The sequence below is a fragment of the Streptomyces sp. NPDC051051 genome, from assembly GCF_040682975.1.
In the GTDB taxonomy this organism is placed as follows: domain Bacteria; phylum Actinomycetota; class Actinomycetes; order Streptomycetales; family Streptomycetaceae; genus Streptomyces.
The window spans coordinates 1-114,513 of record NZ_JBFBCB010000002.1; the positions used below are offsets into that span (position 1 = coordinate 1).

A 114,513-nucleotide genomic window follows, 5' to 3' on the forward strand; every position below is an offset into this window, starting at 1 on the left:
TACGGCGACGAGATCGGCATGGGCGACAACATCTGGCTCGGCGACCGCGACGCCGTCCGCACCCCCATGCAGTGGACACCCGACCGCAACGCGGGCTTCTCCTCCTCCGACCCGGGGCGCCTGTACCTCCCGACGATCATGGACCCCGTCTACGGGTACCAGGTCACCAACGTGGAGGCGTCCATGGCGTCGCCCTCCTCGCTGCTGCACTGGACCCACCGCATGATCGAGATCCGCAAGCAGAACCCCGCCTTCGGCCTCGGCTCCTTCACCGAGCTGCCCTCCTCCAACCCGGCCGTCCTCGCCTTCCTGCGCGAGTACGAGGACGACCTCGTCCTGTGCGTCCACAACTTCTCCCGCTTCGCCCAGCCCACCGAGCTGGACCTGCGTCGCTTCGACGGCCGCCATCCCGTCGAGCTGTTCGGCGGAGTCCGCTTCCCCGCGATCGGTGAACTGCCTTACCTGCTCACCCTCGCAGGACACGGTTTCTACTGGTTCCGGCTCATCCGAGCCGCATCCCGCGTCGGCCGGCGCCTGTGAGCGTGCGCCGAGGGAAGGACGCGTCACCATGCAGAAGACCGCATCTCTGAGCCCGGGCAGTGCCGTCGGCGTCCGCTCCACGGGGACGCTCGGGGCACTGCTGCGCGAGTGGCTGCCACGGCAGCGCTGGTTCGCCGGCAAGGACAGGCCCCTCAACGACCTGCGTCTGCTGTCCATGACGGAGCTGTACCCGGGCTGTCTGCACCTCCTGGTGCAGACCGGCCAGTCGGGGGTGCCCTCCCCGGGCGGCACTCCCCCGCCCGGCGACTGCTACCAGCTGCTCCTGGGCATCCAGGAGCACCTGTCCCCCCGACTCGGCCGGGCCCTGATCGGCAAGGTCGAGGAGGGGGCGCTGGCCGGACTGACCGTGCACGACGCGTTGCAGGACCCGCGGTCGGCGCATCTGCTGCTGGAGCGGCTGCGGCATCCGGGGCCGCTGGGCCCGCTGTCCTTCGAGTCCGACCCGTCGGCCCACGTGCCGGCGGGGCTGGCGCCCCGACTGCTGGAGGCCGAGCAGTCGAACACGTCGCTGGTCTACGGCGACGCGTTCATCCTCAAGGTGTTCCGGCGGATCCAGCCCGGGGTGAACCCGGACCTGGAGGTGCCGGTCGCCCTGGCGGAGCAGGGGTGCGGCCGGGTGCCGGCGCCGGTGGCCTGGTACCGCACGACCCATCCGCAGGAGGCGACGCTCGGCGTCCTCCAGCCGTTCCTGCCCGACGCCTCCGACGGCTGGACGCTGGCCCTGGACGCGCTGGCCCGCGGGGAGGACTTCACCCGGCAGGCCCACGTGCTGGGCGGGGCCACCGCCGAGGTGCACCTCGCGCTGGCCGCGGCCTTCCCCGCCGGACCGCTCGGCGACAACGCGCGGACGGCGGCCGGGATGACCGAGCGGCTGGAGGCCGCCGCCCATCACGTGCCGGCCCTGCGCCCCTACGTCCCCGGACTCACCAGCGCCTTCGGCGCACTCGCCGCCTGCGATCCGGGCCCGCCGGCCCAGCGCATCCACGGCGATCTGCACCTGGGCCAGGTGCTGCGCGCCGGACGCGAGTGGTTCGTCATCGACTTCGAGGGCGAACCGTCCCGGCCGCTCGCCGAGCGGCGCAGCGCGCACTCCCCGGTCCGGGACATCGCGGGCATGCTGCGCTCGTTCGACTACGCCGCCCGGCAGCGCCGCCCCTGGCGTCCCGAGTGGGCCCGCCGCTGCCGGGAGGCGTTCTGCGCCGGGTACGCGGAACGCGCGGGCTGGGACCCTCGCAAGAAGCACGCCCTGCTCCGTGCCTACGAAACCGACCGTGCCGTCTACGAGGTGCTGTACGAGGCACGGCACCGTCCCGACTGGCTACCCGTACCCATGGCGGCGATCGAACGACTCGCCGTCCGAGGAGGCTGACCGATGGCTCTGCGTGACTCTTCCCTGCCCGAGTCGGCCGGCCCCCGCCCGCCGGTGGCGCCCACGCTCGACCCCGCCGACCGGGGTCGTCTGCTGGCGGGCGCGCACCACGACCCGCACGCCCTGCTGGGCGCCCACCCGGTGCCCGGCGGCGTCCTGTTCCGGGCGCTGCGCCCCTTCGCGCGCTCGGTCGCCGTCCTGGTGGACGGCGAGCGCACCCCGCTGGTGTCGGAGGGCGACGGTCTCTTCGCCGCCGTGCTGCCGCTGAAGGAGATCCCCGCGTACACGCTGCTGGTGGCGTACGAGGGTGACGAGTGCGAGGTGCACGATCCCTACCGGTTCCTGCCGGCGCTGGGCGACCTCGACCTGCACCTCGTCCGGGAGGGCCGGCACGAGCAGCTGTGGAAGGCGCTGGGTGCCGAGCCGATGACCCACCAGGGCGTCGCCGGCACCCGGTTCACCGTGTGGGCGCCGAACGCCCGGGGGGTGCGGGTCGCCGCGGACTTCACGTACTGGGACGGCACCGCCTTCCCGATGCGCTCCCTCGGGGCGTCGGGGGTGTGGGAGCTGTTCCTGCCCGGGGTCGGCGAGGGCACCCGGTACAAGTTCGAGATCACCTCGCGCCACGGGCACCGCTTCCTCAAGGCCGACCCGATGGCCCGGTGCGCGGAGGTCCCGCCGGACACCGCGTCGATCGTGCACGCCTCGCACTACCAGTGGGACGACGCCGAGTGGATGGCGCACCGGGGGGACGTGCCCGTGCACGTGGCGCCGTTCTCGGTGTACGAGGTGCACCTTCCCTCCTGGCGGCCGGGGCTGACCTACCGGCAGCTGGCCGAGGAACTGCCCGCCTACGTCAACGACCTGGGCTTCACGCACGTGGAGTTCATGCCGGTCGCCCAGCACCCGTTCTCCGGTTCCTGGGGCTACCAGATCACCGGCTTCTACGCCCCGGCCTCGCGGCTCGGGTCGCCCGACGACTTCAAGTACCTGGTCGACGCGCTGCACCGGGCCGGCATCGGCGTGATCGTGGACTGGGTGCCGGCGCACTTCCCCAAGGACGACTGGGCGCTGGCCCGCTTCGACGGGGACCCGCTGTACGAGCCCGGAAACGCGCAGCGGGCCGAGCACCCGGACTGGGGGACGTTCGAGTTCGACTTCGGGCGCACCGAGGTGCGCAACTTCCTGGTCGCCAACGCCGTCTACTGGTGCGAGGAGTTCCACATCGACGGACTCCGGGTGGACGCCGTCGCCTCCATGCTCTACCTCGACTACTCGCGGGACTCCGGGCAGTGGACGCCGAACGTGTTCGGCGGTCGGGAGGACCTGGACGCGAAGGCGTTCCTCCAGGAGATGAACGCGACGGTCTACCGCCGCAACCCGGGTGTCGTGACCATCGCGGAGGAGTCCACGGCCTGGGAGGGCGTGACCCGGCCGACCGACAGCGGCGGCCTCGGGTTCGGGCTGAAGTGGAACATGGGGTGGATGCACGACTCCCTGGAGTACATCGCCAAAGAGCCGGTGCACCGCAAGTACCACCACCACGAGATGACCTTCTCGATGGTGTACGCCTACAGCGAGAACTACGTGCTGCCCATCTCGCACGACGAGGTCGTGCACGGCAAGCAGGCGCTGGTGTCGAAGATGCCCGGCGACTGGTGGCAGCGGCGGGCCAACCACCGCGCCTACCTCGCCTTCATGTGGGCCCATCCGGGCAAGCAACTCCTCTTCATGGGGCAGGAGTTCGCCCAGGGCGCGGAGTGGTCCGAGGCACACGGCCCGGAGTGGTGGCTGCTCGACGAGGGCTACGGCGCCGAGGCCGACCACCGCGGGGTCCGGGACCTGGTGCGCGACCTCAACACGCGCTACCGCGCCACCCCGGCCCTGTGGCAGCGGGACACCGACCCGGGCGGCTTCCGCTGGGTCCTCTGCGACGCGGCCGAGGACAACGTCTTCGCGTTCCTGCGCTACGACGCCGACGGCGTCCCCCTCCTCGCGGTCAGCAACTTCTCCCCCGTGGTACGCCACGACTACCGGCTGGCCGTACCGGACGACGTCCCCGTCTGGTACGAGGCCCTCAACACCGACGACATGCGGTACGGCGGCAGCGACGTGCGTCTGCTCGACGGAGCGAAGCCGGAGAACGGGGAGATCACCCTCACCCTCCCGCCCCTCGCGACGATGTGGTTGACGCCCGGGGCCGTGTGAACCGGGCCCGACAGGGCAGTCGAGTGCGTACCACCTGCCAGAGAAGGGCTGCATCACGTGCGCACTGTCGGAGTCGAGGAGGAACTCCTCCTCGTCGACCCGGAAACGGGAGAGCCGCAGGCGCTCTCCGCCGCCGTTCTCGCCCGTGCCACCAGGGACCGGGCGGAACAGGACGTCTTCGAGAAGGAACTCCACAACCAGATGCTGGAGTTCGCCACCCGGCCGCAGTCGGGCATGGACGAACTCGGCGAGGAGATCGTCCGCATACGCGCGGAGGCGGCCCGGCACGCCGGGGAGATCGGGTGCACCGTGGCGGCGCTGGCGACGTCGCCGCTGCCGGTGCGCCCCTCCGTCGGCATGAACCGGCGCTACCAGTGGATGGCGGAGCAGTACGGCATCGCCACCCGTGAGCAGCTCGTCTGCGGCTGCCACGTCCATGTGTCGGTGGAGTCGGACGAGGAGGGCGTCGCGGTCCTCGACCGGATCCGGCCCTGGCTGTCGGTGCTGCCGGCGCTGAGCGCCAACTCGCCGTTCTGGCAGGGCAACGAGACGGGGTACAGCAGCTATCGCAGCCGGGTGTGGCAGCGCTGGCCGTCGGCCGGTCCGACCGAGCTGTTCGGTTCGGCGGAGCGCTACCACCAGCGGGTGGCGGACATGGTGGCCACCGGAACCGTCCTCGACGAGGCGATGGTCTACTTCGACGCCCGGCTGTCGGCCCGCTATCCGACGGTGGAGGTCCGGGTCTCGGACGTCTGCCTGCGCGCGGACACCGCCGTGCTCGTCGCCGCCCTGGTGCGCGGGCTCGTCGAGACGGCCGCCCGCGAGTGGAGGGCTGGTGTGGAGCCGGTGGACCACAGTGTGAGTCTGCTCCGGCTGGCGGGCTGGCGGGCGGCCAAGTCCGGCCTCACCGGCGATCTGCTGCACCCGGCGACCATGCGGCGCGCGCCCGCCGAGGCGGTGGTGGGGGCCCTGGTCGATCATGTGTCGCAGGCGCTGGCCGACCACGGGGATCTCGAGCGGGTCCGCGCGGCCTGCGCGGACCTGCTGCGGCACGGCAACGGCGCGATGGTGCAGCGCGAGCTGTGGGAGCGCACGGGCAGCCTGCGCGAGGTCGTCACCGGCTGCGTACGGCACACCCAGAGCTGACGCATGCGGTTCCGCGGCCCGCGCGGTCACGGTCCGGCGGCCGCGCGGTCAGAAGATGAGGATCAGGGCGTAGGCCAGGAAGAAGGCCGCGACCAGCACGGCGACGACGATGATCAGGGTGAGCGGGCCCTTGGCCCAGCCCGTGGGGGGATTGTGGGTCTCCCGGGGTCCGGCCCCGGGCATGCTGCTCTCCGCCGGCGGGGTCTCGCCCGGCGGCACGCCGCCGCCCGGTTCGAGGCCGGTGCTGCGTTCCGGGTCGGGGTCAGGATTGCTGTAGGTCATGTGTCCCGAGTCCCCGGACCAGCGGCCCGCCAACAGTCCGCCGCCGAGATCATCCGCGCGGAATAGTTGTGCGTTCCCGGCCACAACCGCCCCTGCCTGAGCTACATTCGACCACCGTCGATAACAGTCCTCGTCGACGGAGTCACAGCCCGTACCTGTCAGGAGCAGCGCATGCGCGACGTCGCCCTCGCTCCCACCGCCGCCTCGCCCCTGACCGGAGGGCTCGCCGACAGCGTTTTCGAGACAGCCGCCCGTACCCCGACCCTGCCGGTGCTCGCGCGCCGGTCCGCCCCCTCCGGGCCGTGGGAGGAGGTGACGGCGGTGGAGCTGCGGGACGAGGTCGTGGATCTGGCCAAGGGGCTCGTCGCCTCGGGGATGTCGCCGGGCCACCGGGTGGCGGTCATGGCGCGCACCCGCTACGAGTGGACGGTGCTCAGCCACGCCCTGTGGGCGGTGGGCGCCGAGGTCGTCCCCGTCCATCCGACGTCCTCGCGCGACCAGGTCGAGTGGATCCTGCGGGACGCGGGCTGCGTGGGAGTGATCGTCGAGGACGAGCAGAGCGTCATGACGGTCGGCTCGGTGTGCGCGACGCTGCCGACCCTGCGGCACGTCTGGCAGCTCGACGCAGGAGCGTTCGAGGAACTCACGCGGCGCGGCGAGGTGATCCCGCAGACCACCGTGGACTCGCTGCGCCGGATCGTGCTGCCGGACTCCACCGCGGTGATCGCGTACACCTCCGGCACCTCGGGCCGCCCCCTGGGCTGCGCGCTCACCCACCGCAGCCTGGCCTCGCCCTGCGACACCCTGCTGGCCGGCTGGAGGGACACCGCGGGGCCGCCCGGACAGCAGCCTTCCGTCCTCGCCTTCCTGCCGTTCTCCCACGTGTACGGGCTGATGATCCAGGGGCTGTGCCTGCGCGGCGGGATCCTGATGGGCCACGAACCGGACCTGAGCGGGGACGCCCTCTCCGAGGCTCTCCACTCGTTCCGTCCGACCCACCTGTACGGGGTCCCGTCGGTCTTCGAGAAGATCTACAAGAACTTCCTGCGGGCGGCCCAGGAGGCGGGCCGCGGCGCGCTGTTCGAGCGGGCCGCGGGCACCGCCCGGGACTTCGCGGCGGCCGTCGAACGGCAGCGGCTCGGCCGGGGCTCGGGCCCCGGCCTCGACCTGCGGCTCCAGCACGCCCTGTACGAACGGACGGTGTACCGCAGACTCCGCGCCGCCCTGGGCGGCCGCGTGCACCGGGCGACGTCGGGCGGCTCACCGCTCCACCGCGACCTGTCCCTCTTCTACGAGGGCATCGGCATCTACGTCCACGACGGGTACGGCCTGACGGAGACCAGCGGGGGGATCACCATGCAGCCGCTCGGCCGGGAGAAGTCGGGGACGGTCGGGCAGGCCCTGCCGGGCACGGAGATCCGGATGGCCGACGACGGGGAGATCCTGGTGCGCGGCCCGTCGCTGTTCCAGGGCTACGTCAACGACGACGCCTCCACGCGGGCCACGTTCCGGGGCGGCTGGCTGGCCACCGGAGACCTCGGCCACCTGGATCCCGACGGCTATCTGACCATCACCGGCCGCAAGAAGGACGTGATCATCACCAGCAGCGGCAAGAGCGTGGCCCCGACCGCGCTGGAGCAGCGGCTGCGGCTGCACCCGCTCGTCCACCAGGCGGTGGTCGTCGGCGACGACCGGCCCTGCGTGGGCGCGCTGATCACGCTGGACCCGGAGTTCCTGGCGCACTGGCGCCGCAACCTGCCGCCGTACGGAGGTGACCGCTCCAGCCGCGAGGCGCGGGAGGAGAACGCGCTGCGGGAGGAGGTCGGGCGGGCGGTGGCCGCGGCCAACAACGCGGTGTCCCGGTCGGAGTCGATCCGGGTCTTCCGGGTCCTGCCTGAGCCGTTCGACCAGGCCAACGGATTGCTGACGCCGTCGATGAAGCTGCGCCGTGACTCGATCGTGCGGCACTACGCGGCCGAGATCGAGGCGATGTACCAGGCCCGCGTGCGGGTGCGCCGGGAGAACCCTCCGGCGGAGGTGCTGAGCTGGGACGACGCCGACGACGTGTTCCGCTGACGTACCGCACGCCCCTGGCGTGGGTCGGGTGCGGCGCGCGTAGGCCGCGCCGCCCAGGGAACCCTGGGGAGTGGCGACGAGAGAGCGGCACGAGAAAGGACGACGGTCCCGGACAGAGGGCCGCACGACGACATGGCAACCGAGCCCCGTGGTAACGACTCACCGGCCTCCTGGACGATTCCGGGCCGCACCGCCCATTTCGCGGGTGACCCACAGGACGTGACGGGTGCGCGCCTGGCCGCGGAGGAGTTCCTCCGCACACTCGCCCGCGCGGCCCCGCCCGCGGCACCCGAGTGTTGGCACGACATCGTGCTGATCGTGACGGAGTTGGCCTCCAACGCCGTCCAGTACGCGCCGGGTCCCTTCTCGCTGCACCTGCGGCCCACCTTCGACGGGGTGCACGTGACGCTGCACGACACCAACCCCACGGTGCCGGCCCCGCGGCCCTTCCACCCCGACGCCGGGGGCGGCGGCATCGGCTGGCACCTGATCCACACGCTGTGCAGCCAGGTGAGCGTGGTGTCCGCGGGTGAGGGAAAGGACGTGCACGTCTTCCTGCCGTGGTGACCGGGGCTCAGCCGCCGGCCCGTCCGTCAGGGGGCCTCGGTCCTGATCGGTACGAGGACGGTGACGGTCTTCCCGCCGGAGGGGCGGGGACGGATGCGGATGTCGCGGGCCAGCCGGAGGATCAGCGGCCAGCCGTAGCCGCTGCCGTGGTCGCCCACGGGAAGGATGCCGGGGCCGTACGCCGCCTCGGGTACGACGTCGCTGTGGTCGTGGACGGACAGCCGTACCCCGTCCCGCCCCGGGGTCGCCTCGAAGCCGGCCGTGTCGCCGCGTCCCAGCCGGCGTCGACCAGGCCGCGGACGCGGGCCCGTGCGGACGCGGCGGTCGTCACCCGGGCGGTGTCCGCCGCCCGGGTGGGCAGGAGTTCTTCTCCCCTCATGGCACGAACCTCACGACACGAACCTCATGGAAACCGTGGCACGGTCACGCGGTCGTCGTCCCGTGCGGCATCAGCCGTCGATAGTAGTCGGCGACGGCCGTCAGATAGTCGGGGTCCATGGTCTCGCTGTCGGTCCGGAAGCGCGGCGCCTCCTTGACCTCGTCCACGGTGCAGGCGACCGAGACCTTCCGTTCGGCCTCGTCGACGGACGTGACGACGCCCACCGGGACGACCGCGCTCCTGCCGAACAGCCAGACGCCCGTGTCGACGACCAGGTGCCACATGCCGTGGTGGCCGTCCTCCCGTTCGACGTGCCCCAGGGTGCCGTCGGTCCCGACCACCCCGTACCCCGTGAGGTCCTGTCCTTCGACATGCCCGCTGTCCGACGGGTAGGACCAGATTCTGTCGATGGTCACGCTGCTCCCTTCTCGCGTTCCACAGCCCTGATACCCGGCCGTCGCGGGCGCATTCGGAGGGCTTGCGCCGCCGCGGCCCCCGACTCGTGCACGCCGCGGGGACGGTGGCGCATCCGTCGCGGCATGAGCGGGGGAAGCGGGGGCAGACGGAGCGCGTCGTCGGACGGCTCGACGGCCCCCGCGCGGTTCAGCGGGCCCCCACGAACGAAAGCGAGCGGCATGAACGCCGTGACGGCACAGGAACGAACGGCCACGGCGGAGCGACGGTCCACCGGCGACCCGCAGGCAGGGGTTCCGTTCGTCGACGTGCCCACCGCGGTCGGTCCGAGGGACCCGCGGGAACTCTCCCGCCCCTTCTTCGAGCGGCTGGCCGTCCTCGAGGAGGGCACGCGCGAGCACCAGTACGTGCGCAACACCCTGATCGAGATGAATCTCTCGCTGGTGCGGTACGCGGCCTCCCGCTTCCGCAGCCGGGGGGACTCGATGGAGGACGTCGTCCAGGTCGGGACGATCGGGCTGATCAAGGCCATCGACCGGTTCGAGCTGGCCCGCGAGGTGGAGTTCACCTCGTTCGCCGTGCCGTACATCGTCGGCGAGATCAAGCGGTTCTTCCGCGACACCAGCTGGGCCGTCCACGTGCCGCGCCGGCTCCAGGAGGCGCGGGTCGAGCTGGCCCGCGCGACCGACGAGCTGCGGACGCGGTCGGGCCGGATGCCCACCACGCGGGAGCTGGCGCAGCTGATGTCGCTGTCGGAGGAGGAGGTCATCGAGGCGCGCAAGGCCGCGAACGGCTACACGTCGGCCTCGCTCGACGCCGCCCTGACCTCCGGTGGCGACCCGGAGGGCGAGTCGGCGCCGGCCGACTTCATCGGCGCGGAGGATCCGGCCCTCGAACTCGTCGAGGACTTCCACTCGCCGGCCCCCCTGATCGCCGCGATGGACGCCCACGACCGGCGGATCCTGCACCTGCGGTTCGTCGAGGAGCGGACGCAGGCCGAGATCGGCAGGGAACTGGGCATCTCGCAGATGCACGTCTCACGCCTGATCAGCCGCATGGTGGCCCGGCTGCGGCTCGGTCTGCTGGGTTCCGAGGTCGCCTGACGAGCCGCGCCCGCACGACAAAAGTCAAGACGGGTACCCCGTTTCCGGTGGTGCATGCATGGTGCGCACCCGGTGAATCTTCTGTGCGCCCCGGGTGACGCGACACTTTGTTCCGCCGTAGGCCCATGGGTTAGCCTTCGGCGGATTTATCTCTTCGCGCACATCCGTGAACTGCGGAAATGGACGCACGACCGGAGAGTGCCGTCTTCTTGGGACGGCCCGGTTCCGAGCCCCCGCCGGGGGGGCTCCTGGGGAGCGGAACGAGGGTACGCATGACCAGCAACGCCACCGAGGCCGCCGAGGCACCGGGCGACCAGGAGCTGAGGCGCCTCCTGGCCGGCTTGACCGCCGTGCGGGACGGAGACTTCGGCACCCGGCTGCCCGCCGACGGCGAAGGCCTCATGGGCGACATCGCGACCGTGTTCAACGGCATGGTCGACCAGTTGTCCGTCTTCACGTCCGAGGTCACGCGCGTGGCCCGCGAGGTCGGCACCGAGGGAACCCTCGGCGGCCAGGCCGAGGTGCCGGGGGTGTCGGGCACGTGGGCCGACCTCACGGACTCCGTGAACGCCATGGCGGGCAACCTGACGACCCAGGTCCGCGACATCGCCCAGGTGGCGACGGCGGTGGCCAAGGGCGATCTCTCGCAGAAGATCGACGTGCCCGCGCGCGGCGAGATCCTCGAACTCAAGAACACCATCAACACGATGGTCGACCAGCTCTCCGCCTTCGCCGACGAGGTCACCCGCGTCGCCCGCGAGGTCGGCACCGAAGGACGCCTCGGCGGCCAGGCGCAGGTGCCCGGCGTGGCCGGTGTCTGGCGCGACCTCACGGACTCGGTCAACTTCATGGCCGGAAATCTGACCGCCCAGGTGCGCAACATCGCCCAGGTGACCACGGCGGTCGCCAAGGGCGACCTGTCGAAGAAGATCGACGTCGACGCGCGCGGCGAGATCCTCGAGCTCAAGAACACCATCAACACGATGGTCGACCAGCTCTCCGCCTTCGCCGACGAGGTCACCCGCGTCGCCCGCGAGGTCGGCACCGAAGGACGCCTCGGCGGCCAGGCGGACGTCAAGGGCGTCAAGGGCACCTGGCGGGACCTCACCGACTCGGTCAACTTCATGGCCGGGAACCTGACAGCCCAGGTGCGCAACATCGCCCAGGTGGCCACCGCGGTGGCCAAGGGCGACCTGTCGAAGAAGATCGACGTCGACGCGCGCGGCGAGATCCTCGAACTCAAGAACACCATCAACACGATGGTCGACCAGCTCTCCGCCTTCGCCGACGAGGTCACCCGCGTCGCCCGCGAGGTCGGCACCGCGGGCAACCTCGGTGGACAGGCCACGGTCCGGGGCGTCTCCGGCACCTGGAAGGACCTCACCGACAACGTCAACGTCATGGCGTCGAACCTGACGGGCCAGGTGCGTTCCATCGCGCAGGTGGCCACGGCGGTGGCGCGCGGCGACCTGTCGCAGAAGATCACCGTGGAGGCCAAGGGCGAGGTCGCCGCGCTGGCCGACGTCATCAACACCATGGTGGACACGCTGTCGGCCTTCGCCGACGAGGTCACCCGCGTCGCCCGCGAGGTCGGCACCGAAGGACGCCTCGGCGGCCAGGCCCACGTGCCGAACGTGGCGGGCACCTGGAAGGACCTCACCGACAACGTCAACTCCATGGCCAACAACCTCACCGGCCAGGTGCGCAACATCGCGCTGGTGACCACGGCGGTGGCCAAGGGCGACCTGTCGAAGAAGATCGACGTCGACGCGCGCGGCGAGATCCTCGAACTCAAGACGACCATCAACACGATGGTCGACCAGCTCTCCGCCTTCGCCGACGAGGTCACCCGCGTCGCCCGCGAGGTCGGCACCGAAGGACGCCTCGGCGGCCAGGCCGAGGTGGAGGGTGTCTCCGGCACCTGGAAGCGCCTCACCGAGAACGTCAACGAGCTGGCCGGCAACCTCACCCGCCAGGTGCGGGCGATCGCGGAGGTGACGAGCGCCGTCGCCGAGGGCGACCTCACCCGCTCGATCACGGTCGAGGCCTCCGGGGAGGTCGCCGAACTCAAGGACAACATCAACTCGATGGTGGGGTCCCTGCGCGAGACGACGCTCGCCAACCAGGAGCAGGACTGGCTCAAGACCAACCTCGCCCGGGTCTCCGGGCTCATGCAGGGGCACCGCGAGCTGCCCGTGGTGGCCGAGCTGATCATGGACGAGCTGGTGCCGCTGGTCTCCGCCCAGTACGGCGCCTTCTACCTCGCCGAGGAGGGGGCCAAGGGTCCGGAGCTGCGGCTGGTGGGTGCCTACGGCTACCCCGACGACGACTCCCGCCCGACCCGGATCCCGTTCGGCCGCTCGCTCGTCGGCCAGGCCGCGCGCAGCCGCCGTACGATCATGGTCGACGACCTGCCCGCCGGGTACGTCGTCGTCTCCTCGGGGCTCGGACAGGTGGAGCCCAGTGCGCTGGTGCTGCTGCCGATCCTGTTCGAGGGGCAGGTGCTCGGGGTCATCGAGCTGGCGTCGGTCACCGCGTTCAAGGAGATCCACCGGGACTTCCTGGAACAGCTCAGGGAGACCATCGGGGTCAACGTCAACACGATCGTGGCCAACGCCCGCACCGACGAGCTGCTCGGCGAGTCCCAGCGGCTGACGGCCGAACTCCAGACACGGTCCGCGGAGCTGCAGTCCCAGCAGGAGGAGCTGCAGCGCTCCAACGCCGAGCTGGAGGAGAAGGCCTCGCTGCTCGTGGCGCAGAACCGGGACATCGAGGCGAAGAACCTCCAGATCGAGCAGGCGCGGCAGGAGCTGGAGGCGCGCGCGCAGCAGCTGTCGCTGGCGTCGAAGTACAAGTCCGAGTTCCTGGCCAACATGAGTCACGAGCTGCGCACGCCGCTCAACAGCCTGCTGATCCTGGCCCAGCTGCTCGCGCAGAACCCCTCCCGCAACCTGACGCCGAAGCAGGTGGAGTACGCGGGCATCATCCACTCCGCGGGCTCGGACCTGCTCCAGCTGATCAACGACATCCTGGACCTGTCGAAGGTCGAGGCCGGCAAGATGGACGTCTCCCCGGAGCGGGTGCCGCTGCGGCAGCTCATCGAGTACGTCGAGGCGACGTTCCGGCCGATGACGACGCAGAAGAGCCTCGACTTCTCGATCAGCACGGCCGCCGGCGCTCCGGCCGACCTGCTGACGGACGACTCCCGGCTGCGCCAGGTGCTGCGCAACCTGCTGTCCAACGCGGTGAAGTTCACCGAGCAGGGCGGCGTGGAACTGCGTATCGAGCCGGTGGCCGCGGAGGAGGTGCCCGAGGGCGTGGTCCGCGGCGGCACGGTGGTGGCCTTCCGGGTGAAGGACACCGGCATCGGCATCCCCGAGCAGCAGCTCGAGACCATCTTCGGGGCCTTCCAGCAGGCCGACGGCACCACGAGCCGCAAGTACGGCGGCACCGGCCTCGGACTGTCCATCACCCGGGAGATCGCCCACCTGCTCGGCGGTGCCGTGACGGTGGACAGCGCGCCCGGCAAGGGCAGCACGTTCACGCTGTACCTGCCGGTCGCCCGCGGGGACTTCGAGGAGGTGCTCGCCGGCGGCCGGCCGGTGGAGCGCGACGGCGACGACGACGGGGCCTCGGCGGCCACCGCGCACCCGCTGGGCCTGCCCGCGCCCTCGGGCACGACCCGGCGTCCGCGCCGGCTGCTGGTGGTGGAGGAACGGCCGCGCGGGCTGCTGACGCTGGTCGCCGAGAGCGTGGTGGCCGACGTCGCGGGCGGGCGGGAGGACGGTGCCCCGCCGCCGGTCGACGTCGTCACCGCGGTGGGCGCGCAGGAGGCGGCGGGGGCGCTGGCCGCCGAGCCGTGCCACTGCGTGGTCCTGGAGCTGGGGATGCCCGACGCGGAGGCGTCCCGCTTCCTGGAGGCCCTGCAGGGCGACTCGGCGCTGACCAACGTGCCGGTGCTCGTGCACAGCGGTCACCGCGCGGACTTCGCCCAGGAGGAGGCGCTCCGGTCCTGGTCCGCGGGCCGGCCGCTGGAGTTCCTGTCGAGCCTCGACGAACTGCGGGAACGCATCACGCTGCACCTGTCCGCCGAGGAGCCGGGCGACGTCCTCGCCCTGGTCCGCCAGGACGAGCCGCAGCCCATGGCGCCGCAGCCCGTCGACGACGCCGTGGTGGGCCGGACGGTCCTCGTCGTCGACGACGACGCGCGCAACCTGTTCGCGCTCAGCGGCATCCTGGAGCTGCACGGCATCCGGGTGCTGCACGCGGAGAACGGCCGCGAGGGCATCGAGGCGTTGCGCGCCAATCCGGACATCGCACTGGTGCTGATGGACGTGATGATGCCGGAGATGGATGGGTACACGGCAACGGCGGAGATCCGCACCATGCCGCAGTACGCCGACCTGCCCATCATCGCGGTGACCGCGAAGGCGATGCCGGGCGACCGGGAGAAGAGTCTCGCCTCGGGGGCCAGCGACTACGTCACCAAGCCCGTGGACACCCATGACCTCATGTCCTGCGTCCGCCGCTGGCTGACCGCCTGAGGGCAGCCCGCCCGTCCGAGCACCAGGCGCACCGGCCGAGGAGTCATCGCACCGTGAACATGTCCGAAGAGCAGCCCCAGCGGGCCGGGGGTCCGGCCGGTCCGGCCGAGCCCGAGTCCCCGGCGACGCCCGCCTCGGCGCGCGGCGCGCACCCCGTCGCGCCGGCCCGCGGCCCGATCGCGTCACCCGCGGCCCCCGCATCGCCCGGTGCGGCACAGGACCTCGCCGACGAGCCCGGGCCGGCCGACGAGGGCCCGGCCGCCGCACCGCTCCCGGAGGCGGCCGCGGGCACCGGTGGCACGGCGCGCGGGCACGCCCCCGCGGCGGCCGGCCGGGAGGAGGAGCCCTCCCCCGTCGGACGTCTGGCGGCCACCGTGAAGCGGCTGCAGCGCGAGGTGCGGGCGGCGCAGGCCGAGGCCGAGGGACGGGCGCTGGTCGAGCTGGCCAAGGGGATCCTCGTGGAGCGGCTCGGCTGCGGGCCCGCGGAGGCGGCCCGGCAGCTCACCGAGCTGGCCGGGCAGGCGGGGATGACACCGCTGGAGTTCGCGGTGGACGTCATCAACCAGGCCGCCAGGGACCGGGTCTCCGAGGTCACCGACGCCTTCCTGGCTGCCGTCACGGGGCACGTGGCGGCCGACGAGTCCGCGGCCGTGCGGCTGCGGGCGGCCGAGAGCGGGGCGCTGGCGGCCCACGACACGCAGGCCGTCGCCGACTCGCTGCTCCAGCACGCGCTGGAACCACTGGGTGCGATGGCGGTGGCGATCTGGGCGGCGGGCTCCGACGGCTCGCTGACCCTCGCCGGCAGCGCCGGCTTCACCCCCGTCGAGGCCGCCCGCTGGCACTACGTCCCGCCGGACGTCGCCACGGTGGCCCGGCTCGGCCTCACCGAGCACGCGGGCCAGTGGATCGGCTCGCTCGCGCAGACCGGGCTGCCCACCATCGGCCGCCAGGCCCACCCGGAAGGCGGCCGGGTCGCCGTTCCCGCCGGGACCGGCGGCCGGATCCACGGTGTCCTGGAGATCGCCTGGCCGTCGTTCCTGGAGCCGCAGCCGCCCCAGGTGGTGCGCCAGGTGGAGGCGCTCGCGGAGCTGTGCGCGCACACGCTGCAGGCGTACCCCCACGCCCAGGCCGCCGACCAGGAACCGCGGGTGCTGCCGGACGCCGCCGAGCTGATGGACCTCGCGGACGGACTGCACGACCCGGCGCTGGTGCTGGTGCCGGTCGTCGACGCGGCGGGGCGGCTGGTGGACTTCCGCATCCAGCACGTCAACGACCACTTCCTCGACCCGGCGGGCCGGCCGCGGGCCGTGGTCAACGGCGCCCTGTTGCTGGAGGCCTACCCGATGGCGGCCGGCGACAGCGACCTCTTCCAGCGCATCGAGCGGGTCCACGCGACGGGCGAACCGTTCCGGGCCCGCCGTATGAGCCTGACCGCGCTCGTCGACGAGGTGCCGCTGTCGGCGGTCGCGGACCTGAGCATCAGCCGGCACGGCACCTGCGTGCTGCTCATCTGGCGCATCGAGGACGAGACGGCACGGCTGGCGAGCCTGTTGCAGCACGCCCAGCGCCTCGGCCGGATCGGCGGCTTCGAGGAGAACGTCCTCACGGGCGAGACGACGTGGAACGGACAGCTGTACGCGCTGTACGGGCGGGAACCGTCGAGCCCTCCGGTGCGGCTCGAGGAACTGGGGGCCCACGCCCACGCGGACGACGCGATCCCCATCGGCCGCTTCCTGCGCACCCTGCTGCACCACCTGCGTCCGGCGTCCGCCGCCTTCCGGCTCCAGCGGCCCGACGGGGTGACCCGGCACGTGCGCATCGTCGCCGAGCCGGTCCTGGACACCGACGGCCAGCTGGTGTCGGTACGCGGCGCGTACCAGGACATCTCCTCCCAGCACTGGACGGAGGTGGCGCTCGCCGCCACCCGCGACCAGCTCGTCCAGACCGAGCAGCAGGCCAGTGAGCGCAGCCGGCTGGCGCTCCAGCTGCAGAACGCGATCATGCCGCCCACGCGGGCGCCGCTGGACATGGCGGGCCTCCAGGTCGCGGTCCGCTACCGGCCGGCCGAGGAGGAGCACCTCGTGGGCGGCGACTGGTACGACGCCGTCGTGCTGCCGTCCCGGCTGGTGCTGCTGTGCGTCGGCGACGTGGCCGGGCACGGCATCGAGGCGGCGACCAGCATGGTCGTCCTGCGCAACGCGCTGCGCGGTCTCGCCGTGACCGGCGCGGGCCCGGGGCAGCTGCTGTCGTGGCTGAACATCGTCGCCCACCACCTGACGGGCGCGGTCACGGCGACGGCGGTGTGCGGGCTGTACGACCCGGTGCGGCGCACCCTGCGGTGGGCCAGGGCGGGCCATCTGCCGCCGGTGCTGGTGCGCGGCTCGGGCGCCGCCCCGCTGCCCCTGCTGAGCGGGATGCTGCTGGGCGCCGTGCCGGAGACGTCGTACGAGGAGGCGGAGATCGAGCTGGCGGCGGACGACACGCTGCTGATGTACACCGACGGTCTCATAGAGCGGCGGGACCGGTCGGTGGAGGAGTCGCTGACGCAGCTGCTGAGCCAGGCGCGCTCGGTGGCGCCGTCGCTGGACCAGCAGTTGGACCGGCTGCTCACGCACAGCAGGTCCGACACGGACGACGACACCTGCATCGTGGGCATCAGGCTCGGTTAGGGCCGGTCCGGCGGATCGCGCCGGACGGGCCCCGGACGGTTCACCCGGCCGAGGAGGCATGCCCGTCCCGTTCGGGGGTATCCGCCGGTGCGCGGCGTGAGGCCGGGATCCGCAGGGGGTGAGTGCGGTGCACGGGCCGAGCCGGTGCACCGCCGGTGTTCCGGCCGCGCGGCGCAGCCGTCCGCCGGTGCGCAGAGCCCGGACCGTAAGTTTTCGGAGGTACTCGTGTCCATTGCCCAGAACCCGCTGTCCGTCGAGGTCACCCTGCCCCGCGAAGACGTGGCCCTGGTCACGGTCGAGGGTCATCTGGATCTCGACACCGCGACCGAGTTCCAGGCCCATCTGGCGAACCAGCTCCACCACGGCCGGCGCCATTTCCTGCTGGACCTGTCGGCGGTGCCGTTCATGGACTCCTCCGGCATGAACATCATCCTGCGGGTGTACCAGGAGGCGCGGGAGCTGCCCGGCAGTGTGCACGTGATCGATCCGACACCCGCCGTGCGCCGGGTCCTGGATCTCACCGGCGTCAGCATCACCGTCCCCATCTCCGACAAAGTGGACGACGCCCTGGCCCTCATCGACCGCATGCAGCCGTCGCCCGAGGCCCCGTAGAACCCCGGCCGGCCGTCGGCCGCGCCCCGCGTGCACACCGGGGGCGCGGCCGGCGGCCGGCCGACAGTTGCCATTTGACAACTATGCGGGGCGGACAAGAGAGTGAGCGAGGCCGGCGGCGGGCGCCGCGGTGTCGCGGCGCGCGTCCGGCCGCCACGGACGAACGCCGTCGCGCACCGGCCGGTTTCCGATACGCGACGGCAGGAGCAGAAAGGAGTGACGCAGTGCCGGAGCAAGAAGCGGCCGCACCGCAGGAGACACCGACGGAGGAGGTCGGGGCCTTCCTGAGCCGCCGCCGGGAACAGATCGCCCAGCGCTGGGCCGACGAACCCCTGTTCCGCGCCGTGTTCACCGTGTCGCGCGACGAGGCGGTGGAGGCGGGCCGAAGCGTCGTCGACGCCCTGGCCCAGGTCACCGCCTCCGGGCGGGTGGAGGACTCCGACAGCGCCGGCTTCACCGTCGTGCGCGAGCAGCTGGCGCGGATGTCCGCCTCCCGTTCCCGGTCCGGGATGAGCACGGCGCAGGTCTCCGGCGAGGTGGACGCCCTGCGGGCACCGGTCGTGAACCTGCTCGTCGCCGATCTGCCGGACACGCCGGCGGACCACGTCCGGGAGTGCACGGAGATCCTGACGGTCCTGATGGGGACCCTGCGGCTCGTCGTCATGGAGACCGCGCTGACGGAGGTCCAGTCCCTCATCGACCGGCAGCAGATGCAGCTGCTGGAGGTCGCCACGCCGGTCATCAGGCTCTGGGACGGCATCGTCGCCGTCCCGCTCATCGGCACGCTCGACAGCGCGCGCAGCCAGGTCGTGATGGAGACCCTGCTGGAGGCGGTCGTCGACCAGCAGGCCCGGTACGCGATCCTCGACATCACCGGGGTGCCGACGGTCGACTCGCTGGTCGCGCAGCACCTCATGAAGACCGTCGCGGCGGTACGGCTGATGGGCGCGGAGTGCGTCGTCTCGGGCATCCGGCCCGCGATCGCGCAGACCATGGTGCACCTCGGACTCGACCTCGGCACCGTCATCACGCGGGCCGGTCTCGCCGACGCCCTGGCCTACGCCCTGCACGGGCTGGGCGCCGACATCGTGCAGGCGGCACCCGGCGGTGCGGGCCCACGGTGAACGACGACTTCTCCCGCGTCGGCGGGGCCCCCGTACCGGTGCTCAGGCTGGGCGACGTCCTGCTGGTCACCCTTCAGGGAGATCTCTACGACGGGGCGGCGGAGCAGCTCAGGCAGGACATCGTGGAGTCGATCGCCCGCAGCCGGGTGACCGGTGTGGTCATCGACATCTCCGGCGTCGAGATCGTCGACTCCTTCCTCGGGCGAGTGCTGGCCGAGATCGCGGCCAACGCCCGGCTGCTGGCCGCGCAGACCGTGGTCGCCGGGATGCGGCCCGCGGTCGCGCTCACCCTGGTGGAACTCGGGCTGACGCTGCCGGGCCTGCGGACCGCGCTGAGCACGGAAGTGGCCCTGGAACTCCTCGGGCGGACGGACGCCGCGACGGCCGACGGCCCACGCCGGGAGCGTCGGTGAGCGGGACGGCCGCGGGCGTCGAGACCCGCCTGCCGATCCGCTCCGATCTGGACCTGGTGTGGGTACGGCAGCATGTGCGGCAGGCGGCCGCCGCGCTCGGCTTCGGCCTGGTGGAACAGACCAAGCTGGTCACGGCCGCCAGCGAACTGGCCCGCAACACGCTGGTGTACGGCGGGGGCGGAGAGGTGCGGACCGTGCCGCTCTCCGACGGCCGGGCCCGGGGGCTGCGGCTGGTGTTCTCCGACTCCGGTCCCGGCATCCCGGACGTGGAACAGGCCCTGCGGGACGGCTTCACCTCCGGCGGCGGGCTGGGCATGGGTCTGGGCGGCGCCCGGCGGCTGGTGCACGAGTTCGCCATCGACAGCACCCCAGGTGCCGGTACGACGATCACCGTGGCCTCCTGGGCGGCCCGGACGCCCCGGCCGCGCGAGGAGCCCTGATGCCCCGGGTGTGGGACGTGCCGGTGCACGACTCGACGCGCGTACGGGACGCGCGGGTGGCCGCCGAGGAGGCCGCGGCGCTCGTCGGCCTCGACGAGGGACGCACGGCGGCGGCCGCGCTGGTGGCCACGGAGCTGGCCACCAACCTGCTCAAGCACGCCCGCGGCGGCCAGCTGCTCGTCGACCTGGTCCCCCCGCCGGCCGGACGGGGCGGGGTCGTCGTGCAGATAACCGCCGTGGACCACGGTCCGGGCATGGCCGACGTACCGGCCGCGTTCGGCGACGGATTCTCCACGGCCGGCTCGCTGGGCGCCGGGCTGGGAACGTGCCGGCGAGTCTCCGACGGCTTCGACCTGCACAGCGTGCCGGGGCGCGGCACGGTCGCGCTGGCCCGGCTCGGCGCCGCTGCGCGGACCGACCCGGACGATCCGGCGGCCGCCCGGGCCGGCGGGGTGAACATCCCCCTCGCCCGCGCCGAGTACTCGGGGGACGCCTGGACCTGGGTGCGGGCCGGCGACCTGCTGACCCTGATGCTCGCCGACGGGCTGGGCCACGGTCCGGAGGCGGCCCGCGCCTCCACGGCGGCCGTGGACGAGCTGCACCGCAGCGCCCATCTCCCGCCCGCCGAGATCCTGCACCGCCTGGACATCGCGCTGCGCGGCACGCGGGGCGCCGCCGTCGCGGTGGCGCAGCTCGACGTACCGTCCGAACGGCTGCGGTTCGCCGGGATCGGCAACGTGGGGGCGCGGCTGCGCGAGGGCGACTCCTGGCGCCATCTGCTCTCCCGGCCCGGCATCGTGGGCGTGCACCGCCCCACGGGGCTGCCGGAGACCGTGGTGCCCTGGGCCGCCGACCGGTTGCTGGTCCTGCACAGCGACGGGCTGCCCAGCCGCTGGGTGCCGTCCGCCGACCCCCGGTCGGCGACGGCCGATCCCGCGGTGACGGCGGCGGTGACCGTGCGCGACGCCAGCAGTTCCGCCCGCCCGGTGCGTGACGACACCGCCGTGGCCGTCCTGTCCCCGACACCGCCGGACCGCCCATGATGCGCACCTGGCAGATCACCACCGTCACCGACGCGGCGCGCGCCCGGATCGCCGCGGCTCGGCTGGCCGCGGCGTACGGCGTCGTGCCGCTGGAGCGGACCCGGCTGGCGGCCGCGCTCAGCGGGCGGCTGCGCCAGTGTCTGACCAAGGGCGGCAGCTGGCGGCTCGGCCTGGAGTCGGCCGAGGGCCTGCTGCGCGTCGAGGTCGCCCCGCTGCCCGCCGCCGCGGAGCCGCCGTGGCACTTCTGCGTGTCCTGCCCCGAGCCGGCCGACCCCTCGGTGTTCGCCGGGGTGGCGGACGACACCGGTGTGCTCGCGGAGGCCCTGCTCGGCGCCGACGAGGACACCGCCCTGGTGCTGGACCGGCTCGCCGAGCAGGAGGAACTGGTCGCCTTCCACCGGGACGAGCTGCACCAGACCAACCAGGGCGTCCTGGCGCTGCACGCCGAGCTGGACGCGGCCGGACGGTCCCAGCGCGAGGCGTTCGCCGCCGAGCGCGCGGCCCGACAGGAGGCGGAGCGGGCCCGGCGCAGGCTGACGTTCCTCGCGGACGCCAGCGCGGTGCTGACGGCGTCCCTCAACCACGAGGAGATCGTGCGCCGGCTGCCCGAGCTGCTGGTGCCCGAGTACGCGGGCACGGTCGACGTCTGGCTCTTCGACACCGAGGACGACCGGCAGCCCCCCTCCCCGCGCCCGGCGGCCGCGGTGGTCGCCGCCCGGACCGGCCGCCCCCAGTACGCCGCCGGACATCCCGGCGGGCTGCCCGGCGTCGACGACCAGCCGCCGTCGGCACTGCACCCCGACCGGCCGCTGCTGTGCGTCCCGCTGCCGACCCGCAGCGCGCCCCTGGGCGTGCTGACGCTGACGCCGCCGGGCGAGCGCTGGGACCCCGACGACGCCGTCATGCTGATCGAACTGACCAGGCGGGCCAGCATCGCGCTGGACAACGCGCGCCGCTTCGAGCACAACCGGGACATCGCCGAGACCCTCCAGCGGGCCCTGCTCACCGATCTGCCGACCACTCCCGGCCTGCGCCTGGCGGCCCGCTACCTGCCGGCGACGTACGGGCTGAACATCGGCGGCGACTGGTACGACGCGTTCCGGCAGCCCGACGGCAGCCTCATCACCGTCATCGGCGACGTCACCGGACACGGACTGCACGCGGCCGTCATGATGAGCCAGCTGCGCACCGCGCTGCGCGCCTACGCCGTCGACGGCGGCAGCCCCGGTGTGCTGCTGACCCGGCTGCACACCTTCCTGCACCACCTCCAGCCCGACCTGTACGCCACCGCCGTCATCGCCCGCTTCCAGCCCGGGGAGCCGGTGCTGACGTGGGCGGCCGCGGGGCATCCGCCGCCCGTGCTGCGCGGCCCGGACGGGCGGGTGCGCACCCTGGGCGCCAAGCCGGGGGCGATGCTGGGCATCCCGCTGCACCAGGAGATCGCCGACCACACGGTGCCACTGGTGCCCGGGTCGACGCTGGCGCTCTACACCGACGGGCTGGTCGAGCGGCGCGCGCAGGGCATAGACCCGGGCATCGAACGGCTCGCGGCGGCCCTCGGCTCCTTCCGCACCGGCGAACTGGACGCGAACCTCGACGGCGCGGCCGACCGCATCCTGGACCCGATGCTGAGCGACTCCGAGCGGGACGACGACGTGTGTCTGCTGCTGTGCCACATCGACAGCGTCGCCGGCGCGACGGTGCGGGCCGGCTGACGGCGGCGGGTCCACCGTCCGCCGGTCGTCGCCCCCCCGTCGTAGGGGGTCGGCGCCGGCTGTGCGGCTGGAGGGGCCGGGGCGTAACAGGCCGTTGTACGGGTACCACGGGGCACCGGGAGAAACGTTCGTCTGCATGCTCCGTCCGGCTGGCGCAACCGCTTCGGTCGCGGTGGGATCGGCGGTGTGCGAAGAGGCCGTCCGGCGGGCACCCGCACAACGTCGAGGCAGACCGCCTGGAGCCGCAGAAAGGGATGGACATCGTGACACGACCCAGGATCCTGGTGGTGGGCGCGGGCTTCGCGGGAGTGGGGTGCGTTCGACGCCTGGAACGCAAACTCGCCGCCGCGGAGGCCGAGGTCACCCTGGTGACACCGTTCGCCTACCAGCTCTATCTGCCGCTGCTGCCGCAGGTCGCCTCCGGGGTGCTGACCCCCCAGTCGATCGCGCTGTCGCTGCGCCGCAGCAGGAAGTACCGCACCCGGATCATCCCGGGCGGAGTCATCGGCGTGGACCTGCAGTCGAAGGTCTGCGTCATCCGGACCATCACCGACGAGATCGTCAACGAGCCGTACGACTACATCGTGCTGGCACCCGGCAGCGTCACCCGCACCTTCGACATCCCGGGGCTGACCGACCACGCCTTCGGCCTGAAGACGCTCGCGGAGGCGGCCTACCTTCGCGACCACGTCATCAGCCAGCTCGACCTCGCCGACGCCAGCAACGACCCCGCCGAGCGGGCCGCACGGCTCCAGTTCGTGGTGGTCGGCGGCGGTTACGCCGGCACCGAGACCGCCGCCTGTCTCCAGTTGCTCACCCACAACGCGGTCAAGCGCTACCCCAGGCTGGACCCGAGCCTGATCAAGTGGCACCTGATCGACATCGCGCCCAAGCTGATGCCGGAACTCGGCGACAAGCTCGGGCGCAGCGCGCAGGAGGTGCTGCGCAGGCGGGGCATCGAGGTGTCGCTGGGGGTGTCCATCGCCAAGGCCGGGCCCGAGGAGGTCACCTTCACCGACGGCCGCGTGGTGCCGACCCGCACGCTGATCTGGACCGCCGGTGTCGTGGCGAGCCCGCTGATCGCCACGCTCGGCGCGGAGACGGTCCGCGGACGGCTCGCGGTCACCTCGCGCATGGACCTGCCCGGCCACGACGGGGTGTTCGCGCTCGGCGACGCCGCGGCCGTCCCCGACGAGACCAAGGGCGTGGAGGGCGCCGTCTGCCCGCCGACCGCCCAGCACGCGATGCGGCAGGCCAAGGTCGCCGCCGACAACGTCATCGCGCATCTGCGCGGCCGGGCGATGCGGCCGTACGCGCACAAGGACCTCGGGCTGGTGGTCGATCTCGGCGGCACCGACGCGGTCTCCAAGCCGCTCGGCGTCGAACTGCACGGGCTGCCCGCGCAGCTGGTGGCCCGCGGGTACCACTGGGGGGCGCTGCGCACCGGAGTGGCCAAGGCGCGCGTGCTGACGAACTGGACGCTGAACGCCATCGCCGGTGACGATTTCGTCCGCACCGGCTTCCAGGCCCGGCGGCCCGCCAAGCTGAAGGACTTCGAGTACACCGACACCTATCTGACGCCCGAGCAGGTGCGGGCCCAGGTGGAGAGCGGGCGCCCCGGGGCCGGCTGAGACGGGCGGGAGGGTACGGCGGCGTGAAGGCGGCGGCACGGGCGTGGGCGGCGGGGGTGCGGGACCGGGGCATGGCATCCGATCCCGGGCTGCTGCGGCTCGCGGCCGGCCTGCGGACGGTCGGCGCGATCACCCTCACGCTGGCCGTGCTGTCCCTGCTGGACGCGGACGTCACGCATCTGGTCGCGGGGGCCATCGCGGCGATGGTCGCCACGTTCGCCGTCCGGGAGAAGCAGCGGGGGCCGCAGGCGGTGACCCTGGCGCTGGGGCTGCCGGTGGCGCTGGCCTCGGTGTCCCTGGCGGCGCTGCTGAGTTCGCACGTGGTGGCCGGTGACGTCTTCTTCGTCGTGCTCATCTTCTGCGCGGTGTACGGACGCCGGTTCGGCGACCGGGGCACCGCGCTCGGGCTGATCGGCTTCCAGGTCTACTTCATGTCCCTCTTCGTGGGAGCCACCCCGCGTCTGCTGCCGGGGCTCTGGGGGGTCCTCGCCCTCGCCTTCGCGGGCAGCGCGCTGGCCCGGTTCGTGCTGGTGCCGCAGACTTCGGCGGGGATCCTGCTGCGGCTGCGGCACGCCTTCCGGGCGCGGCTCGCGCAGCTGCTCGACGCCCAGCTGGAACTGCTCGACGCCGGCCCGGACGACGTGGAGAAGTCACTGGCGCACGTGCGCACGGGCACCGCCCGGCTGCACGAGACGGCGATGATGATCCAGGGCCGGCTGGAGGAGGGCACGCCCGACGAGGCGACGGCCCGGCTGGTGCAGCGCCGGATCGCCGACGCGGAGATCGCCGCCGAGCGGCTCGGACTGCTCCTGCTGACGGCACGCGGCGCCGAGCGCGCGGACACCCTGACCCTGCACCTGCCGGGCGCGCCCCTCCCCGAACGCGGGCGCCTGCCGATGCCGGAGGAGGAGGCGACGGACGTGCTCCGCCGCGATCTGCGGGCCCTGCGCCTGCTGGTCCGGCGTCCGGTCGCCGACGGCACCGGGCTCGCGCAGGTCCGCAACCGCCTGCTGGGCTACCGCGACGAGGAGCACCTGCCGCCCGCTCCCCCGGCCGTGCGGGACGTCTTCCGAGGCGTCGGTGAGAGTGCCCGCGCGGTGCTGGGGCTGCGCCTCGCGCTCGACGGACCGCAGGACGAGTCCGACGACAGCCCCGAGACGGCCCGCTCCCGGGAGGAGCTGGACGCGGAGGACGCGGCGATCGGCGGGGAGGAGTCCGACGAGGAGACCGCGGAGAAGCCCACGGGGCTGCGGCGCCCCACCACCCGCGCGGCCGTCCAGGTCTCCGTCGGCTCGGCGCTGGCCATCGTCGGCGGCGAACTGCTGTCCACCCACCGCTGGTACTGGGCGGTCCTCACCTGCTGGATCGTCTTCATCAACACCGCGTCCACCGGGGAGATCCTGGTCAAGGGCTACCGGCGGCTGCTCGGCACCGCCCTCGGCGTGGTCGCGGGGATCGGCCTGGCGGGACTGGTCGGCCACCACACGTGGACGGCGTTCGCGGTGGTGCTGCTGTGCGTGTTCGCGATGTTCTACACGGCGCCCCTGTCGTACACCCTGATGTCGTTCTTCGTCACCGCGGCGCTGGGCGTGCTGTACACGCTGCTGCACACCTACAGCCTGGACGTGCTGGTCCTGCGCGTGGAGGAGACCGCGCTGGGGGTGGCCAGCGGGGTGGTCGCGGCGGCGCTGGTGCTGCCCGTGCGCACGGACCGGCGGACGGACGAACTGCTCACGACCGTCCTCGACCGGCTGACCGACGTCACCGGGGCCGCCGTGGAACAGCTCAGCGGCGGGCCGCCGGCCGAGCTGCTGGACCGGGCCCGGGAACTGGACCAGGCCCTGTCCGACCTGCGCTCCGCGATCCAGCCGCTGACCCACCCGGTCACCCCGCTGCGGACCCGGCGGGACACCGCCCAGTACGTCGTGGCCCTGCTGGAGACCTGCGCCTACCACGCCCGGTCACTGGCGGCCACGGCCGAGCTGCTGCCCACCCACCCCTCGATCGCGGCGGACCCCCGGCTGCGCGGCGCCGGCCGGCGCATCCTGCGCAACATCGACGCCATCGCCGCACGCGTCGCCGACGACCGCAGCACCGCCGAGGTCCGCACCGGCCCCAGCGTCGCCTCCCTCCTCGACCCGGGCACCCCCGGCACCCCCCGCTACGGCCGCGTCACCGACCGCGTCCTACGTCACCTGCAACGCCTGGACGAAGCGGTCGCGGGCCTGGCCCGGCCGCTGGGGGTCCCGGTGGCCTCACCGGCGAGGTGAGGCCGGGCCCGCGCCCGACGGCGGCTGAGGGCCCGAGCCCCGGCGTCGAGGGAGGGGCGGGGGAACGGGGGCCCGGGCAACGGGGCAGTCGGGCCGAGCCCCGGACGAGCCGCCGCGGCGGCTCCCCCACGGACAAGGCACGGGCGCCCGCCCCGGCGCCGGTCGGCGTCGGGAGCGGGCGCCCGGGCGGGGCCGCTGAGGGGCGGGGTCAGAAGTCCGTCGGCAGGCCGCTCGCCGCCGCGATGCCCCGGAGTGCCTCGGTGTCGTTCTGGCGCTGTTGGATGCAGCCGGCGATCTCGGCCAGGCGGCCCGGATCGGAGGCGGTCTCCGCGTCGGTGACCACGCGGACCGGGCCGGTTCCGTCGACCTGGATCTCGACGAGCTGGTTGTCCAGTCGGCCGGTGACGGCCGTGGCGATGACCAGGGCGGCCTCGTCACGGATCTCCTGGGGCAGCTCCTCGGTCTCCTGCGGATCGAGCGCGAAGTCGAGGGTCTCGGCGGATTGTTCGTCCAGGGCGCGCAGTGCGGGTGAGACGACCTTGAGCAGCATCGCGAAGTCCTCGCTGTCCATGCGGACGCGCAGGAGGTCGAGGTACATGTCCACGGGCCGTCCGTCCGGCGGGAACTCGGATTCGTTCATTTCCCCCGGGTTCCCTCCGCCGGCGCGTTCAGACCTTCCGCCAGCGAGCCATCGCGAAGGAGAACAGCCCGAACAGCACCAGGCCGACCGCCACGCAGGCCAGCAGCCACGGTCCGGCGGGCGTCTCGGCGAAGGAGCGCAGGGTGTCGTCGAGCCCCTTGGCCTTGTCGGGCTCGTAGTCGACGGCCGCACGGACGGCGAAGGCGCCGGCCGCCGCGAACACCAGGCCGCGCGCCGTGCCGCCGCCCACCCCGGTGACGTCCACGAGGCGGCGTACCCGCGCGGACATCTGGCCGAGCCGCAGGTGCTTGTGGTACTTGCGCAGGAGGGCCCGGACGCCTGTCCAGATGCCGCCGACGATGATCCCGACACCGGCCGCGCCGACGATCCACCGGCCCCCGGGAAGCTCGAGCACGCGGGCGGTGACGTCACGCGACTGCTCGTCGCTCGACCCTCCCCCGTCGCCCGATCCGGCGGCGAAGGCGAGCACGGAGTAGGCGACGAAGGAGTAGAAGACGCAGCGGACGAGCGCGAGCAGACGCTTCTTCGCCTTGCGGCCGTCCGGTCCGACCGAGCCGAAGACCACCTCGGACAGCCGCCACAGCGCCATGCCGACCAGCCCGATCCCGAGGGCCCACAGCAGGACGGAGCCGAAGGGCTGGTCGGCGATCTCGGCGAGGGCGCCCTGGCGGTCGGCCTGCTTCTTCTTGTTCTCGCCGAAGGCGATCCGGAGGGCCAGCGCCCCGACGAGCAGGTAGATCACTCCGCGCGCGGCCAGTCCGGCCCGCGCGGCCCCCTGCGTGACCGAACCCCGCGCGGCGCGCTCGGCCTCCATACGGCCGTTGCGCGCCAGGGCACTCGCGTTCATGTCAACCTCCTGGAAGAGTCTCGGAGACCCGGATGCCCCGGCTTCGGCACCGCACACACGGGCCGCACACACGGGCCCCACGCGGGCCACACACCCGGGCCGCACACCCGGGCGCCGCACGCGCGGGCCGTGCTCTCAGGCGCCACGCCCTCAGGCGCCGTACACACGTGCGCCCCGCCGCGGGGGGCCGCGGCGGGGCGTCGGGGGCCGGCCGGTCAGGCGTACACGTGCGGCCCGTCGCCGGTGCTGCGGCCGGCGGTGGTGGTGTCGGTGTCGGTGGCCGCGGCGAGCCAGCTCCGGGCTACTTCCAGGGCCCGGGTGACCTCGCGGGTCCCGGTGGAGACGCACAGCGTGTAAGCAAGGTCCTGCGCCCGCGTGTCGACCGCGGTGGATCCGCCGGCCGTGGCGGCCTCGTACTCGGCGACGAGGGTGCGCAGGACGGCGGGGTGAGGCATCAGCATCAACGACTGCTCCTGGTCCGGAACGGGTGGGATACGTACGGCCCTCGGGCCGGTTCAGCGGCGTTCGCCCGGTCGCCCCAGGGCTTCCTGGCGCACCTGGGCGCAGCTGCGGCTGATGAGCCGCGAGACGTGCATCTGGGAGATGCCGAGCCGGTCGGCGATGCGGCTCTGGGTCATGTCCTCGAAGAAGCGCATGTAGAGAATGGCCCGCTCGCGCTCCGGCAGCCGGCGCAGGCTCTCCTTGGCGGACTCGCGGTCGACCACGATGTCGTAGGAGGTGTCGGGCCCGCCGAGGGTGTCCGCGAGGCTGTAGCCGTCGTCCCCGGCGGGGAGTTCGGCGTCCAGCGACAGGGTGCTGAAGCTCTCCAGGGCCTCGAGGCCCGCGGCGACCTCGTCCTCGGTGAGTCCGGTGTGGGCGGCGAGGTCGGCGGTCGACGGCTCGGGGGCGCCGGGCGTCTGGGCCAGCTCGCGCCGGGCGACGCGCACCTTGTTGCGCAGTTCCTGCACCCGGCGGGGGACCCGCAGGGCCCACATCCGGTCCCGGAAGTGCCGCTTGATCTCCCCGGTGATGGTGGGGACGGCGTAGCTCTCGAAGGCCCCGCGTTCCGGGTCGAAGCGGTCGACGGCCTTCACCAGGCCGAGTGCGGCCACCTGCCGGAGGTCCTCGATGGCCTCACCGCGGTCGCGGAAGCGGCCGGCGATGCGGTGGGCCATGGGCAGCCAGGCGGTGACGATCCGGTCGCGTACGGCGTCCCGCTCGGGACCCTCCTCCATCGTGGTCAGCCGGATGAAGAGGGCGGTGGTGTCGGGAGCGTCGTCGTGGGTGCGACGGGACTGGGCGGTGGTGTTCGAGGCTGATGCGGCGGGACGGGTTGTCGCCATGTCGATGAGCATGCGGAATCGCTCCTGAACGGTGGAGTCAGGGGGAATGACCATGGGAAGGGCCGCTGCCGTCCGAGGCGCCGGAGCGCCCCGGAGCGGTCGTACCGCTCCCCTGGGCGCGCCTCCGGTCCGAAGCACGAACGTCCATCTGCCCTGGGTCCGGAGGAACAAACTCCGGTGTCGGGAAACCTCTCCGGACGACCGGTGCGGCCGTGGCAGCGGGTCCGGACACGGGGCCTCGGCGACGATCAGGCGGCGGTCGGGGGCGGCGGCCGTGGCAGGGGACGGCAGCGGGTCAGGAGACGGGGACGACGACGGTGATGCGCTTGCCGCCGGACGGCAGGCCGGACACCCGGACGTCGCAGGCCAGCCGGCAGACGATCGGCCAGCCCCGGCCGCCGGGCCGGCGCCGCCCCTGGTCGTCGAGCGGGTCGGCGACGACGGGCAGCCGGTCGCTGCGGTCGCTCACGGAGACCCGCACGGCCCACCCGTCGATGTCCACGTCGAAGTCGGTGATGCCGCCCCCGTGGAGGATGGCGTTGGAGGTGAGTTCCGAGGCGACGAGCAGCGCGTCGGAGACGGCTTCCTCGTCGTAGGGGCTGCCGGTCGCCCCGCCCCGTCCGTCGAGTGCGCGCCGTATGGCGCTGCGGACGTCGGACGGCCGGCAGGGCCCGTCCCCGTGGCAGTGCACCGGGGGCGGCGCGTCGGCGCCGTGCGTGCCGTCGATGCGATCGGGCCGGTACGCGCGGTCCGGCCGGTCGGTCCCGTCGGTCTTGCTGGTTCGGTCGGTCTTGTCGGTGCGGTCGGTCCGGTGGTTCGCGTTCGCACGCATCCTTTCGCTCTCCTGACGTCCTCGACTGGTCTGGTGGACCCTCTCCCCCCGCCGGCCGGGCACGGCCCTCTCATTCCGGCTGGCCCCCGAAAGCCCGGCCAAACCTGCCTTTCCGGGCATTCCACGGTATTCGGCAGGTCGTCGACGACGGCCAGGGGCGGTCATCCGGGGGAACGGGGTCATCGACGGGCCTCCCGGGGGTAGGCGGAGTGCATGACGGATGTCGTGGACTCGGACGAACTGCTGCGGCGCATCCAGCGCGCCAGGGCCTGCGCGCGCGAGGAGCTGCGGAACCTGCGGTCGCGGAGCGAGGATCTGGGGCGCACCGATCCCGACGCGGCGCGCGAGGCGCACCTGCGGAGCCTGGCGTACGAGGCGGTCCTGGACGTGCTGGACGAGATCGTGACCCCGGGGCATCACGCGGGCGCCACCTGACCGACGGTTTCCGCGGACGCCCGATTGGCGGGCGACGGTGCGGGCACCCGGCTCCCCATGTCGGTCGATCACACGCGCGCACCCGTACTGGAAGCCCTCGTCGAGTACCACCGCCAGGGGCGGCTGGCGTTCTCGCCGCCCGGACACAAGCAGGCGCGCGGCGCCGACCCCGACGTACGGGCGGTGCTGGGCGACGCGGTGTTCCTCGGTGACGTCCTGGCGTCCGGCGGGCTCGACGACCGGCTGACCCGGGATCGGGTCCTGGAACGCGCCGAGGAGTTGATGGCGGACGCCGTCCACGCCGAGCACACCTTCTTCACGACGTGCGGGAGTTCCCTGTCGGTCAAGGCCGCGATGCTGTCGGTGGCCGGGCCGCACGAGAAACTGCTGATCGGGCGGGACGCGCACAAGTCCGTGGTGTCGGGCCTGATCCTCGCCGGGATCGAACCGGTGTGGGTGGAGCCGCAGTGGGACGCCGAGCGGCATCTGGCGCATCCGCCGTCCGCCGCGAGTTTCGAGAAGGCCTTCGAGGTCCACCCCGACGCGAAGGGCGCCCTGGTCACCAGCCCGACGCCGTACGGCGCCTGCGCGGACCTGCGGGCGATCGCCGAGGTCTGTCACCGCCGCTCGCTGCCGCTGGTCGTGGACGAGGCGTGGGGTGCGCATCTGCCCTTCCACCCGGAGCTGCCGTCCTGGGCGATGGACGCGGGTGCCGACATCTGTGTCACCAGCGTCCACAAGATGGGCAGCGGCCTGGAGCAGGGCTCGGTCTTCCACCTCCAGGGCGATCGCGTCCCGGCGGAGCTGCTGAAGACGCGTGCGGATCTGCTGGGCACGACCAGCCCGTCGGTGCTGCTGTACGCCGGGATGGACGGCTGGCGGCGGCAGATGCGCCTGCGCGGCGAGGAGTTGATGGGCACGGCCCTGGAGCTGGCGGCCGAGGTGCGGGCGGCCGTCGAGCAGATCGACGGCATGCACGTCGACGACCGGGCGGACTACTGCGGTCCGGGCCTGGCCGACGACTTCGATCCGCTGCCCGTCGTCATCGACCTCGAGGGGCTGGGCGTCTCGGGTTTCCAGGCGGCCGACTGGCTGCACGAGCACCGGTCGGTCGACGTCCATCTGTCCGACCACCGACGGATCGGCACCCAGATCACCCACGGCGACGACCGGGCGACGACCGGGGAGCTGCTCGCGGCCCTGAAGGACCTCGCGCGTGCCGCGCCGGACCTGCGGCCGGCGCCCCGCACGCAGGTGCCGCCCCCTGCCGAACTCCGTCTGGCACAGGCGCTGTTGCCGCGGGACGCGTTCTTCGGTCCGGCCGAGCACGTCCCGTTGCCGAAGGCGGCCGGCCGGGTCGCCGCGGAGATGATCACGCCGTATCCGCCCGGCATCCCCGCCGTCCTGCCCGGTGAGCGGCTCACCGAGCCGGTGCTGCGCTATCTGCGCTCGGGGCTGGAGGCGGGCATGAACCTGCCCGACCCGACGGACCGGCGGCTCGACACGATCAGGGTGGTCGCGCGCGACGCGGAGTGAACGGAGCGGGGCCGACGGGCGGGGAAGTGAAACAGGTCACGTGACCGGGTTTTGGTTGCGCGAAAAGCGTCGGAATGGTTTACGGTTCATTCAGTGGTCGCGGAGTCGAGTTCTTCTCCTCTGCATGCCGCATGCGACGGCCCTGGCTGGCTTCCCCCGTCCAGCCAGGGCTTTCGCATGCCCGCCCGCGAAACCTCCCGCCGCCGAGGTGCCCGGGGCGCCCGCAGCGGCTGAAATGGGCATAGGGCCTCGAGGCCTCAGGGAACACCCCGGAACCATCGCCGGCGAGGAGCCCCGTGCCATGACCAGAGCGACGAAGCTGCTGACCGCCCTCCCCCCGCCCCAGCGCCAGCGCCTGATGACCCTCGCCCGCGAGGTGTCCTTCCCGGAGGACACCAGGATCTTCGAGGCGGGCGGCACGGCCGACCGCTTCTGGGTCCTCCGCTCCGGGGCGGTCTCCCTGGACCAACAGGTGACGTCCGTACAGCGAGTCACCGTCGCCAGTCTGGGCGCCGGCGACCTGCTCGGCTGGTCCTGGCTCTTCCCGCCGTACCGGTGGGACTTCGGCGCGGAGGCGTTCAGCCCGGTCCGCGCCTACGAGTTCGAGGCCCGGGCGGTGCTCAAGCTGTGCGAGGAGGACCCCGCACTCGGCCTCTCCCTGGTCCGTATCGTGGCCGAGATCCTCGCCCACCGCCTGGAGACCACCCGGGGCAGACTGATGGAGCAGTACGGCATGAACCGCCGCAGGATCATCTGATCCGGACGACGGAACCTAGACCCGGTAGCGCCGCAGGGCCGGTACCGCGCACGCCAGGCCCAGCATGACGGCGACGACCAGCAGGCCGCCGCCCGTCATGGCCGTGCGCGGGCCGAAGGCCGCGCCCGCCGTGCCGTGGAGGACGTCCGCCAGGCGCGGGCCGCCCGCGACGACGACCGTGAAGACGCCCTGCATGCGGCCGCGCATCTCGTCGGTGGCCGCGGACAGCAGGATGGCGCCGCGGAAGACCATGGAGACCATGTCGGCGACGCCCGCCGCGGCCAGGAACACCACCGCGAGCCACAGGCTGCCGCTCAGCCCGGAGCCGGCGATCGCCGCGCCCCAGGCGACGACCGCGCCGATGACCATCCAGCCGTGCCGGCGGGCCCGCGAGAAGGTGCCGGAGAACAGCCCGCCCAGCACCGCGCCGAGGGGGACGGCCGCGAACAGCAGGCCGAGCGCGAGGCCCTCGCCGTAGGGCGCGTAGGTCTCGGCGGCGAGCTGCGGGAAGAGGGCGCGGGGCATGCCGAAGACCATCGCGACGACGTCGGCGAGGAAGGACAGCAGCAGCACCTTGTGCCGCGCGATGTAGCGGAACCCCTCCAGGATCTCGCGCAGTCCCGCGCGCCGGACGGCCGAGCCGTCGAGCGGCGGCAGCGCGGGCAGCCGGGCGACGGCCCACAGCGTCACGCACAGGGCGAGCGCGTCGAGCAGGTACAGCTCGGGCAGGCCGATGACGGGTATCAGGGCACCCGCGAGGAGGGGGCCGGCGACCAGGCCGGTCTGCATCACGGTCGAGCCGAGGGCGTTGGCGGCGGCCAGCTCGCCGGCCGGGACGAGCCGGGCGATGGAGGCGGTGCGGGCCGGCGCGTTGAGGCCGAAGAACGCCTGCTGGGTGGCGAGCAGCACCATCAGCACCGCGACCGAGTCGAGTCCGGCGGCGGCCTGGAGCCAGAACAGCACGGAGGTCACGGCGATGCCGGTGTTGGTGATCAGCAGGAGCCTGCGCCGGTCCATGCTGTCGGCCACCGCGCCGCCCCACAGCGCGAACACCACCAGGGGCAGCAGTCCGGCGACGCTCGCGTAGCCGACCCAGGCGGAGGAGCCGGTGATGTCGTAGATCTGCTTGGGTACGGCGACGGCGGTGAGCTGGCTGCCGACGGCGGTGACGACGGTCGAGGACCACAGCCGGCGGTAGGCGGGCCGGCGCAGCGGGCGGGTGTCCATCGCCCAGCGGCGCCAGCCGCGCCGGACTGCGTCCGGCGGGTCCTGCGGGTCCGGCGGGCGGCCCGGCTCGGAAGCGGTCCGGGCCGCCGCTTCGGTTCTCGCCTCGGGTGCGTCGCTGCTCTCGCTCGTGTCCACGGAGTCCCTGGTTGCTCGATACATCTTTCTGGTCCGGGGGTCACTATCGCAGCTCGGCCTGTGGCGGCGCGGACGCTCAGGCGCCGGCGATCAGGGTGGCACCGAGGGTGATCATCGTGGCGGCGACGAGTCCGTCCAGGACGCGCCAGGCGCCGGGCCGGGCCAGGAAGCGGCCGAGCAGCCGCGCCCCGAAGCCCAGCGCGGCGAACCAGCACAGGCTGGCCACCGCCGCCCCCAGGCCGAAGGTCCAGCGCAGCGGGCCGCGGTCGGCGGCGGCGGTGCCGAGCAGGAAGACCGTGTCGAGGTAGACGTGCGGGTTGAGCCAGGTCATCGCGAGGCAGGTGAGCACCGCCCGCCGCCGGGAGCCGGCGGCCTCGCCCGCCGTCTCCAGGGCGCCGCCCGGCTTGAGCACCCGGCGGGCGGCGAGGGCGCCGTAGCAGAGCAGGAAGGCGCCGCCGAGCCAGGCGACGGCGGTGAGGGCGCCGGGCCAGGCCACCACCAGCGCGCCCACCCCGGCCACCCCGAGGGTGATGAGGACGGCGTCGGACAGCGCGCAGATCGCGACGACGGCGAGGACGGCGTCCCGGCGGATGCCCTGGCGCAGGACGAAGGCGTTCTGGGCGCCGATGGCGACGATGAGGGAGAGACCGGTGCCGAAGCCGGCCGCCGCGGCGGCGAGGGAGGTGGACATGACGTCCACGCTAGGGAGTGAATCACTGCGGTACCAGCTAAGGATTCTTACCTATCATTAGCGATCGTGATGACAGATCTTCCCCTCGACCAGGTGCGCACCCTGCTCGCCGTGGTCGACGAGGGCACCTTCGACGCCGCGGCCGCCGCACTGCACGTGACGCCGTCTGCGGTCAGCCAGCGGGTGAAGGCGCTGGAGCAGCGCACCGGCCGGGTCCTGCTGCTGCGCACCAAGCCGGTGCGGCCGACGGAGTCCGGGGAGATCGTCGTACGGTTCGCCCGGCAGCTGGCCCGGCTGGAGCGCGACACGCGGTCCGAGCTGGGCATGAGTAGTGCCGGAGAGCCGACGCGTGTGACGGTGGCGGTCAACGCGGACTCGCTCGCCACCTGGTTCCTGCCCGCCCTCACCCGCGTACCGCGCGAGCCGCCGTTCTGCTTCGAACTGCACCGGGAGGACGAGACGCGGACGGCGGAACTGCTGCGCGAGGGCCTGGTGATGGCCGCGGTGACCTCCCTGCCGGACGCCGTCACCGGCTGCTCGGTCAGGTCCCTGGGCTCGATGCGCTACTTCGCGGCCGCGAGTCCCGACTTCGCCGCGGCGTTCCTCGACGGCGCGCCGCTGGGCGAGGGGCTCGCGCGGGCGCCCGTGGTCACCTTCGACCGCCGCGACGACCTCCAGGACGCGTTCGTACGGCGGTTGCGGCGCGGCCCCGACGGCGCGAGCCGGCTGCGGCACGCCGTGCCGACCTCGGAGGGCTTCCTCGACGCGGTGGTGGCCGGGCTCGGCTGGGGCATGGTGCCCGAGTTGCAGGCCCGGAAGCTGCTGACGGCCGGGCGTCTGATCTCCCTCGTACCGGAACGTCCCCTCGACGTCCCCTTGTTCTGGCAGCAGTGGAAGCTCGACTCCCCCGGCCTGGCCGCCGTGACGACCGCCGTCGCGGAGACGGCGGCGAAGACCCTGCGGGGCTGAGCGGATGGCCGGGGCCGCGGCCGCCGATCCGGGCGGCGCGGTTTCACTTCGACCCTGCCGGTGACCCGATCAGGAGCAAGTATCCGGAACCGCACACGACTTCGATCGCAGGTGACTTCGATGGACGACTGGCGACAGAGCGCCGCGTGCCGCCATGAGGACCCGGAACTCTTCTTCCCGATCGGCACCTCGGGTCCGGCACTCCTGCAGACCGAGCAGGCGAAGGCCGTCTGCCGGGGCTGCCCGGTGCGGGACCAGTGCCTGGAATGGGCGATGGAGACCGATCAGGGCCTCGGCGTCTGGGGCGGCACGAGCGAGACCGAACGGCGCGCCCTCAAGCGGCGCATCAAGGCACGCCGCAGTTCGTGATCCCCGCGGGGGCGGGCCGGTTCTGACCGGCCCGCCCCCGCGGCAGGCCCGCTGCGGAGCCCTCTCCTCGCGCGCCGCGCCGACCGTGCCACGAGGCCCCCGCCGGCTCAGCCGTCCCGCGGTGCCGTGGCGGCCGGCAGCCGCAGGGTGAACACGCTTCCGGCGCCCGGTGTGCTCGCCGCCCGTGCCGTGCCGCCGTGGGCGGCGGTCAGGTGGCGGACGATCGGCAGGCCGAGGCCGCTGCCGCCGGTGCGGCGGCTGCGCGACTTCTCGGCGCGCCAGAACCGTTCGAACACGTGGGGCAGGTCCTCGGGGGCGATCCCGGTGCCGGTGTCGGTCACCTCCAGCAGCACCTGTGCGCCGTCCGCGCGCGCGGACAGCGTGACCGTCCCGCCGGCCGGGGTGTGGCGCACGGCGTTGGTGACGAGGTTGCCGAGCGCCTGCCGCAGCCGCACCGGGTCGGCGTCCAGCCAGGGGCCGCCGTCGGTGCCGGTGCGCAGGGTGACGCCCGCGGTGTCGGCGGCGACGCGGTGGGCGGCGGCGACCTGGGCGAGGAGTTCGTCGGCGGGGACGGGTTCGCGGTGCAGGCGCAGGGTGCCGGCGTCGGCGTCGGCGAGGTCGCGCAGGTCGTCGATGACCCGTTGCAGGACGAGGGCTTCCTCGTGCAGGGCGGCGAGGAGGCCGGCATCGGGCTCGACGAGGCCGTCGCGGGTGACCTCCAGCCAGCCCCGGATGTTGGTGAGCGGGCTGCGCAGTTCGTGGGCGACGTCGCTGACCAGGGCCTTGCGCTGGGTTTCCAGTCGTTCGCGGCGTTCGGCCAGGTCGTTGAAGGCCTCGGCGAGGATTCCGGTCTCGTCGCGGGTGGTGACGGGCACGCGCGCGTGCAGCTCGGGCGGCTGCTGGGCGGCCTCGGTGAGGGCGCGCAGGGGCCGTACCAGACGGGTGGCGACGACGGCGGTCACGGCGACGGTGACGGCGAGGACCAGACCGGCCGCGCCGACGACCTTCGCCTTGTTCGCCGGGGACATGTCCCAGCGGGGCGCGGCGCCGTTGTCGCCGCCGCCGAGGAAGAGTTCGGCGACGGGGGCGACGTACGGGTCGAGCTGGGCGCGGCGGGCGTCGTCCAGGCAGCGCTGTGCCGCGCGGGCCGTCGGGCCGTCCCCCTTGGACACGAAGCCGGAGGACGGCGTCGGGGTGCGCTGGTCCGCGCCGACGAAACCGCCGAGGGCGAGATGGGTGTCGGGGTCCAGCCCCGCCCCGGTCAGACAGCCGCGGGCGCCCTGCCGGAGCGCGTCCAGCGCCTTCTCCTCCGTGGGGGTGGCGGTGTTGAGCAGGCCGTCGGCGCACGGTTCGGGGACGTAGCCGTCCTCGACGGCGTCGTCGGCCGGACGCAGGACCGGGCGGCCGCTGGGGAGGCGGACGACCGTGGTGTCGATGCCGTTGCGCAGGAAGCAGTTCTGCCGTTTGCGGGCCAGCGCGTCGAGCCTGGCGCGTTCGGCGGCGGTGAGCCGGTAGGGGCCGACGACGCGCGGGTCGGTGCCGCTGAGCTGGGCGCCGGGTTCGCTGGAGGTGTCGGTGCGCAGGGGGTCGACGGTGGCGGCGGCGCGCGGTGGCAGGGAGGTGCCGCGGGGTGCGGAGTCGGCCAGCAGGATGCGGTCGGCCGTGGTCAGGGCGATGCGCCGGCCGGTCTGCGCGGACAGGGCGCGGACGGTGGCCGCTGCGCCGGTCCAGTCGGGATGGGTGGCGGCGTACCCGCTGAGGCGGGCGAGGATGTCCATGTCGTCGGCGAGCGCCTGGCCCTGTTCCTCCCGCAGGGCGCGGGTGGTGGTGGTCACCGCCAGCCAGGCCGTCGCGGCCACGGAGCAGACGGCGATCAGGACGGACGCGATGAGGAGCCGGACCAGCAGGCGTTTGCGCAGCGGTATGCGGGGGCGGGTGCCTTTCACGTGCGGGCACCGCTGAGTTTGTAGCCGACGCCGAAGACGGTGAGCAGCCGGGCGGGTCTGCGCGGGTCCGCCTCGATCTTGCGGCGCAGGTTCATGATGTGCACGTCGACGGCCCGTTCGGTGGAGGAGCGGTCGTAGCCGCGGGTGCACTGGAGCAACTGCCGCCGGGAGAAGACCCGTTCGGGCTCGCCGACCAGCGCGAGGAGGATCTGGAACTCGGCCGGCGTGCAGTCCACGGGCTTCCCGTCGCACCGCACCTCGTGCCGCGCGGGGTCGACCGCGATCCCGGCGGCCCGTACGACAGGGTCGTCCCGCCGGCCGGCGGCGGATCCGCTGCGCCGCAGGACGGTGCGGATGCGGGCCATCAGTTCGCGCGGGCTGTACGGCTTGGTCATGTAGTCGTCGGCGCCCAGTTCCAGGCCGAGCAGCACATCGTCCTCGGCGGCGCGGGCGGTCAGCATCAGGACGGGGATGTCGTCGTCCCGGCGGAGCACCCGGCACACCCCGAAGCCGTCGATGACGGGCAGCATGAGGTCCAGTACGACGAGGTCCGGCCGGTCGCGGCGCACCGCGTCGAGCGCGGCCGAGCCGTCGTGCACGACGGTGGCGGTGTGGCCCTCGGCGAGCAGGGACCGGCGGATGAGTTCGGCCTGCATCGCGTCGTCCTCGGCGACCAGTACATGTGCGCACACGCGGCCGTTTCCTCCTTCTGTGTCCGTGGGTGGTCGGCGGTCGGTCGGGTCAGCGGGCCAGGGACGCCCGGTCGCCCATGACGACGACCGGGTGGCGGGCGGGGTCGAGGGCGAGGAGCAGTTCCCTCATGTGCCGCTCGGCGATGCTGACGCAGCCGTGGGTGGGCCCGCCGTGGTCGACGTGGATCCAGATGCCCCCGCCGCGCCCGGCGCCCAGCGGCCGGGTCCAGTCCAGGGGTGAGGTGCCGGGCTTGCGGTTGTAGTCGATGGCGATCACGTAGTCGAAGGACCCGGCCAGCGGTTCGCCCTCGAAGCCGGTGCCGGGCGCGGTGAAACCGCCGGACGAGCGGTCGTACGGCAGCCGGGTGCCGGGGTCGGGCAGCCGTCCGCCGGCGTCGCTGAGGCCGAACACGCCGACGGGTGAGCGCAGGTCCCCGGCCAGGTGGTGGTCGGTCCAGCCGCGCAGGGCGTTGTGGGCGGGCCAGGCCGGGCCGGGCTGCCAGCCGGTGCCGGTGCGGTGGTACAGGACGACCTCGGAGAGCGGGGAGTCGGGGCCTCGTCCGGTCACCACGACCACCTGGCGCGCGGCGGCCGGCACGGCGGCGCGGGTCTTCGGTCCGAGGCCCGGCAGCTGCCGCGGGACCGTCCGGGCGGCGGCCCCGGGCGTGGGTGGGCCCGGGGCCGCCGGGGTGGCCGCAGGGCCGGCGGCCCGGTGGTCGGGAATGGCGGCCGCGCCGCCCCCGCATCCGGTCAGCAGCAGGGACGCGGCGAGCAGCGCGGCACGGGCGCGGTGCGTGATCATGACTCGACCTTGGCCGAGAGGTGTGAGGAACCGGTCAGGTTCTCAGGGTCGGTTGGGCTTTCCCTGAGCGTACAGCCAGGTCCTGAACAGGTTTTCGAGGTCCTTGCCGGACACCTTCTCCGCCAGGCGCTCGAACTGGGCGGTGGTGCCGTGGCCGTTGCGGTGGTCGGACGCCCAGGCGCGCAGGACGCGGAAGAAGGCGCGGTCCCCGACCGTGGTGCGCAGGGCGTGCAGGGCCATGGCGCCGCGGGCGTAGACGGGCGTGCCGAAGATGTTCGCGCCGCTGCCGGGGTCGCCGGGCGGGAATTCCCACAGGCCGTCGCTCGCCGGGCGGGCGTACAGCGTGTCGAAGGCGGCCTGGGCGCTCGCGCCGCCGTGCTGTTCGTCGTAGAGCCACTCGGCGTAGGTGGCGAAGCCCTCGTTGAGCCAGACGTCCTTCCAGGAGGTGAGGGAGACGGAGTCGCCGAACCACTGGTGGGCGCTCTCGTGGACGAGGGTGCTCAGGTCGGGCGCGCTGTCGTACACGGGCCGGGTCTGGGTCTCCAGGGCGTACCCGACGTCCGGGGCGTGGTCCACGATCGACCCGGCCGCGCGGTACGGGTACGGGCCGAACAGGCCGCTCTCCCATTCGAGCACGGAGGGCAGTTTCGCCAGCACGGGCCCGGCGGCGGCCGCTTCGCGGGGGTCGACGGCGTCGTAGACCCTGATGCCGTCGCGGGTGGTGTACTGCCGGACCTGGAAGGTGCCGACGGTGGCCGTGGCGAGGTAGGCGGCCATGGGCTCGGCCTGCCGCCAGCGGTAGGTGGTCCTCCCGTGCGCGGTCCGCTTGCCGAGGAGGACGCCGTTGGCGACGGCCGTACGGCCTTCGGGGACGGTGATGGTGAAGTCGTACGAGGACTTGTCGGTGGGGTGGTTGTTGGCGGGGAACCAGGTCATGGCGCCCTGCGGCTCGCCCGCGACGAACGCGCCGTCGTCGGTGGGGATCCAGCCGTCGGGGGAACCGTCGGGGTCGGTGACCGGGCCGGGGGTGCCGGAGTAGGTGACGGTCACCTGGAACCGCGCGCCCTTGCGCAGGGCGCGGCGCGGGGTGACGACGAGTTCCTGGCCGTCGCGCCGGTGACCGGCCTTGACGTGATCGACGGTCAGGGCGGTGACCTTCAGGCCGTTGAGGTCGAGGTCGAAGCGGCTCAGTGACCGGGTGGCGCGGGCAGTGAGGACCGCCTTGCCGTCGAGGTGCCGGGTGGCCGGGTCGTAACGGAGGGTCAGGTCGTAGTGGTCGACGTGGTAGCCGCCGTTCCCGGCGAGCGGGAAGTAGGGGTCGCCGACACCGGGCGTGCCCACCGGACCGGCGGCGAGCGCGGGGTCGGCGGCCGTGAGCAGGGCCGTCACGGCCAGGGGTACGGCCGCGAGGAGGGCGGGGCGTCTGCGGAGGTGTGTCACGTGCGCTCCTGGGGGGTGACTGGTGGTCAAACATGATCAGACTAGGCACCGGGCCCTTCGGATTCGCCCTCGTTCAGGTCAAGCCGCGCGGCGCGGGCGGCCGGGCCGTGCTTACCCTCGGCACCACCGCCCGCCCCGTGGAGAGGCCGCCCATGAGTGTCCGCGTACGCCGCGTGTACGACCCGCCCGAGCCGGAGGACGGCGTCCGCGTCCTCGTCGACCGGCTGTGGCCGCGCGGTCTGGCGAAGGACGCGGCGCGGATCGACGAGTGGCCCAAGGGCCTGACCCCGTCGAACGAGCTGCGCCGCTGGTACCACGCGGGCGACGGCTCCCACGAGGAGTTCACGCGCCGTTACGAGGCCGAGCTGAGCGGTCCCGGGGCGGAGGAACTCCTCGGTCATGTAAGGGAGTTGGCGGCCTCGGGGCCGGTGACCCTGCTCACCGCGGTGAAGGAGCCGGAGCACAGCCACGCGGCGGTCCTGGCCCGTCTCCTCGGCTGAGGACGGGCCGCCTGCCCGGCCGCGGGGCGCGCCCCTTCCCGGCCGGGGGTCGGCCCGGCCCCGGCAGGTTCCGGGAGGCGGCGTGATCGCCGGCCGGGGACGGGTCCGCAGCCTCCGCCGGGGACGGGCCCGGTCCCGGCCTCACCCCGTCTGCCGGGCCGCCGCCCGTCCCGCCGCGCGCCCCGAGAAGAGGCAGCCGCCGAGGAAGGTGCCCTCCAGGGCGTTGTAGCCGTGGACGCCGCCGCCGCCGAATCCGGCGACCTCGCCCGCCGCGTACAGGCCCTCGATCGGGTTGCCGTCGGCGCCGAGGGCGCGCGAGTCCAGGTCGGTCTGGATGCCGCCGAGGGTCTTGCGGGTGAGGACGTGCAGCTTGACGGCGATGAGGGGTCCGGCCTCGGGGTCGAGGATGCGGTGCGGGGTCGCGACGCGGCCGAGGCGGTCGCCGATGTAGCGGCGGGCGTTGCGGATGCCCTGCACCTGGGCGTCCTTGGCGTACGGGTTGGCCATCTGGAGGTCGCGGGCACGGATCTGGCGGCGCAGGCCGTCGGCGTCGAGCAGCGCCTCGTCCGTCAGGCCGTTCATCTTCTCGACCAGCCGGTCCAGGGTGTCGGCGACCACGAAGTCCGCGCCGCGGTCGAGGAAGGCCTGCACGGGGGCCGGCGCGCCCTTGCCGAGGATGCGGTCGCGCAGGACGGCCTTGCGGTCCTTGGCGGTGATGTCGGGGTTCTGCTCGGAGCCCGACAGCGCGAACTCCTTCTCGACGATCTTCCGGGTGAGGACGAACCAGGAGTGGTCGTACCCGGCGATGTCCTCGGTGGTGCGCAGGTGCCGGAGGGTGCCGAGGGTGTCGTAGCCCGGCAGGCAGGGGTCGGGCAGGCGGCGGCCGAGGGCGTCGAACCACATCGAGGACGGGCCGGGCAGGATGCGGATGCCGTGACCGGGCCAGACGGGGTCCCAGTTGCGGACGCCCTCCGTGTAGTGCCACATGCGGTCGCGGTTGACGAGCCGGACACCGGCCTCGGCGCTGATGTCGAGCATGCGGCCGTCGACGTGGGCGGGGACGCCGGTGACCATCTCGGCGGGCGGGGTGCCGAGGCGTTCGGGCCAGTGGCGGCGGACCATGTCGTGGTTGGCGCCGATGCCGCCGCTGGTGACGACGACGGCCTGGGCGGTCAGCTCGAAGTCGCCGATTCGCTCGCGGCTGGAGGAGACGCCGCGCGGCGAGTCGTCGGGCGCGAGGACCGTGCCGCGTACGCCCCGCGCCGCGCCGCCCTCGACGACCAGCTCGTCGACGCGGTGACGGTGGTGGAAGGTGAGCAGCCCGTCCCGGACGGCCTGCCGGGCGTACCGCACGAACGGCTCGACGACGCCCGTGCCGGTCCCCCACGCGACGTGGAAGCGGGGCACGGAGTTGCCGTGCCCGTCGGCGCGCAGGTCGCCGCGCTCGGCCCAGCCGACGGTCGGCACGAAGGAGATGCCGTGCCCGGCGAGCCAGGTCCGCTTCTCCCCCGCCGCGAACTCGACGTAGGCGCGCGCCCAGCGCACCGCCCAGGAGTCCTCGTCGTCGGTGCGGTCGAACCGGGCGCTGCCCTGCCAGTCGCTCCAGGCGAGGTCGAAGGAGTCCTTGACGCCGAGGCGCCGCTGCTCGGGCGAGTCGACGAGGAACAGCCCGCCGAAGGACCAGAACGCCTGGCCGCCGAGGTTGGCGGCGTTCTCCTGGTCGACCAGGGCGACCCGCCTGCCCCTGCTGGTGAGTTCGTGCGCCGCGACCAGGCCGGCGAGGCCCGCTCCGACGACGATGACGTCCGCGTCCATGGCGACCGTTGCCTTTCTCATTCGGGGTGCCTCTCGGGGGCTTGTGCGGGGTGGCGCTCGGAGTGGCTCCCGGGGGCTTTTCCGGGGTGGCGCTCCGGGTTGCTCCCGGGGTGGGCGCCGCCCTCGGTCAGCAGCGCGGTGAGGAGCTGCTTGAGCCAGGCGCGGGCCCCGTCCACGTCCTTGTCGAGCAGCAGTTGGGTGGTGACCCCGTCGTAGGCGGCGACCACCGCGCGGGCGGCGGCGTCGGCGTCGCCGAGGACGGCGGGCGGTGCGTCGGGACCGCGGTCGCGGCCGAGCCGGTCGGCGATGGCGCCGCGGAGTGTCGCGCGGTGTTCGAGCAGCGTGCGGGCGACGGCCGGGTCGCGGGCGGCGTGCACGAGGAAGTCCGTCTTCACCAGCAGCCAGTCGTGGTCGAGGAGCAGCACCTCGGTGACGCGGTCCACGGACGCGGGGACGTCGAGGGCGGGTCCGTCCCCGGCGAGCGCGTCGGCGACCTGCCGGGCGATGAGGTCGGCGCGCTGCCGGTAGAGGGCGAAGAAGAGTTCGTCCAGGCTGGCGAAGTTGGAGTAGAAGGCGCCCCGGCTGTAGCCGGCGGCCTCGCAGACCTCCTCGATGGAGACCCGCCCGAAGCCCTTGGCGGCGAACACCTCGAAGGCGGCGTCGAGGAGGTTGGCCCGGGTGCGCACCCGGCGCCGGGTGACACGCCTCGCCGTCTGTTCCGCCGCCATGTCGGCCCTCCGTTCGATACGGGAATGTATCCGATGCATTCGTGTATCGAAAGGCTCTCGACAGCGACAGCGACAGCGAGGGTCACGGCCACGGCGATCTGCTTTGCTGTCCCCGTCGGGCACGGACCTCACCCCACGGGACGATCATGCGGGCAGACGTACGGCAGGTCGCGGACGGCACCTATCTGGTGCACGGCGGCAACACCAACTGGGTGATCCTCACCGAGGGCGACGCCGTCACCCTGATCGACACCGGCTACCCGGCGGACCGGCAGCGGCTGCTGGACTCCCTCGCCGCGGTGGGCAGCTCACCGCGGGCCGTCACCGCCGTCCTCGTCACCCACGCGCACAACGACCACCTCGGGTCCGCCGAGCACCTGCGCACCGCGTACGGCACGCCCGTCCTCCTGCATCCGGCCGAAGTCCCGCACGCCCGGAGGGACTTCCTCCAGCAGGTGAGCGCCGGCACGGTGCTGCGCAACGCCTGGCGGCCCGGTGTCCTGCCGTGGATGGTGCACGTGCTGCGCTCCGGCGGCACCGAACAGCATCCGGTCACCGCCCCGGAGCCGTTCCCCGCCGCCACCGGCACCACCGGCGCGCTGGACCTGCCGGGCCGGCCCGTGCCCGTGCACACCCCCGGTCACACGGACGGCCACACCGTCTTCCACCTCCCGCAGGCCGGGATCCTGGTGTCCGGTGACGCGTTGGTCAGCGGGCACGCCACCTCGCGGATCCGGGGGCCGCAGCTGCTGCCCGGCATGTTCCACTACGAACGGGCCCGCGCGCTGGCCTCGCTGGACGTGATCGGGTCCCTTGCGGCCGACACCCTGCTGCCCGGCCACGGGCCGGTGCACCGGGGGTCCGTGCGGGAGGCTGCCCAGCGGGCCCGGGAACACGCCGTCTAAGGTCGGGCCATGGCTTTGCAGATCAGCGCCACCAATCCGGAGCACCCGGCCCTCCTGCTGGAACTGCCCTGGCAGCTCCCGCTGGAGGAGTGGCCCGAGGACGTTCTCGTACCGCTGCCGCGCGGCATCTCCCGGCACGTGGTGCGCTACGCCCGCGCCGGCGACGAGGTGATCGCCGTCAAGGAGCTGGCCGAGCGCCCGGCGCTGCGCGAGTACGAGCTGCTGCGCGACCTGGACCGGCTGGGCATCCCGGCCGTCGACCCGCTGGCCGTGATCACCGGGCGCGTCGACCCGGCGGGCGACCCGCTGGAGCCGGTCCTGGTCACCCGGCACCTGGGCGGGTCGATGCCGTACCGGTCGATGTTCGAGACGACCATGCGGCCGGCGACCATGCACCGGCTGATGGACGCCCTGGCGGTGCTGCTGGTGCGGCTGCACCTGGCCGGGTTCGCGTGGGGCGACTGCTCGCTGTCCAACACCCTGTTCCGGCGCGACGCGGGCGCCTACGCCGCGTACCTCGTCGACGCCGAGACCGGTGACCTGCATCCGCAGCTGAGCCCCGGACAGCGCGACTACGACCTCGACCTGGCCCGCGTGAACATCAGCGGTGAGCTGCTCGACCTGGAGGCCTCCGGCGCCCTGCACCCGTCGGTGGACCCGGTCGAGTTCGGCATGGAGATCTGCTCCCGCTACCAGGGGCTGTGGCAGGAGCTGACCCGCACCTCCGTCTACCCGGCGGGCAAGTACCACTACATCGAGCGCCGCATCCGCCGACTCCACGAGCTGGGCTTCGACGTCGCGGAGATGCAGATCGAGCACTCCTCCAACGGCGACACGGTCACCTTCGTGCCGAAGGTCGTCGACGCGGGCCACCACCAGCGGCAGTTGCTGCGGCTGACCGGCCTGGACACCGAGGAGAACCAGGCCAGGCGGCTGCTGAACGACCTGGAGAGCTGGATGGCCACCCAGGACGACTACGCCCCGGGCGACCCCCTCGCCGCCCGCCCCGAGGTACTGGCGCACCGCTGGGTGCGGGACGTGTTCCGGCCGACCGTGCGGGCCGTGCCGCTCGAACTGCGCGGTTCCATGGACCCGGCGGAGATCTACCACGAGCTCCTCGAGCACCGCTGGTACCTGTCGGAGCGCGCACAGCACGACATCGGCCTCGACACGGCCGTGCAGGACTACATCGCCAGGATCCTGCCCCGCGCGCGGGAGACCCTGGAGCCGACGACGCCGGAGTGAGCCGGACGCCGGGGGAGCCGGGCCCCGGCCCGCGTCACTCGTGCGGGACCACGGCCACGGGGCAGTCCGCGTGGTGCAGCACGCCGTGCGCCACCGAACCGATCCGGGTACCGACGGCGGTACGGCGGGCCCGCCGGCCGACCACCACCAGCTGGGCCCGCCCGGACACCGACAACAGCACCTGGCCGGCGCTGCCGATCTCCACGTGCTCCACCACCGGTACGTCCGGGAAGCGCTCGCGCCACGGGGCGAGGGCGTCGGCCAGCGCCTTCTTCTCGTACGGCTCCAGGCCGCCCGCGTCGTCGAGCAGCTTGAGCGAGGCGGGGCTGTACGAGAACACCGGGGGCAGCGTCCAGGCCCGCACCGCGCGGACGGAGGCGCCGCGGGCGGCCGCCGTCTCGAACGCGAACCGCAGCGTGGGCGCGCTGTCCTCGGGCGAGCCGTGCTGGCCGACCACGATCTCGTGCCCGGCCACCTCGGAGCCGGCCTTGTCCCCGGCCCGCACCAGGACGACCGGACGGCGGGCCTCGGCGATCACCTGCTGGCCGACCGAACCGAGCAGGAAGCCGACGACCGCGCCGTGCCCGCGCGAGCCCAGCACCAGCAGTTCCGCCTCCGCCGCGGCGGCGACCAGCGTGTCCGCCGGCTCGCCCTCCAGGACGTCGCTGGTCACCCGCAACCCGGAATGGCGTCCCGAGACCTCGGTGACGGCCTCCCGGACGGCGGCCCGCACCCAGTCCCGCTGGGCGTCCCGGTCCGCCACCTCGGCCGCCGCGTCCGGCTGGAACCGCCAGGCGTGCACCACCCGCAGCGCCAGATCCCGCCGTACGGCCTCCCTGGCCGCCCAGGCCAGTGCCGCCAGGCTCTCTTCCGTTCCGTCGACCCCTGCCGTGATCGGGCCCGTCATCCCGCCGCCTCCCCGCTTCGCACAATCGATTCGTCGGGTCCAGTCTTCACCACTAGCCTTCCGGTCATGACCTTGGAGTGGGAACAGGTGATCATCGACGCTGCCGATCCGGCCGCGCTGGGGCGCTGGTGGGCCGAGGCCCTCGGCTGGGTCGTGGTCGACGACGCGGCCGACGAGTTCGAGATCAGGCCGGCCCCGGACCGGCTGCCGGGCCTGCTGTTCGTTTCGGTGCCCGGGGCCAAGACGGTCAAGAACCGGCTGCATCTGGACTTCCGGCCCGAGGACCAGCGGGCGGAGGTCGACCGCCTGCTGTCCCTGGGGGCGCGCCCCGCCGACGTGGGGCAGGGCGAGCAGACCTGGGTGGTGCTGGAGGATCCCGAGGGCAACGAGTTCTGCGTGCTGAGCGCCCGCAAGGGCTGAGACCGGCCCCGGTTTGGACCGCGCGTGCCCGTCCGTCGTCGACCGGCGGGCCCCGTGTCGTGCCGTGTCGTGTCGTGCCGTGTCGACCGACGGTGCCCCGTCCTGTACCGGGAGTGCACGGCCCCGCCGGCCCCGGAGCGGACGCGGGCGATCGAACATACGATGGGCGGGAACCGGCGCGGGGCCCGCCGTGCCGCGAGTCCTGAACCCTCGGGGTGGGAGACGTATGGCACAGGCCGCCGAGACCGCGCGGACCGTCATTCTGACCGTGGACGACGACCCGGGGGTCTCCCGCGCCGTCGCCCGCGACCTGCGGCGCCGCTACGGCGCCGCGTACCGGATCGTGCGCGCCGAGTCCGGCGAGTCCGCGCTGGACGCCCTGCGCGAGCTGAAGCTGCGGGGCGACCTGGTGGCCGTGATCCTCGCGGACTACCGCATGCCGCAGATGAACGGCATCGAGTTCCTCGAACAGGCACTGGACGTGTATCCCGGCGCGCGGCGCGTGCTGCTGACCGCGTACGCCGACACCGACGCGGCGATCGACGCGATCAACGTGGTCGACCTCGACCACTACCTCCTCAAGCCGTGGGACCCGCCGGAGGAGAAGCTCTACCCGGTTCTGGACGACCTGCTCGCGGCCTGGCGCGCCAGCGACCACCGGCCCGTGCCGGCCACCAAGGTCGTCGGGCACCGCTGGTCGGCGCGCTCCTCCGACGTGCGGGAGTTCCTGGCCCGCAACCAGGTCCCCTACCGCTGGTACTCCTCCGACGAGCCGGAGGGACGGCGGCTGCTCGCCGCGGCCGGCGCGGACGGCCGGCGACTGCCGCTGGTGATCACCCCCGACGGCACCCCGCTGACCGAGCCGGACGCTCCCGAGCTGGCCGCCCGCGTGGGGCTGGCGACGACCCCGGAGGCCGAGTTCTACGACCTGGTGGTGATCGGCGGCGGCCCGGCCGGGCTCGGCGCGGCCGTCTACGGCGCCTCGGAGGGGCTGCGGACGGTACTGGTGGAGCGGTCGGCGACCGGCGGGCAGGCCGGGCAGAGCTCCCGCATCGAGAACTACCTCGGCTTCCCCGACGGCGTGTCCGGCGCGCAGCTCACCGACCGGGCCCGCCGCCAGGCCGCCAGGTTCGGCGCCGAGATCCTCACCGCGCGCGAGGTGACGGGACTGGAGGTCAACGGCGCCGCCCGCGTCGTGCGGTTCTCCGACGGCTCGGCGGTCGCCGCGCACAGCGTGATCCTGGCGACCGGTGTGTCGTACCGGCAGCTCCTGGCGCCGGGCTGCGACGACCTGACCGGCTGCGGGGTGTACTACGGCTCGGCGCTCACCGAGGCTGCCTCCTGCCAGGGGCAGGACGTGTACATCGTGGGCGGCGCCAACTCGGCGGGCCAGGCGGCGATGTACCTGGCGCGGGGCGCCAAGTCGGTGACGCTGCTGGTGCGCGGCGAGTCTCTGGCGGCGTCGATGTCGTACTACCTGATCCAGCAGATCGAGGAGGCGCCGAACATCTCGGTGCGGACCCGTACCGTCGTGGAGGCAGCGCACGGGGCGGAGCACCTGGAACAGCTCACGCTGCGGGACGTGGACAGCGGGGCGAGCGAACTCGTCGACGCGCAGTGGATGTTCGTGTTCATCGGCGCGGCCCCGCTGACCGACTGGCTGGACGGCACCGTGCTGCGCGACGAGCGCGGGTTCATCCTGGCCGGGCCGGACCTCACCCCGGACGGGCGGCCGCCGGCGGAATGGGAGCTGGACCGGCCGCCGTACCACCTGGAGACCAACATCCCCGGCGTGTTCGTGGCGGGCGACGCGCGCGCCGAGTCCGCCAAGCGCGTCGCGTCCGCCGTCGGAGAGGGAGCCATGGCCGTCATGCTCGTCCACCGTTATCTGGAGCAGTCGTGAGCGGGACGCCGATGCCCTGCGACCCGGCCGAGATCAGCACGCTGTTCCTGTTCGAGAAGCTCTCCCCCGAGCAGCTCGGACGGCTGTGCGCCGAGGGGCGGGTGGAGCGGTTCGAGGCAGGTCCGGTCTACACCGAGGGCGACCCGGCGACCTGCTTCTACGTGATGCTCGAGGGCACGGTGGTGCTGTACCGCCGGGTCGGGGGCGACGACGTCGAGGTCAGCCGCACCTCGCAGCGCGGTGTGTACGCGGGCGCGATGCAGGCCTACCTCGGGGACCGGGTGCCGCAGGTCTACACCAACTCGATGCGGGTGACCGAGCCGACCCGCTTCTTCGTGCTGCCGGCCCAGTCGTTCTCGGACGTCATGCAGGAGTGGTTCCCGATGGCCGCGCACCTGCTGGAGGGGCTGTTCTTCGGCTCGAAGAGCACCCAGCGGGCCGTCGGCCAGCGCGAACGGCTGCTGGCGCTCGGCTCGTTGTCGGCCGGGCTCACGCACGAGCTGAACAACCCGGCCGCCGCGGCCGTACGGGCCACGGCGACGCTGCGGGAGCGGGTGGCGAAGATGCGGCACAAGCTCGCCGTGATCTCGCAGGGCGCCTACTCCCGCGAGGTGCTCGCCGGACTGATCGAGATCCAGGAGCGCACCGCCGAACGGGTCGCCAAGGCCCCGGTGCTGAGCCCCCTGGAGGCCTCCGACCGGGAGGACGAGCTGACCGACTGGCTCGACGACCACGGCATCCCGGAGGGCTGGCGGATCGCGCCGACGTTCGTGCAGGCCGGACTCGACGTGGACTGGCTGGAGCAGGTCGCGGCGGCCGTGGCGGCCGACATCCTGCCCAACGCGATCGGCTGGCTCAACTACACCGTCGAGACCGAGCTGTTGATGGACGAGATCGACGACTCCACCAACCGGATCTCCCGTCTCGTCGACGCGGCCAAGCAGTACTCGCAGCTCGACCGCGCCCCCTACCGGGTCGTCGACGTCCACGAACTCCTCGACAGCACGCTGCTGATGCTGTCCGGGAAGATCGGCCGGAGCATCGAGGTCGTCAAGGACTACGATCGTGGCGTGCCGGACGTCCCCGCGTACCCGGCGGAGCTGAACCAGGTGTGGACGAACCTCGTCGACAACGCGGTCTTCGCCATCAACAGCGCCGGCGGGGAAGGCACGTTGACCGTGCGGACCGCGCGCGAGGGCGACCGGCTGCTGGTCGAGTTCGGCGACACCGGGCCCGGCATCCCGGCGGACGTCCGCAGCCGGATCTTCGACCCCTTCTTCACCACGAAACCGGTCGGCGAGGGCACCGGCCTCGGCCTGGACATCTCCTGGCGGATCGTCGTCAACAAGCACCACGGCAGCCTCCAGGTCGAGTCCGCGCCGGGCGACACCCGCTTCCAGGTGCTGCTGCCGCTGACCGCGCCGCACCCCACGACCGACGCCGGCACCGACGCCGGCACCGACGCCGACGCCGACGCCGACGCCGAAAGCACCTCCGACACCGCGTCCGACACCGCCGAGGAGCCCGTATGACCGACGCCCACGCCATCGATCCGAGCGTCCCGCCGAGCGGCGCCGGCTGCGTCGAGTGCGACGCGAGCGGCGGCTGGTGGTTCCATCTGCGGCGCTGCGCCCGATGCGGCCACATCGGCTGCTGCGACTCCTCCCCCGCCCAGCACGCCACCGCGCACTGGAAGTCCACCGGGCATCCCCTGGTGCAGAGCTTCGAGCCGGGCGAGGACTGGTTCTGGGACTACGACGGCGACGAGCTGTACGAGTCCGGCCCGGAGCTGGTGGAGCCGTCCTGCCACCCCCTGGACCAGCCCGCGCCCGGCCCGGCGGGGCGGGTGCCGGACGACTGGGCGCGGTCGCTGAACCGCTGACGCCCGGCAGCCCGTTCCCCTGCGGGGTCCGCCCCGCTCCCGGGCGGTGCCGTCGGTGCCGCGTGCCAGGATGGAGCCGTGCCACCCACAGCGTTCGCCACCGCGTTCATCGGCCGGGACGAGGAAGTCGCCCGGCTCTCCGGCGTACTGGAGCGCGCCCGCGCCGGGGAGGCGCGGGCGGTGCTGCTCGCCGGGGACGCCGGCGTCGGCAAGACCCGGGTGCTGGACGAGATCGCGGCGCGGGCCGCGCGCACCGGCGCGACCGTGCTGACCGGGCACTGCGTCGACCTCGGTGACGTCGGCCTGCCCTACCTGCCGTTCACCGAGATCCTCGGCGTGCTCGCCGGGGACGAACGCTTCGCGGCCGTGCTGGCCGCGCATCCCGTCGTCGACCGGCTGCTCGGCGGCGGCCCCGACGACGCCGTCCGCGACCTGGGCGGGCGGCTGCGGCTGTTCGAGGGGGTGGCGGGTCTGCTCGCCGACCTCGCGGAGGTCGCCCCGCTCCTGGTGGTCCTGGAGGACCTGCACTGGGCGGACGAGTCCTCGCGGGACCTGCTGCGGTTCCTGCTGAGCCGGGGTGTGCTCCAGCGGCCCGCGGGCGGTGCGCCCGCCCACCGGCTCGCGGTGCTGGCCTCCTACCGTGCGGACGATCTGCACCGCCGCCATCCGCTGCGGCCGCTGCTGGCCGAACTGGTGCGGCTGCCGGGCGTGGAGCGGCTGGAGCTGCGGCCCCTGCCGGACGCCGACGTGACCCGTCTGGTGCGCGCCCTGGAGGACCGTCCGCTGCCGGACGCCACGGTCCGCCGGATCGTGGAGCGCGCCGAGGGCAACGCCTTCTACGCGGAGGAACTGCTGGCCGCGACGGACACCGGGGCGGGCGGGGTGCCGAGCGGCCTGGCCGACCTGCTGCTGATCCGCGTGGAGCAGCTCTCCGAGACCGCGCAGCTGGTGCTGCGGACGGCGGCGGTGGCCGGCCGGCGGGTCGAGCACGACCTGCTGCGGGACGCGGTCGCGCTGCCCGAGGACGAGCTGGAGTCGGCGCTGCGCGAGGCCGTCGGCCGGCAGCTCCTGGCCGCGGGCGCGGGCGACACGTACGCCTTCCGGCACGCGCTCGCCCGCGAGGCGGTGTACGCCGATCTCCTCCCGGGGGAACGGGCCCGGCTGCACGGCGCGTTCGCCCGGCTGCTGGCGGCACGGGGTCGGCGCGCCGAGACCGCCGCCGAGCGGGCCCACCACTACCGCGAGAGCCACGACCTGCCGGAGGCGCTCGCCGCGTCGCTGGAGGCGGCCGACCATGCCCAGCGGGTCGGGGCGCCCGCCGAGGAGCTGCGCCATCTGGAGACCGCGCTCGACCTGTGGCCCGCGGTGGACGCCGCCGCCCGGCCGGCGGGCGGGGGCGGCGACCGGGTCACGCTCATGCTGCGCGCCTCGGCGGCCGCCGCACACGCCGGTCAGGGGCACCGCGCGGTCTCCCTGACCCGCGCCGCGCTCGCCGGGGTGGACCAGGACGCCGATTCCGAACTCGCCGCGCGCGTGCGGTACACGCTGGCCGGGACCCTGCTCGGCGTCGACAGTCTCACGGCCGCCTTCCGCTACAGCAGCGAGGCCCTGGCGATGATCCCGGCCGAGCCGCCGTCCCCGACGTGGGTGTGGGCCGCGGCCACCCATGTCCTGGCGGCCCGTCAGGTGGGCGACGGCGACACCGCCCTGCGGGTGGCCCGCCGGGCGCTGGAGGTGGCCGACCGGCTGGGGGTGACCGACGCGCAGGCCGACCTGCTGATCTCGCTGGCCGTCCTGGAGGGCGGTGGACGGCGCTCCCCCGAGGGCCGCGCCCGCCTGCGGGAGGCCCGTGAACTGGCCCGGCGGGCGGGCAGCGCCCCCGTGGAGATGCGGGCCCTGTTCAACCTGGCCATCGGCTGCTACGAGGCCGGGGAGTTCGAGGAGTGCCTGCCCTGGCTGGCCGACGGCCTGGACCGGGCCCGCCGGGCGGGCCTGCTCTCCTCGCCGTATCCGCTGGAGATGCGTTATCTCCAGCTGGTGCTGCTGCACACCCTGGGCCGCTGGGACGAGTGCGTGCGGACGGCGGCGAACGACCTCGCCGTCCTGCCGTCGGCGGGCGGGTACGCGGCGGGGCCCGCCCTGTACATCGCGCTGGCCCGTGGGGAGGAGGGTGCCGTCGAGCGGGCACGGGCCCTGACGGAGGGCGCCCCCGACTGGATGGCGGCGCTGGTGGCGGCCGTCGTCCTCACCGACGCGGCGGCCCTGCGGGGCGATGCCGAGGCGGCGGTGGCCCAGGTGCGTGCCTCCGTCGAGGCGCTCACCGACGACGCGGGCAAGCGTCCCGACGTCACCGTCCGGCTCGCCGCGCTCGCGCTGACACCGGTCGCCGACACGGCCGCCTCGGCCCGCACCGGCGGCGACGGGGCATCGGCGGCCCGCTGGTCGGCGGTCGCGGCCGAACTCCTCGACCTGGCGCGGGCGGCGGCGCTGCACGGCGCGGCCGGGGGGCCGCAGGGCCCGGAGGGGCAGGCCTGGCTGGCCCGGGCCGAGGCCGAGCGGGCGCGGGCGGCCGGCGAGCCGGACTCGGCGGCCTGGGAGCGGGCGGTGGCGGCGTTCGAGTTCGGCGACGTGTACGAGCGGGCGCGCTGCCGGTTGCGGCTGGCGGAGGCCCTGCTGGCCGCCGGCCGGCGCGAGGAGGCGGCCGGCGAGGCCCGCGCCGCCCGGGAGACGGCCGTACGACTGCGGGCGGCGCCGCTGCTGGCACGGGTGGACGCCCTCGTCCGGCGGGGCCGCCTGGCGCCCGTCGCGTCCGGCCGGAAGGGACCGGCGGCCCTCACGGCCCGGGAACGGGACGTCCTGCGGCTGCTCGCCCTCGGCCGCAGCAACCGGCAGATCGGCGAGGAGTTGTTCATCAGCGCCAAGACGGCCAGCGTCCACGTCTCCAACATCCTGGCGAAGCTGGGCGCGGCCGGCCGTACGGAGGCGGCGGCGATCGCCCATCGGGAGGGACTGCTGGAGACCGGGACGGACGCGCCGGGCTGAGCACGGGGGGCGAGACCCCTCCCCCGCCGCCCTGGCGGCCCGCCGTACCGCGGCCCGTCGAGTGATCTGCGCCTCACAGGCAACCCGGCCCGCCGCACACACGTCTTGACCGGCAACGACACACGGCGTCCGGTGACGCCCGCCCCGGTCGTCTCCTCGACCGGGGCGTTTTCCGGACACACTATACACGCCATGTATACACACAGTGCATACATGATGGCCGAAAGGAATCGATGTACGGCAAGGCTTTCGCCCCGGAGTACCAGGGCGCCCTCACCACCCTGTCCGTGAACTCGTCCCTGGTCGACGTACTGACCGCCGGCACCGAGCAGTTGGCGGCGGCCGAGCGGGCCGGTGAGCGGGCCGAGGCGGCGCGCTCCGGGCTCGCGGTCGCCGAGGCGCACCGCAGGCTGGGCCAGGTGCGCGAGGCCGACCGGGCCTGGAAGGCGAGCTACCGCGCGGCCCGGGACGCGGGCGACGTGGCGGCCATGGCGTGGGCCCTGTGGAGCGGCGGCACCCTGGCCCGGCAGCGGGGCGCCTTCCCGTTGGCCCGGCGGCTGCTGGCGCTGGCGGCCGACCTCGGGGAGCGCGGCGGGGACGTCGTCGTCCGGGGCTACTCGCTGGCCGGGCTCGCGGAGACCGGCCGCATCCAGGGCGACTACGAGGCCGTCGGCAGACTGCACGAGCAGCTCCTGGCCGAGGCCCGCCGGCGCGGCGAGGCACGGCACACGGTGTGGGCGCTGGAGGGCATCGCGCAGATGCACCGCAACTCCGGGGACTTCGACACCGCCTACGCGCTGTTCCAGGAGGCGGCCGAGATCTCCGCGCGCGCCGACGACCGGCGGGGCCACGCCTGGGCGCTGCGCGGCCTGGCGGACGTCGTCTCCGTGCGGGACGGCGACACCGAGCGCGCCCTCGCCCTGCTGGCCGAGGCGGAGACGGCCTGCCGTGCGATGAACCTCACCGGCGCGCTGGCCTACAACCACAAGATGCGCGGCAACGTCCTGTACCGGGCGGCCCGTTACGCCGAGGCGCGGGACCTCTACCAGCAGGCCCTCGCGGAGTTCGGCGCGATGAGCGAGCCGCGCGGGACGGCCCTCGCCCGGCTCGGGCTGGCCAAGTCACTGGCCCGCCTGGGCCGCGACCGCTCCGAGACGGCCATGGAACTGACGCGACTGGCAGCGGAGTTGGAGCGGATCGGGTTGCGGCACGCGCGGGAGATGGTGGCGCGGGCCGAGGAGGAGCTCGGCATCGGGACGGCCGCCGGCCGTCCGGGCGGCGCAACCGCGGAGGCCGCACGGTGACGGCACTCTCCACCACCGCGCTCTCCGCGACGGCCCCTTCGTCCACGGTGCTCTCCACGACGGCGGCCGCACCGGCGGCGGGGCCGGCCGCCCCCGCCGTCCTCGACCGCTGCCGCACGCTGGTGCGACCCGCGCTGGCGGAAGCGGTCGGCCGACTGCACCCGTGGGTGGGCGAGATGGCCGCGTACTCCTTCGGCTGGTGCGAGGTGGGCGGGGCGCCCACCTCCGCCTCCGGCGGGAAGGGCTCCGCCTCCGGCGGGAAGGGGCTGCGGCAGGCCCTCGCCGTGCTCGGCGCCGAGGCGGCGGGGGCGCCCGCACGGGCCGGGGTCGCCGCGGCCGTATCGGTCGAACTCGTGCACGCCTTCTCCCTGCTGCACGACGACATCATGGACGGCGACCCCACGCGAAGGCGCCGCCCCACGGTCTGGAAGGCCTACGGCACGGGACCCGCGGTCCTCGCCGGTGACGCCCTGTTCGCCCTGGCCGTCGAGACCCTCGCCGCGGCCCCCGGCGGCGCCGGCGGCGTACGGCTGCTGTCCGGGGCGCTCGCCGGGCTGGTCCACGGGCAGGCCGACGACCTGCTGTTCGCCGCGCGGCCCTGGTCGGGGCCCGAGCGGGTGCGGCCGGACGCGTACCGGGCGATGGCCGAGGGCAAGACCGGCGCGCTGCTGGGCTGCGCGGCCGCGCTGGGCGCCGTGCTCGGCGGGGCCCCCGAGACGACCGTCACCGCGCTGGACCGCGCCGGACGGCATCTCGGAATCGCCTTTCAGGTGGTCGACGACCTGCTGGGGATCTGGGGCGATCCGGCCGTGACCGGCAAGCCCGTCCACGGTGACCTGCGCGAGGGCAAGAAGACCTTTCCGGTGCTGGCGGCCCTGGAGTCCCCCCGGCCGGCGGCCCGGCGCCTCGCCCGGCTGCTGGAGTCGGGGGGCGACCCCGTCGAGGCGGCGGCACTCGCCGAGGAGGCAGGGGGCCGGGCGGCGGCACTCGCCGAGGCGCGCCGGCAGGTGTCCGCCGTGGAGTCGGCGCTCGCCGGGGTGCCGCTGCGGGCGGGGGCCGCGGACGACCTGCGGTCGCTGCTGGACTTCCTGGTGCGACGCGACCTCTGACCACCGTCCGGACCCCGGTTGACCTGGGTCCCCGCCGCGCGACAGGGTACGGGGAGCGCGCGCGGCACAGCGCGCAGGAAAGGTGGTCGTCTTGATCGGCATCACGGACATCGAAGCCGCGGCGGAGCGGATCGCCGGGCACGTCGTCCGCACCCCGACCCTCCCGAGTCCCGGACTCTCCGGGCTGCTCGGTGTCCCCGTCACCGTCAAGCTGGAGCTGCTCCAGCGCACCGGTTCCTTCAAGGCGCGCGGGGCCACGGCGAAACTGCTCTCGCTCTCCGAGGCGGAGCGGGCGGCGGGGGTGGTCGCGGTGAGCGGCGGCAACCACGGCATCGCGGTGGCGGTCATGGCCGCCGCCCTCGACGTGAAGGCCACGGTCGTCATGCCGCGTTCGGCGCCGGCCCGGGCCGTCGAGATCGTCGAGGAGGCGGGCGCGTCGGTACGGCTGACGGACGGGATGGGCAGCGCCTTCTCGCTCGTGAACGACCTGCGGGACGAGGGGCTGACCCTGGTCCACCCGTTCGACGACCCGGTGGTGGTCGCCGGTCAGGGCACCGTCGGCCTGGAGCTCGCGCGGGACGCCGACGAGCTGACGGACGTCCTGGTCAGCGTCGGGGGCGGCGGGCTGATCTCCGGTGTCGCCGCGGCCCTGCGGGCACTGCGGCCGGGGGTGCGGATCTGGGGTGTGGAGACCGAGGGCGCGGAGGCGATGGCGGAGGCGCTGAAGGCCGGCGGTCCGGTGCCGGTGGAGGTGTCGTCCATCTCCACCACGCTGAGCGCGCCGACCGTCGCGCCGCTGACGTACGAGCATGTCTCGGCGCTGGTCGGCGAGGTGCTCGTGGTGCCGGACCGGGAGGCCGTGCGGGGCTGTCTGGAGCTGGCCGAGCACGCGAAGGTGTGGACCGAGCCGGCCGCCGGATGTCTGCTGCCGGCCGCCCGGCGGGTCGTGGAGCGGGTGGGCCCCGACGCCCGGCTGGGACTGGTGGTCTGCGGGGGCAACGCGTCGGCCGCGGACATGGCGTCCTGGGTCGGGCGCTTCGGCCTGCGCTGAGACCGGGAGACGTCCGCGGCGGCCCTCTTCCGGGAAAGGGCCGACGGCCGCCGCGGTGTTTCCGGCCGCCGCGGGCGTTTCCGCGGGCACCCGGCGCGGGCGTTTCCGCAGGCATCCGACGCGGGCGTTTCCCCGGGCGGCCGGCGCGGGTTCACCGCTGGTCGGACGGCCGGACCGCTCGAAGTCATGTCCTTTCCCCGCACGGGCGCGCGCCGTTTTTGACCGAAAGACAGAAATCCCGCCCGAGTCGCTCCGCTCTTGAACGCGCACCCTCTCGGCCGCCGTACCACTGGGAAAGGTGAGCAGCCGGGGTTCAGCGAGGGATGACCATGGTCAAGGCGCACGTCTCCACGCACGAGTTGGTCGCCGGTCGGTACCGGCTCCTCGGCGTCGTCCACCGCGAGACGAACCGCGTCAGCTGGTACGGCGAGTACGCCGACGGGCCGGCGGGTTCCCGGCCGTGTCTGGTCACCCGGATCGGACTGCCCGCCGACCTCGCCGAGGAGGACGCGCACCGGGCCGCCGAGCGCGTGGTGCGGATGTCCGAGACGATGGCCCGGGTGTGCCCCGGCCGGGTCGCCACCGTCCTCGACGCCCTCGTGGAGGCGGGGTCCCTGTGGACCGTGACCGAGTGGATCGACGGCCTCCCCCTCGGCCAACTGATCGAGCAGCGGCGCGTGTTCCGGCCCGCCCGCGCCGCCCGGATCGGGCTGGAACTGCTCGACGTGCTGGAGGCGGCCCACGGTGAGGGCATCACCCACGGCGAACTGAGCCCCGGTCAGGTGTTCGTGCGGGCGCGCGGCCCGGTCGTCGTCACCGGCTTCGGCCTCGCGGGCGCGACCCTCGCCCCCCGGCTCGCGGCCCCGGCGTACGCCTCCCCCGAGCAGGCACGCGACGAGCGCATCGGGCCGGCGGCCGATCTGTGGGCGGTGGGCGCGATCCTCTACACGGTCGTCGAGGGCCGTCCGCCCTACCGGGACCGGGACCGGCCGGAGGCCACGCTGAAGGGCGTGGACCGGCTGCCGCTGCGCACCCCCCTGCGGTCCGGTGCGCTCGGACCCGCCGTCCAGGGCCTGCTGCGCAAGGACTCACGGGAGCGGACGACCCGGCCGACGGCACGCCAGAACCTCGTCCGCGCCCTGGAGGAGGACACACACGCCGTGCCCGCGCCCCGGCTGCGGAGGGCGTACGCCGTCGCGCGGGTCGCCGGTCCGCGGTGGAGCGGGCGGACGATGGCTGCGGGGACCGCGCTGGCCGTGGTCACGGTGACGGTCGCCGCGCTGGCCGCGACGGGCCGGTTGCCCGGCATCGAACAGACGGCGTCGGACAGCGCGCAGTCCCGTCCGTCCTCGCCCGGCGCCCCGCCCGGCGAGGACGGCGCCGACAGAGTCACCGGTGCGCCGGCGCCGGGCCCCAGCCCGTCGGCCCCCTCCTCGCCGCCCGCGACCTCCCCGGACGCGAGCACCGGCCCGGCCCCGAGCCCCACGGCCGCCTCCCCGTCGGCCACCGCCGGGACCCCGCCGGCCGGCTTCCGGGTCCTCCGGGCGCCCGAGGGCTTCTCCGTCGCCCTCCCCGAGGGCTGGACCCGGCTGGGCACCGCGCGCTCCGGGGACCTCGCCTACCGCGTCACCTTCGGCGCCGAGGGCGACCCGCGCACCCTCGCGGTCACCTACAGCGAGCGGGTCGGCCCGGACCCGGTGGCCGTCTGGCGCGAGGACGTGGAGCCGGGGCTGCGCGGGGTGGACGGGTTCGAGCGCATCGGGGCGATCGAGGCGACGACGTACCAGGGTTACGAGGCGGCCGACATGGAATGGCTCGTCGACGTCGACGGCACCCGGGTGCGCACCTTCGGCCGCGGTTTCCTGCTCGGCGGCCACCGCGGCTTCTCCCTGCGCTGGACGACCCCCGCCGCCGACTGGGACACCACCGCCAACCGGCGGGCCCTGGACGCCTTCCTCACGACCTTCCGACCCGGCCCGGCCTGATCCGGCGCGATCCGTTCTGATCCGCCCCGATCCGGACGAAAGACCCTAGGTTCCCTCGGACGGGACCGGGCCGCGCGGCGCGCGCATCCTGCGCAGCGGGCCGCCGTGCAGCGGCTGGGTGGCCCAGCGGGCGGTGAAGGTGCCGTCCGGGAGGGTGCAGGTCACCCGGAGCCGGTGGGGTGTCTCCAGGAGGACGAGGTCCGCGGTGAGGGTGTCGCCGTCGCTCCAGCCGCCGCTCGCCGCGAGGGGCAGGGGTTCCCCGGTCACGGTCCAGGCGCCGGTGCCCAGGCGCGCCGTCAGGCGGTCGTCGCCCTCGGCGAGGACCAGCGTCCAGCCGTCGCCGTCCGCCGTGACGGTGACACCGGTGAGGCTCGGCCGGTCGGCGCAGACACCGCCGTACGGGGTGAAGGCGGCGCCCCGCCACTCCCGCGGGCGTTCCGGCGGCGCGGGCTTCCCGGGGGCGGGCGGAAGGGCGAGGCGGGTGAGACGGTCGGCGAGTGCCGTGTCGGCGTCCCGGGGGCCGGGCAGCGGGGCCGGGCGGAACGCCGGCAGGAGATGTTCCCAGACGAGGTCGAGCAGGCCCTGCATGTCGGGGGTCGCCGCGGTGGTGGCGACGACGGCGTCGTGCTCGGGCAGGACGAGGCAGAACTGGCCGTAGGCTCCGTCGCCGCGGTAGCCGTGCCGGGACCGCCAGAACTGGAAGCCGTACCCGCGGTCCCAGTCCTGCCGGTCGGCGTCGCCCATGGCTCCCGCGGTCGGTACGTGCTCGCGGGTCGCCTCGGCGATCCACTCGGGCGACAGCAGCCGCCGCCCCTCCCAGCGGCCCTCGCCCAGGTACAGCTGACCCAGTCTGGCGATCGCGTCGGTGGTGCCGTGCAGGCCGCTGAATCCCAGCTCGCGGCCCGTCCGGTCGGTCAGCCAGGCGACCTCGCCGAAGCCGAGCGGGTCCAGCAGCCGGGGCCGCAGATAGGCGGTGAGCGACTGGCCGGTGACGCGCTGGAGGATCGCGGCGAGGGTGTAGGTGGCGGGCTGGTTGTAGGCGAAGACCGTGCCGGGATCGCGGTCCGGCGGCAGCAGCAGGAAGCCGCGGACGAGGTCCTCGCGGTCGAGGGCGCGGGCCCGGTCCAGGGTCTCGGCCCCGTGCCCGCTCGCCATCGACGCCACGTGCCGTACCCGCATCGCGCGGCTGCGGGGGTCGGTGATGTCGGCGTCGAACTCGGGGAAGTACGAGATCACCGGGTCGTCGAGCCCGATCAGACCCTCGGCCACGGCGAACCCGGCGGCCGTGGAGGTGAAACTCTTGCTCAGCGAGTACAGCAGGTGGAGGCGGTCGGGCGCGTACGGCGCCCACCAGCCGGCGGCGACGACACGGCCGTGCCGCAGGACCATGAGGCTGTGCGGCTCGATGGCCTCGGCCGCCTCGACGGCGTCGAGGAAGGCGAGGACGCCCGAGGCGTCGACGCCCTGGGCGGACGGGGTGCTGGAAGGCAGTGGACGGGCGCTCATGCCCGCATCCTTCCCCGTGCGCCGGGCGGGCACCGGGGGGATTTCCCGTCCCGCCCGCGGCCCGTTTCCTCCCCCGCCCGCCGGGGGACCCGGCCCCCATGGTGCGAATCGGATACACGATGATGACCGAGCAGGCCGGCCCCCGTGAACTGGTCGGCCATGTGGTGCGGGCCGAGGAGGCCGGCTTCGACTTCTCGGTGACCTCGGACCACTACTTCCCGTGGCTGCGGTCGCAGGGACACTCGCCGTACGCGTGGAGCGTGCTGGGCGCCGCCGCCCAGGCCACCTCCCGCATCCCGCTGATGACCTACGTGACCTGTCCCACGGTCCGCTACCACCCGGCGATCGTGGCGCAGAAGGCGGCCACGATGCAGCTGCTGTCCGAGGGCCGCTTCCGGCTGGGGCTGGGCTCCGGGGAGAACCTCAACGAGCACGTGGTGGGCGGCGGCTGGCCGCCCGTGAACGTGCGGCACGAGATGCTCGAGGAGGCCGTGGAGATCATCCGCGCGCTCTTCGAGGGCGGCCACGTGACGCGTCACGGCACGCACTTCGACGTCGACTCGGCCCGCCTGTGGGACCTGCCCGACCAGCCGCCGGAGATCGGCATCGCGGTCTCCGGGGAGCAGTCGTGCGCGCTCGCGGGCCGCCTCGCCGACCTGGTGATCGCCACCGAACCGAAGCCGGGGCTGCTGGAGGCCTTCGACCGGCACGGCGGTTCGGGCAAGCCGCGCGTGGGCCAGCTGCCGGTCTCCTACGACCCCGACCGGGACACGGCGGTGAAGCGGGCGCACGCCCAGTTCCGCTGGTTCGGCAGCGGCTGGAAGGTGAACTCCGAGCTGCCGCACCCGGACTCCTTCGAGGCGGCGACCCAGTTCGTCACCCCGGACGACGTGGCCGCGTCGATCCCCTGCGGCGACGACCCGGACGCCTTCGTCGAAGCGGTCCGCCCCTACGCGGAGGCCGGGTTCACCGAGGTCGCCCTGGTGCAGATCGGGGGTGACGCGCAGTCGACGTATCTGGACTGGTCGGAGAAGACACTGCTGCCGGCGCTGCGCGAGGCGTTCGCCTGATCCCGCGCCGCGACCTGCCCGCCCGGCCCGTCCGCCCGGTCCACCACCGGCGTGACGGGCGCGGGCGGCGCCGGTGACTGTCCTAGGCTGCCGGTCTGCGCGTCCTCGTCCCGGGGGCGTGCGTTGCCGCAGTCTGCACAGGAGAGTCATCCGTGACCGTAGCGATCGACCCGTCCGAGACGGCCGCCGAGGCGGCGTCCCCCGCGCCGCCGTCCGACCTCGTGGCGCGCGACGCCCGCGAGTTCGGCAGGTACGCGCGGACCGGTGGGTGGGCCTTCGGGTTGATGGTGGCGCGCAGCGTCCGGCCGGGCGGGCAGAGCGCGCAGGAGACGCCGAAGGTGTCGGCGAGGGAGTTCGCCGAACTGGCCGGCTGCTCCGCGGAGCGCGTCATGCGCCATTACAAGGCCTGGGACCGCGCCGCCGACGACGGTCTCGTCCCGCACTTCGAGGAGCTGGCGCCGGGGCAGGAGGTCGAACTGCCGGACGCCGACGTGTGGCCGGCCTACTACGTGTCCCGGTCCAGCGCCTCCTCCGAGCGCGGCACCGCGATCGCGGAGGCCGCGGAGGCCGCGGGCATCCGGCCGACGAAGGCGTTGGAGGTGGCCGAGAACCCGACGGCACTGCGCGCCGCGATCCTCGCCGACCCGTCGACCGCGCGGGCGGCCCGTGCCGCGCTCCTGGACCGCATCAGGGAGGACCCGGAGCTGCAGACCGAGCTGGCGCGGGACGTGGTGCGCACCGACGACCTGAAGAAGGCCGTCGCCAGCGAGAGCCGCTCCGCCGACCGGATCGGCTACGTCCGTCAGATCGCCGAGTCCGGGCAGATCAGGACGCCCGCCGGGCAGACCGTGGACGCGCCCGCCGACCTGCGCCAGGAGGCCGAGCGCCATCTGTCGCTGCTCGACGAGCTGGACGAGGGCGAGAACGCCGGCGAGTGGGCGACGGAGGCGTACGACACGCTGAAGACCCTCGTCGTGGAGGCCGTCGAGGCCGACCCCGAGCTGCGGGTGCGGGAGCGTCGGACGAAGTTCTACAGCGGCCTGCAGAGGGCGACGAAGGTGTTCGAGGAGCTGACCTTCGACGACGCGCAGGATTTCTACGAGGACGACATGGTGCGGCAGCTGGAGGAGCTCCAGCAGGCGATCGGCGGTTGCATCGCGGCCCTGCGCGGGGCCCGCGCCGCGGACTGAGCACGGATGCCGGACGGCGGACGGCGGTACGGGCGGTCGTGCTCCCGGCTCGCCCGTGCCGCCGTCCGGAAGGCCTCTCAGCGGGAGGTGTAGCGGTGCCGGGTCCACATCGGGACGCCGAACCAGAACAGCAGGTACCACGCGACCACCGCGGTGACCAGGTAGGGCACGTAGGCGTCGTGGGTCGCCACCCGCAGGATCAGCAGCAGGGCGGAGGTCATCGTGGCCAGCAGCAGCACCAGGCCGATGAAGGTCATCCGGGAGGCCCAGGTGACCGCCTCGGGCTTCACCCGCCGCCCGGAGACCAGGCGGTGCAGGGAGACCGGGCCTATCAGGGCGCCCGTCGCGCAGGCGCCCAGGACGACCGTCACGATGTAGATCGCGTGTTCGGTGTCCCCGAGGCTCGCGTAGCGCGGGGTGAAGACGACCGTGAGCAGGAAACCGAAGAGGATCTGCACGCCCGTCTGGGCGACGCGGACCTCCTGGATCAGCTCGCCCCACTTCCGGTCGGCTCTCTCCTCCTCGGTCTCGTCACGACCTCTGCGACGCTCGTCCCCCACTGCGGTGCTCACGTGTCCTCCCCGGTTCGAGTAGATGTTCTCCCGGCGAGTACCCGCTGATCGGCGTTTTCCTCCGCCCCGGTCGCGGTGCCGACTACCAGCGGCCCTCGACCTGCTGTTCGATCCGCCGCTCGTACAGGTCCCGGATCGCCGTCAGGGTCTCCTCGGACAGCTCGGGCAGGCGGGCGGCGGCCGCGTTGGCGCGGGCCTGTTCGGGGGAGCGGGCGCCCGGGATCACCGTGGTCACGCCGGGCTGCCGGACGATCCAGCGCAGCGCGAGCTGGGCCGGGGTGTACCCCTCGGGGGCGAGGGCGGCGAACTCGGCGGCGGCCTCGACGCCGGTGGCGTAGTCGACTCCGGAGAAGGTCTCGCCCTGGTCGAAGGACTCGCCGTGCCGGTTGTAGGTGCGGTGGTCGTTCGCCGGGAAGACGGTGTCCTTGGTGTACTTGCCGGACAGCAGGCCGGAGGCGAGCGGCACGCGGGCGATGACGCCGACGCCGGCTTCGCGGGCGGCGGGGAGCACCTCGCGCAGCGGCTTCATGCGGAACGGATTGAGGATGATCTGCACGCTGGCCACGCCGGGCCGGGCGATCGCCGTGAGGGCCTCGGCGCAGGTCTCCACGCTGACGCCGTAGTGGGCGATGCGCTCCTCCTCCACCAGGGTGTCGAGGGCGTCGAAGACCTCGTCCCTGGAGTACACGAGGGTGGGCGGGCAGTGCAGCTGCACCAGGTCGATGCGGTCGACGCCGAGGTTGCGGCGGGAGCGGTCGTTCCAGGCGCGGAAGTTGTCGAGGACGTAGTTCTCGGGGATCTGGTCGACGCGGCGGCCCATCTTGGTGGCGACCAGCACGTGCAGGTCGGGCCGTCCGCTCAGGAAGGCGGCGATGGTCTGCTCGCTGCGGCCGTCGCCGTACACGTCGGCGGTGTCGAAGAAGGTGACGCCCGACTCGGCGGCCGCTTCCAGTACCGCCAGGGCCTCCTTGTCGTCGACGTCACCCCAGTCGGCGCCCAGTTGCCAGGTGCCGAGACCGATGACGGATGCGTGCTGACCAGACCTGCCGAATTCGCGCTCGTCCATGGGGGCAGTCTGTCATCCGTGACGGCCGGGTGCGGAACCGGCCGGTCCGGTCTGTCACCTGCGGTTCGTCCGTCGGCGCGGGCCGGACGGTGGGGGTGCCCGGACCGCCGGGCCGTGGCGGTCGGCGGTCTTCTCGGTGGGGCCGTGCTCAGCGCGGGGTGCCGTGGGGCTGCTTCCGGGCGGCCGGGGTCCTGCTCTGCGCGGTCCTGGCGAGCCGGGGGCCGAGCCAGCGCTTGAGGCGGCGCAGGGCTTCCAGCTGCCCGGCGGCCTTGTCGAGCCGGTAGTACAACTGGGGCGGGACGTAGGGCAGCAGGGGCGAGTGGCGCTGCCCGAGCAGGGCGAACATCCGCTCCGGGGGCAGGTCGATGTAGCGGTCGAGGTTCTCGTACCACTGGGCGCTGTGCCGGGCGGCGCTCTGCGGGGTCAGCAGGGCCTCGGTGCGGTCGCGCTCGTAGCGGGTGAGGGCCTGCGGGAGGCCGGGGCTGTCGCGCAGGGCGTCGGCGAGCGCGAAGGCGTCCTCCAGGGCGAGGGTGGTGCCGGCGCCGATGGAGTAGTGGGTGGTGTGGGCGGCGTCGCCGAGCAGGACGACGTTGTCCCGGTGCCAGGTGCGGTTGGTCAGGGTGCGGAAGGTCAGCCAGGCGGCGCCGCCGTCGCCGCAGGCGCGGCCGATCAGGGGGTGGCCGTCGAGGATGTGCGCGAACAGCTTCTCCAGCCGTGCCGTGCCGCCGGCGTCCTCCGCCCGGTGCAGGCCGAGGCCGGTCCAGGTCGCGGGGGAGCACTCGATGACGCAGGTGCTCCGTTCGGAGCTGAACGGATAGCCGTAGCACCAGATCCAGCCGTGGTCGGTCTCCACGAAGGCGAAGGTGAAGGAGTCGAAGACCTTGGTGGTGCCGAGCCAGACGTACGGGTTGCGGCCGGTCGTCAGCCGGGCGCCGAAGTGCTGGGCGTGACGGGTGCGCAGGGCGCTGTGCACGCCGTCGGCCGCGACGACCAGATCCGCCTCGGGCAGGGTGTCGGGCGTGATCTCGCGCTCGAACTCCAGGTGTACGCCGAGTGCGCGGGCGCGGGCGGCGAGGATCTCCAGGAGCTTGTGGCGGCCGATGCCGTGACCCTCGTCGCCGGGCTGACGGGTCACCAGGTCCCGTACGTGGGCGACGCCCTGGTTCCAGCGGACGGAGTTCTCCTCGACGGCGCGTGCCGACTCGGGGTCGCGGGCGTGGAGTTGGTCGAGGAGTCCTCGCCAGTAGGTGACGCCCCAGCCGTAGGTCGAGCCTTCCGGGTCGCGTTCGTGGACGGTGACGTCGTGGGACGGGTCCTGCCGCTTGAGCAGGATGGCGAGGTACAGGCCGGCGGGCCCGCCGCCGACGCAGGCGACCTTCACGCACACCCCCAGGAATGACGAAAAGTGGTCGATCGACGACGCACAGTAGCAGTCACCGCGGTCGGTCACGGTGGGGTCTTCTTCGCGATTCCGTCACTTTCTCCGCGTGAGCCACACCACCGGCGGAGCGGTCGCGCGCGAAGGATCACCGGAAGGGCCCCTCCCGAGGAAAGGAATTGCCCGTTCCGGGGGGCGCGGCAGCCGGCCGACAGCAAGATCATCTTCATTGAAGATTGCACGGCTTGTTATCGATTGTCCGGATCGGAGCCAACCCGTCCTGAGGGATTTCTCCCGTTCTCCGGTCGGCCGATAGGCATGCGGGGTCGTCAACCGAACGCACCCCAGGAGGTCCCGCATGCCGGAACTCAGCCGTCGTCGCGCGCTCACCACCGCGGCCGCCCTCGCCGCGGCCGCCGGCGCCGTCGGCACAGCCGCCGCGAGCGCGGCGAACGCCGCCCCGGGCGATCACCACGCGAACTCGCCCGGCTCCCCCACCTCCGCGACCTCCCCCGCCTCCCCCGCCGCCTTCGACGAGGTCTACAAGGGGCGCCGGATACAGGGCCGGCCGACCACCGGCGGCGGTCACCACGGCGGCGGCTACGCGGTGTTCGTCGACGGCGTGGAACTGCACGTCATGCGCAACGCCGACGGCAGCTGGATCAGCGTGGTCAGCCACTACGACCCGGTGCCCACGCCACGGGCCGCCGCCCGCGCCGCGGTCGACGAGCTGCAGGGCGCCCGGCTGCTGCCGTTCCCGACCGACTGACCTTCCCGCAAGCACACTTGGAGCACCACGCAGATGACCGTCCGCAAGAACCAGGCCTCCCTGACCGCCGACGAGAAGCGCCGCTTCGTCGCCGCCGTCCTCGAACTCAAGCGCAGCGGCCGCTACGACGCCTTCGTCACCACGCACAACGCGTTCATCGTCGGCGACACCGACAACGGCGAGCGCACCGGCCACCGTTCACCGTCCTTCCTGCCCTGGCACCGCAGATTCCTGCTGGAGTTCGAGCGGGCGCTCCAGTCCGTGGACGCGTCGGTGGCACTGCCGTACTGGGACTGGTCCGCCGACCGCTCGACGCGTTCCTCGCTGTGGGCGCCGGACTTCCTCGGCGGCACCGGACGCAGCCTGGACGGGCGGGTGATGGACGGCCCGTTCGCCACGTCCGGCGGCAACTGGCCCATCGGGGTGCGGATCGACGGGCGGAGCTATCTGCGGCGCGCGCTGGGTGCGGGGGTGCGCGAGCTGCCGACGCGGGCCGAGGTCGACTCGGTGCTCGCGATGCCGACGTACGACATGGCGCCCTGGAACAGCGGCTCGGACGGCTTCCGCAACCATCTGGAGGGGTGGCGGGGCGTGAACCTGCACAACCGGGTGCACGTCTGGGTGGGCGGCCAGATGGCCACCGGGGTCTCCCCCAACGACCCGGTGTTCTGGCTGCACCACGCCTACATCGACAAACTGTGGGCCACGTGGCAGCGCAGGCACCCGGGGGCGGGGTACGTCCCGGCGGCGGGGACGCCGGACGTGGTGGACCTGCACGAGACCATGAAGCCGTGGAACGACACCACGCCGGCGGACCTGCTCGACCACACCCCTCACTACGCCTTCGACTCCGCCTGACCGCGGCCGGATTGGCCACCGGGGTCACGGGTACCCGAGCGCCACGTACCCGACGAGAGCGAGGAGGAGACGACCGTGACGCAGGTCGAGGAATCCATCGAGGTCAGTGTCCCGGTGCACACGGCCTACAACCAGTGGACGCAGTTCGAGACGTTCCCGGAATTCATGGGCGGGGTGGAGCGCGTCGAACAGCGCACCGACACGCTCACCCACTGGGTCACGGCCGTGAACGGCGTGCACCGTGAGTTCGACGCCGAGATCACCGAGCAGATCCCGGACGAGCGGGTCGCCTGGACGACGGTGGCCGGGCAGGCCCGGCAGGCCGGCGTGGTGACCTTCCACCGCCTCGACGACGACCACACGAAGGTCATGCTGCAGCTGGACTTCGAACCCGAGGGTCTCGCCGAGACCGTCGGCGACAAGCTCGGCTTCGTGAAGCGGCAGACCAAGGGTGACCTCAAGCGCTTCAAGGAGTTCATCGAGGAGCGCGGTCTCGAGACCGGCGGCTGGCGCGGCGCGGTCGTCTGACCGGTGCCGCCACGGTCACCCGGCGGCCGCCGTGCGGCAGTCCGGGTGGCCCCAGCCCTGATCGTTCTTGGCGATCGGTTCCCCCGCCGCGTAGGACCGCCCGCACGCGCAGCGGCCGGGGAACTTGGCTTTGATCGTGCGGGCGGACGAACCGCTGGGCCGCCGGGGCGATGTGCCCCCGGCGGCCTTGCGGCGTGCGCCGGACTTCGCCGGGACGTCGGGGGCGGGAGGCGGCTCGGGCGAACCGAGGGCGCTGCCCGCCGGCTCCTGGACGATCGCCGCCTGGCTGGCGGCCCGGTCCGCGAAGTCGTTCAGCTTGTCACCGTCCACCTGGTGGGCGGGCACGTAACGGAAGTCGACCGTGCGGCCGTCGAGCAGTTCGTCGATGCGCACGACCAGGTCCTGGTTGGCGACCGGCTTGCCCGCGGCGGTCTTCCAGCCGTTGCGCTTCCAGCCGGGCAGCCACGTGGTGACGGCCTTCATGGCGTACTGCGAGTCCATGCGGATCTCCAGCGGTACGTCGGGGTCGACCGCGGCCAGCAGGCGTTCCAGGGCGGTGAGTTCGGCGACGTTGTTGGTGGCCTTGCCGAGCGGGCCCGCCGCCCAGCGGGCCGGGGCCTCGGAGTCGTCGGAGATCACCCAGGCCCAGGCCGCCGGACCGGGGTTTCCCTTCGAGGCCCCGTCGCACGCGGCCACCACTCGTTCACGCATGCGCACGATCATGCCATGCCCCGGCCGGGGCCCGTCGCGGCCGGCCCGGGGCCCGGGAGACGCCCCTGGTCTGCGGCATCCCGCCCTCGGTGGTGGTGACGTCGATCACCGGGAAGTCCGCGCCCCGCGGGCCGGTGCGGGCGGCGAGCCGGCCGAACGGCGGGCCCGTCGGGCCGGACCGGAGCTCGCCGCCGAGCCCGGTCGCCCCGGCCCCGGCCCCGGCGCCGTCGCCGTCGCCGTCCAGCAGGGGGCTCCCTCGGTCGCGGGGCCGCCGGGGTCCCCTAGGGTTCGCGGGGCGGATCGTCCTCCGTCCCCTTCTGGAGCCGGCCGTACGGCGCGTCGCCCGCCGTGAGGTGTTCCAGCACCTCGACCAGTTCCTGGCAGGCCCGCTCCACCGAGCGGCGGGTGTTGCGCTGTTCGGTGATGACGGCCGAGAGCAGCAGGGCGGTCAGCGCCATGGTGCCGTTGAAGGCCTGGAGTTTGCCCATGACCTCCGTCCGCGTCAGGTGGGCGAAGGGGCCGACGCCGTCGGTGGCCGCGACGGTGGCGAGGACCGAGGTGACCAGGGCGCACAGCATGCTGCCGGCGAGCTGGAAGCGCAGGGCCGCCCAGATCAGCAGCGGGTAGACGAGGAAGAGCAGACTGACGGAGCTGTTGGTGGCCAGGGGGATCACCACGAGGGCGATGACGGCCAGGCCCGTGGCCTCCTTCCAGCGGGTCAGGGGCGGTGGCCGGCGGACGGTGTGCACGATGAGCAGGACGGGTGTGACGATGAGGACGCCCATCGCGTCCCCGACCCACCAGGCCAGCCAGACGGACCAGAAGGCGTGCGCGGGCAGCTGGTCGGTGAGCACGAGGACCCCGACGCCCGCGGTCGAGCTGATCAGCATCGCGGTCAGCGCCCCGAGGAACACCAGGGCGAGACCGTCGCGCAAGCGGGAGAGGTCGTTGCGGAAGCCCACCCTGCGCAGCATCAGGTAGGCGCAGACGGGGGCGGCGGTGTTGCCCGCCAGGTTGAAGACGATGGCGGGGTCGGGCGAGGTGAGCGACAGGATGACGAGCAGCGCACCGAGCGTGATGCCGGCCCAGCAGCGCAGTCCGAGGATCAGCAGGCAGGCGACGGCGACGCCCGAGGGCGGCCAGATGGGGGTGAAGATCGCGCCCTCGACGACGAGCTGCCGCAGCAGGCCCAGCTTTCCGGCCGCGTAGTAGCAGGCCGCGACCGCCGCCGTCTCGGCGGCGAGGACGGCCGGCCGGCGCAGATCGCTGGTTCCCACCACAGCAGCCATCAGACACCGGGCCCGCGCCCACGGCGAGGCGGGAGGCGCGGGGACCGGCCCTATGGCTGAACGCGCCGTCCCCGTTCGTCCTCCGCTCCGTGTTCGTCGCCGTCCGCTCCGTCGCGTCCGACGACCAGGACGGCGGCGTCGTCCTCGTGCCCGACGCGCTCGGCGCCCCTCATCACGGCGGTGGCGAGGGCAGGGGCGTCCAGGCCGGCGCCGGCGGCGACACCCGCGAGCCGCACGACCTGGTCCAGGCCCTCGTCGACGCTCATCGAGGGCCCCTCCACGACGCCGTCGGTGAGCAGGACGAACACCCCGCCCCGGGTGAGCCGGTAGCGGGTGACCGGGTACGTCATCCCCGCCAGGACGCCGAGGGGCGGGCCGCCCTCGTCCTCGACGATGCCGGACCTGCCGTCCGCCGTGGCCCACACGCACGGGATGTGACCGGCGCGGGCGCTCTCCAGCACGCCCGTCGCCGGGTCGAGACGCATGAAGGTGCAGGTGGCGAAGAGGTGGCCGCCGAGGGAGAGCAGCAGGTCGTTGGTGGCGGCGAGGAGTTCGCCGGGCTCGCCGGTGACGGAGGCGAGGGCGCGCAGGCCGACGCGGACCTGGCCCATGAAGGCGGTCGCCTCGATGTTGTGGCCCTGGACGTCGCCGATGGACAGGCCGATACGGCCGTCGGCCATCCGGAAGGCGTCGTACCAGTCACCGCCCACGTTGAGGCCGTGGTAGGCGGGCGCGTACCGGACGGCGAGCCGGTAGCCGCGTGCGGTGGGCAGGTCCCTGGGGAGCATGCCGCGCTGGAGGGCGATGGCGAGTTCGACACGGGAGCGTTGCAGCTCCGCGCGTTCGCGCGCCTGGGCGGTGAGCGAACCGAGCCTGGCCAGCAGCTCGTCGCCGTCGTCCGTCGGGCGCTTGCGGGCCATGGCTCCCTCCGGAGAGGACGGTAGCCCCTTCGGGGCGAAACTCGCCTTTTACGTTTATTGGATGATACCGACAGGTCGGCGGTCGGGAGCGTCGAGCCGGGGCGGGCTGTCCGGGAGCACACGGCCGCCGCCCCGGCTGCGCGTACGTGGCGCTGCCGCCGGTGCGGGAGGACCCGCACCTGTGGCTGACGCCGTGGGCCCGGGCGACGGAGCGTTCCGCTTCACCGTCGCCCGGGCCGCGGGCCGGCACGGCGTGTGCGTCAGCCGCCGAGGGCCGTCATCACCACGTCCTTGGCCTCCTCCTGCACCCGGCGGAGATGGTCGGGGCCCAGGAACGACTCGCCGTAGATCTTGTACACGTCCTCCGTGCCGGAGGGGCGGGCGGCGAACCAGGCGTTCTCGGTGGTCACCTTGATGCCCCCGACGGCCGCGCCGTTGCCGGGCGCCTCGGTGAGGATGCCGGTGACCGGCTCTCCGGCCAGCGTGTCCGCGGTGACCTGCGCGGGCGAGAGCTTGGCGAGCAGCGCCTTCTCCTCGCGGGTCGCGGGGGCGTCGATCCGGGCGTAGGCGGGCTCGCCGAAGCGGGCCGTCAGGGCCGCGTAGCGCTCCGAGGGGGTCTTCCCGGTGACGGCGGTGATCTCGGAGGCGAGCAGCGCCAGGATGATGCCGTCCTTGTCGGTGGTCCACACCGAGCCGTCGCGGCGCAGGAAGGACGCGCCGGCCGACTCCTCCCCGCCGAAGCCGAGCGAGCCGTCGGCCAGGCCGTCCACGAACCACTTGAAGCCGACGGGCACCTCGACGAGACGGCGGCCGAGATCGGCGGCCACCCGGTCGATCATGGAGGAGGACACCAGGGTCTTGCCGATCCCGGTGTGCTCGGGCCACTGCTCGCGGTGGGCGTAGAGGTAGGCGATGGCGGCGGCCAGGTAGTGGTTGGGGTTCATCAGGCCCGCGTCCGGCGTGACGATGCCGTGCCGGTCGGCGTCGGCGTCGTTGCCGGTGGCGATGTGGAACCGGTCGCGCTGGTCGATGAGCGAGGCCATCGCGTACGGCGACGAGCAGTCCATGCGGATCTTGCCGTCCCAGTCCAGCGTCATGAACCGCCAGGTGGGATCGGTGAGCGGGTTGACCACGGTCAGGTCGAGCCGGTGCTCCTCGGCGATCCGGCCCCAGTAGGCGACGGAGGCCCCGCCGAGCGGGTCGGCGCCGATGCGGACGCCCGCGGCACGGATCGCGTCCAGGTCCAGGACGGCCGGCAGGTCGGCGACGTACGCGCCGAGGAAGTCGTGGCGGCCGGTGCCGGGGGCGGCGAGCGCCCGGCGGTAGGGGACGCGGCGTACGTCCTTCAGGCCGGCCGTGATGATCTCGTTGGCGCGGTCCTGGATCCAGGAGGTCGCGTCCGAGCCGGCCGGGCCGCCGCTGGGCGGGTTGTACTTGAAGCCGCCGTCACCCGGCGGGTTGTGCGAAGGGGTGACGACCACGCCGTCCGCGAGGCCCTCCGTACGGCCCCGGTTGTGGGTGAGGATGGCGTGCGAGACGGCCGGGGTGGGCGTGTAGCCGTCGGCGGCGTCGATGAGCACCGTCACGTCGTTGGCGGCGAACACCTCGAGGGCGGTGACCCGGGCGGGCTCGGACAGGGCGTGGCTGTCGGCGCCCAGGAAGAGGGGGCCGTCGGTGCCCTGCGCGGTGCGGTACTCGCAGATGGCCTGGCTCGTCGCGGCGATGTGGTCCTCGTTGAACGCCGTGTTCAGGGAGGAGCCGCGGTGCCCGGACGTGCCGAAGGCCACCCGCTGCGCCGGGTCGGCGGGGTCGGGGTGCAGCGCGTAGTACGCGGTGACCAGCCGAGCCACGTCGACGAGGTCCTCGGGGCCGGCCGGCCGACCCGCTCGTTCGTGCTGCATGGTCCGTTCCTCCGCTTGGGTTGATCCGTCGCTCGCCGTCCCATCTTTCCTCGTCAGGGGGCCGGTCCGCGAGAGGGCCCGGCCCGCGGCCGCGTGCCGCGGGTCAGTGTCCCGAACCGTGCCGTCCTCCGAGCTGGTCGCGGTGGCGGGGGTCGCCCAGGTACGTGTCCGCGTCGAAGACGGGCGCCGACCGCACCTCGTCCTTGGTCCGGGAGACCTGCACGATGCGCGCCTTGTGGTCGATGCCCATGACGGCGTCCGCCGGGAGCACCACGTCCTTGCCGAGGAACCAGACGCCGGTGCGCACGACCAGGAACTGCGGGCCGAGGTCGGCGGAGTACTTGCTGACCTTGCCCGCGTGGCCGTCCGTGGCGTCCAGCTGGTAGCCGGTCAGGTCGTCGTCGGGCGTGTGCCCGGCGGTCGGGACGCTGTGCCCTCGGTATTCGCTCACGCTGTCCTCCCTGTGGTTGTGTCCTGGTTCCTGCGTGTGCCCGGTACGGCTCGCGGCAGACGTTCGGGAAACCGGTTCCCGGCGTCCCCGCGCGGCAGGCCTTCCGGAAGTCCCCTCCGGCCCGCACCCGCGCGGGGTGGGGCGGGGCTCAGATGTCGGAGTCGATGCCCGTGACCGCCGCCGGGCCCAGCGGGGCGTCGCCCTCGTCCAGGCCGGACTCGCGCAACGCCGACTGCGCGAGCAGCCGCGCGCTCTCCTCGGCGTGGGGCGCGCTGTCCGCCTCCACGGTCAGCCGGATGGTGAACGTGTCGTCGTCGTTCAGGGAGAGGGCGTCGAGGTCCTCGGTGTTCCCCATCTGCGTGCGGTGCGGGTCGGTCGGCCTGAGGGAACGGCCGATCCGGGCCCGGGTGTCCGCGTCGACGCCGGTGGTGAAGGTGCCGGGGACGCTGATCACGTAGGTCGTCATGGCGATCCTTTCCTGGGTTGTCTCCTCGCCTACCCCGAGTTCCGCCCGGCCATCGGAACGCCGCCGAACCTGCCCCGATCGGCGGGGTGTCCCGGAAACGGAGACGTGGGGCCGCACGGGGCCGCCCTGCCCGCACCGCGGCCGGTCCGCCCGCCGGGCCTCCCCCGGCGCACACGCCGACGGGCCCGCCCCCGAGTCCGGGGGCGGGCCCGACCGAAGGTGCCTTCAGCGTCTGCGGCCGCGCGCCGACCAGCCCGCGCCGATGCCGCCGACGTGGAGGGCGAGCAGGGTCAGGCCGAGCAGCATGATGTTGGTGGAGGTGAAGGTGTCGTTGGTGGAGATCTCCGCCGCGTTGATCAGAAAGGCGATGAAGAACGCCACCGCCGCGATGATGGCCAGCAAGAGGTCCGTCCCTTCGGGGGGTGGGTGCCGGTGTCGGCCCGGTCGGGTCCGTCGTTCTGCGGATGCCCCGGACCGGGCCGTGGACACGGCTCAACTCGCAGAAGTCGTACGGGTGTCTGAGTAGCCGTACTCAGGCGCGGTCGCCGCGCCGCCACCAGACTGGGCTCACCCACCCGACCCCGACCGGAAAGGGCCCGCCGTGCTCACCCGTGCCGCCTCCGTCCTGGTGCCCTTGTTCGGACGCCTCACCGTGACCAGTGAACTGCGGATGCGCCTGTCCGCGGGGACCATCTTCGCCGCCAACCACGACTCCCTGGCCGACCCCGCGGTCGTGCTGGCCGCGCTGCGCGGGCTCGGCGTGGAGCCCGTGGTGATGGCGACCGCGGGGCTCTGGCGGGTGCCGGTGCTCGGCCGGGTGCTGGCCCGCGAGGGGCACATCCCCGTCCACCGCCGCTCCGCACGCGCCGCGCACGCCCTCGACGCCGCCGCCGAGGCCCTCGCCGGCGGCCGGCACGTCCTGCTCTACGGCGAGGGCGGGCTGCCGGACCGCAGGGACGCGGCGCCCGGCCCGCCGGAGGCCTTCCGCACCGGACTCGCCCGCCTCGCGCAGGTCTCCGGCGCCCTGGTGGTGCCGGTGGGCCACGTCGGCGCCCGGCGGATCTCCTCGGGTTCGACCGCCAAGCAGATGGCGGGCGCCCTCACGGCACCGCTGCGCCGCCCCCACTGCCACGTCCACGTCGGCGCCCCGATGCGACTTCCCGCGGAGGCCCGCACCGGCACGGCGGCCGCCCGCACCGCCGTCACGGTCGCCTGGCGCACAGCGGCCCGGGCGGCGGGCGAACGGGACCTGGAGCTGGGCCTGGTGTAGGAAGCCGGCCCGGCGTGAGCGGCCGGGTCCGGCGGTGATGGGCGGGACCTGCCGGACGGCGGGCAGTGGGGTCGCCCGGCAGGCGGGCGGCAGGGCCGCGGGTCCGCCGGGCAGCGGACGGCACGCTCCGGCCGGTCGGCCTCAGCCCTCCCCCGGGCCGCCGGCCGGCGGCGGCCCCCCGGGTCCGGCGCCCGGCGGTGGTGCCGTGCTCTCGCGCAGGACCAGGCGGGTCGGTACGAGGGTCGTGCCGCCCGGGAAGCTGTCACGGCGCATCTTGCGCAGGACGGCCTGCACGCAGAGCCGGCCGACCTCGGCGAAGTCCTGGTGGAGGGTGGTCAGCGGGGGCAGGAAGGAGCCGGCCTCCGGGATGTCGTCGAAGCCGACCACGCTGACGTCCTCGGGAACGCGTCGGCCCCGTTCGTGCAGGGCGCGCAGCAGGCCGAGGGCCATCTGGTCGTTGGCGGCGAAGACGGCGGTGCAGTCCTCGCGGGCGGCGATTTCGAGGCCGGCGTGGTAGCCGGACTCCGCCGACCAGTCGCCGCGGACGAGGGGCGGGACGGGGCGGCCCGCGTCGGTGAGTGCGCCGCGCCAGGCGTCGGCACGGCGCTGGGCGGCGAAGGACTCCGCGGGTCCCGCCAGGTGCCACACCGTCAGATGACCGAGATCCAGCAGGTGTTGGACGGCCGTACGGGTGCCGCCCCACTGGTCGGTGTCGACGACGGTGTAGTGGCTGCCGGCGTCGGAGTCGACGACCACGACCTGGACGTGCGGCGGCAGGACGACGGTGGCCGCGTCCAGCAGGTGGACCTCCATGATGACGATGACCGCGTCGACGGCGAGTTCCTCCAGGCGGGAGAACGCGCCGCGCACCTCGTCCTGGGTGGGCACCGCGACCGGCAGCAGCGTCACCGCGTAGCCCTCGGCGGCGGCGGAGGTGGCGATGGCGTCCAGGGTGCGCATGTTGCCGGTCGTGGACAGCGTGAAGGTGATCACGCCTATCGTGCGGAACTCGCCGCGTTTGAGGGCGCGGGCCGCACTGTTGGGCCGGTAGCCGAGTTCCTTCATGGCGGCGAGCACCTGCTGCCGGGTCTCCTCGTTCACACCGGCGTAACCGTTGGAGACCCGGGAGACCGTCTGCGAGGACACGCCGGCGAGGCGTGCCACGTCCGCCATCGAGGCGGTGGCCCGGCCGCGGCCGCGAGCGCGTCGCACCACGGCGTCCCGCTCCTGGGCGCCCCCCGCCGGGGCCGTGGCCGTCCCGGCGTCGGCCGCCGGGGCCCTTTCAGCCATCTCCACGCGTTGCCCCCTACTTTCTCTCGCCGCAGCTTCCAGGGTCTCCGCAGATGACCCTTGACCATGGTTATCGGGGCAGTGTAGACATGCCGCCATCAGATGTTTACGTAAACATAACAGCCCACCGGCCCTTCCGGATGGCTGATGTTTGCGTAAACATCGTGGCGGTGCGCACGGCACACCCGTGCGACACCGCCTGTTCCAGGACTGGATGAGCGAGGAACGACATGACGACGCTGCAACCGCCGGTGGCCGCCGAGCCGCGGCCGGCGCCCCCTCCGGCGAAACGGGACCGCCGCTCGTGGACGGGCTGGGGTTTCATCGGTCCCTTCGTGGCCGTGTTCGCCCTGGTCTTCCTGGCGCCGATCGTGTATTCGATCTACCTCAGCCTGTTCCGGGACCAGCTCATCGGCGGCACCCAGTTCGTCGGCTTCGACAACTACACGCAGGCGCTGCAGGACGACCAGTTCTGGAGCGCGCTCGTGCGGGTGTCGCTGTTCCTGGTCGTCCAGGTGCCGATCATGCTGGGCATCGCCCTGCTGGTGGCCCTGGCGCTGGACAGCGGCCGGCTCTACGGCAAGAGCTTCTTCCGCATCACGATCTTCCTGCCGTACGCGGTGCCCGCCGTGGTCGCCACCCTCATGTGGGGCTTCATGTACGGCACGAAGTACGGCCTGGTCGGCGACATCAACGGGGCGTTCGACGTCTCGCTGCCCGACCCGCTCTCCCCCGACCTGGTGCTGGCGTCCATCGGCAACATCGTCACCTGGGAGTTCGTCGGCTACAACATGCTGATCTTCTACTCGGCGCTGCGCGTCATCCCGAACTCGCTGTACGAGGCGGCGGAGATCGACGGCGCCGGACAGATCCGCGTGATCACCGCGATCAAGCTGCCCGCGATCCGGGGCGCCCTGGTCATCGCGACGATCTTCTCCATCATCGGCAGCTTCCAGCTGTTCAACGAGCCGAACATCCTGCGGCCGCTGGCCCGCAACGCCATCACCACCGACTACACGCCGAACTTCTACACGTACTCGCTGTCCTTCAACGGCCAGCAGCACAACTACTCCGCGACGGTGGCCATCATCATGGGCCTGATCACGATGGTGATCGCCTACGTCGTGCAGCTGCGCGGCATGCGCAAGGGAGCGTGACCCGATGAGCAGCCCTCTCACCACCGCCTCCCCGGCCGCACCCGCCAAGACCTCCGGTCCCGGCCGCGGCGCGCCACGGCTGCGCAAAGCGCGCAGGCACTCCCCCGACAAGCCCAAGCGCAGCGTGCTGCTGACGGTGCTGACCTCGCTGATCGTCGTCTACACCGTCGTGCCGCTGATCTGGCTGGCCATCAACGCCACCAAGACGCAGGCGGGTCTGGCCGACTCGTCCGGGATGTGGTTCGCCGACGACTTCGCGCTGTGGGACAACATCCACGACACGTTCACCTACCACGACGGCGTGTTCACGCGCTGGCTGCTGAACACCCTGATGTACGTGGTGCTGGGCGCCGGCGGGGCCACCCTCCTGGCGGTCCTCGGCGGATACGCGCTGGCGAAGTTCGACTTCCCCGGCAAGCGCGGCATCTTCGCCACGGTCATCGGCGCGGTGGCGGTCCCCGGTACGGCCCTCGCGGTGCCCACCTTCCTGATGTTCAGCAAGATGGGCCTGACCGACACCCCGTGGGCGGTGATCATCCCCTCGCTGGTCTCGCCGTTCGGCCTGTACCTGATGTGGGTGTTCGCCACCGAGGCCATCCCCACCGAACTCCTCGAGGCCGCCCGCATCGACGGGGCCGGCGAGGCGCGCACCTTCTTCACCGTCGCCCTGCCGCTGCTCGCCCCCGGCATCGTGACCGTGCTGCTGTTCACCACGGTCGCCACCTGGAACAACTACTTCCTGCCGCTGATCATGCTCAAGGACTCGGACTGGTACCCGCTGACGCTCGGTCTGAGCGCGTGGAACTCCCAGGCCGAGACCGTCGGCGGCGACGTCATCTTCAACCTGGTGATCACCGGTTCGCTGCTCACCATCCTGCCGCTCATCGCCGCGTTCCTGCTGCTCCAGAAGTACTGGCAGTCGGGTCTCGCCGCGGGCAGCGTCAAGGAGTGACCGCGCGGCTCCCCGGCCGCCCCCTCAGCCCCACATCACGCACCACCACCCTCACCCCGTCCCACCCACGAAGAAGTGGAAGCACCCTCATGCGCAGAAACACCAGCCGCCTGCTGCGCGGCATCGCCCTCCTGTCCGCCGTGGCCCTGGGTGCCACCGCCTGCGGCGGCTCGGACGACGACTCCGCCGAGAAGGCCGTCTCCGCCTCGGACGTCCAGGCCGCCCTGAAGAAGGGCGGCACGGTGACGGTGTGGTCCTGGGAGCCCACGCTGAAGACGGTCGCCGCCGACTTCGAGAAGAAGTACCCGAAGGTCAAGATCAACCTCGTCAGCGAGCGGTCGGGCGACAAGCACTACACCGCGCTGTCGAACGCGATCTCGGCCGAGAAGGGCGTCCCGGACGTCGCGCAGGTCGAGTACTTCGCGGTGAACCAGTACGCCCTCGGCAAGGGCCTCACCGACCTGGCCCCCTTCGGCGCCGACAAGCTGGCGTCCAAGTACACGCCCGGTCCGTGGAACGCCGTGAGCGAGGACAAGGCGGTCTACGGCCTGCCGATGGACTCCGGCCCGATGGCGATGTTCTACAACAAGAAGATCTTCGACAAGTACAAGATCGCCGTCCCGACCACCTGGGACGAGTACGTCGACGCCGCGCGCAAGCTGCACAAGGCCGACCCCAAGGTCTACATCGCCAACGACACCGGCGACGCCGGCTTCACCACCAGCCTGCTGTGGCAGGCCGGTTCGCGTCCGTACAAGGTCGACGGCACCAATGTGAAGATCGACTTCAGCGACGCGAAGGCCAAGAAGTACACGGACACCTGGCAGAAGCTCATCGACGAGAAGCTCCTCGCCCCGGTCACCGGCTGGACCGACGACTGGTACAAGGGCCTGGGCGACGGCAGCATCGCCACCCTGACCACCGGCGCCTGGATGCCCGCCAACTTCGTCACCGGTGTGCCGAACGCGGCCGGCCAGTGGCGCGCCGCCCCGATGCCGGCCTGGACCAAGGGCGACAAGGCCAGCGCGGAGAACGGCGGCAGCTCGCTGACCCTGCCCTCGCTCGGCAAGAACAAGGAACTCGCCTACGCCTTCGTGGAGTACGCGAACTCCGGTGACGGCGTCCAGACCCGCGTCAAGCAGGGTGCCTTCCCCGCCACCAAGGCGGAGCTGGAGTCCCCCGAGTTCCAGAGCACCAAGTTCGACTACCTCGGTGGCCAGGAGGCGAACAAGATCTTCGCCGAGTCCGCCGCGAACGTCGCCAGCGACTGGTCGTACCTGCCGTTCCAGCAGTACGCCCACTCGATCTTCAACGACACGGTCGGCAAGGCCTACGTCTCGAGCACCACGCTCGCGGACGGTCTGAAGGCCTGGCAGGACGCCTCGGTGAAGTACGCCGAGGAGCAGGGCTTCACCGTCGAGAAGTAGGACAGCACCAGACGCAGGGCGGCGCGGACGGACTCCGCGCCGCCCCCCGTGCACCACACCCCGGAAGGACCGCCATGATCTCCACCCTCCACTCCCGCCGCCGCGGAGCGGACGGTGACCCCGCCCCCCGACTGGCCTACGGCGCCGACTACAACCCCGAGCAGTGGCCACGGGACGTGTGGGAGGAGGACGTCCGGCTGATGCGTGAGGCCGGCGTCACCGTGGTGTCCGTGGCGATCTTCTCCTGGGCCCGGATCCAGCCCACGCACGACACCTGGGACTTCGGCTGGCTCGACGAGGTCATGGACCTCCTGCACGCCCATGACATCGGTGTCGACCTGGCCACCGCGACCGCCTCCCCGCCGCCGTGGCTGACCACTGCCCACCCGGAGATCCTGCCGGTGACGGCGAACGGCGAGACGGTGTGGCCGGGCGCCCGTCAGCACTGGCGTCCCACCTCCCCCGTCTTCCGCGAGCACGCCCTGCGGCTGGTGCGGGAGCTGGCGGCCCGGTACAAGGACCACCCCGCGCTGGTCGCCTGGCACGTCTCCAACGAGCTGGGCTGCCACAACGTCTACGACTACTCCGACGACGCGGCCCGCGCCTTCCGCGGCTGGCTGCGCGCCCGCTACGGCACGCTGGAGGCCCTCAACCACGCGTGGGGCACGGCGTTCTGGTCACAGCGCTACAGCGACTGGGAGCAGATCCTGCCGCCGCGGCTGGCCGCCTCGCACCCCAACCCGACGCAGCAGCTGGACTTCAAGCGCTTCTCCTCGGACGCGCTGAAGGACCACCTGCGCGCCGAGCGGGAGATCCTCCGCGAGCTCACCCCCGACGTGCCGGTCACCACGAACTTCATGGTGATGGGCAACACCAAGGGCATGAACTACGCGGACTGGGCCGACGAGATCGACTTCGTCTCCAACGACCACTACGTCCACCCCGGGCCGCAGGACCGCGACGAGCTGTCCTTCTCGGCGAACCTGACGAGCGGCATCGCCGCCGGGCGGCCCTGGTTCCTGATGGAGCACTCCACCAGCGCCGTGAACTGGCAGCCGGTCAACGTGGCCAAGCGGCCCGGCGAGCTCGCCCGCGACGCGCTGCTGCACGTGGCGCACGGCGCGGACGCGGTCTGCTACTTCCAGTGGCGGCAGTCGGCGGCCGGCGCCGAGAAGTACCACTCGGCGATGGTCCCGCACGCCGGTGCCGACAGCGACCTGTTCCGCGCGGTGACCGCGCTCGGCGCCACCCTGAAGACCCTCGCGCCGGTCGCCGGGACCGAGCGGGAGACCGCCCGGGTCGGCATCTTGTACGACTGGGAGTCGTGGTGGGCCAGCGAGCAGGACTCGCACCCCACCTCCCTGCTCGACTACCGGCAGGAGGCGCTCGACTGGTACTCGGCGCTCCTCGCCCTCGGCGTCCGCGCCGACCTCGTCACCACCCGCGCCGACCTCTCCCGCCACCAGGTGCTGATCGCGCCGGTGCTGCACGTGGTCCCCGCCGAGCTGGCCAAGGAGCTGACCCGGTACGCCGAGCGGGGCGGTCACCTGATCACCACGTACTTCTCCGGTGTCGTCGACGAGAACGACCACGTCTGGCTGGGCGGCTACCCCGGCGCCCTGCGCGAGCTGCTCGGCATCCGCGTGGAGGAGTTCGGGCCGCTGCTGGCCGGGGAGAGCGTGGAGCTGGACGACGGGACCACGGGCACCCTGTGGACCGACCGGATCGCCGTCGCCGACGCCGACACGCAGGTCCTGGCCGGCTACCGCACCGGTGCGCAGGCCGGACGGCCCGCCGTCACCCGCCGTACCACCGGGGAGGGTTCGGCGTCCTACGTCTCCACCCGCCTCGGCGTCGACGGCCTGGTGTCGCTGCTGCCGCGGCTGCTGGAGCCGGCCGGGGTCGCGAGCGAGCTTCCTCAGGAGGCACGCGGCCGGGTCGAACTGACCGTCCGGAGCGGGGAGGCGGGACGCTTCCTGTTCCTGGTGAACCGCACCGACGACACGGTGCCCGTGACCGGACTGGCCGGGGACGTCCTGGTCGGCGCCGGCGGCACCGACGGCGCCCTGGTCCTCGGGCCGCGCGAGGTCGCCGTACTGCGCCAGCCCGTCGGCTGAGACGGGCGCCCCACCCGCACGACTCCCCGGCACGGCGCACGCCGCCGTGCCGGGGGCCATGCCCTCCCGCCCCCCTCGGCGGGAGGGACCCATGCAGCGACCGCACCGCAGTTGGGAGAACAGATGGCACGCCGTACGCGCAACAGACGGACCCTCGGGGCCGCCGCACTGACCGCCCTGGCCACCGGGGCCGCCCTGCTCGCCGTTCCGGCGCAGGCCGAGGCCGCCGCGGCCGTCACCGTGACGCCGGACCCGTCGTACCGGCAGGAGAAGTTCGAGGGCTGGGGCACCAGCCTCGTCTGGTTCGCCAACGCGACCGGCGACTACCCGGCGGAGATACGCGAGAAGCTCGCGAAGCTCCTCTTCGACGACGACGGGCTGGCGCTCAACATCGCCCGGTACAACATCGGCGGCGGCAACGCCCCGGACGTCGAGGACTACCTGCGGGCCGGCGGCGCCGTCGAGGGCTGGTGGAAGGCGCCCGCGGGGACCACGCGCACGGACACCGACTGGTGGAGCGCCGACGACCCGGCCGACTGGAACGAGGACGCCGACGCCACCCAGCGCTGGTGGGTCGACCGGATCAAGAACGACATCGACCACTGGGAGACGTTCAGCAACTCCCCGCCGTGGTTCATGACCGTCAGCGGGTACGTCTCCGGCGGGTTCGACGCCGGCGCCGAGCAGCTCAAGCCGGAGTCGGTCGACGACTTCGCCGCCTATCTCGCGGGCGCGACGAAGCGGCTGGAGAAGGCCGAGGGCATCAAGGTCGACACGATCGACCCGTTCAACGAGCCGAACACCAATTACTGGGGCACCCGTCTCGGCGCGGACGGCGAGCCGGTCGGCGGCCGTCAGGAGGGCGCCCACATCGGCCCCGCGGTCCAGCAGCAGGTCCTCGCCGCCCTGGCGCCGGCGCTGAAGAAGGCGAAGGTCAAGGCGGACATCTCGGCGATGGACGAGACCAACCCGGGCCTCTTCGCCACGAACTGGAACTCCTACTCGCAGGCCTCCCGCGACCTCGTCGACCAGATGAACGTCCACACCTACGGCACCGGGCAGCGCACCACCGTGCGGGACCTGGCCAAGGCGGCGGACAAGCCGCTGTGGATGAGCGAGGTCGAGGGCGACTGGGGCGACGGCCAGAGCTTCACCGACATGCGTCCCGGTCTCGGGCTCGCCCAGCAGATCGTGAACGACCTGCGCGAACTGGAGCCCAAGGCCTGGGTGTTCTGGCAGCCGGTCGAGGACCACGACAACATGAAGCCGGGCGGCGAGTCCGCGAAGGGCGGCAACTGGGGCAGCATCCAGCTGCCGTTCAGCTGCACCTCGCAGGACACGCTGGAGTCCTGCCCGATATACACCAACACCAAGTTCGACACCGCGCGCAACTTCACGCACTTCATCAAGCCCGGCGACCGGCTGATCAAGGTGGACGACACCTCCAGCGCCGCCGCCGTCACCGCGGACGGCAAGGGCGCCTCGCTCGTCCACGTCAACAGCACGACCGAGGCCCGCACGGTCACCGTCGACCTGTCGAAGTTCCGCAGGATCGGCAAGAACGCCACCGTCACCCCGGTGGTCACCAGCGCCGACGGCAAGCTCCGGCCGCAGGCGCCGATCGCGGTCGCCGACCGCAGGGCCACCTTCACCGTGCCCGCCCAGTCGGTGACCTCCTTCGCCGTCGAGGGCGTCTCCGGCGTCGCGAAGGACGCCCCGCTGATCCGCAAGGGCCACACCTACACGCTGACCGGCGTGCAGAGCGGCAAGGCGGTCACCGTCGCCGCGAACGGCACCGGTCTGGTCCTCGGCACCGGCAACGGCACCGTCGCCCAGCAGTGGCGGCTCGACGCCCGGTACGGCGAGACCGGCGCCCGCCAGCGCTACGTGTTCGCCAACCCGGCCGAGGGCAAGCGGCTGGCGGTCCGCGACAACGTGCCCGTGGTGGAGCCCGACACCGGTGAGCGCGACCCCGCCACCGAGTGGGTCATGTCGACCACCGGTGACGGCACCTGGACCCTGGTGAACCCCGCCACCGGCCGGGTCCTCGAGGTCGGCGGCCAGGCGACCCACGAGGGCGCCGCCGTCACGACCTGGCCGCCCAACTCCGGCTCCAACCAGCGCTGGAGGGTGACGGACGTGACCGACGCGTCGTAACACCTCCCGCCCGCAGCCGGAAGGGCCGCGCCCGCACCGTGTCGTCGACGGTGCGGGCGCGGCCCTTCGTGCGCCGGGTGCGGGGCGTCAGGAGCGCTTCGTCCTCTGCGGGCCGCCGCGTTCGGCCGCCCGCCACAGCTCCGGCAGCTCCCGCTCCCGGTCGGCGGCCCCGGCCTGCTCCCGGCCGTACAGCAGCCCCCAGGTGAATCCGGGTTCGCCGGCCCGGTGGGCGGCCACGGCCTGGCGGCGCAGGGTCTCGCGGGCCACGACGCCGTCGTGGTGGTCGCCGAGCGCCTTCTGCACGGCCTTGACGCGCTTGCCGAGGCGTTTCGCGGTGCCGCCGAGGGCCGGCCGGGCCGCCTCGGCGGCGTACCGGACCCGCTTGGCCGCCTTGCGGGCCTGGTGGAGGGCGGCGTCGCGCTCCGGACCCGCGGGTGTGCCCAGGGCGCGCTCGACGCGGCGGGCGAGGCGGTCCTGCTCCTTGCGGAGTGCCCCGGGCAGGACCCTGGCCGGCTTCCGGGCGGCCTTCGGACGCAGCGGCGGGTGGGCGCTCAGCCGGTCCAGTGCCTCCAGGAGTGCCACGTAGCGGGGCGAGGACAGCGCCGCGAGGGTGCGGTCGCGGGCCTCGGCCGAGCGGGCGACGTCCCACGCCTGGAGGCGGGCGGAGACCGGGCCGAGGACCAGTTCGCCGGGCAGCGCGTCGACGCCGCGGCGCAGCCGTTCCAGCAGCACCTCCTGGTCGCGTTCGGCGCCCAGTTCACCGCCGAGCCACTTCAGTTCGGCGCGGACCGGCTCGGTGACCCCGCGGTCGAGGAGCGGACGGTAGGAGCGCAGGCAGCTGCGCAGCCGGCGGCAGGCGACGCGCATCCGGTGCACCGAGTCGGGCAGGCCGCGTCGTACGGCCGGGTCGAGGTCGACGATCGCCCGGACCTGCCGGGTCAGGTAGGCACGCACGTGCTCGCCGGCGGTACCGGGGGTGCCGGGGGATGAGTGCGGGGCGGGCAGCGCACCGGGCACGGTGTCGTTCAGGGCGCGGACCGCCTTGGACGGGGCGTCCGAGCGGGTGAAGCCCTCCTTGCCGAGGGCCTTTTCGACCCGCTTCAGGACGGTGGCGGCGGGTTCCTCGGCGACCGCCTCGACCTCCAGTTCCGTCCAGGACGTGTGGCCGCGATCGCCGCGCAGGGAGTCGGCGCGGACCCGGTCGAGCGTCAGCTCGGCGAGGAGGCCGCCGTCGGCGTCGAGCAGTTCGCGCACGGTCCGGTCGGTGCGCAGGCGCAGCACCGGTTCGAGGCGGGCGCCGCGGGTCCGGGAGAGCACCAGGTCCCGCAGGCCGTCGGGGATGTCGTCCGGGTTGCCGTGATCGTTCGTCCCGAGGGGGGCGCGGAGCTCTTCGCGGGTGTCCTCGTCCAGCGGCAGCTTCAGGTGCCAGCCGGCGTCGGGGCCGCCCGTACGGCGGCGCAGGGTCGCGCGGGCGCGCAACAGGCGCAGGTCGGCGGTGTCGTAGTACACCGCGTCCAGGTCGTGGCGGCCCCCGTCGGCGAGCGACCAGCCGCCGCCCGCGCCGGTCAGCCGGGACAGGCTCGGAAGGTCGCCCGCTGCCGGCACCTCGTACTTTCGTTCGGTCTCCCGCGTCGACTCGGTCATGCCTACCCGGTTGACACGATCCGCCGGATCAAACCTCCCCCGAGCCCGCGGGCGCGGGGGTCGGCAGGTCGACGGCGTGCCGGGAGGGCACCGTGGCCGGGACGCGTTCCAGCACGCCGCCCGCGAAGACGTCGTAGAGGGGCAGCGTCTCCAGGTGGACGTAGCCGATGTGGCAGTCGCAGACGGCCAGCGGGCAGGGGCGGGGGCGCAGGGCGGCACGGTAGGAGCCGTCGTAGAGGTTGCCGAGGGGGGCGGGGACGAAGTGGCAGCGCCGGACCGTGCCCTCGCCGTCGACGGAGACCACGGACTCGCCGGTGCGGCAGGGCAGGCCGGCGCTGGTGTGCGGGTGGCGGCTGTACGGGAACAGCGGGTCGAGGTCCGTCCACCGGGCGGCGTCGGCGTCGTTGTAGGTGTGGCCGTCGGCGGCGTTGATCCACAGGTAGACGTGTGCGGGGAGGTCGGCGCGCAGGCGGCGGGCCGCTTCGAGGTGGTCGGGCAGGCCGACGACGCCGACGCTGAAGCGGATGCCGCGCGTGGCGAGGTCGCGGCACTTGGCGAGGAAGCGGTCGTAGGGGGTCTGGCCGGGATGGTAGGTGCACCACAGGGCGAGGGTGTCGGGGTCCGCGTCGGCGAGCCAGTCGGTGCGGCAGCTGAGGTTGGTCTGGATGGCGACCCGGCGGATGTGCGGGAGCCGGGAGAGGTCGGCGAGGGTGCGCCGGTACCAGGAGCGGACCAGGCCCTCGCCCCAGGGGGTGAACAGCAGGGAGAGGCGGTCGTCGGTCTGCCGTGCCGCCCAGTCGGCGAAGCGCTCCAGCGCGGCGCGGTCGGCGCGGAGCCGGTCACCCGTGTCGCGCCGCTTGGCGAACGGGCAGTAGGGGCAGTCGTAGTCGCAGGAGGCCAGGGGACCGCGGTAGAGCAGGGTCAGGTCCATGACCGGTGCTCACTTCCTCTCGTAGGCGGCCATGGCGGCCCGCACGGCCGGGGAGAACAGGGCGGGGCCGATCGCGTCGGAGTGGGCGAGGCCCTCCGGCGTGAGCCTGAGGACGGCCGGGTCGCCGGTCAGCCAGCCGTGGTCGGCGAGGCGTTCGAGTTCGGGACCGAAGTCGTCGGCGGGGGCGGTGCCGAAGCGGGCCCGGTAGTCGTCGGTGCGCAGGCCGTCGGCCTGGAGGAGGGACTGCAGGAGGTGGCGGCGGCGCGCCTCGTGGCCGTCCATGGCGTGGCCGACCTCGGCGTGGGCGAAGTCGGTGGTGGAGACGTAGTCGTCGATGATCGCGCGGACCTCGTGCATGCCGACGGCGTAGTCGAAGGAGTAGTGCAGGCGGGCCGTGTAGGAGCGGGCGCCGCAGCCGAGTCCGATCATGCCGTCGGTCTGGCAGGCGTGGTCGTCGGCTCCCTGGGGCGGGGCGTCCGTGCGGCGGAACATGCGCATGGACTGCTGGGTGTAGCCGTGGGCGAGGAGGTGGTCGCGGCCGGCCCGGTACAGGCGCAGCCGCTGTTCGTCCCATTCCGGGTCGGGGCCGCCGCGGCGGCGGTCGAGGCCGGTGAGGGGGCGGACGTAGAGGGGGTAGAGGTACAGCTCCTCTGGACGCCAGGCCAGGGCCGCGTCGAGGGAGTGGCGCCAGGTGTCCTCGGTCTGCCCGTCGATGCCGTAGATGAGGTCGATGTTGAGGACCGGTACGCGGGCGTCGCGGATCCGGCCGAGGGCGGCCTCGACGTCGGCGCGGCGCTGCGGGCGCACGGCGGCGCGGGCCTCGGAGTCGACGAAGCTCTGCACGCCGAGGCTGAGCCGGGTGGCGCCGCGGCCGGCCAGGACGGCGAGCCGGTCGGCGGTGGCGGTGGCGGGCGAGGCCTCGACGGACAGGGGGACGGCACGCAGGTCGGCGCCCATGCGCTGCTCGGCGATGTCGCAGAGGCGGTCCAGTTCGGCCGCGGTGAGGAAGGTGGGGGTGCCGCCGCCGAAGGCCGCGGTGGCGAAGCGCACCTCGTCGGTGCCGCCGAGCGCTTCCCGTACGGCGTCCGCCTGGCGTTCGAGCGCGTCGAGGTAGGCGCCGGTCAGGCCGTCGGGGGCGCCGATGCGGGTGAAGAGGTTGCAGAAGCCGCAGCGGACCTCGCAGAACGGGATGTGCAGGTAGAGGGAGAGGGCGTCCTTGGGTTCGGCCGCCCACAGGGTGCTCAGCGCGGGGCGGTCGGGAAGAGCGCGGTAGGCCGTCTTGTGCGGGTAGGCGTAGACATAGTGCTGGTAGGGGGTGGTGCGGGTGCTCGGCTCGGTGATCGGCTCGGCGGTGGTCATCCGGTGGCCTCCGTCGGACGGGGTGCGGGGTCGAGGAAGAAATGGGCGTAGGGCACGGTCCACACCGACTCGTGGCCGAGGCGGTGGCCGGTGTAGCCGTCGTCGCCGTAGGCGGTGCCGTGGTCGGAGCAGACGATCGCGAAGCAGCGGCGCCGGCTGCTCGCCGCCGCGAACAGCCGGCCGATGTGCCGGTCGACGTACTCCAGCGCGGCGGCGTGCGACGCGCGGGTGTCCCCGGACCCGCGGGTCGCGCCGGGCAGGTGGAACCAGTTCGGCTGGTGCAGCGCGGAGACGTTGACGAACAGGAACAGGCGCTGCTCGTCGGGGAGTTCGTGTACGACGCGTTCGGCGCGGGCCACCTGGTTCTCGAAGGAGCGGGGCGAGGTGACACCGAACTCCGGTGCCCAGTGGGACTCGTGGAACAGGCCGGGCAGCACCGAGCCCAGCGGGCCCTGCTTGTTGAAGAAGCCCACTCCCCCGACGCACACGGTGTGGTAACCCGCCTTCGCCAGGCCGGACACGAGGTCGGGGGTGTCGAAGACGAAGGTCTTGTCGGCGGTGGTCTCGCTGCCGGCGAAGCTCGCCGCGAACAGGCGCGGGTGGGGTCCGGGGGCGGCCGGAGTGGGCAGGAAGCCGGCGAAGATCGCCTGGTGGGAGGCGTAGGTGAAGCTGCCGGGGGCGTGCCGCTTCTCCCAGCGGCCGCCGGGGAGGTGGCGGGCCAGGTGGGGGAGGCGGCCGGCGGCGGCCAGTTCGGCGGCGACGTCGTGGCGCAGGGTGTCGAGGGTGACGAGTAGGAGGTCGTGGGTGCCCACCACCTGGTTCATGTCCGGCTGGTTCGGGTCCGGGTCACGCATGGGGTGTTCCTGTTCTGTGGCGGGCGGGGGCGCCGCTCAGGGCCGCGGCCACCTGGGTGGCGTAGGTGTCGAGGCCCTCCGCGCCGCTGCCGGGGAGGCCGGTGAGCCGGGGCAGCAGGTCGCCGAAGGCGTTCACCTCGCCGACGGCGGCCCTGCGCCAGTCGACGGCCGGCAGCAGGTCGACGCCCACGCAGAGGGTGCGGGGGAAGCAGGCGGCGGCCCGCTCGCACACGCCGAGCAGGTCGGACCAGCGGGCGCCCGCCGCCGCCACGGCCTGCCGGGCCGCTTCGAGGTCGCCGCGGCTGCCGCCGAGGTGGAGGTTGGTGAGGGGCGAGAGGCTGGTGCGCACCACCGCGTGGGTGGCGCGACCGGCCACGACGACGACCCGCAGATCGGCGGCGCGGCCCTGCTGGGAGGCCTTCGGCAGCCAGCGTTCCAGGTGCAGGCCGTCGGGGGCGAGCGCGTCGACGACGGCCGCGATGTCCCGCTCGTCCTGGTAGCGGCGGACCCGGAGCGAGTTGAACAGGCGCCCGTCGGAGGTGAGTTCCACCGAGGTGGTGGCCCTGATCCGGCCCGGTCCGCCGGTCTCCACGGCCAGCACGCCCGACGCGGACGAGCCGTGCGCGGGTTTGACGAACAGCCGCGGCATCCGGTGCTCCCGCATCAGCGCCCGTACGTCGTCCCAGCCCCGTACCGGGGCGGCCGCGGGGCCCGAGGTGGGCGAGGCCGGGACCGGTACGCCGGCGGCGTCGAGGACGGCGTGGCAGCGCCGTTTGTCGAACAGCACGGGGAGGTCGTCGGGATCGTCGAGGCGGATGCCGCCGCGCAGGCCGGCGAGCGCGGCGGTGAAGCCGGCGTACCAGCGGGCCGAGCCCTCGACGCGGGTGGGGTCGGCGGTGCCGCGCAGCAGCCGGTCGACGTCCGCGTTCTCGCCCGGTGAGTCGATCCGGACGATCTCCTCGGGGCCGAACTCGGCTCCGCCGTCGCGCAGGACCTCTGCCCAGGCGACGACGCGCGGGGCGGGAAGGCCGGCCGCGCGCACGGCGTCCGCGAAGAGGGTGACGCGGCGGTTCCCGGGATTGCCGACGACCGCGAAGCGGGGCCGCCGGTGGGGGGCCGGCCGCTGCATGGCGTCCTCTCGTGGGGTGTTCGGGTGCCTGCGCGGTGCAGGGGTGTTCCGGGGCGGGCCGAGGGGGGTGCTCAGGGGGTGTTCACTCCCCCACGGCCACGTACCGCCACACCGTGCCGTCGTCGTCCTGGTCCTCGTCGGCGTCGTCGCGGTCGAGGTCCACCTCGACGCCCTCGGTCTCGACGGTCCGGCGGATCCGGTCCGTCAGGGCCTCGCTGAGGTAGTGGTGGTGGAGGTCGAGCTTCTTCAGGTGGGTGAGGGGCTGTCCGGCGAGGAGTGCGGCGCCGCCCTCGTCGGTCAGGACGCCCATGGACAGGTCCAGGACCTCCAGGCGGGCGACCACCGGCGCGGAGGCGACGGCCGCGGCGACGGCGTCCTGCATCTCGCTGTTGCGCAGCGCCAGGTGGCGCAGGCGCGGCAGGCGGGCGCCGGACAGGATCGGTTCCAGGTCGGCGGCCTCGCTGTCGCCGCCGTAGTCGGGGGTGCCCAGCCACAGGTCGAGGTGCTCCAGCGCGGGCAGGTCGCTGGCGCCGATGCCGCGCACGACCTCCGCGGGCAGACCGCCGGACTCGATGGTGAGCCGGCGCAGGGCGTCGTGCCTCAGCGCCGGGAAGCGCAGGCCCGAGCCGCCGCGGACACCGAACTCCTCCAGTTCGGGGTAGGCGGCGAGGAGGGGCGTCAGATCGGTCTGGTTGATCCAGGAGATCTCGCACTCCTCCATGACCATGTCCCCGACGAACAGGGCCCGCAGCGCGGGGAACCGCTCGCGGGCCGCCACCAGCGCCTCGACGACGGCGGTGGGCTCGCTGTCGTACGCCTCCTGCCAGGCGCCGACGATCAGCGCGCGCACGCGGGTGGTGTCGACGGCGGCACAGAAGCGGGCGAAGGCCCGCGTCCACTCCTCGTCGGCGTCGTACACGTCGCTGGTGACGCGCCAGGCGAAGGCCTCCGCCTCGGGAAGGTCGTCGGTCGGCGCGTCGGGGCCCGGGAAGGTGTAGGCGGGCAGCCGGTACAGCGCGTCGAGGTGGTCACCGATGGTCATGCGGCTGCTCCTGGGGAGGACGAGGGTGCGTTGCGTGGTGACCGCAGTTCTACCAACAGGCACTGACAGGACCGGTGGCGGGGCGGTGGTCGGGGGCGTGGCCCGGGCGGGTGCGGTCCGGGCGCGTGTGTCCGGCGCGTGTGGTCCGGGCGCTGTCAGTGGGGGCGCCTACGGTCTGCGTCATGAGTCCGGCGCGTCCCGCGCCGGCGGGAGGGAGGGCCGTTCGTGTACCGGCAGGGAGACGTGCTGATCGTTCCGGTGGCGGAGGAGGCCGTGCCCGCGCATGTCACCGCCGCGCCGAAGGAGCCTCGCGACCGGCGGGGCCGGCTGGTGCTGGCGCTGGGCGAGGTCACCGGGCACGCCCACGCGGTCGTCGGGCCGGGGGAACTGGTGCGGGAGCCGGGGCCGTTCGGCCCGCTGCTGCTGCATCTGCCGCAGGGCGGCCGGGTGGTGCACGAGGAACATGCGGTGATCCCGCTGCCCAAGGGGTGGTTCCGGGTCATCCGGCAGCGGGAGTACGTGCCGGGGTCCGTGCGGATCGTGGCGGACTGAGCGGGTGGGGACGAAGGTGACGGAGGAGCGGATGACCGGCACGGACACCATGGACGCGGCGGACACGCGCGGCGCGGCGGACACGCGCGGCACCACGGACACGCGCGGCACCACGGACACGCGGGACGCGGCGGACACGCGGGACGCCGCCGAGGACGTCGGCTTCTGGCGCGCCTGTGCGGCGGCGGCCGTGCCCGCCGACCGCGCGGCCGCCGAGGCCGGGGTCCGGCTGGCGTACCGGCGGGCCGGGCTCGCGGAGCCGGAACAGGTGCTGTGGGCCGCCTCCCCGCGTGAGGCGGTCACCCTGATACGCACGCTGCGGGACCGGGGCCCCAGTGTCCGTGAGGCGGTCCGCACCGCCCCCTGGGCACGCGAACGGGCGCGCACGCACCGCGAGTTGGGGGCGGCGGGATGGGCGGCGCACTGGGCGGCGACGGGTGGCCGCCTGTGGGAGACCACGCAGGCCCTGGTCGAGCGGATCCGGCGGGGCGTGCTGGAGGAGTTGGCGGACGGGACCGGCCCCGGCGGCCGGGCGGCGGAGGCCGAGGTGCGGCTGCTCCTGCTGGACGCCGTGCTCGGGCAGCACGACGCGCCGTGGCTCGCCGCGTTCCCCACCGACCGGGAGCCGCTCGACGGGCTGGCCGCGGTGTGCCGCACGGCCGGCTGGTGGTGGCCGTTCGCCGAGGTCGCGGTGGTGTGCGAACGTCCGGTCGCGCTGCACCGGGACGAGGCGGGCCGCCTGGACCGCGGGGACGGCCCGGCGCTGGCGTATCCCGACGGTTTCGCCCTGTACGCCTGGCGCGGCATGCCGGTGCCCGCCGCGTTCCTCGACGAGCTGACGGCGCTGACGCCGGAACGGATCCGGGCCGAGGAGAACGCCGAGCTGCGCCGGGTGATGCTGGAGCACTACGGCTACGACCGCTATCTGACCGACTCCGGGGCGCGTCCGCTGCACCGGGACGCCACGGGCACCCTGTGGCGGATCGACCTCGACGGCGACGAGCCGGTGGTGATGGTGGAGGTCCTCAACTCCACACCGGAGCCGGACGGCACCCGGCGCACCTACTGGCTTCGGGTGCCGCCGTCGACCCGGACGGCCCGTGCGGGGGTCGCCTGGACGTTCGGGCTGCAACCGGAGGCCTACGCGCCGGTGCGCGAGACCTGACCGGAGTGCCGGGACCGGGCCCGGCGTCCGCCGGGCGGGGCGGGGCGGGTCCGCGGGGCGGGTCCGCGGGTGTCGTCTTCTGAACACGGCGGTGACCGCGGCGGATCGGCCGCGGCCACCGCCTGGAAAGTTTCCTGCTTCACGGGGCTTGCCGGACCGAAGAAGTCATCAGTTAAATCAAGCCGTGAACTAAGCGGCCGTTCCAACGGGTTGCCCACACCTCGCCGAACCCGCACGTTCCCGCACCCGTCCGTGACCACCCGCACCCACCTGTCCGTACCCACCCGCACTCACCCCGCAGGGAACCAGCATGAGACTCAGATCCCTGGGTGTCGCGCTCGCCGCCACGGCGGCGTTGCTCGCCCTCCCCACGACCCAGCCACCCGCGGCAGCGGCCGACACCCTGCTCTCCCAGGGCCGGACGGCCACCGCGTCGTCGACCGAGAACGCCGGCACCGCCGCCGCCCTCGCCGTGGACGGGAACACCGGCACCCGGTGGTCCTCCGCCGCCACGGACGCGCAGTGGCTCCAGGTCGACCTGGGTGCCACCGCCACCGTCACCCGGGTGGCCCTCCAGTGGGAGGCCGCCTACGGGAAGGACTACCGGCTCCAGATCTCCGCGGACGGCAGCACCTGGACCGACCTGAGGACGGTCACCGGCGGCGACGGCGGCACCGACACCCACGACGTGTCCGGCCAGGGCCGCTACGTCCGGATGCAGGGCGTGCACCGGGCCACCGCCTGGGGCTACTCCCTCTGGGAGTTCCAGGTCTACGGCACCTCCGGCGGCACCGCTCCCGGCACCTGCGACACCGCGAACGCGGCACAGGGCAGGCCCGCCACGGCCTCCTCGACGGAGAACGCCAGCACCCCCGCCTCCGCCGCGTTCGACGGCGACGACGGCACCCGCTGGTCCAGCCAGGCCTCCGACCCCCAGTGGCTGCGGGTCGACCTGGGCTCGGCGCGGGACCTGTGCGGGATCGACCTGAACTGGGAGGCCGCCTACGCGAAGGACTTCCAGATCCAGGCCTCCGCGGACGGACAGACCTGGAACACCCTGCGGAGCGTGACCGGCGCGACCGGCGGCAGGACGAGTTACGACGTCAGCGGCTCCGGCCGTTACGTGCGGATCAACGGCACCACCCGCGCCACGCCGTACGGCTACTCGCTGTGGGAGGTCGCCGTCCACACCGGCACCGTCGGCACGCCCCCGATCCAGGGCGGCGGCGACCTGGGACCCAACGTCATCGTCGTGGACCCGAGCACCCCGAACCTCCAGCAGAAGTTCGACCAGGTCTTCGCCCAGCAGGAGTCGAACCAGTTCGGCTCCGGGCGCTACCAGTTCCTGCTCAAGCCCGGCACGTACAACGGCGTCAACACCCAGCTCGGCTTCTACACCTCGATCTCCGGGCTCGGGCTCAACCCCGACGACACGCAGATCAACGGTGACATCACCGTCGACGCGGGCTGGTTCAACGGCAACGCCACCCAGAACTTCTGGCGTTCGGCGGAGAACCTGGCCATCCGCCCGGTCAACGGCACCGACCGGTGGGCGGTGGCGCAGGCGGCGCCGTTCCGCCGGATCCACGTCCAGGGCGGCCTCAACCTCGCGCCGAACGGCTACGGCTGGGCCTCCGGCGGCTACATCGCCGACTCGAAGATCGACGGCACCGTGGGGCCGTACTCCCAGCAGCAGTGGTACACCCGGGACAGCTCGGTCGGCGGCTGGACCAAGGGTGTGTGGAACATGACGTTCACCGGTGTCCAGGGCGCCCCGGCCACCGACTTCGACACCGGTCCCTACACCACGCTGGACACCACCCCGGTCTCCCGCGAGAAGCCGTTCCTGTACCTCGACGGCAACGACTACAAGGTGTTCGTGCCCGCCAAGCGCACCAACGCGCGCGGGGTGTCCTGGCCGGCCAACGCGGGCGGCACCTCGATCCCGCTGAGCCGGTTCTACGTCGTCAAGCCGGGCGCGACGGCCGCCACCATCAACGCCGCGCTCGCCCAGGGCCTGCACCTGCTGTTCACGCCCGGCGTCTACCACCTCGACCGCGCGATCGAGGTCGACCGCGCGGGCACGGTCGTGCTGGGTCTCGGTCTGGCCACGCTCGTACCCGACGGCGGTGTGGACGCGATGCACGTGGCCGACGTCGACGGCGTCCGGCTCGCCGGGTTCCTCATCGACGCGGGCGCGGTCCGCTCCGACACGCTGCTGCGGATCGGCCCGGCCGGATCGAGCGCCGACCACGCGGCCGACCCCACCACCATGCAGGACGTGTTCGTCCGCATCGGCGGCGCCGGCCCCGGCCTGGCGACCGACTCGGTGGTGGTCAACAGTGACGACGTGGTCATCGACCACACCTGGATCTGGCGCGCCGACCACGGCGAGGGCGTCGGCTGGGAGACCAACCGCGCCGACTACGGCCTGCGGGTCAACGGCGACGACGTCCTGACCACGGGCCTGTTCGTGGAGCACTTAAACAAGTACGACGTGGTCTGGAACGGCGAACGCGGGCGGACGGTCTTCTTCCAGAACGAGAAGGCCTACGACGTCCCGAACGCGGCCGCCGTCACCCACGACGGCATCGTCGGCTACGCGGCCTACAAGGTGGCCGACACGGTGAACGAGCACGAGGCCTGGGGACTGGGCAGTTACTGCAACTTCACGTCCGACCCCTCGATCGTGCAGCACCACGGCTTCCAGATCCCGGTGAAACCGGGGGTGAAGCTGCACAGCCTCCAGGTGATCTCCCTGGGCGGCAAGGGCCAGTACGCGCACGTGGTCAACGACACCGGGGCGCCGACCTCGGGCACGGACACCGTCCCGTCCAAGATCACGCAGTTCCCGTGAGACGGGTGGGACAGGCGTGACCGCCTGCCGGTACGACGACCGTCGTACCGGCAGGTTCGCGGTACCGGCAGGCCCGGTGTCCAGCCCGGTTTCCGGCCCGATCAGCCCTCGGCGGAGCGCGCCAGCACGTCCGTGACCTGCCGGTGGACGACCGCACGGGCCTCGGCGGGCAGGGCGCCGAACTCCGTGCGCTCCAGGGCGTGCGACGCCCCGTCGGGGCCGGCCCCGCACGGGACGCTCTCGCTGAGCACCTCGTAGCCGTCGCGGGCGGCGACCCGCAGGAACCGGCGGCCGTCGCCGTCGGCGTGGACGGCGGTCGCGACGACGAAGGGCGGCGGTCCGCCCGCGTCCGCGGGAACCTTGTGGTAACCGCTCACGACGGGGTCGCGCCAGCGCAGTCCGAGCAGGAGGTGGCGCTTGGCCACGGTCTCGGCGAGATCGGTCTCGTACACCCGGTCGGACTCGAGGACCGTGGCCCGCGCGTCCAGGACGAGGACGGCGGGCAGCAGACACCGCAGCGTGCTGCCGACGATGTTGCCGCCGACGGTGGCGGTCCTGCGCACGGCTCCGGTGCCGACGCCGGCGGCGGCACCGCGCAGTGCCTCCGGCGCCTCCCCGCCGATGCGGTGCAGCACCACGGCCGCCCCCAGCGTCCCGCGTCCGACCGCGTTGGCCTCGGGCAACTCCCGCAGCGACATCGCCAGTTCGGGAAAGCCGTCGCGCTGCCAGGTGGCCCACACGAGGGTGGCCCCGCCTATCGGTACGGCACCCTCGGCGAGGCATTCCTGCGCTTCGGACACGGAGGTGGGGAGACGCAACAACACGGCGACCGACCTTCCTTCCCGGGGAAGCCGGCGGTGCGGAACCGACGCCTCCGCCATGTGGTCACGGGCAGAGCGCATTCTGCCCACGCCCGTGGGGGCGCGTACAGGGCTCACTGCCCTGCCCTGTGCGCCCCTGGGGTGGGGGACGGCCCCGGGCGCCGGCACGGAAATTCCGTTGCGGTCCGTTCCCCCTCCCCCGGACGTTTGCCGCATGTCCTAGGTCCTGCGTACCGCCACGCTCGCCGACGCGCCCGCCGTCACCGACCTGCTCAACGCGGTCGACCTGATCGAGATCGGCCGGCCCGAGACGGACCTGCACACCGTCGAGGCGGACCTGAAGCACCCGGAGACCGACCTCGCGCAGGACTCCTGGCTCGCCCTCGAAGGGGACCGGCCGGTCGCCTACGGCCTGCTGTGGGACGAGTCGTCCGGCGAGCGCATCGACATCGACCACTACGTCCTGCCCGAGCACCAGGAGGCCGGCCGGCTCCTGCTGGCGGCGATGGAGGCCAGGGCGCTGGACAAGGCCCGCGGGAACGGCTGCGGGCGGGCGGTGGTCCACCTGCACCTCAACGTGCGGCCCGTCCTCGACACCGAGGTGCTCCGCGCCCGCGGCTGGTACGTCGTACGGCGCCACCACGTGCTGCGCCGCCCCCTGGACCGGGCCGCCGACCTCACGCCGGTGCCGCCCGCGGGCGTACGGGTGCGGGCCTGCGCCGACGAGGCGGACCGCAGACGGGTGCACGAGCTGTACCGGGCGAGCTTCGCCGACCACTTCGACTTCCAGCCGCGGCGCTACGAGCAGTGGCTGCACGACGTCGACGCGCAGGGCCTCGACTGGTCGCTGGTGTGGATCGCCGCCACGGACGACCTCGGCGACGCCGGGTTCCTGATGGCGCGCGACGACCGCGAGGCCAGGGGCTGGATCCGCAGCATCGGTGTGGTGCACGGGGCCCGCGGCCGGGGTCTCGCCGGACTGCTGCTGCGGCACGCCTTCGCGGCGTTCGCCGGGCGGGGCCGGGACACGGTGGGGCTGGGCGTGGACACCTCGAACACCACCGGCGCTCCCCGGCTGTACACCCGCAACGGGATGACCCTGCACTACGCCGTCGACACCTGGGAGGCGGTCGTGGCGGGGTGAGCGGAGGCCGGTCCACCGGCGTTCGGCCCCCGAGGGCGAGCCAGGGCCACGACGGTGCAGCCGACCGCGGCGTTGCGCAGCCACGGCACGTGGGACTCGTCGATCCCGGGGACGGTGACCTGCCGCCCGTCCGCGCCGGGAGTCCGGTCCGAGGGGAGCCCACCGGTCAGCGCGAGGACCCCGGCCACCGCCGACAGCGTGAGCGGACCGGGCAGCACCAGCAGGGTGAAGGGTCCGGGGCCGCGGCGTCGAGGGCGGTCGGTGGAGGCGGGCGGGGTGGGGGCGCCGGGATCGCCGGGCGGGCCGGCGTCCGCGGACTCGTCCTGTCCGGTGAGCGGTTCGGCGGCGGAAAGGGCAGGCCGGTCGCCCGTGTCGGCCGTGTCCCGGTCCGCGCCCGCCGACCGCCGGTGCGCGACGGGGTGTTCCGCTGCGGCGGGCGGCAAGTGGTCTGCGGCGGACGGTTCTCCGGCTCCGCCGGGGAACCGCTCCCCGGCGGATCCCTCCTGCGGGCGCGTCTCGACGGCCCCGTTCTCGTTCATGCCACCGGCCGCCGGGGGGAGTTGCTCGTGCTCACGGGCGGACGCCGGCGCGGGCCGCGGGCGGAGTCACCGGACGGGAAGGCAGAGGGGGTGTCCCCGGGGGCAGATCCGGTACGTCGGTGCGGACGCCGTGGGGGACGGGAAAGCCGGGGACCGGCGCGGGGGCGTGTCCGGCCGGGGCGGGCGGGAGCAGTGCGGGGACGGGCGGGAGCGGCGCCGGGAGGGGTGGCAGCGGTGGTGGGGCGGGCGGGGGCGGCGCCGGGACGGTGCGCGCCGGTCGCCGCCGCCGGACCAGCCACAGGACGGCGGCGGTGTACAGCGCGACTCCGGCCAGGTCGAGGACGACGAGTTGCCAGGGCAGGTCGGCGGCGGTTTCCTCGCTCTTCAGGCCGTCGACGACGGCGGCCGCGGCGGCGAAGGCGAAGAGGTTGTTGACGGCGTGCAGGCCGATGGCCGCCTCCAGCCCGCCGGTGCGCACGGTCAGCAGGCCCGCGACGGCCCCGAACACCACCAGGTCGGCGAAGCCCCAGGGGGTGCCCCAGCCGTGGGCGGCGGCGAACAGCACCGCCTGGGGCGCGACCGCGATCCAGGGCGAGCGGACGAAGGCGCCGACCGCCTGGGTGAGCCAGCCGCGGAAGACGTACTCCTCGGCCGCCGCCTGGAAGGGCACCAGCAGGACCAGCACGGCCAGGGCCGGCCCGAAGACCTCCCAGCCGGCCCACCGTTGCGGCTCCCCGTCCTCCGCGGACAGCAGGAACATCGCCCCGCCGGTCACGGCGAGGACCGGCAGGGCCGCGAGCACGCACAGGCCGAGCCAGCGCCACCGCAGTCCGCCCGTCACGGAGGAGACCGTGCCGGCCGGACGGCGGCCGATCCACCGGACCGCGAGGAGTACGAGGGGGATGGCGACGGCGAGCATCGCCAGGTCGACGGCGGTGGTCGTCACCGGCCCGAACTCCACGGTGCCGTCCGGGCCTTGGGGGTAGCCGCGCGCGACTCCGGTGGCGGAGACGAGGGCGTAGAGCAGTCCGGCCGTCAGTGTGTACGCCACCGCCACGAACAGGGTGCCGAGGACGGGCCGCCACCATCGGTGACGTGTCGCGACGCGGGCCAGCCGGTGGTGGCCGAGCGGTTCGGCGGGGTGGCCGGGCGGCTGGAGGACGGGACGGCCAGGCTGCGGAAAGGCGCGGTGACCCGGCTGCGGAACGGCGAAGCGGCCCGGCGGCGGGAGGGCGGCGGGACGGGGAGGGAGCGGGGGCGTCCCGGGGGCGGACGGGTTCGTCATGGCGGCCATCCTCGCCGACCGCCGGTTCCCCGGGCATCGGCCCGGCGCAGGAACGGCGCCTCCATCGCAGGGTGGAGGGCGGCCTCGCACCGGTGCCGGGTGCGGCCCGGCCGCGCCGCGGCCTACGCTCGTCGCGACATGGACACGATACGCAACTGGCTGCTCCCCGCCCTGCTCGCGGCCGGACAGCTCACCTGGTGGGCGACCGGCCCCGACACGGCCGGTGCGGACGCGCCGGGACCGGTCCGGCTCGCGGCCGTCCTGGTAGTCCTGGCCGCCGAGACCGTCGCGCTGGGCCGCCGACGGCAGGTGCCGGTGCGGTGCCTGGCCTGGACGCTGGGCACCCTGGTGGCCGGCCACGTGGCCTGGGGGGACGGCTACTTCGGGCTCGGCGCGCTGGTCTCGCTGTACTCGGTCGCCGTCCGCCGCCCCGTGCCGGTGACCGTCCGCGCGGTCGCCGCGGCCGTCGGCGTCGAGTGGTCGCTGTCGTTCGTGCACATCGGGTTCCGGCCGGCCCTCGCCTCGGAATGGGCGCTCGGCGCACTGGTGTACCTGGTGTGCGCGGGGCTCGGCGAGGGCCGGCGCCAGTGGCTCGACGGGCGGTCGGCCGCCGCCCGCCGGCTGGCCGGCGCGGAGGAGGCCCGGCGGCGGGCGGCCGACACCGAACGGCGGCGGCTGGCCCGCGAGTTGCACGACGTGAGCGCGCACCACCTGACGTCCGTCGTCATCACCGCCGACGCCGCCCGCCGCGTGGGGCCGGGAAGACCGGAGCTGACGGCGGAGGCCCTGTCGTTCGCGCAGCGCACCGGTGCCGAGACGCTCACCTCGCTGCGACGGCTCGTCGGGCTGCTGTGGGACACCGACGACGGCACGGAATCCCGTCCGATGACCGCCCGGATCGAGGAACTCATCGCCGGTTTCGGACGGTTGGGCCGGCCGATCGAGGCCGACCTCCCCGACGACCTGGCCGGTCCCGCGGCGGAGGCGGTCCACGGCATCGTCCGCGAGGCCCTCACCAACACCCTGCGCCACGCGCCGGGCTGCGCCGCCCGCGTCCGCGTCCGGCGCGGGGACGGCCTCCTGGAGCTGACCGTGGACAACGCCCCGCCGCGCGGCACCGCCCCGCCCGGAGTCGGCGGTCTGGGATCGGGGCGCGGGCTCGCGGGGATGCGGGAGCGGGCCGCCGCCGTCGGCGGGGAGCTGACCGCCGGTCCCCGGCCGGACGGGGGCTGGCGGGTCCGGGCCACGCTGCCCGACGCCGCCCGGCTGCGGGGCCCGGCCGAGGGGGCCGGACGCCGTGACGTGCTGCGGGAGCAACGGCTGGCCGATCCCGTCCTGGTGTTCTCTGCGGCGGCACTGCCCCTGGTGGTCGCGCTGGTCGCCGCGGAGAACTGGACGGACACGGGTCTGCGCGCCGCCCTGCCCGCCCTGTCCGTCCTGGCGGCGTTGCTGACGGTCCACGCGGCGCCGCTGCTGTGGCGCCGGCGTGCCCCGTGGGCGTCCCTGCTCGGGGTGCTGGCCACGTCGTGGCTGTGGCCGGTGACGGTCGTCGTGGCCGACGTCCCGGTGCGGGTGTCGCGGTTCGTCGACCTGGGAGCCGTCGCGGAGCTGCTCGCCGTGTACGCGATGGGGGTCTACGGCCGTGGCGCCGCCCGGACCTGGCCGGCTTGGGGGATGTCGGCGGTGTCGCTCTCCGCGGTCGTGGTGGCGACGGCCGCGGCGGAGGGGAGGCTGACGGGGACGGCATCGGTACGGCTCACCGCCGTGGTGGTGTTCGTGCCGCTGGCCGTCGTGACGGCCGGGGTGTTCGCCGCCCTGTGGGGTGCCGGGCTGGCGGTGCGCCGCAGGCGCCTGCGGGTCCTGGCCCTGGACGACCACGCGCTCGCCGCCTCTCTGTGGCACGCGGAGCGGGCGGCGGAGGCGGAACGGCGGAGGCTGGCGGCGAAGTTGCGCGACGCCGTCCTGGAGCGCACGGCCGCGCTGGTCGAGCGGGCCCGGCAGGGACAGCTGGACGAGGTGGCCGCGGAGGCCCGGGCGGCGCTGTCGGCGATGCGCGAACTCCTGCACAGCCTGGGCGGGTCCGAGGACCCCGGGCGGCGCCACTTCCCCGCGCCCGGTGCCGCGGACCTCGTCTCGCTGTGCCGGGACCTGCCCTCGTCCGGCCGCCGGGTGAGCGTGCGGGGCCTGCCGAAGGCCGCGCGGGACCTGCCGTCCTCGGTGGCGCTGTCGGCGTACGGGATCGTGGAGACGGCGCTCGGCGCGGGTGACCAGGGTCCGGCGCGGGTCACCCTCAGGCGGCACCGGGACACGCTGCGGGTGACCGTGTCGGGCGTGCCGCTGGCGGTGACCGGGCCGGTGGCCGAGCGGCTGCGGGCGCGGGTCGCCGCCGGGGCTGGGCGGATCGTGCTCGAAGAGCCCGGTATCGTGAGGGCGTTGCTGTCGGCCCGGCCGGGTCCGGAGCCCGTTCAGGAGGTGTCCCCGTCGTCACGCGTGTGATGGTCGTCGACGACCAGGCCGTGGTCCGTGCCGGATTCGCCGCCATCGTGGACGCCGAACCCGATCTGACCGTGGTCGCCGAGGCCGGTGACGGGGCGTCGGCGGTGGCACTGGCCGCCGAGGAGCGGCCCGACCTGGTGCTGATGGACATCCGCATGCCCGGCATGGACGGCCTCACCGCGACCCGTCTGGTCACCGCGGCGCCGGACGGGCCGCGGGTGCTGGTGCTGACCACCTTCGACCTGGACGCCTACGTCTACGAGGCGTTGCGCGCGGGGGCGTCGGGGTTCCTGCTCAAGGACGCCCTGCCCGAGGACCTGCTGTCCGCGATCCGGGTCGTCGCCGCCGGGGAGGGCATCCTGGCCCCGACCGTGACGCGCCGCCTGATCGGCGCCTTCGCGCAGGGCGCCCCGCAGCCGCCGGCCGTCACCGGTGCGCTGTCCTCGCTCACGCCCCGGGAGAAGGAGGTCCTGCTGCACATCGCGGCGGGGCTGGCCAACGCCGAGATCGGCGCCGCGCTCGGGGTGACCACGGGCACGGTGAAGACTCATGTGAACGCCCTGCTGTCCAAGCTGGGGCTGCGCGACCGCGTGCAGGCCACGATCCTGGCGTACGAGAGCGGGCTGGTGCGGCCGCGCGGCACGGCCGACGCGTAGGGCCTGCCGTTCGGATCGGGCCGGGCTCGCGGGCCCTGCCGCACAGGCGGCCCCGGCGGACCCGGCCCGCACCACCGCCTGTCCGAGCCGGTGACGTCCCGCCCGCGCGAGGCGCGGGAACCGTCCGGCGCGCGGGCCGGCCCCGACGACCCGCGGGAGGACGACGAGGGCTCCGGGCGGTACGTGGCCGCCGGGGAGTGCCCGGCCGTGGCCGCACGGCCGGGGCGGGCCGGGCCCGTTCAGCCCACCTCGACGAGCAGGTCGCCGCCCTCCACCTGCTGGATGCGGTTGATGGCCAGGCGGTTGACCCGGCCGCCCCGCGGGGCGGTGATGGTGGCCTCCATCTTCATCGCCTCGATGGTGGCGACCGTGGCGCCCGCCTCCACCTCGTCGCCCTCGGCGACCGCCAGGGTCACCACGCCCGCGAACGGCGCCGCGACATGGCCGGGCTTGGACCGGTCGGCCTTCTCGGTGACCGGGATGTCGGAGGCGGCCGCCCGGTCGCGGACCTGGATGGGCCTGAGCTGGCCGTTCAGGGAGGACATCACGGTGCGCAGGCCGCGTTCGTCGGCCTCGCCCACCGCCTGCAGCTCGATCAGCAGCCGCACGCCGGGCTCGAGGTCGACGGCGTACTCCTTGCCCGGCCGCAGTCCGTAGAAGAAGTCCTTGCTGTCCAGGACGCTGGTGTCGCCGTAGGCCTGGCGGTGGGTGTCGAACTCGCGGGTGGGGCCGGGGAACAACAGCCGGTTGAGGGTGGCGCGGCGGGACTTCTCCAGGCCCTCCCGGTCCCCGCCGGTCAGCTCCGCGAGGGGCTTGGCCTCCGTGCGGCCCCGCAGGGCCTTGGTGCGGAACGGCTCGGGCCAGCCGCCGGGCGGAGTGCCCAGTTCGCCGCGCAGGAAGCCGATGACGGAGTCCGGGATGTCGTACGCGTCGGGGTGGGACTCGAAGTCGCCCGGGGAGACGCCGGCGCCGACGAGGTGCAGGGCGAGGTCGCCGACCACCTTGGACGACGGGGTGACCTTCACCAGGCGGCCCAGGATGCGGTCGGCGGCGGCGTACATCGCCTCGATGTCCTCGAAGCGGTCGCCGAGGCCGAGCGCGACGGCCTGGGTGCGCAGGTTGGACAGCTGTCCGCCGGGGATCTCGTGGTGGTAGACGCGGCCGGTGGGCGAGGCGAGGCCCGCCTCGAAGGGGGCGTAGATCCGGCGGACGCTCTCCCAGTACGGCTCCAGGTCGCCGACGGCCTGGAGGTCGAGGCCGGTGGGGCGGTCGGAGTGGTCGGTCGCGGCGACCAGCGCCGACAGCGACGGCTGGGAGGTCGTCCCGGCCATGGAGGCCACGGCGCCGTCGACGGCGTCCACGCCGGCCTGGATCGCGGCGAGGTAGGTGGCGAGCTGGCCGCCCGCGGTGTCGTGGGTGTGCAGGTGCACCGGCAGGCCGAACTCGCGGCGCAACGCGGAGACGAGGGTGGCGGCGGCCGGGGCGCGCAGCAGGCCCGCCATGTCCTTGACGGCCAGCACGTGGGCGCCGGCCTCGACGATCTGCTCGGCCAGGCGCAGATAGTAGTCGAGGGTGTAGAGGCGTTCGTTCGGGTCGGACAGGTCGGAGGTGTAGCAGAGGGCGACCTCGGCGATCGCGGTGCCCGTCTCGCGTACGGCGTCGATGGCGGGGCGCATCTGGCCGACGTCGTTGAGGGCGTCGAAGATGCGGAAGATGTCGATGCCGGTGGCGGCGGCCTCCTGCACGAAGGCGTCGGTGACCTCGGTCGGGTAGGGGGTGTAGCCGACGGTGTTGCGGCCGCGCAGCAGCATCTGGAGGCAGATGTTGGGGACGGCCTCGCGCAGGGCGGCCAGCCGCTCCCAGGGGTCCTCGGCGAGGAAGCGCAGGGCGACGTCGTAGGTGGCGCCGCCCCAGCACTCCAGCGAGAGCAGCTGGGGCAGGGTGTGGGCGACGGCCGGGGCGGCGGCGAGGAGGTCCTTGGTGCGCACGCGGGTCGCGAGCAGCGACTGGTGGGCGTCGCGGAAGGTGGTGTCGGTGACGCCGAGCGTCGGCGACTCCCGCAGCCGGCGGGCGAAGCCCTCGGGCCCGAGGTCGACGAGCAGTTGCCGGGAGCCGGCGGGCGGCTCGGCGGCGGGCAGCGGGGGCAGCTTGGTGACGGGGTCGCTCAGGTCGGGCCGTTCGCCGTGCGGCTTGTTCACGGTGACGTCGGCGAGGTAGGTGAGCAGTTTGGTGCCGCGGTCGGCGGAGGAGCGGGCGGTGAGCAGGTGCGGGCGTTCCTCGATGAACGAGGTGGTGACCCGCCCGGCCCGGAAGTCGGGGTCGTCGAGGACGGCCTGGAGGAACGGGATGTTGGTGGCCACGCCGCGGATGCGGAACTCGGCGACGGCGCGCCGGGCGCGGTTGATGGCGGTCGGGAAGTCCCGGCCCCGGCAGCTGAGTTTGACGAGCATCGAGTCGAAGTGGGCGCTGATGTCCGTACCGGCGTGGGTGGTTCCGCCGTCGAGGCGGATGCCGGACCCGCCCGGCGAGCGGTAGGCGCTGATGCGGCCGGTGTCGGGCCGGAAGCCGTTGGCGGGGTCCTCGGTGGTGATACGGCACTGCAGGGCCGCGCCGTGCAGGGTGACCGTGTCCTGCGACAGGCCGAGGTCGGCGAGGGTCTCGCCGGAGGCGATGCGCAGCTGGGCCTGGACGAGGTCGACGTCGGTGACCTCCTCGGTGACCGTGTGCTCGACCTGGATGCGCGGGTTCATCTCGATGAAGACGTGGTTGCCGTCGCGGTCGAGGAGGAACTCGACGGTGCCGGCGTTGCGGTAACCGATCTCGCGGGCGAAGCGGACGGCGTCGGCGCAGATCCGGTCCCGCAGCTCCGGTGCCAGGTTCGGGGCGGGCGCCAGTTCGATGACCTTCTGGTGGCGGCGCTGGACCGAGCAGTCGCGTTCGAAGAGGTGGATGACGTTGCCCTCGCCGTCCGCGAGGATCTGCACCTCGATGTGGCGGGGGTCGACGACGGCCTTCTCCAGGAAGACGGTGGGGTCGCCGAACGCGGACGCCGCCTCGCGGGACGCGGCCTCGATGGACTCGCGCAGCCGGGCGGGGTCCTCGACGCGCCGCATGCCGCGTCCGCCGCCGCCGGCGACCGCCTTGACGAAGATCGGGAAGCCGATGGTCCCGGCGGCGCGGAGCAGTTCGTCGACGTCGTCGGAGGGCTGCGAGGAACCGAGGACGGGTACGCCGGCGGCCCGGGCGGCGGCGACCGCGCTGGCCTTGTTCCCGGTCAGTTCCAGGGTGCGGGCGTCGGGCCCGACGAAGGTGATGCCCGCCTCCTCGCAGGCGCGGGCCAGTTCGGGGTTCTCGGAGAGGAACCCGTAGCCGGGGTACACGGCGTCCGCCCCCGCCCGCCGCGCCGCGCCGACGATCTCCTCCACGGAGAGATACGCCCGGACCGGATGTCCCGGCTCACCGATCTCGTAGGCCTCGTCGGCCTTCAGCCGGTGCAGCGAGTTGCGGTCCTCGTGCGGGAACACCGCGACGGTGCGCGCGCCCAGCTCGTAGCCGGCGCGGAACGCCCGGATCGCGATCTCGCCACGGTTGGCGACCAGCACCTTGCGGAACATCCTGGATCCCTTCAGCCTGCCGGTGACGGGACCATGGTGTCGGTGCCGTCACCGGAGTGCCATGTGAGTCGGGCCACTCACCCTCGCGTTTCCCCCGTTTCCGGGCGGGCGGTGTGGTCGGGATGACCGGCGGTACGGCGGGCTTCCTTCATCTCCGCCTCGTAGAGGTGGTCCCGGCCCTCGGCCAGCTCGTCGACGGCGGCGCGCTCGAGTCGCTTGAACGCCTCGTAGTACGTGCGGTCGTAGGCCTCGACGATCTGGAAGGTCCAGTGGCCGGGGATGACGTTGCGGCCGAGGATCCCGGTGGAGACCTTCTCGGCCCATTCGTCGTGCCCGGCCCTGCGGAGCAGGGAGACCGCCTCGTCCAGTTGGAGGTCGGCGGTGCCGGTCAGCTGGTGGAATCCGTAGAGGTGGCCTCTGGCCCGCTCCGTCGTCTCCAGCGCCTTGGACAGTGCGCCCAGGGCCTTCACGGTGTCGTCGCTCACCCCTTCGGGACGGCGGTGGTCGCGGTCGGGTCCGTCTTGGTGCGTGTGCATGGTCTCGCCTGTCCCCCGAACCGGACCGTTCATGCCCGGTGCGGTCCGGGTCGTCGGATGTCCGACGGCGGTACGGCGGGCCCGTCCTCGTGGGCCGGCGGGCCCGCCGCCGTCAGCCGTCAGCCGGCGGCCAGTTTCCGCAGTCCGTCCGGGGTGCCGTTGAACCGGTCGTGGTCACCGACGGTGGGACCGGTGGAGGTGTACTGCCAGAAGGTGTGGTAGGCCCAGCCGGCCGGGAGGGTGCCGGGCGTGGCGGCGTACCGGGCGATCCACAGGGGGTTGGTGGCGCCGAACCCGGCGTGGTTGCCGGTGCACTGGGTCCACCAGCTGGTGGCGGTGTAGATGACGGCGTCTCGGCCGGTGCGGGCCTTGTAGCGGGCGAGGAAGCTCGCGATCCAGGAGACCATCGAGGCACGGGTCTTGCCGAAGCAGGCGTCGCCGTAGGGATTCCACTCGATGTCGAGGACGCCGGGCAGGGTCGTGCCGTCGGGGGTCCAGCCGCCCCCGTGGTCGACGAAGTAGTCGGCCTGCGCGGCGCCGCCGGAGGTGTCGGGCGTCGCGAAGTGGTAGGCGCCGCGGAGCATGCCGACGGCGCGGGAACCGCTGTACTGCTGGGCGTAGTAGGGGTTGGTGTAGGAGGTTCCCTCGGTGGCCTTGACGTAGGCCCAGGTCACGCCGGAGGCCCACAGCGTCGCCCAGGCGACCTCCCGCTGGTGGCTGGAGACGTCGACGCCCTCGGGCTGGGCGGCCGCGCGGGTGTCCGGCGAGCCGCTCCGGCCGTCGTGGAGGACGACGCCCATGCCCATGCGGGCGGTGCCGCGGGCGGGGGCGCCGGGCGACTCCCCGCCGGGGGCGGGCGGGGATATGGGCTGGTGCGCGGAGAGGAGTACGGACAGGACGACCGGCAGACCGGTCGCGTACAGACGCAGGCGGCCGAACGCCGCTCTCATGGGCCTTCGCATGCCTCCCATCTGATGTGCTGTCGCGGGTGCCCGCACCTTTTCGTCCCCCGTCGGCCGTACCCCCCGGGCGACGGGGCCCGGGGGGAGGCGCGACGCGGGAGGTCCCGCGGGGACGCCGGCCGGATCAGTTCCGGTCTGCGTCCAGGAGCGTCTGCAAATGGATCATGCAGGGGGTGCAGTGGCGGTCGGTGGTGTTCGCGGCCGCCGCGCCGGTGGCGGAGACATCGGTGCCGCACAGGCTCGTCCCGTGGTGCGGGACCACTACGTGCCACACATGCTCACCGCCACCCGACGCAAGGCCCACCTTCATCTCGTACACGGCTCGTCCCTTCTGTCGGGCGTACCTCCAGAAGACCGTGCGCGGCGCCCGGCGTCCCCCTGGGGCGGGCCATTCGGGGGAGGCCGTAGCCCGGCCGCACCGCCCGGGTGGCCGGCCGGCGTGGGCCGTGGCACAGTGCCCCGCACGCCGGCCGGGCCCGCGGGGCGCCGGGCTCAGGTGTCCCGGTGGACGGTGAGGGAGGCCACCTCGAAGGACATCTCCGTCACCTCCGGGTCGGGCTCCGGGTGGTAACGGCCGGCGCACACCGAGAGGTTGACGATGAGGTAGGCGTGCCACCGCCGGCCGACGCCGCGCCGGTCGGCGAAGACCACCTCGCCGTTCAGGGACCACACGACGTTGCGGGCGCCGAACTCGACGGCGAGGTCGATCCAGCCGCCCGGGCCGACCGCGTCGTCGCGGTGGTAGCGGTGGGCGGCCCGGACGTGGTTGGAGAGTTCCAGCAGATCCGGGTTGTCGGGGTGGTACTCGAAGACGTCGATCTCCTGGTCGCCGTCGCGCCAGGTCCAGATGGCGGGCCAGGCCCCGGTCTCGACGGGCAGCCGCACCCTGGCCTCGAGCCGGTCGCCGGCGCGGGCCATGAAGCCCTCGTCGCTGCCTTCCGTGGTGAGCAGCCCCGTGTCCCAGAGGCCGTCGTCGCGTCGGGTGGCCCGGAAGGTGCCGGTCCGCGAGTAGGCGGGGTCGGCCACGAGGTGGTCGAGTTTGTTGTCGTCGGGGTTGACGGGCCCTCCGTCGGGATAGGCCCACGAGCGGCCCGCGACCCACTGGTGGTCCGAAGCGAAATCGGCTCTGAAACAGACGTCGGTCACCGGCGTGCTCCTCGCCCTCGCGCGTTCTGTCACGGAGGGTCTGCCCTCTGCCCCCGCACGCATACGGCGGCCACCCGTAAACAACCCGGGCGGGGGACTCCGGCCCGCACGGGTGCTCATCTTCCGCACGGGAGTGCGGAGTCGGGCACCGCCACCGCCGGCGCCCGGCGTTGTCGGCACCCGGCACCGCCGGCACCTGCCACCCGGCACCGCCGGACGCTGTCCGCCCGGTGCGGCGCCGTTCCACCGCGACCTGAACGCGGTGGAACGGCCCGTCGCGTCAGCCGGCCGCCAGCAGCGCCTCCAGCGCCGTCGCGGTCCCCGGGTGACCGGTCAGGAGCGCGGCCCCCCGCGGGGCGTCCGCCGCGGGACCCTCCCAGGCGCCCTCGCAGCCGAGCAGCCCCGCCAGCGCGTCGCACGTCGCCGGGTGCGCGGCGAGGAGCGCGACACCACGGGCCGCGCCGCCCGGCCGGCCCTTCGGGACGGCCGCGGGCTCCTGCGGGGCACGCCACGGCGGCACCCAGGAGTCCAGCTCCGCCAGCCGGGCCGGGAAGACGCGGCCCGCCTCGCGGATCAGCAGCGGGGCCAGCTCCGCGCCGCCCGCCCGCAGGCTGGTGATCAGCGTCGGCAGCCAGGGCAGCAGCACCGGGTCCGGAAGCCGCGCGAAGGCGTTCGACACCGCCTCGACGACGAAGTCCGCCAGCTGCGGCACCGGTTCCAGGGCGTGCACGAACCCGCTGAGGTAGCGCGGGTAGGCGGGCACCACCAGGGGGTTGCCGAGCAGTTCGTCGCAGCGGGCCCGCAGCTTCGTCCGGGACAGCGTGCCGAGGTGGGTCTGCGCCGCCCACAGCAGTGCCGTGCGGGACGGCTCCCCCGGATGGGACTGGGCGAGGGCCAGCTCCAGTTGGGTACGGTCGCAGCCCAGGGAGAGGGCGAGGCCCTCCATGCTGAAGAGGAACCCCAGCATGGCGGCGACCTGCCGGACGGTGGCGTCCTCGTCGGTGAACGCCGTCGGCAGCAGCGTGCAGTAGTGCGCGTAGCCGGTCTTGACGAAGGACTCGATCCACGGCGGCAGGACCGGCTCGGCGGTGCGGTAGTACGCCAGCAGGCGGCGCACCCGGCGCAGCACCTCGGGGGCGCCGTCCACGCTGCGCTCCGCCGCGAGGACCTCCAGGGCGCGGGTGCCCAGTTCGTCGGCGAGGCGGCGGCTGCGCAGATGGAGGACGGCGTCCTCGACGGTCTCCAGGACCTGCGCCGTCGTCGCCTGCGGGGCGTACGCGGCGCGCCGCAGCCGCTGTTCCAGGACCTGCTCGATGCTGACGCCCTCGTAGCCGAGCTCGATGAGGGCGCGCTGGTGGGTGCCGAGGGCCAGGTCCCAGGACTCCTGGATGGCACGCTCCCCCAGGCGCCGGTCGCCCATGATCGGCCGGGCGGCGCCCTGGGGCAGCAGTCGGCGCAGCATCCACAGCACGTCGGAGCAGCGCTCCAGTTCGGGCCGGGCGGCGATGTCCAGCAGGGCGCGCTGCACGCCGCGCTGCTGGAGCTTGAGGTTCAGCGGGGCGAGCCGGTCGTGGACGTCCCGGGCGAGGGGCGGCAGGGCGTCGTAGCCGACCTGGCCGATCCGGTCGCCGCCCATCATGATCTCGACGAGCCGGCCGATGTCGCGGCGCCCCGGTACGGTCTCCTTCTCGATGCAGGTGACGGCCGCGTCCTGGAAGTCGTACGGGGTCGGGCGGACCCGGTCGCGCATTCCGGCCAGCAGGATCGACGTCTCGAACACCGCGATGGCGTCGGCGGTGGAGGCGAGGTAGCCGTTGCGCCGCGCGGCCCGCACGATCTCCACCGACCAGCCGAGCAGTTCGGCCTCGTCGAGGGGGTCGAGGGCGGGCGGCCGCCGGAGGAACCCGGTGAGCCGGTCGGCCGGCGGGGCCTGGGCGGCGGGCGGCGCGGGCACGGCCGCCCTCCTCGGCCTGGTGCTCTTCTTCGTGCCGGCCTGCCCCTCCAGGCGGTACGGCCGCACACCGGTCCGCTTGAGGTTCTTGGCCCATTCCGACGCGGCGATGGACACGGATCCGGCGGCGAGGCCGAACTGCGCCTCGATCGCGGCGTGGCTGGAGGGGATGAGCCCGTGCCGCCATGTGGTGGGGGTGGGCGGGGTGATGGTGAAGGTGTCGCCGCCTGCCACGCCGAACTCCTCGACGCGGCTGGCGGCGTGGAACGCGCCGCAGACGTAGAGGCAGTCGGCGGGGTCGGTGCCGGTGGCCGCCAGGTGCTCGCGCATCCGCGTCCACATGTACCGTTCGCGGTCCTCGTCGACCCGGACCCGGCGCTGGTCGCCGGGTGCCAGGCGCCGGAAGAGGCTGCCGATGAGCAGCATGACCTGCCGGTAGGTGTCGTGGTCGCTGTCGCCGAGCGGCAGTTCGACGTACTGGTGCCACCACTCCGACCAGTGCCGCACCCGGCCGTGGCGCAGCAGGTGCTCCTCCAGTTCGGCGAAGCGGGGCCGCAGGTCGCCGATCTCGACGCCGACCGCGTCGCCGTGCAGGACGCTCTCCTCGTCGGCGGGCGGCGCGTCCGGGTCGGTGCCCGCGGCGGGCGGGGTCTCCCACTGGAACACGTGGTCCGAGGAGCGGTCGACGAGGACGAGCTCGACGCCCGGGGTGTCGAGGGCGTAGGCGATCGCCTGGTACTCGGCGGAGGCCTCGGTGACCGGGGCGACCACCGACAGCGGTGACCATTCGGCGGGGAAGCCCTCCACCTCGGTCGCGAACGCCTGCAGCGCCACCGGGAGGCGGCAGTTGCGCAGCTCGGTCAGGAGAGGCGCCATGTCCTCGCACAGCTCCAGGTAGACCACCTTCGGCTGCTTCTCGCGCAGCCGGCGGGCCATGGCGAGCGCCGAGGCCGGGGAGTGGTGGCAGACCGGGAAGATCTCCAGCGGCTCGCGCACGGCGCGCTCGACGTCGTCGACGATGCCGCGGAGGATTCCCTCCAGGGCACCGGGCCCGTCGGCGAACGCGGCCGCCGCGTCCTGGAGCTGGGTGCGCAGGGCGCCGAACGCACCCTCGGGCGGAGCGCTCACGACAGGGTCGCGATCGCGTCGCGGCCGCCCTCCAGGAACTCCGGCCAGGAGCCCCCTTCCTCCTTGCTGCGCGGCTCGACGACGCCGTGCAGGTACTTGTTGAGGATGGCGAGGTCCTCGGGTTCGCGGCGGGCGAGGGAGCCGACCAGGGAGGAGGCGAGGGTGCGTGCGGTCAGGGCGCGCTCGCCGAAGAAGTTGCTGTGCAGGACGGCGTCCTCCAGGACGCCGATCTGTTCGGCGGTGGACAGCGCGGACTCCAGCTTCTCGTCGTCGCCGGCCGCCGCGGCGGCGGAGGCGCGCAGGTCGGCGAAGCTCTGCAGCAGCACGTCCAGCAGGGTGGGCGGGACCTCCAGTTCGATCTGGTGGCGGCGCAGCAGCTCCTCGGTGCGGAAGCGGACGATCTCCGCCTCGCTCTTCTTGTTCGTCACGACGGGGATGCGGACGAAGTTGAAGCGGCGCTTGAGGGCCGAGGACAGGTCGTTGACACCCCGGTCGCGGCTGTTGGCGGTGGCGATGACGGAGAAGCCCGGCTTGGCGAACACGATGCCGTCGCTGTCGAGTTCGGGGACCGAGATGTACTTCTCGGACAAGATGGAGATCAGGGCGTCCTGGACGTCGCTGGTGGATCGGGTGAGTTCCTCGAACCGGCCGATCGTGCCGGTCTCCATCGCGGTCATGATCGGCGAGGGGATCATCGATTCGCGGGACTGGCCCTTGGCGATGACCATGGACACGTTCCACGAGTACTTGATGTGGTCCTCGGTGGTGCCGGCCGTGCCCTGGACGACCTGGGTGGAGTTGCGGCAGATGGCGGCGGCGAGCAGCTCGGCCAGCCAGCTCTTGCCGGTGCCGGGGTCGCCGATGAGCAGCAGGCCGCGGTCGGAGGCGAGGGTGACGATGGCCCGCTCGACGATGCCGCGGTCGCCGAACCACTTCTGGGAGACGTCCCGGTCGAGGCCGTCCGCCCGCTCGGAACCCAGGACGAACAGCCGGATCATCTTGGGCGACAGCCGCCAGGAGAACGGCTTGGGACTGTCGTCCACCGACTCCAGCCAGTCCAGTTCCTCGGCGTACTTGATCTCGGCGGGGGCGCGCAACAGGTCGGACATCGACAGGCCTTTCTGCGGAAGGGCGAGAGGGAGGAGAGAGGGGCAAAACGGGCGTCTCAGGTGAGGAACGTCTTCAGCTCGTGCACGAGCTTGCGGATGTGACCGGAGAGCACGGGTGTGCCGAGGTCCTTGAAGCGTTCCCGGAACCAGGGGTTGACGCTGCCGCGGCCGGAGCTGGTCACCGAGCCGACGGGGATGAACTTGACCCCCGAGCGGTGCAGGGCGGCCATGCTGTCGTAGAGGGCCTCGCCGCGCCACTCGTAGAAGTCGGAGATCCACACCACGACGGTGTTGCGCGGCTCGGCGATCTTCGGCTGGGCCAGGGCCATGGCGACGGTGCCGTCGGTGCCGCCGCCGAGGTTGGTGCGCAGGAGCGTCTCGAAGGGGTCGTGCACCCAGGGAGTCAGGTCGAGCGCCTGGGTGTCGTACGCGATGAGGTGGACGTCGACCTTCGGCAGCCCGGCGAAGATCGAGGCCAGGATGGTGCAGTTGACCATGGAGTCG

At 73.6% G+C, this 114,513-nt stretch carries 97 protein-coding genes (1 of these 97 only partly in view); 51 read left to right on the forward strand and 46 right to left on the reverse strand.

The genetic code is table 11. The annotated features are described in order from the left end of the window. The 4 genes from AB0N31_RS01680 to AB0N31_RS01695 form a co-directional block, all read left to right on the forward strand. The coding region (locus tag AB0N31_RS01680; RefSeq protein ID WP_366056317.1) for an alpha-glucosidase C-terminal domain-containing protein at positions 1–540 on the forward strand (540 nt) is incomplete at its 5' end. Between the two features lie 28 nt (positions 541–568). Beyond that, the gene (locus AB0N31_RS01685; RefSeq protein WP_366056318.1) at positions 569–1,930 is read left to right on the forward strand and encodes a maltokinase; all 1,362 of its coding nucleotides are present in this window, start codon (positions 569–571) and stop codon (positions 1,928–1,930) included. A gap of 3 nt (positions 1,931–1,933) precedes the next feature. Then, positions 1,934–4,138 (forward strand): 1,4-alpha-glucan branching enzyme, encoded by a 2,205-nt coding sequence (glgB, locus tag AB0N31_RS01690; protein ID WP_366056319.1) that lies wholly within the window; start codon positions 1,934–1,936, stop codon positions 4,136–4,138. Between the two features lie 57 nt (positions 4,139–4,195). Then, complete coding sequence (locus AB0N31_RS01695) at positions 4,196–5,284, forward strand: glutamate--cysteine ligase (protein WP_366056320.1); 1,089 nt, start codon at positions 4,196–4,198, stop codon at positions 5,282–5,284. A 48-nt stretch (positions 5,285–5,332) separates the two neighbouring features. Here the strand turns inward: AB0N31_RS01695 and AB0N31_RS01700 are convergent, their stop codons facing one another. After that, the gene (locus AB0N31_RS01700; RefSeq protein ID WP_366056321.1) at positions 5,333–5,566 is read right to left on the reverse strand and encodes a DUF6480 family protein; all 234 of its coding nucleotides are present in this window, start codon (positions 5,564–5,566) and stop codon (positions 5,333–5,335) included. Positions 5,567–5,737: 171 nt separating this feature from the next. Here AB0N31_RS01700 and AB0N31_RS01705 point away from each other — a divergent pair, with 171 nt between their 5' ends. Together AB0N31_RS01705 and AB0N31_RS01710 are read left to right on the forward strand one after the other, a co-directional pair. Next, a complete protein-coding gene (locus AB0N31_RS01705) occupies positions 5,738–7,642 on the forward strand; it encodes an AMP-dependent synthetase/ligase (protein WP_366056322.1) in 1,905 nt (634 codons plus the stop codon). A 132-nt stretch (positions 7,643–7,774) separates the two neighbouring features. Beyond that, entirely contained in the window at positions 7,775–8,209 is a 435-nt protein-coding gene (locus AB0N31_RS01710) for an ATP-binding protein (protein WP_366056323.1), read from the forward strand. Positions 8,210–8,235: 26 nt separating this feature from the next. Here AB0N31_RS01710 and AB0N31_RS01715 read toward each other — a convergent pair whose 3' ends face one another. Both AB0N31_RS01715 and AB0N31_RS01720 read right to left on the reverse strand, forming a co-directional pair. Next, positions 8,236–8,367 (reverse strand): hypothetical protein, encoded by a 132-nt coding sequence (locus tag AB0N31_RS01715; protein ID WP_366056324.1) that lies wholly within the window; start codon positions 8,365–8,367, stop codon positions 8,236–8,238. Positions 8,368–8,632: 265 nt separating this feature from the next. Beyond that, the gene (locus AB0N31_RS01720) at positions 8,633–9,004 is read right to left on the reverse strand and encodes a PRC-barrel domain containing protein (RefSeq protein WP_366056325.1); all 372 of its coding nucleotides are present in this window, start codon (positions 9,002–9,004) and stop codon (positions 8,633–8,635) included. Between the two features lie 219 nt (positions 9,005–9,223). Between AB0N31_RS01720 and AB0N31_RS01725 the strand changes: the two genes are divergently transcribed. From AB0N31_RS01725 to AB0N31_RS01775, 11 genes are all read left to right on the forward strand, one after another. After that, the gene (locus AB0N31_RS01725) at positions 9,224–10,105 is read left to right on the forward strand and encodes a SigB/SigF/SigG family RNA polymerase sigma factor (protein ID WP_366056326.1); all 882 of its coding nucleotides are present in this window, start codon (positions 9,224–9,226) and stop codon (positions 10,103–10,105) included. 272 nt (positions 10,106–10,377) lie between these two features. Beyond that, complete coding sequence (locus tag AB0N31_RS01730; protein ID WP_366056327.1) at positions 10,378–14,649, forward strand: HAMP domain-containing protein; 4,272 nt, start codon at positions 10,378–10,380, stop codon at positions 14,647–14,649. Between the two features lie 59 nt (positions 14,650–14,708). Next, a complete protein-coding gene (locus AB0N31_RS01735; RefSeq protein WP_366056588.1) occupies positions 14,709–17,318 on the forward strand; it encodes a SpoIIE family protein phosphatase in 2,610 nt (869 codons plus the stop codon). Between the two features lie 225 nt (positions 17,319–17,543). After that, positions 17,544–17,930 carry an STAS domain-containing protein gene (locus AB0N31_RS01740; protein WP_366056328.1) on the forward strand — a complete coding sequence of 129 codons (387 nt, stop codon included), beginning with the start codon at positions 17,544–17,546 and terminating at the stop codon, positions 17,928–17,930. Positions 17,931–18,154: 224 nt separating this feature from the next. Further along, entirely contained in the window at positions 18,155–19,054 is a 900-nt protein-coding gene (locus tag AB0N31_RS01745; protein ID WP_366056329.1) for an STAS domain-containing protein, read from the forward strand. Continuing rightward, positions 19,051–19,467, forward strand: coding sequence for an STAS domain-containing protein (locus AB0N31_RS01750; RefSeq protein ID WP_366056330.1), 417 nt, complete (start codon positions 19,051–19,053; stop codon positions 19,465–19,467). Before AB0N31_RS01745 ends, AB0N31_RS01750 begins: the two co-directional genes overlap by 4 nt. Beyond that, positions 19,464–19,907 carry an anti-sigma regulatory factor gene (locus AB0N31_RS01755; RefSeq protein ID WP_366056331.1) on the forward strand — a complete coding sequence of 148 codons (444 nt, stop codon included), beginning with the start codon at positions 19,464–19,466 and terminating at the stop codon, positions 19,905–19,907. The genes AB0N31_RS01750 and AB0N31_RS01755 overlap by 4 nt, the downstream gene beginning before the upstream one ends. Then, positions 19,907–20,950 (forward strand): ATP-binding SpoIIE family protein phosphatase, encoded by a 1,044-nt coding sequence (locus tag AB0N31_RS01760; protein WP_366056333.1) that lies wholly within the window; start codon positions 19,907–19,909, stop codon positions 20,948–20,950. The genes AB0N31_RS01755 and AB0N31_RS01760 overlap by 1 nt, the downstream gene beginning before the upstream one ends. Beyond that, the gene (locus AB0N31_RS01765) at positions 20,947–22,665 is read left to right on the forward strand and encodes a SpoIIE family protein phosphatase (RefSeq protein ID WP_366056334.1); all 1,719 of its coding nucleotides are present in this window, start codon (positions 20,947–20,949) and stop codon (positions 22,663–22,665) included. The genes AB0N31_RS01760 and AB0N31_RS01765 overlap by 4 nt, the downstream gene beginning before the upstream one ends. A 254-nt stretch (positions 22,666–22,919) precedes the next feature. Further along, complete coding sequence (locus tag AB0N31_RS01770; RefSeq protein WP_366056335.1) at positions 22,920–24,296, forward strand: NAD(P)/FAD-dependent oxidoreductase; 1,377 nt, start codon at positions 22,920–22,922, stop codon at positions 24,294–24,296. 71 nt (positions 24,297–24,367) lie between these two features. After that, positions 24,368–26,566 carry an FUSC family protein gene (locus tag AB0N31_RS01775; protein WP_366056336.1) on the forward strand — a complete coding sequence of 733 codons (2,199 nt, stop codon included), beginning with the start codon at positions 24,368–24,370 and terminating at the stop codon, positions 26,564–26,566. Positions 26,567–26,774: 208 nt separating this feature from the next. Here the strand turns inward: AB0N31_RS01775 and AB0N31_RS01780 are convergent, their stop codons facing one another. The 5 genes from AB0N31_RS01780 to AB0N31_RS01800 all read right to left on the reverse strand — a co-directional run bounded on the left by AB0N31_RS01780 (position 26,775) and on the right by AB0N31_RS01800 (position 30,249). After that, the gene (locus AB0N31_RS01780) at positions 26,775–27,206 is read right to left on the reverse strand and encodes a hypothetical protein (protein WP_366056337.1); all 432 of its coding nucleotides are present in this window, start codon (positions 27,204–27,206) and stop codon (positions 26,775–26,777) included. 28 nt (positions 27,207–27,234) lie between these two features. Then, entirely contained in the window at positions 27,235–28,074 is an 840-nt protein-coding gene (locus AB0N31_RS01785; protein ID WP_366056338.1) for a DUF1206 domain-containing protein, read from the reverse strand. 215 nt (positions 28,075–28,289) lie between these two features. Continuing rightward, the gene (locus tag AB0N31_RS01790; protein ID WP_366056339.1) at positions 28,290–28,535 is read right to left on the reverse strand and encodes a DUF5133 domain-containing protein; all 246 of its coding nucleotides are present in this window, start codon (positions 28,533–28,535) and stop codon (positions 28,290–28,292) included. A 54-nt stretch (positions 28,536–28,589) separates the two neighbouring features. Next, complete coding sequence (locus tag AB0N31_RS01795) at positions 28,590–29,429, reverse strand: SigB/SigF/SigG family RNA polymerase sigma factor (protein WP_366056340.1); 840 nt, start codon at positions 29,427–29,429, stop codon at positions 28,590–28,592. A 283-nt stretch (positions 29,430–29,712) separates the two neighbouring features. Continuing rightward, entirely contained in the window at positions 29,713–30,249 is a 537-nt protein-coding gene (locus AB0N31_RS01800; RefSeq protein ID WP_366056342.1) for an ATP-binding protein, read from the reverse strand. 213 nt (positions 30,250–30,462) lie between these two features. On the opposite strand from AB0N31_RS01800, the gene AB0N31_RS01805 reads away from it, so the two are divergent. The 3 genes from AB0N31_RS01805 (at position 30,463) to AB0N31_RS01815 (ending at position 32,977) form a co-directional block, all read left to right on the forward strand. After that, positions 30,463–30,684 carry a hypothetical protein gene (locus AB0N31_RS01805; RefSeq protein ID WP_366056343.1) on the forward strand — a complete coding sequence of 74 codons (222 nt, stop codon included), beginning with the start codon at positions 30,463–30,465 and terminating at the stop codon, positions 30,682–30,684. 57 nt (positions 30,685–30,741) lie between these two features. After that, entirely contained in the window at positions 30,742–32,220 is a 1,479-nt protein-coding gene (locus tag AB0N31_RS01810; protein WP_366056344.1) for an aminotransferase class I/II-fold pyridoxal phosphate-dependent enzyme, read from the forward strand. 301 nt (positions 32,221–32,521) lie between these two features. Then, entirely contained in the window at positions 32,522–32,977 is a 456-nt protein-coding gene (locus AB0N31_RS01815; RefSeq protein ID WP_366056345.1) for a cyclic nucleotide-binding domain-containing protein, read from the forward strand. A gap of 15 nt (positions 32,978–32,992) precedes the next feature. Here the strand turns inward: AB0N31_RS01815 and AB0N31_RS01820 are convergent, their stop codons facing one another. After that, complete coding sequence (locus AB0N31_RS01820; protein WP_366056346.1) at positions 32,993–34,363, reverse strand: MFS transporter; 1,371 nt, start codon at positions 34,361–34,363, stop codon at positions 32,993–32,995. Positions 34,364–34,415: 52 nt separating this feature from the next. After that, a complete protein-coding gene (locus AB0N31_RS01825) occupies positions 34,416–35,030 on the reverse strand; it encodes a LysE/ArgO family amino acid transporter (protein ID WP_366056347.1) in 615 nt (204 codons plus the stop codon). 69 nt (positions 35,031–35,099) lie between these two features. Between AB0N31_RS01825 and AB0N31_RS01830 the strand changes: the two genes are divergently transcribed. Together AB0N31_RS01830 and AB0N31_RS01835 are read left to right on the forward strand one after the other, a co-directional pair. Then, positions 35,100–35,999, forward strand: a complete 900-nt coding sequence (locus AB0N31_RS01830; protein ID WP_366056348.1) for a LysR family transcriptional regulator ArgP — start codon at positions 35,100–35,102, stop codon at positions 35,997–35,999. A gap of 120 nt (positions 36,000–36,119) precedes the next feature. Further along, a complete protein-coding gene (locus AB0N31_RS01835; protein ID WP_363089942.1) occupies positions 36,120–36,368 on the forward strand; it encodes a WhiB family transcriptional regulator in 249 nt (82 codons plus the stop codon). 107 nt (positions 36,369–36,475) lie between these two features. On the opposite strand, the gene AB0N31_RS01840 is transcribed toward AB0N31_RS01835, so the two are convergent. The 4 genes from AB0N31_RS01840 to AB0N31_RS01855 are packed head-to-tail and all read right to left on the reverse strand — an operon-like array spanning position 36,476 to position 41,248. Beyond that, positions 36,476–38,314 carry a HAMP domain-containing sensor histidine kinase gene (locus AB0N31_RS01840; protein ID WP_366056349.1) on the reverse strand — a complete coding sequence of 613 codons (1,839 nt, stop codon included), beginning with the start codon at positions 38,312–38,314 and terminating at the stop codon, positions 36,476–36,478. Next, positions 38,311–39,006: a response regulator transcription factor gene (locus AB0N31_RS01845; protein WP_366056350.1), complete on the reverse strand. Its 696-nt coding sequence runs from the start codon at positions 39,004–39,006 to the stop codon at positions 38,311–38,313. The genes AB0N31_RS01840 and AB0N31_RS01845 overlap by 4 nt, the downstream gene beginning before the upstream one ends. Positions 39,007–39,055: 49 nt before the next feature. Next, positions 39,056–39,808: a L,D-transpeptidase family protein gene (locus AB0N31_RS01850; protein ID WP_366056351.1), complete on the reverse strand. Its 753-nt coding sequence runs from the start codon at positions 39,806–39,808 to the stop codon at positions 39,056–39,058. A 42-nt stretch (positions 39,809–39,850) separates the two neighbouring features. Further along, positions 39,851–41,248, reverse strand: a complete 1,398-nt coding sequence (locus AB0N31_RS01855) for a M1 family metallopeptidase (protein ID WP_366056352.1) — start codon at positions 41,246–41,248, stop codon at positions 39,851–39,853. Between the two features lie 152 nt (positions 41,249–41,400). Here AB0N31_RS01855 and AB0N31_RS01860 point away from each other — a divergent pair, with 152 nt between their 5' ends. Beyond that, complete coding sequence (locus AB0N31_RS01860; RefSeq protein WP_366056353.1) at positions 41,401–41,748, forward strand: DUF488 family protein; 348 nt, start codon at positions 41,401–41,403, stop codon at positions 41,746–41,748. Positions 41,749–41,889: 141 nt separating this feature from the next. Here AB0N31_RS01860 and AB0N31_RS01865 read toward each other — a convergent pair whose 3' ends face one another. Together AB0N31_RS01865 and AB0N31_RS01870 are read right to left on the reverse strand one after the other, a co-directional pair. Further along, positions 41,890–43,563 (reverse strand): FAD-binding dehydrogenase, encoded by a 1,674-nt coding sequence (locus AB0N31_RS01865; protein WP_366056590.1) that lies wholly within the window; start codon positions 43,561–43,563, stop codon positions 41,890–41,892. A 17-nt stretch (positions 43,564–43,580) separates the two neighbouring features. Beyond that, positions 43,581–44,291, reverse strand: coding sequence for a TetR/AcrR family transcriptional regulator (locus AB0N31_RS01870; protein ID WP_366056354.1), 711 nt, complete (start codon positions 44,289–44,291; stop codon positions 43,581–43,583). A 146-nt stretch (positions 44,292–44,437) separates the two neighbouring features. Between AB0N31_RS01870 and AB0N31_RS01875 the strand changes: the two genes are divergently transcribed. Both AB0N31_RS01875 and AB0N31_RS01880 read left to right on the forward strand, forming a co-directional pair. Continuing rightward, a complete protein-coding gene (locus AB0N31_RS01875) occupies positions 44,438–45,196 on the forward strand; it encodes an MBL fold metallo-hydrolase (protein WP_366056355.1) in 759 nt (252 codons plus the stop codon). Between the two features lie 9 nt (positions 45,197–45,205). Continuing rightward, positions 45,206–46,441, forward strand: a complete 1,236-nt coding sequence (locus AB0N31_RS01880) for a DUF4032 domain-containing protein (RefSeq protein WP_366056356.1) — start codon at positions 45,206–45,208, stop codon at positions 46,439–46,441. Between the two features lie 34 nt (positions 46,442–46,475). Here the strand turns inward: AB0N31_RS01880 and AB0N31_RS01885 are convergent, their stop codons facing one another. After that, positions 46,476–47,348 carry a universal stress protein gene (locus tag AB0N31_RS01885; protein ID WP_366056357.1) on the reverse strand — a complete coding sequence of 291 codons (873 nt, stop codon included), beginning with the start codon at positions 47,346–47,348 and terminating at the stop codon, positions 46,476–46,478. Positions 47,349–47,414: 66 nt separating this feature from the next. Here AB0N31_RS01885 and AB0N31_RS01890 point away from each other — a divergent pair, with 66 nt between their 5' ends. The 9 genes from AB0N31_RS01890 to AB0N31_RS01930 all read left to right on the forward strand — a co-directional run bounded on the left by AB0N31_RS01890 (position 47,415) and on the right by AB0N31_RS01930 (position 60,044). Continuing rightward, positions 47,415–47,768, forward strand: a complete 354-nt coding sequence (locus AB0N31_RS01890; protein WP_366056358.1) for a VOC family protein — start codon at positions 47,415–47,417, stop codon at positions 47,766–47,768. 226 nt (positions 47,769–47,994) lie between these two features. Beyond that, entirely contained in the window at positions 47,995–49,671 is a 1,677-nt protein-coding gene (locus AB0N31_RS01895; protein ID WP_366056359.1) for an FAD-dependent oxidoreductase, read from the forward strand. 11 nt (positions 49,672–49,682) lie between these two features. Beyond that, a complete protein-coding gene (locus tag AB0N31_RS01900; RefSeq protein WP_366056591.1) occupies positions 49,683–51,203 on the forward strand; it encodes an ATP-binding protein in 1,521 nt (506 codons plus the stop codon). Next, positions 51,200–51,553: a UBP-type zinc finger domain-containing protein gene (locus AB0N31_RS01905; protein ID WP_366056360.1), complete on the forward strand. Its 354-nt coding sequence runs from the start codon at positions 51,200–51,202 to the stop codon at positions 51,551–51,553. The genes AB0N31_RS01900 and AB0N31_RS01905 overlap by 4 nt, the downstream gene beginning before the upstream one ends. Before the next feature lie 78 nt (positions 51,554–51,631). Beyond that, positions 51,632–54,595: an AAA family ATPase gene (locus AB0N31_RS01910; RefSeq protein WP_366056361.1), complete on the forward strand. Its 2,964-nt coding sequence runs from the start codon at positions 51,632–51,634 to the stop codon at positions 54,593–54,595. A 233-nt stretch (positions 54,596–54,828) separates the two neighbouring features. Next, the gene (locus AB0N31_RS01915) at positions 54,829–55,899 is read left to right on the forward strand and encodes a tetratricopeptide repeat protein (RefSeq protein WP_366056362.1); all 1,071 of its coding nucleotides are present in this window, start codon (positions 54,829–54,831) and stop codon (positions 55,897–55,899) included. Between the two features lie 47 nt (positions 55,900–55,946). Further along, positions 55,947–57,008: a polyprenyl synthetase family protein gene (locus AB0N31_RS01920; RefSeq protein ID WP_366056592.1), complete on the forward strand. Its 1,062-nt coding sequence runs from the start codon at positions 55,947–55,949 to the stop codon at positions 57,006–57,008. Positions 57,009–57,099: 91 nt separating this feature from the next. Next, positions 57,100–58,059: a threonine/serine dehydratase gene (locus AB0N31_RS01925; RefSeq protein ID WP_366056363.1), complete on the forward strand. Its 960-nt coding sequence runs from the start codon at positions 57,100–57,102 to the stop codon at positions 58,057–58,059. A gap of 323 nt (positions 58,060–58,382) precedes the next feature. Beyond that, positions 58,383–60,044, forward strand: a complete 1,662-nt coding sequence (locus AB0N31_RS01930; protein WP_366056364.1) for a protein kinase — start codon at positions 58,383–58,385, stop codon at positions 60,042–60,044. 45 nt (positions 60,045–60,089) lie between these two features. On the opposite strand, the gene AB0N31_RS01935 is transcribed toward AB0N31_RS01930, so the two are convergent. Continuing rightward, the gene (locus AB0N31_RS01935; protein WP_366056365.1) at positions 60,090–61,550 is read right to left on the reverse strand and encodes a serine hydrolase domain-containing protein; all 1,461 of its coding nucleotides are present in this window, start codon (positions 61,548–61,550) and stop codon (positions 60,090–60,092) included. 98 nt (positions 61,551–61,648) lie between these two features. Between AB0N31_RS01935 and AB0N31_RS01940 the strand changes: the two genes are divergently transcribed. Further along, positions 61,649–62,620: an LLM class F420-dependent oxidoreductase gene (locus tag AB0N31_RS01940; RefSeq protein WP_366056366.1), complete on the forward strand. Its 972-nt coding sequence runs from the start codon at positions 61,649–61,651 to the stop codon at positions 62,618–62,620. 152 nt (positions 62,621–62,772) lie between these two features. Beyond that, a complete protein-coding gene (locus AB0N31_RS01945) occupies positions 62,773–63,810 on the forward strand; it encodes a hypothetical protein (RefSeq protein WP_366056367.1) in 1,038 nt (345 codons plus the stop codon). 77 nt (positions 63,811–63,887) lie between these two features. Here the strand turns inward: AB0N31_RS01945 and AB0N31_RS01950 are convergent, their stop codons facing one another. The 3 genes from AB0N31_RS01950 to AB0N31_RS01960 all read right to left on the reverse strand — a co-directional run bounded on the left by AB0N31_RS01950 (position 63,888) and on the right by AB0N31_RS01960 (position 66,835). Next, entirely contained in the window at positions 63,888–64,382 is a 495-nt protein-coding gene (locus tag AB0N31_RS01950; RefSeq protein ID WP_366056369.1) for a DUF6328 family protein, read from the reverse strand. 82 nt (positions 64,383–64,464) lie between these two features. Beyond that, complete coding sequence (locus tag AB0N31_RS01955; protein WP_366056370.1) at positions 64,465–65,448, reverse strand: aldo/keto reductase; 984 nt, start codon at positions 65,446–65,448, stop codon at positions 64,465–64,467. A 148-nt stretch (positions 65,449–65,596) separates the two neighbouring features. Further along, positions 65,597–66,835, reverse strand: coding sequence for an FAD-dependent monooxygenase (locus tag AB0N31_RS01960; RefSeq protein WP_366056593.1), 1,239 nt, complete (start codon positions 66,833–66,835; stop codon positions 65,597–65,599). A gap of 349 nt (positions 66,836–67,184) precedes the next feature. Between AB0N31_RS01960 and AB0N31_RS01965 the strand changes: the two genes are divergently transcribed. The 3 genes from AB0N31_RS01965 to AB0N31_RS01975 all read left to right on the forward strand — a co-directional run bounded on the left by AB0N31_RS01965 (position 67,185) and on the right by AB0N31_RS01975 (position 68,981). Beyond that, positions 67,185–67,595, forward strand: a complete 411-nt coding sequence (locus AB0N31_RS01965) for a tyrosinase cofactor (RefSeq protein ID WP_366056371.1) — start codon at positions 67,185–67,187, stop codon at positions 67,593–67,595. Between the two features lie 33 nt (positions 67,596–67,628). Next, the gene (locus AB0N31_RS01970) at positions 67,629–68,453 is read left to right on the forward strand and encodes a tyrosinase family protein (protein WP_366056372.1); all 825 of its coding nucleotides are present in this window, start codon (positions 67,629–67,631) and stop codon (positions 68,451–68,453) included. A gap of 75 nt (positions 68,454–68,528) precedes the next feature. Further along, a complete protein-coding gene (locus tag AB0N31_RS01975) occupies positions 68,529–68,981 on the forward strand; it encodes an SRPBCC family protein (RefSeq protein WP_366056373.1) in 453 nt (150 codons plus the stop codon). 15 nt (positions 68,982–68,996) lie between these two features. Here AB0N31_RS01975 and AB0N31_RS01980 read toward each other — a convergent pair whose 3' ends face one another. The 7 genes from AB0N31_RS01980 to AB0N31_RS02010 form a co-directional block, all read right to left on the reverse strand. Further along, the gene (locus tag AB0N31_RS01980; RefSeq protein ID WP_366056374.1) at positions 68,997–69,704 is read right to left on the reverse strand and encodes a ribonuclease H; all 708 of its coding nucleotides are present in this window, start codon (positions 69,702–69,704) and stop codon (positions 68,997–68,999) included. A gap of 269 nt (positions 69,705–69,973) precedes the next feature. Then, positions 69,974–70,981 (reverse strand): MASE1 domain-containing protein, encoded by a 1,008-nt coding sequence (locus AB0N31_RS01985; RefSeq protein ID WP_366056375.1) that lies wholly within the window; start codon positions 70,979–70,981, stop codon positions 69,974–69,976. 50 nt (positions 70,982–71,031) lie between these two features. Next, complete coding sequence (locus AB0N31_RS01990) at positions 71,032–71,901, reverse strand: PP2C family protein-serine/threonine phosphatase (RefSeq protein ID WP_366056376.1); 870 nt, start codon at positions 71,899–71,901, stop codon at positions 71,032–71,034. Positions 71,902–72,161: 260 nt separating this feature from the next. After that, positions 72,162–73,802, reverse strand: coding sequence for a phosphoglucomutase (alpha-D-glucose-1,6-bisphosphate-dependent) (gene pgm / locus AB0N31_RS01995; protein WP_366056377.1), 1,641 nt, complete (start codon positions 73,800–73,802; stop codon positions 72,162–72,164). A gap of 103 nt (positions 73,803–73,905) precedes the next feature. Then, on the reverse strand, positions 73,906–74,253 hold the full coding sequence (locus AB0N31_RS02000) for a PRC-barrel domain containing protein (RefSeq protein WP_366056378.1): 348 nt from the start codon (positions 74,251–74,253) through the stop codon (positions 73,906–73,908). A 148-nt stretch (positions 74,254–74,401) separates the two neighbouring features. Then, positions 74,402–74,719, reverse strand: a complete 318-nt coding sequence (locus tag AB0N31_RS02005; protein WP_366056379.1) for a hypothetical protein — start codon at positions 74,717–74,719, stop codon at positions 74,402–74,404. Positions 74,720–74,944: 225 nt separating this feature from the next. Next, a complete protein-coding gene (locus tag AB0N31_RS02010) occupies positions 74,945–75,121 on the reverse strand; it encodes a hypothetical protein (protein WP_366056380.1) in 177 nt (58 codons plus the stop codon). 199 nt (positions 75,122–75,320) lie between these two features. On the opposite strand from AB0N31_RS02010, the gene AB0N31_RS02015 reads away from it, so the two are divergent. After that, a complete protein-coding gene (locus AB0N31_RS02015) occupies positions 75,321–75,989 on the forward strand; it encodes a lysophospholipid acyltransferase family protein (RefSeq protein ID WP_366056381.1) in 669 nt (222 codons plus the stop codon). Between the two features lie 141 nt (positions 75,990–76,130). On the opposite strand, the gene AB0N31_RS02020 is transcribed toward AB0N31_RS02015, so the two are convergent. Continuing rightward, entirely contained in the window at positions 76,131–77,162 is a 1,032-nt protein-coding gene (locus AB0N31_RS02020; protein WP_366056594.1) for a LacI family DNA-binding transcriptional regulator, read from the reverse strand. Positions 77,163–77,509: 347 nt separating this feature from the next. Between AB0N31_RS02020 and AB0N31_RS02025 the strand changes: the two genes are divergently transcribed. The 5 genes from AB0N31_RS02025 (at position 77,510) to AB0N31_RS02045 (ending at position 85,089) form a co-directional block, all read left to right on the forward strand. Then, positions 77,510–78,436: a sugar ABC transporter permease gene (locus AB0N31_RS02025; RefSeq protein ID WP_366056382.1), complete on the forward strand. Its 927-nt coding sequence runs from the start codon at positions 77,510–77,512 to the stop codon at positions 78,434–78,436. 4 nt (positions 78,437–78,440) lie between these two features. Continuing rightward, positions 78,441–79,388 (forward strand): carbohydrate ABC transporter permease, encoded by a 948-nt coding sequence (locus AB0N31_RS02030; RefSeq protein ID WP_366056383.1) that lies wholly within the window; start codon positions 78,441–78,443, stop codon positions 79,386–79,388. An 89-nt stretch (positions 79,389–79,477) separates the two neighbouring features. Next, positions 79,478–80,815, forward strand: a complete 1,338-nt coding sequence (locus AB0N31_RS02035; RefSeq protein WP_366056384.1) for a sugar ABC transporter substrate-binding protein — start codon at positions 79,478–79,480, stop codon at positions 80,813–80,815. A gap of 74 nt (positions 80,816–80,889) precedes the next feature. Beyond that, positions 80,890–82,932 carry a beta-galactosidase gene (locus AB0N31_RS02040; RefSeq protein ID WP_366056385.1) on the forward strand — a complete coding sequence of 681 codons (2,043 nt, stop codon included), beginning with the start codon at positions 80,890–80,892 and terminating at the stop codon, positions 82,930–82,932. A gap of 123 nt (positions 82,933–83,055) precedes the next feature. Continuing rightward, positions 83,056–85,089: an RICIN domain-containing protein gene (locus AB0N31_RS02045; RefSeq protein ID WP_366056386.1), complete on the forward strand. Its 2,034-nt coding sequence runs from the start codon at positions 83,056–83,058 to the stop codon at positions 85,087–85,089. 87 nt (positions 85,090–85,176) lie between these two features. Here the strand turns inward: AB0N31_RS02045 and AB0N31_RS02050 are convergent, their stop codons facing one another. From AB0N31_RS02050 to AB0N31_RS02075, 6 genes are all read right to left on the reverse strand, one after another. Continuing rightward, positions 85,177–86,733: a CYTH and CHAD domain-containing protein gene (locus AB0N31_RS02050; RefSeq protein WP_366056388.1), complete on the reverse strand. Its 1,557-nt coding sequence runs from the start codon at positions 86,731–86,733 to the stop codon at positions 85,177–85,179. 28 nt (positions 86,734–86,761) lie between these two features. Next, on the reverse strand, positions 86,762–87,664 hold the full coding sequence (locus AB0N31_RS02055) for an STM4011 family radical SAM protein (RefSeq protein WP_366056389.1): 903 nt from the start codon (positions 87,662–87,664) through the stop codon (positions 86,762–86,764). Between the two features lie 9 nt (positions 87,665–87,673). Beyond that, the gene (locus AB0N31_RS02060) at positions 87,674–89,023 is read right to left on the reverse strand and encodes an STM4012 family radical SAM protein (RefSeq protein WP_366056390.1); all 1,350 of its coding nucleotides are present in this window, start codon (positions 89,021–89,023) and stop codon (positions 87,674–87,676) included. Further along, the gene (locus AB0N31_RS02065) at positions 89,020–89,847 is read right to left on the reverse strand and encodes an STM4013/SEN3800 family hydrolase (protein WP_366056595.1); all 828 of its coding nucleotides are present in this window, start codon (positions 89,845–89,847) and stop codon (positions 89,020–89,022) included. Before AB0N31_RS02065 ends, AB0N31_RS02060 begins: the two co-directional genes overlap by 4 nt. Before the next feature lie 22 nt (positions 89,848–89,869). Further along, positions 89,870–91,006: an STM4014 family protein gene (locus tag AB0N31_RS02070; protein ID WP_366056391.1), complete on the reverse strand. Its 1,137-nt coding sequence runs from the start codon at positions 91,004–91,006 to the stop codon at positions 89,870–89,872. 82 nt (positions 91,007–91,088) lie between these two features. Further along, a complete protein-coding gene (locus tag AB0N31_RS02075) occupies positions 91,089–92,048 on the reverse strand; it encodes an STM4015 family protein (RefSeq protein WP_366056392.1) in 960 nt (319 codons plus the stop codon). Between the two features lie 225 nt (positions 92,049–92,273). Here AB0N31_RS02075 and AB0N31_RS02080 point away from each other — a divergent pair, with 225 nt between their 5' ends. The 3 genes from AB0N31_RS02080 (at position 92,274) to AB0N31_RS02090 (ending at position 96,622) form a co-directional block, all read left to right on the forward strand. After that, positions 92,274–92,600 (forward strand): hypothetical protein, encoded by a 327-nt coding sequence (locus AB0N31_RS02080; protein WP_366056393.1) that lies wholly within the window; start codon positions 92,274–92,276, stop codon positions 92,598–92,600. A gap of 31 nt (positions 92,601–92,631) precedes the next feature. Beyond that, a complete protein-coding gene (locus tag AB0N31_RS02085) occupies positions 92,632–93,765 on the forward strand; it encodes a DUF6745 domain-containing protein (protein WP_366056394.1) in 1,134 nt (377 codons plus the stop codon). Positions 93,766–94,075: 310 nt separating this feature from the next. Next, positions 94,076–96,622: a discoidin domain-containing protein gene (locus tag AB0N31_RS02090; protein ID WP_366056395.1), complete on the forward strand. Its 2,547-nt coding sequence runs from the start codon at positions 94,076–94,078 to the stop codon at positions 96,620–96,622. 101 nt (positions 96,623–96,723) lie between these two features. On the opposite strand, the gene AB0N31_RS02095 is transcribed toward AB0N31_RS02090, so the two are convergent. Continuing rightward, positions 96,724–97,446 (reverse strand): FAD binding domain-containing protein, encoded by a 723-nt coding sequence (locus AB0N31_RS02095; RefSeq protein ID WP_366056396.1) that lies wholly within the window; start codon positions 97,444–97,446, stop codon positions 96,724–96,726. A gap of 223 nt (positions 97,447–97,669) precedes the next feature. On the opposite strand from AB0N31_RS02095, the gene AB0N31_RS02100 reads away from it, so the two are divergent. Further along, on the forward strand, positions 97,670–98,587 hold the full coding sequence (locus tag AB0N31_RS02100; protein WP_366056596.1) for a GNAT family N-acetyltransferase: 918 nt from the start codon (positions 97,670–97,672) through the stop codon (positions 98,585–98,587). Here the strand turns inward: AB0N31_RS02100 and AB0N31_RS02105 are convergent. Continuing rightward, complete coding sequence (locus AB0N31_RS02105; protein ID WP_366056397.1) at positions 98,548–99,126, reverse strand: hypothetical protein; 579 nt, start codon at positions 99,124–99,126, stop codon at positions 98,548–98,550. The genes AB0N31_RS02100 and AB0N31_RS02105 overlap by 40 nt on opposite strands. A 31-nt stretch (positions 99,127–99,157) precedes the next feature. Next, a complete protein-coding gene (locus AB0N31_RS02110; RefSeq protein ID WP_366056398.1) occupies positions 99,158–100,411 on the reverse strand; it encodes a CPBP family intramembrane glutamic endopeptidase in 1,254 nt (417 codons plus the stop codon). A gap of 138 nt (positions 100,412–100,549) precedes the next feature. Between AB0N31_RS02110 and AB0N31_RS02115 the strand changes: the two genes are divergently transcribed. Continuing rightward, positions 100,550–102,907, forward strand: coding sequence for a histidine kinase (locus AB0N31_RS02115; RefSeq protein WP_366056399.1), 2,358 nt, complete (start codon positions 100,550–100,552; stop codon positions 102,905–102,907). Then, positions 102,907–103,563: a response regulator transcription factor gene (locus AB0N31_RS02120; RefSeq protein WP_366056597.1), complete on the forward strand. Its 657-nt coding sequence runs from the start codon at positions 102,907–102,909 to the stop codon at positions 103,561–103,563. The genes AB0N31_RS02115 and AB0N31_RS02120 overlap by 1 nt, the downstream gene beginning before the upstream one ends. A 239-nt stretch (positions 103,564–103,802) precedes the next feature. Here the strand turns inward: AB0N31_RS02120 and AB0N31_RS02125 are convergent, their stop codons facing one another. From AB0N31_RS02125 to AB0N31_RS02160, 8 genes are all read right to left on the reverse strand, one after another. Continuing rightward, entirely contained in the window at positions 103,803–107,177 is a 3,375-nt protein-coding gene (locus tag AB0N31_RS02125; RefSeq protein WP_366056400.1) for a pyruvate carboxylase, read from the reverse strand. A gap of 77 nt (positions 107,178–107,254) precedes the next feature. After that, entirely contained in the window at positions 107,255–107,713 is a 459-nt protein-coding gene (locus tag AB0N31_RS02130) for a hypothetical protein (RefSeq protein WP_366056401.1), read from the reverse strand. Between the two features lie 119 nt (positions 107,714–107,832). Beyond that, the gene (locus AB0N31_RS02135) at positions 107,833–108,675 is read right to left on the reverse strand and encodes a lysozyme (protein ID WP_366056402.1); all 843 of its coding nucleotides are present in this window, start codon (positions 108,673–108,675) and stop codon (positions 107,833–107,835) included. Between the two features lie 124 nt (positions 108,676–108,799). Beyond that, the gene (locus AB0N31_RS02140) at positions 108,800–108,994 is read right to left on the reverse strand and encodes a hypothetical protein (RefSeq protein ID WP_366056403.1); all 195 of its coding nucleotides are present in this window, start codon (positions 108,992–108,994) and stop codon (positions 108,800–108,802) included. A gap of 173 nt (positions 108,995–109,167) precedes the next feature. Continuing rightward, positions 109,168–109,821, reverse strand: coding sequence for a beta-glucanase (locus AB0N31_RS02145; protein WP_366056404.1), 654 nt, complete (start codon positions 109,819–109,821; stop codon positions 109,168–109,170). Positions 109,822–110,101: 280 nt separating this feature from the next. Continuing rightward, the gene (locus tag AB0N31_RS02150; RefSeq protein WP_366056405.1) at positions 110,102–112,900 is read right to left on the reverse strand and encodes a hypothetical protein; all 2,799 of its coding nucleotides are present in this window, start codon (positions 112,898–112,900) and stop codon (positions 110,102–110,104) included. Continuing rightward, entirely contained in the window at positions 112,897–114,009 is a 1,113-nt protein-coding gene (locus AB0N31_RS02155) for an AAA family ATPase (protein ID WP_366056406.1), read from the reverse strand. The genes AB0N31_RS02150 and AB0N31_RS02155 overlap by 4 nt, the downstream gene beginning before the upstream one ends. Before the next feature lie 56 nt (positions 114,010–114,065). Beyond that, positions 114,066–114,513: the 3' portion of a VWA domain-containing protein gene (locus tag AB0N31_RS02160; protein ID WP_366056407.1), read on the reverse strand. Its footprint extends 1,019 nt past the window's final position; the window shows 448 of its 1,467 coding nt (coding positions 1,020–1,467); its start codon lies off the right edge, out of view; it ends in the stop codon at positions 114,066–114,068.

Excerpts from the sequence above, each read along its gene's own strand:
- AB0N31_RS01880 (WP_366056356.1), top strand. The coding sequence starts at position 45,206 with ATGGCTTTGCAGATCAGCGCCACCAATCCGGAGCACCCGGCCCTCCTG.
- AB0N31_RS01810 (WP_366056344.1), top strand. The coding sequence starts at position 30,742 with ATGTCGGTCGATCACACGCGCGCACCCGTACTGGAAGCCCTCGTCGAG.
- AB0N31_RS01685 (WP_366056318.1), top strand. The coding sequence starts at position 569 with ATGCAGAAGACCGCATCTCTGAGCCCGGGCAGTGCCGTCGGCGTCCGC.
- AB0N31_RS01980 (WP_366056374.1), bottom strand. The coding sequence starts at position 69,704 with ATGATCGTGCGCATGCGTGAACGAGTGGTGGCCGCGTGCGACGGGGCC.
- AB0N31_RS01805 (WP_366056343.1), top strand. The coding sequence starts at position 30,463 with ATGACGGATGTCGTGGACTCGGACGAACTGCTGCGGCGCATCCAGCGC.
- AB0N31_RS01835 (WP_363089942.1), top strand. The coding sequence starts at position 36,120 with ATGGACGACTGGCGACAGAGCGCCGCGTGCCGCCATGAGGACCCGGAA.
- AB0N31_RS02030 (WP_366056383.1), top strand. The coding sequence starts at position 78,441 with ATGAGCAGCCCTCTCACCACCGCCTCCCCGGCCGCACCCGCCAAGACC.
- AB0N31_RS01775 (WP_366056336.1), top strand. The coding sequence starts at position 24,368 with ATGGCATCCGATCCCGGGCTGCTGCGGCTCGCGGCCGGCCTGCGGACG.
- AB0N31_RS02105 (WP_366056397.1), bottom strand. The coding sequence starts at position 99,126 with ATGAACGAGAACGGGGCCGTCGAGACGCGCCCGCAGGAGGGATCCGCC.
- AB0N31_RS01795 (WP_366056340.1), bottom strand. The coding sequence starts at position 29,429 with ATGCTCATCGACATGGCGACAACCCGTCCCGCCGCATCAGCCTCGAAC.
- AB0N31_RS01765 (WP_366056334.1), top strand. The coding sequence starts at position 20,947 with ATGATGCGCACCTGGCAGATCACCACCGTCACCGACGCGGCGCGCGCC.
- AB0N31_RS02035 (WP_366056384.1), top strand. The coding sequence starts at position 79,478 with ATGCGCAGAAACACCAGCCGCCTGCTGCGCGGCATCGCCCTCCTGTCC.
- AB0N31_RS02130 (WP_366056401.1), bottom strand. The coding sequence starts at position 107,713 with ATGCACACGCACCAAGACGGACCCGACCGCGACCACCGCCGTCCCGAA.
- AB0N31_RS01935 (WP_366056365.1), bottom strand. The coding sequence starts at position 61,550 with ATGAGCGCCCGTCCACTGCCTTCCAGCACCCCGTCCGCCCAGGGCGTC.
- AB0N31_RS01830 (WP_366056348.1), top strand. The coding sequence starts at position 35,100 with ATGACAGATCTTCCCCTCGACCAGGTGCGCACCCTGCTCGCCGTGGTC.
- AB0N31_RS01735 (WP_366056588.1), top strand. The coding sequence starts at position 14,709 with ATGTCCGAAGAGCAGCCCCAGCGGGCCGGGGGTCCGGCCGGTCCGGCC.
- AB0N31_RS02075 (WP_366056392.1), bottom strand. The coding sequence starts at position 92,048 with ATGACCATCGGTGACCACCTCGACGCGCTGTACCGGCTGCCCGCCTAC.
- AB0N31_RS02020 (WP_366056594.1), bottom strand. The coding sequence starts at position 77,162 with ATGGCGGACGTGGCACGCCTCGCCGGCGTGTCCTCGCAGACGGTCTCC.
- AB0N31_RS02120 (WP_366056597.1), top strand. The coding sequence starts at position 102,907 with ATGGTCGTCGACGACCAGGCCGTGGTCCGTGCCGGATTCGCCGCCATC.
- AB0N31_RS02055 (WP_366056389.1), bottom strand. The coding sequence starts at position 87,664 with ATGGACCTGACCCTGCTCTACCGCGGTCCCCTGGCCTCCTGCGACTAC.
- AB0N31_RS01985 (WP_366056375.1), bottom strand. The coding sequence starts at position 70,981 with ATGGCTGCTGTGGTGGGAACCAGCGATCTGCGCCGGCCGGCCGTCCTC.
- AB0N31_RS02060 (WP_366056390.1), bottom strand. The coding sequence starts at position 89,023 with ATGACCACCGCCGAGCCGATCACCGAGCCGAGCACCCGCACCACCCCC.
- AB0N31_RS01890 (WP_366056358.1), top strand. The coding sequence starts at position 47,415 with ATGACCTTGGAGTGGGAACAGGTGATCATCGACGCTGCCGATCCGGCC.
- AB0N31_RS01730 (WP_366056327.1), top strand. The coding sequence starts at position 10,378 with ATGACCAGCAACGCCACCGAGGCCGCCGAGGCACCGGGCGACCAGGAG.
- AB0N31_RS01800 (WP_366056342.1), bottom strand. The coding sequence starts at position 30,249 with ATGCGTGCGAACGCGAACCACCGGACCGACCGCACCGACAAGACCGAC.
- AB0N31_RS02045 (WP_366056386.1), top strand. The coding sequence starts at position 83,056 with ATGGCACGCCGTACGCGCAACAGACGGACCCTCGGGGCCGCCGCACTG.
- AB0N31_RS01790 (WP_366056339.1), bottom strand. The coding sequence starts at position 28,535 with ATGCTGATGCCTCACCCCGCCGTCCTGCGCACCCTCGTCGCCGAGTAC.
- AB0N31_RS01895 (WP_366056359.1), top strand. The coding sequence starts at position 47,995 with ATGGCACAGGCCGCCGAGACCGCGCGGACCGTCATTCTGACCGTGGAC.
- AB0N31_RS02025 (WP_366056382.1), top strand. The coding sequence starts at position 77,510 with ATGACGACGCTGCAACCGCCGGTGGCCGCCGAGCCGCGGCCGGCGCCC.
- AB0N31_RS01905 (WP_366056360.1), top strand. The coding sequence starts at position 51,200 with ATGACCGACGCCCACGCCATCGATCCGAGCGTCCCGCCGAGCGGCGCC.
- pgm (WP_366056377.1), bottom strand. The coding sequence starts at position 73,802 with ATGCAGCACGAACGAGCGGGTCGGCCGGCCGGCCCCGAGGACCTCGTC.
- AB0N31_RS02070 (WP_366056391.1), bottom strand. The coding sequence starts at position 91,006 with ATGCAGCGGCCGGCCCCCCACCGGCGGCCCCGCTTCGCGGTCGTCGGC.
- AB0N31_RS01885 (WP_366056357.1), bottom strand. The coding sequence starts at position 47,348 with ATGACGGGCCCGATCACGGCAGGGGTCGACGGAACGGAAGAGAGCCTG.
- AB0N31_RS01970 (WP_366056372.1), top strand. The coding sequence starts at position 67,629 with ATGACCGTCCGCAAGAACCAGGCCTCCCTGACCGCCGACGAGAAGCGC.
- AB0N31_RS01990 (WP_366056376.1), bottom strand. The coding sequence starts at position 71,901 with ATGGCCCGCAAGCGCCCGACGGACGACGGCGACGAGCTGCTGGCCAGG.
- AB0N31_RS01785 (WP_366056338.1), bottom strand. The coding sequence starts at position 28,074 with ATGAACGCGAGTGCCCTGGCGCGCAACGGCCGTATGGAGGCCGAGCGC.
- AB0N31_RS01705 (WP_366056322.1), top strand. The coding sequence starts at position 5,738 with ATGCGCGACGTCGCCCTCGCTCCCACCGCCGCCTCGCCCCTGACCGGA.
- AB0N31_RS02110 (WP_366056398.1), bottom strand. The coding sequence starts at position 100,411 with ATGACGAACCCGTCCGCCCCCGGGACGCCCCCGCTCCCTCCCCGTCCC.
- AB0N31_RS01930 (WP_366056364.1), top strand. The coding sequence starts at position 58,383 with ATGACCATGGTCAAGGCGCACGTCTCCACGCACGAGTTGGTCGCCGGT.
- AB0N31_RS01710 (WP_366056323.1), top strand. The coding sequence starts at position 7,775 with ATGGCAACCGAGCCCCGTGGTAACGACTCACCGGCCTCCTGGACGATT.
- AB0N31_RS02085 (WP_366056394.1), top strand. The coding sequence starts at position 92,632 with ATGACCGGCACGGACACCATGGACGCGGCGGACACGCGCGGCGCGGCG.
- AB0N31_RS01725 (WP_366056326.1), top strand. The coding sequence starts at position 9,224 with ATGAACGCCGTGACGGCACAGGAACGAACGGCCACGGCGGAGCGACGG.
- AB0N31_RS01780 (WP_366056337.1), bottom strand. The coding sequence starts at position 27,206 with ATGAACGAATCCGAGTTCCCGCCGGACGGACGGCCCGTGGACATGTAC.
- AB0N31_RS01900 (WP_366056591.1), top strand. The coding sequence starts at position 49,683 with ATGCCCTGCGACCCGGCCGAGATCAGCACGCTGTTCCTGTTCGAGAAG.
- AB0N31_RS01915 (WP_366056362.1), top strand. The coding sequence starts at position 54,829 with ATGTACGGCAAGGCTTTCGCCCCGGAGTACCAGGGCGCCCTCACCACC.
- AB0N31_RS01700 (WP_366056321.1), bottom strand. The coding sequence starts at position 5,566 with ATGACCTACAGCAATCCTGACCCCGACCCGGAACGCAGCACCGGCCTC.
- AB0N31_RS02125 (WP_366056400.1), bottom strand. The coding sequence starts at position 107,177 with ATGTTCCGCAAGGTGCTGGTCGCCAACCGTGGCGAGATCGCGATCCGG.
- AB0N31_RS02155 (WP_366056406.1), bottom strand. The coding sequence starts at position 114,009 with ATGTCCGACCTGTTGCGCGCCCCCGCCGAGATCAAGTACGCCGAGGAA.
- AB0N31_RS01940 (WP_366056366.1), top strand. The coding sequence starts at position 61,649 with ATGGTGCGAATCGGATACACGATGATGACCGAGCAGGCCGGCCCCCGT.
- AB0N31_RS01770 (WP_366056335.1), top strand. The coding sequence starts at position 22,920 with ATGGACATCGTGACACGACCCAGGATCCTGGTGGTGGGCGCGGGCTTC.
- AB0N31_RS01955 (WP_366056370.1), bottom strand. The coding sequence starts at position 65,448 with ATGGACGAGCGCGAATTCGGCAGGTCTGGTCAGCACGCATCCGTCATC.
- AB0N31_RS02115 (WP_366056399.1), top strand. The coding sequence starts at position 100,550 with ATGGACACGATACGCAACTGGCTGCTCCCCGCCCTGCTCGCGGCCGGA.
- AB0N31_RS02135 (WP_366056402.1), bottom strand. The coding sequence starts at position 108,675 with ATGCGAAGGCCCATGAGAGCGGCGTTCGGCCGCCTGCGTCTGTACGCG.
- AB0N31_RS01850 (WP_366056351.1), bottom strand. The coding sequence starts at position 39,808 with ATGATCACGCACCGCGCCCGTGCCGCGCTGCTCGCCGCGTCCCTGCTG.
- AB0N31_RS01870 (WP_366056354.1), bottom strand. The coding sequence starts at position 44,291 with ATGGCGGCGGAACAGACGGCGAGGCGTGTCACCCGGCGCCGGGTGCGC.
- glgB (WP_366056319.1), top strand. The coding sequence starts at position 1,934 with ATGGCTCTGCGTGACTCTTCCCTGCCCGAGTCGGCCGGCCCCCGCCCG.
- AB0N31_RS01865 (WP_366056590.1), bottom strand. The coding sequence starts at position 43,563 with ATGGACGCGGACGTCATCGTCGTCGGAGCGGGCCTCGCCGGCCTGGTC.
- AB0N31_RS01875 (WP_366056355.1), top strand. The coding sequence starts at position 44,438 with ATGCGGGCAGACGTACGGCAGGTCGCGGACGGCACCTATCTGGTGCAC.
- AB0N31_RS01860 (WP_366056353.1), top strand. The coding sequence starts at position 41,401 with ATGAGTGTCCGCGTACGCCGCGTGTACGACCCGCCCGAGCCGGAGGAC.
- AB0N31_RS01815 (WP_366056345.1), top strand. The coding sequence starts at position 32,522 with ATGACCAGAGCGACGAAGCTGCTGACCGCCCTCCCCCCGCCCCAGCGC.
- AB0N31_RS02040 (WP_366056385.1), top strand. The coding sequence starts at position 80,890 with ATGATCTCCACCCTCCACTCCCGCCGCCGCGGAGCGGACGGTGACCCC.
- AB0N31_RS02005 (WP_366056379.1), bottom strand. The coding sequence starts at position 74,719 with ATGACGACCTACGTGATCAGCGTCCCCGGCACCTTCACCACCGGCGTC.
- AB0N31_RS01965 (WP_366056371.1), top strand. The coding sequence starts at position 67,185 with ATGCCGGAACTCAGCCGTCGTCGCGCGCTCACCACCGCGGCCGCCCTC.
- AB0N31_RS01825 (WP_366056347.1), bottom strand. The coding sequence starts at position 35,030 with ATGTCCACCTCCCTCGCCGCCGCGGCGGCCGGCTTCGGCACCGGTCTC.
- AB0N31_RS01820 (WP_366056346.1), bottom strand. The coding sequence starts at position 34,363 with ATGTATCGAGCAACCAGGGACTCCGTGGACACGAGCGAGAGCAGCGAC.
- AB0N31_RS01760 (WP_366056333.1), top strand. The coding sequence starts at position 19,907 with ATGCCCCGGGTGTGGGACGTGCCGGTGCACGACTCGACGCGCGTACGG.
- AB0N31_RS02050 (WP_366056388.1), bottom strand. The coding sequence starts at position 86,733 with ATGACCGAGTCGACGCGGGAGACCGAACGAAAGTACGAGGTGCCGGCA.
- AB0N31_RS02065 (WP_366056595.1), bottom strand. The coding sequence starts at position 89,847 with ATGAACCAGGTGGTGGGCACCCACGACCTCCTACTCGTCACCCTCGAC.
- AB0N31_RS02090 (WP_366056395.1), top strand. The coding sequence starts at position 94,076 with ATGAGACTCAGATCCCTGGGTGTCGCGCTCGCCGCCACGGCGGCGTTG.